The organism is Kribbella sp. NPDC023972, from assembly GCF_040639075.1.
Classification (GTDB): Bacteria; Actinomycetota; Actinomycetes; order Propionibacteriales; family Kribbellaceae; genus Kribbella.
The window spans coordinates 165028-275216 of sequence record NZ_JBEZZH010000003.1 but is presented as its reverse complement, the minus strand read 5'-3'; the positions used below and the strand labels follow the sequence as shown (position 1 = coordinate 275216).

Annotated in this window: 105 protein-coding genes, 1 tRNA gene and 1 pseudogene (1 of these 107 running past the window's edge); 39 read left to right on the top strand and 68 right to left on the bottom strand. The window is 68.7% G+C overall.

Annotated elements, in window-relative coordinates:
* The 3 genes and pseudogenes from AB0F43_RS14365 to AB0F43_RS14355 form a co-directional block, all read left to right on the top strand.
* Positions 1-1131: pseudogene (locus AB0F43_RS14365) on the top strand (hypothetical protein); the annotation flags it as partial.
* A gap of 731 nt (positions 1132-1862) precedes the next feature.
* Entirely contained in the window at positions 1863-2294 is a 432-nt protein-coding gene (locus AB0F43_RS14360; RefSeq protein ID WP_360475310.1) for an SRPBCC domain-containing protein, read from the top strand.
* On the top strand, positions 2284-2892 hold the full coding sequence (locus AB0F43_RS14355; RefSeq protein WP_360475307.1) for a metalloregulator ArsR/SmtB family transcription factor: 609 nt from the start codon (positions 2284-2286) through the stop codon (positions 2890-2892). Before AB0F43_RS14360 ends, AB0F43_RS14355 begins: the two co-directional genes overlap by 11 nt.
* A 265-nt stretch (positions 2893-3157) precedes the next feature.
* Here the strand turns inward: AB0F43_RS14355 and AB0F43_RS14350 are convergent, their stop codons facing one another.
* The 3 genes from AB0F43_RS14350 to AB0F43_RS14340 form a co-directional block, all read right to left on the bottom strand.
* Positions 3158-4390 carry an endonuclease/exonuclease/phosphatase family protein gene (locus AB0F43_RS14350; RefSeq protein WP_360475304.1) on the bottom strand — a complete coding sequence of 411 codons (1233 nt, stop codon included), beginning with the start codon at positions 4388-4390 and terminating at the stop codon, positions 3158-3160.
* A gap of 95 nt (positions 4391-4485) precedes the next feature.
* Positions 4486-4785 carry a DUF1905 domain-containing protein gene (locus tag AB0F43_RS14345; protein ID WP_360475301.1) on the bottom strand — a complete coding sequence of 100 codons (300 nt, stop codon included), beginning with the start codon at positions 4783-4785 and terminating at the stop codon, positions 4486-4488.
* Positions 4786-4940: 155 nt separating this feature from the next.
* Positions 4941-5537, bottom strand: coding sequence for a TetR/AcrR family transcriptional regulator (locus tag AB0F43_RS14340; protein WP_360475298.1), 597 nt, complete (start codon positions 5535-5537; stop codon positions 4941-4943).
* A gap of 109 nt (positions 5538-5646) precedes the next feature.
* Here AB0F43_RS14340 and AB0F43_RS14335 point away from each other — a divergent pair, with 109 nt between their 5' ends.
* Positions 5647-7806, top strand: coding sequence for an MMPL family transporter (locus AB0F43_RS14335; protein ID WP_360475295.1), 2160 nt, complete (start codon positions 5647-5649; stop codon positions 7804-7806).
* 110 nt (positions 7807-7916) lie between these two features.
* Here the strand turns inward: AB0F43_RS14335 and AB0F43_RS14330 are convergent, their stop codons facing one another.
* Complete coding sequence (locus AB0F43_RS14330) at positions 7917-8576, bottom strand: hypothetical protein (protein ID WP_360475292.1); 660 nt, start codon at positions 8574-8576, stop codon at positions 7917-7919.
* Positions 8577-8638: 62 nt separating this feature from the next.
* Between AB0F43_RS14330 and AB0F43_RS14325 the strand changes: the two genes are divergently transcribed.
* From AB0F43_RS14325 to AB0F43_RS14315, 3 genes are all read left to right on the top strand, one after another.
* Positions 8639-10078, top strand: coding sequence for a PLP-dependent aminotransferase family protein (locus tag AB0F43_RS14325; RefSeq protein WP_360475289.1), 1440 nt, complete (start codon positions 8639-8641; stop codon positions 10076-10078).
* Between the two features lie 82 nt (positions 10079-10160).
* The gene (gene msrA, locus AB0F43_RS14320) at positions 10161-10808 is read left to right on the top strand and encodes a peptide-methionine (S)-S-oxide reductase MsrA (protein WP_360475286.1); all 648 of its coding nucleotides are present in this window, start codon (positions 10161-10163) and stop codon (positions 10806-10808) included.
* A gap of 157 nt (positions 10809-10965) precedes the next feature.
* Positions 10966-11328: a YciI family protein gene (locus AB0F43_RS14315; protein ID WP_360475283.1), complete on the top strand. Its 363-nt coding sequence runs from the start codon at positions 10966-10968 to the stop codon at positions 11326-11328.
* A gap of 204 nt (positions 11329-11532) precedes the next feature.
* Here the strand turns inward: AB0F43_RS14315 and bfr are convergent, their stop codons facing one another.
* The 4 genes from bfr to AB0F43_RS14295 all read right to left on the bottom strand — a co-directional run bounded on the left by bfr (position 11533) and on the right by AB0F43_RS14295 (position 13555).
* A complete protein-coding gene (gene bfr, locus AB0F43_RS14310; RefSeq protein ID WP_360475280.1) occupies positions 11533-12021 on the bottom strand; it encodes a bacterioferritin in 489 nt (162 codons plus the stop codon).
* Positions 12008-12217 carry a (2Fe-2S)-binding protein gene (locus AB0F43_RS14305; protein WP_360475277.1) on the bottom strand — a complete coding sequence of 70 codons (210 nt, stop codon included), beginning with the start codon at positions 12215-12217 and terminating at the stop codon, positions 12008-12010. The genes bfr and AB0F43_RS14305 overlap by 14 nt, the downstream gene beginning before the upstream one ends.
* Before the next feature lie 111 nt (positions 12218-12328).
* The gene (locus AB0F43_RS14300) at positions 12329-12928 is read right to left on the bottom strand and encodes a DinB family protein (RefSeq protein ID WP_360475274.1); all 600 of its coding nucleotides are present in this window, start codon (positions 12926-12928) and stop codon (positions 12329-12331) included.
* 144 nt (positions 12929-13072) lie between these two features.
* On the bottom strand, positions 13073-13555 hold the full coding sequence (locus AB0F43_RS14295) for a cupin domain-containing protein (protein WP_360475271.1): 483 nt from the start codon (positions 13553-13555) through the stop codon (positions 13073-13075).
* 533 nt (positions 13556-14088) lie between these two features.
* On the opposite strand from AB0F43_RS14295, the gene AB0F43_RS14290 reads away from it, so the two are divergent.
* Positions 14089-15063, top strand: coding sequence for a hypothetical protein (locus AB0F43_RS14290; RefSeq protein ID WP_360475268.1), 975 nt, complete (start codon positions 14089-14091; stop codon positions 15061-15063).
* A 60-nt stretch (positions 15064-15123) separates the two neighbouring features.
* Here the strand turns inward: AB0F43_RS14290 and AB0F43_RS14285 are convergent, their stop codons facing one another.
* Positions 15124-15654 (bottom strand): DinB family protein, encoded by a 531-nt coding sequence (locus AB0F43_RS14285; RefSeq protein ID WP_360475265.1) that lies wholly within the window; start codon positions 15652-15654, stop codon positions 15124-15126.
* 130 nt (positions 15655-15784) lie between these two features.
* Between AB0F43_RS14285 and AB0F43_RS14280 the strand changes: the two genes are divergently transcribed.
* Positions 15785-16552 carry a DinB family protein gene (locus tag AB0F43_RS14280; RefSeq protein WP_360475262.1) on the top strand — a complete coding sequence of 256 codons (768 nt, stop codon included), beginning with the start codon at positions 15785-15787 and terminating at the stop codon, positions 16550-16552.
* A gap of 30 nt (positions 16553-16582) precedes the next feature.
* On the opposite strand, the gene AB0F43_RS14275 is transcribed toward AB0F43_RS14280, so the two are convergent.
* Positions 16583-17302 carry a hemerythrin domain-containing protein gene (locus AB0F43_RS14275; RefSeq protein WP_360475259.1) on the bottom strand — a complete coding sequence of 240 codons (720 nt, stop codon included), beginning with the start codon at positions 17300-17302 and terminating at the stop codon, positions 16583-16585.
* Between the two features lie 102 nt (positions 17303-17404).
* On the opposite strand from AB0F43_RS14275, the gene AB0F43_RS14270 reads away from it, so the two are divergent.
* Positions 17405-20770, top strand: coding sequence for a BTAD domain-containing putative transcriptional regulator (locus AB0F43_RS14270; RefSeq protein ID WP_360475256.1), 3366 nt, complete (start codon positions 17405-17407; stop codon positions 20768-20770).
* A gap of 37 nt (positions 20771-20807) precedes the next feature.
* On the opposite strand, the gene AB0F43_RS14265 is transcribed toward AB0F43_RS14270, so the two are convergent.
* Together AB0F43_RS14265 and AB0F43_RS14260 are read right to left on the bottom strand one after the other, a co-directional pair.
* Entirely contained in the window at positions 20808-21215 is a 408-nt protein-coding gene (locus AB0F43_RS14265; RefSeq protein WP_360475253.1) for a nuclear transport factor 2 family protein, read from the bottom strand.
* Positions 21216-21404: 189 nt separating this feature from the next.
* Positions 21405-21896 (bottom strand): NUDIX domain-containing protein, encoded by a 492-nt coding sequence (locus AB0F43_RS14260; RefSeq protein WP_360475250.1) that lies wholly within the window; start codon positions 21894-21896, stop codon positions 21405-21407.
* Between AB0F43_RS14260 and AB0F43_RS14255 the strand changes: the two genes are divergently transcribed.
* Complete coding sequence (locus AB0F43_RS14255) at positions 21895-22689, top strand: hypothetical protein (RefSeq protein ID WP_360475247.1); 795 nt, start codon at positions 21895-21897, stop codon at positions 22687-22689. The genes AB0F43_RS14260 and AB0F43_RS14255 overlap by 2 nt on opposite strands.
* Here the strand turns inward: AB0F43_RS14255 and AB0F43_RS14250 are convergent.
* Positions 22678-24078 carry an FAD-binding oxidoreductase gene (locus AB0F43_RS14250; protein ID WP_360475244.1) on the bottom strand — a complete coding sequence of 467 codons (1401 nt, stop codon included), beginning with the start codon at positions 24076-24078 and terminating at the stop codon, positions 22678-22680. The two genes, AB0F43_RS14255 and AB0F43_RS14250, sit on opposite strands and share 12 nt — an antisense overlap.
* A 173-nt stretch (positions 24079-24251) precedes the next feature.
* Here AB0F43_RS14250 and AB0F43_RS14245 point away from each other — a divergent pair, with 173 nt between their 5' ends.
* Complete coding sequence (locus AB0F43_RS14245) at positions 24252-25490, top strand: lactate racemase domain-containing protein (protein WP_360475241.1); 1239 nt, start codon at positions 24252-24254, stop codon at positions 25488-25490.
* Between the two features lie 34 nt (positions 25491-25524).
* On the top strand, positions 25525-26982 hold the full coding sequence (locus tag AB0F43_RS14240; RefSeq protein WP_360475239.1) for an NAD(P)/FAD-dependent oxidoreductase: 1458 nt from the start codon (positions 25525-25527) through the stop codon (positions 26980-26982).
* A gap of 447 nt (positions 26983-27429) precedes the next feature.
* Here AB0F43_RS14240 and AB0F43_RS14235 read toward each other — a convergent pair whose 3' ends face one another.
* Entirely contained in the window at positions 27430-28803 is a 1374-nt protein-coding gene (locus AB0F43_RS14235; RefSeq protein ID WP_360475236.1) for a cystathionine beta-synthase, read from the bottom strand.
* A gap of 76 nt (positions 28804-28879) precedes the next feature.
* Between AB0F43_RS14235 and AB0F43_RS14230 the strand changes: the two genes are divergently transcribed.
* Together AB0F43_RS14230 and AB0F43_RS14225 are read left to right on the top strand one after the other, a co-directional pair.
* On the top strand, positions 28880-29926 hold the full coding sequence (locus tag AB0F43_RS14230) for an SGNH/GDSL hydrolase family protein (protein WP_360475233.1): 1047 nt from the start codon (positions 28880-28882) through the stop codon (positions 29924-29926).
* A gap of 126 nt (positions 29927-30052) precedes the next feature.
* Entirely contained in the window at positions 30053-30283 is a 231-nt protein-coding gene (locus AB0F43_RS14225; protein WP_337001310.1) for a DUF4287 domain-containing protein, read from the top strand.
* Positions 30284-30579: 296 nt separating this feature from the next.
* On the opposite strand, the gene AB0F43_RS14220 is transcribed toward AB0F43_RS14225, so the two are convergent.
* On the bottom strand, positions 30580-31425 hold the full coding sequence (locus AB0F43_RS14220) for a Bax inhibitor-1/YccA family protein (protein WP_360475229.1): 846 nt from the start codon (positions 31423-31425) through the stop codon (positions 30580-30582).
* Positions 31426-31597: 172 nt separating this feature from the next.
* Here AB0F43_RS14220 and AB0F43_RS14215 point away from each other — a divergent pair, with 172 nt between their 5' ends.
* A complete protein-coding gene (locus tag AB0F43_RS14215; protein WP_360475226.1) occupies positions 31598-32803 on the top strand; it encodes a GNAT family N-acetyltransferase in 1206 nt (401 codons plus the stop codon).
* Here the strand turns inward: AB0F43_RS14215 and AB0F43_RS14210 are convergent.
* Entirely contained in the window at positions 32791-33168 is a 378-nt protein-coding gene (locus AB0F43_RS14210; protein WP_360475223.1) for an ester cyclase, read from the bottom strand. The two genes, AB0F43_RS14215 and AB0F43_RS14210, sit on opposite strands and share 13 nt — an antisense overlap.
* Before the next feature lie 224 nt (positions 33169-33392).
* Here AB0F43_RS14210 and AB0F43_RS14205 point away from each other — a divergent pair, with 224 nt between their 5' ends.
* From AB0F43_RS14205 to AB0F43_RS14195, 3 genes are all read left to right on the top strand, one after another.
* Positions 33393-34700 (top strand): NAD(P)/FAD-dependent oxidoreductase, encoded by a 1308-nt coding sequence (locus tag AB0F43_RS14205; RefSeq protein WP_360475220.1) that lies wholly within the window; start codon positions 33393-33395, stop codon positions 34698-34700.
* A 222-nt stretch (positions 34701-34922) separates the two neighbouring features.
* The gene (locus AB0F43_RS14200) at positions 34923-36638 is read left to right on the top strand and encodes a PDR/VanB family oxidoreductase (RefSeq protein WP_360475217.1); all 1716 of its coding nucleotides are present in this window, start codon (positions 34923-34925) and stop codon (positions 36636-36638) included.
* 13 nt (positions 36639-36651) lie between these two features.
* Positions 36652-37230 (top strand): PadR family transcriptional regulator, encoded by a 579-nt coding sequence (locus AB0F43_RS14195; RefSeq protein WP_360475214.1) that lies wholly within the window; start codon positions 36652-36654, stop codon positions 37228-37230.
* 22 nt (positions 37231-37252) lie between these two features.
* Here the strand turns inward: AB0F43_RS14195 and AB0F43_RS14190 are convergent, their stop codons facing one another.
* Both AB0F43_RS14190 and AB0F43_RS14185 read right to left on the bottom strand, forming a co-directional pair.
* The gene (locus AB0F43_RS14190) at positions 37253-37909 is read right to left on the bottom strand and encodes a response regulator transcription factor (RefSeq protein ID WP_360475211.1); all 657 of its coding nucleotides are present in this window, start codon (positions 37907-37909) and stop codon (positions 37253-37255) included.
* 76 nt (positions 37910-37985) lie between these two features.
* Complete coding sequence (locus tag AB0F43_RS14185; RefSeq protein WP_360475208.1) at positions 37986-39110, bottom strand: histidine kinase; 1125 nt, start codon at positions 39108-39110, stop codon at positions 37986-37988.
* A 105-nt stretch (positions 39111-39215) separates the two neighbouring features.
* Between AB0F43_RS14185 and AB0F43_RS14180 the strand changes: the two genes are divergently transcribed.
* The 3 genes from AB0F43_RS14180 (at position 39216) to AB0F43_RS14170 (ending at position 40374) form a co-directional block, all read left to right on the top strand.
* Entirely contained in the window at positions 39216-39722 is a 507-nt protein-coding gene (locus tag AB0F43_RS14180) for an ACT domain-containing protein (protein WP_360475205.1), read from the top strand.
* Positions 39719-40267: a peptide deformylase gene (locus AB0F43_RS14175; protein ID WP_360475202.1), complete on the top strand. Its 549-nt coding sequence runs from the start codon at positions 39719-39721 to the stop codon at positions 40265-40267. Before AB0F43_RS14180 ends, AB0F43_RS14175 begins: the two co-directional genes overlap by 4 nt.
* 26 nt (positions 40268-40293) lie before the next feature.
* Positions 40294-40374 (top strand) — tRNA-Leu (locus AB0F43_RS14170).
* Between the two features lie 125 nt (positions 40375-40499).
* Here the strand turns inward: AB0F43_RS14170 and AB0F43_RS14165 are convergent.
* The 3 genes from AB0F43_RS14165 to AB0F43_RS14155 all read right to left on the bottom strand — a co-directional run bounded on the left by AB0F43_RS14165 (position 40500) and on the right by AB0F43_RS14155 (position 43828).
* A complete protein-coding gene (locus AB0F43_RS14165) occupies positions 40500-41045 on the bottom strand; it encodes an AAA family ATPase (protein ID WP_360475199.1) in 546 nt (181 codons plus the stop codon).
* 396 nt (positions 41046-41441) lie between these two features.
* Positions 41442-43187, bottom strand: a complete 1746-nt coding sequence (locus AB0F43_RS14160; RefSeq protein ID WP_360475196.1) for a right-handed parallel beta-helix repeat-containing protein — start codon at positions 43185-43187, stop codon at positions 41442-41444.
* 245 nt (positions 43188-43432) lie between these two features.
* Positions 43433-43828, bottom strand: coding sequence for a hypothetical protein (locus AB0F43_RS14155; RefSeq protein WP_360475193.1), 396 nt, complete (start codon positions 43826-43828; stop codon positions 43433-43435).
* Between AB0F43_RS14155 and AB0F43_RS14150 the strand changes: the two genes are divergently transcribed.
* Entirely contained in the window at positions 43812-44081 is a 270-nt protein-coding gene (locus AB0F43_RS14150) for a hypothetical protein (protein WP_360475190.1), read from the top strand. The genes AB0F43_RS14155 and AB0F43_RS14150 overlap by 17 nt on opposite strands.
* Before the next feature lie 191 nt (positions 44082-44272).
* Here the strand turns inward: AB0F43_RS14150 and AB0F43_RS14145 are convergent, their stop codons facing one another.
* From AB0F43_RS14145 to AB0F43_RS14085, 13 genes are all read right to left on the bottom strand, one after another.
* Positions 44273-45106 carry a uracil-DNA glycosylase gene (locus AB0F43_RS14145; RefSeq protein WP_360475187.1) on the bottom strand — a complete coding sequence of 278 codons (834 nt, stop codon included), beginning with the start codon at positions 45104-45106 and terminating at the stop codon, positions 44273-44275.
* Between the two features lie 175 nt (positions 45107-45281).
* Positions 45282-46241 (bottom strand): Ppx/GppA phosphatase family protein, encoded by a 960-nt coding sequence (locus AB0F43_RS14140; RefSeq protein WP_360475185.1) that lies wholly within the window; start codon positions 46239-46241, stop codon positions 45282-45284.
* Entirely contained in the window at positions 46234-46716 is a 483-nt protein-coding gene (locus tag AB0F43_RS14135; RefSeq protein ID WP_360475182.1) for a DUF501 domain-containing protein, read from the bottom strand. The genes AB0F43_RS14140 and AB0F43_RS14135 overlap by 8 nt, the downstream gene beginning before the upstream one ends.
* Entirely contained in the window at positions 46713-47318 is a 606-nt protein-coding gene (locus tag AB0F43_RS14130) for a septum formation initiator family protein (protein ID WP_360475179.1), read from the bottom strand. Before AB0F43_RS14130 ends, AB0F43_RS14135 begins: the two co-directional genes overlap by 4 nt.
* Before the next feature lie 4 nt (positions 47319-47322).
* Positions 47323-48603, bottom strand: a complete 1281-nt coding sequence (gene eno / locus AB0F43_RS14125) for a phosphopyruvate hydratase (protein WP_360475176.1) — start codon at positions 48601-48603, stop codon at positions 47323-47325.
* Between the two features lie 38 nt (positions 48604-48641).
* Positions 48642-49187: a tRNA 2'-phosphotransferase gene (locus AB0F43_RS14120; protein WP_360475174.1), complete on the bottom strand. Its 546-nt coding sequence runs from the start codon at positions 49185-49187 to the stop codon at positions 48642-48644.
* Positions 49184-49534 (bottom strand): LysR substrate-binding domain-containing protein, encoded by a 351-nt coding sequence (locus AB0F43_RS14115; protein ID WP_360476790.1) that lies wholly within the window; start codon positions 49532-49534, stop codon positions 49184-49186. The genes AB0F43_RS14120 and AB0F43_RS14115 overlap by 4 nt, the downstream gene beginning before the upstream one ends.
* A gap of 6 nt (positions 49535-49540) precedes the next feature.
* A complete protein-coding gene (locus AB0F43_RS14110; RefSeq protein ID WP_360475171.1) occupies positions 49541-50389 on the bottom strand; it encodes a phosphotransferase in 849 nt (282 codons plus the stop codon).
* Between the two features lie 396 nt (positions 50390-50785).
* Complete coding sequence (locus AB0F43_RS14105) at positions 50786-51799, bottom strand: MazG family protein (protein WP_360475168.1); 1014 nt, start codon at positions 51797-51799, stop codon at positions 50786-50788.
* Between the two features lie 9 nt (positions 51800-51808).
* Positions 51809-52447, bottom strand: a complete 639-nt coding sequence (locus AB0F43_RS14100) for a hypothetical protein (RefSeq protein WP_360475165.1) — start codon at positions 52445-52447, stop codon at positions 51809-51811.
* 28 nt (positions 52448-52475) lie between these two features.
* Positions 52476-56108 (bottom strand): transcription-repair coupling factor, encoded by a 3633-nt coding sequence (gene mfd / locus AB0F43_RS14095; protein WP_360475162.1) that lies wholly within the window; start codon positions 56106-56108, stop codon positions 52476-52478.
* Positions 56105-56680, bottom strand: coding sequence for an aminoacyl-tRNA hydrolase (gene pth / locus AB0F43_RS14090; protein WP_360475159.1), 576 nt, complete (start codon positions 56678-56680; stop codon positions 56105-56107). Before pth ends, mfd begins: the two co-directional genes overlap by 4 nt.
* A 42-nt stretch (positions 56681-56722) precedes the next feature.
* Positions 56723-57379, bottom strand: coding sequence for a 50S ribosomal protein L25/general stress protein Ctc (locus tag AB0F43_RS14085; RefSeq protein WP_360475156.1), 657 nt, complete (start codon positions 57377-57379; stop codon positions 56723-56725).
* A 364-nt stretch (positions 57380-57743) separates the two neighbouring features.
* On the opposite strand from AB0F43_RS14085, the gene AB0F43_RS14080 reads away from it, so the two are divergent.
* Positions 57744-58406 carry a hypothetical protein gene (locus AB0F43_RS14080; RefSeq protein ID WP_360475153.1) on the top strand — a complete coding sequence of 221 codons (663 nt, stop codon included), beginning with the start codon at positions 57744-57746 and terminating at the stop codon, positions 58404-58406.
* Here AB0F43_RS14080 and AB0F43_RS14075 read toward each other — a convergent pair.
* The 3 genes from AB0F43_RS14075 to AB0F43_RS14065 are packed head-to-tail and all read right to left on the bottom strand — an operon-like array spanning position 58403 to position 61702.
* Positions 58403-59164, bottom strand: a complete 762-nt coding sequence (locus AB0F43_RS14075) for a DUF1932 domain-containing protein (RefSeq protein ID WP_360475150.1) — start codon at positions 59162-59164, stop codon at positions 58403-58405. The two genes, AB0F43_RS14080 and AB0F43_RS14075, sit on opposite strands and share 4 nt — an antisense overlap.
* A 22-nt stretch (positions 59165-59186) precedes the next feature.
* Complete coding sequence (locus AB0F43_RS14070; protein WP_360475147.1) at positions 59187-59828, bottom strand: response regulator transcription factor; 642 nt, start codon at positions 59826-59828, stop codon at positions 59187-59189.
* Entirely contained in the window at positions 59816-61702 is a 1887-nt protein-coding gene (locus AB0F43_RS14065; protein WP_360475144.1) for a histidine kinase, read from the bottom strand. The genes AB0F43_RS14070 and AB0F43_RS14065 overlap by 13 nt, the downstream gene beginning before the upstream one ends.
* Positions 61703-61837: 135 nt before the next feature.
* Between AB0F43_RS14065 and AB0F43_RS14060 the strand changes: the two genes are divergently transcribed.
* The gene (locus AB0F43_RS14060) at positions 61838-62497 is read left to right on the top strand and encodes a hypothetical protein (RefSeq protein WP_360475141.1); all 660 of its coding nucleotides are present in this window, start codon (positions 61838-61840) and stop codon (positions 62495-62497) included.
* Positions 62498-62499: 2 nt separating this feature from the next.
* Here the strand turns inward: AB0F43_RS14060 and AB0F43_RS14055 are convergent, their stop codons facing one another.
* Positions 62500-63480, bottom strand: a complete 981-nt coding sequence (locus AB0F43_RS14055; protein WP_360475138.1) for a ribose-phosphate diphosphokinase — start codon at positions 63478-63480, stop codon at positions 62500-62502.
* 13 nt (positions 63481-63493) lie between these two features.
* Positions 63494-64996 (bottom strand): bifunctional UDP-N-acetylglucosamine diphosphorylase/glucosamine-1-phosphate N-acetyltransferase GlmU, encoded by a 1503-nt coding sequence (gene glmU, locus AB0F43_RS14050; protein ID WP_360475135.1) that lies wholly within the window; start codon positions 64994-64996, stop codon positions 63494-63496.
* A 330-nt stretch (positions 64997-65326) separates the two neighbouring features.
* Here glmU and AB0F43_RS14045 point away from each other — a divergent pair, with 330 nt between their 5' ends.
* The 9 genes from AB0F43_RS14045 (at position 65327) to AB0F43_RS14005 (ending at position 73947) form a co-directional block, all read left to right on the top strand.
* Complete coding sequence (locus AB0F43_RS14045; RefSeq protein WP_360475132.1) at positions 65327-65902, top strand: GNAT family N-acetyltransferase; 576 nt, start codon at positions 65327-65329, stop codon at positions 65900-65902.
* A gap of 14 nt (positions 65903-65916) precedes the next feature.
* Positions 65917-66246, top strand: a complete 330-nt coding sequence (locus tag AB0F43_RS14040; RefSeq protein WP_360475129.1) for a VOC family protein — start codon at positions 65917-65919, stop codon at positions 66244-66246.
* Positions 66247-66379: 133 nt separating this feature from the next.
* On the top strand, positions 66380-66544 hold the full coding sequence (locus tag AB0F43_RS14035; RefSeq protein WP_360475127.1) for a hypothetical protein: 165 nt from the start codon (positions 66380-66382) through the stop codon (positions 66542-66544).
* A gap of 306 nt (positions 66545-66850) precedes the next feature.
* The gene (locus AB0F43_RS14030) at positions 66851-67858 is read left to right on the top strand and encodes an acyl-CoA desaturase (RefSeq protein ID WP_360475124.1); all 1008 of its coding nucleotides are present in this window, start codon (positions 66851-66853) and stop codon (positions 67856-67858) included.
* A gap of 68 nt (positions 67859-67926) precedes the next feature.
* Positions 67927-68568 (top strand): TetR/AcrR family transcriptional regulator, encoded by a 642-nt coding sequence (locus AB0F43_RS14025; RefSeq protein ID WP_360475121.1) that lies wholly within the window; start codon positions 67927-67929, stop codon positions 68566-68568.
* A 155-nt stretch (positions 68569-68723) separates the two neighbouring features.
* Positions 68724-69908, top strand: coding sequence for a sensor histidine kinase (locus tag AB0F43_RS14020; RefSeq protein ID WP_360475118.1), 1185 nt, complete (start codon positions 68724-68726; stop codon positions 69906-69908).
* 22 nt (positions 69909-69930) lie between these two features.
* On the top strand, positions 69931-70599 hold the full coding sequence (locus tag AB0F43_RS14015) for a response regulator transcription factor (protein ID WP_360475116.1): 669 nt from the start codon (positions 69931-69933) through the stop codon (positions 70597-70599).
* A gap of 104 nt (positions 70600-70703) precedes the next feature.
* Complete coding sequence (locus AB0F43_RS14010; RefSeq protein WP_360475113.1) at positions 70704-71483, top strand: ABC transporter ATP-binding protein; 780 nt, start codon at positions 70704-70706, stop codon at positions 71481-71483.
* A gap of 1 nt (position 71484) precedes the next feature.
* Positions 71485-73947 carry an FtsX-like permease family protein gene (locus AB0F43_RS14005; RefSeq protein ID WP_360475110.1) on the top strand — a complete coding sequence of 821 codons (2463 nt, stop codon included), beginning with the start codon at positions 71485-71487 and terminating at the stop codon, positions 73945-73947.
* A gap of 1 nt (position 73948) precedes the next feature.
* Here AB0F43_RS14005 and AB0F43_RS14000 read toward each other — a convergent pair whose 3' ends face one another.
* Positions 73949-74296, bottom strand: a complete 348-nt coding sequence (locus AB0F43_RS14000; protein WP_360475107.1) for a VOC family protein — start codon at positions 74294-74296, stop codon at positions 73949-73951.
* A 2-nt stretch (positions 74297-74298) separates the two neighbouring features.
* Positions 74299-75087 (bottom strand): methyltransferase domain-containing protein, encoded by a 789-nt coding sequence (locus AB0F43_RS13995; RefSeq protein ID WP_360475104.1) that lies wholly within the window; start codon positions 75085-75087, stop codon positions 74299-74301.
* Between the two features lie 98 nt (positions 75088-75185).
* Between AB0F43_RS13995 and AB0F43_RS13990 the strand changes: the two genes are divergently transcribed.
* The gene (locus AB0F43_RS13990; protein ID WP_360475101.1) at positions 75186-75683 is read left to right on the top strand and encodes a MarR family transcriptional regulator; all 498 of its coding nucleotides are present in this window, start codon (positions 75186-75188) and stop codon (positions 75681-75683) included.
* 475 nt (positions 75684-76158) lie between these two features.
* Here the strand turns inward: AB0F43_RS13990 and AB0F43_RS13985 are convergent, their stop codons facing one another.
* Positions 76159-77964, bottom strand: a complete 1806-nt coding sequence (locus AB0F43_RS13985) for an ABC-F family ATP-binding cassette domain-containing protein (RefSeq protein WP_360475098.1) — start codon at positions 77962-77964, stop codon at positions 76159-76161.
* Positions 77965-78013: 49 nt separating this feature from the next.
* On the opposite strand from AB0F43_RS13985, the gene AB0F43_RS13980 reads away from it, so the two are divergent.
* Positions 78014-78865, top strand: a complete 852-nt coding sequence (locus AB0F43_RS13980) for a fructosamine kinase family protein (protein ID WP_360475095.1) — start codon at positions 78014-78016, stop codon at positions 78863-78865.
* Between the two features lie 3 nt (positions 78866-78868).
* On the opposite strand, the gene AB0F43_RS13975 is transcribed toward AB0F43_RS13980, so the two are convergent.
* Positions 78869-80767 (bottom strand): translation factor GTPase family protein, encoded by a 1899-nt coding sequence (locus AB0F43_RS13975; RefSeq protein ID WP_360475092.1) that lies wholly within the window; start codon positions 80765-80767, stop codon positions 78869-78871.
* A 330-nt stretch (positions 80768-81097) separates the two neighbouring features.
* Here AB0F43_RS13975 and AB0F43_RS13970 point away from each other — a divergent pair, with 330 nt between their 5' ends.
* Positions 81098-81403, top strand: coding sequence for a class I tRNA ligase family protein (locus AB0F43_RS13970; protein ID WP_360475089.1), 306 nt, complete (start codon positions 81098-81100; stop codon positions 81401-81403).
* A 106-nt stretch (positions 81404-81509) separates the two neighbouring features.
* Here AB0F43_RS13970 and AB0F43_RS13965 read toward each other — a convergent pair whose 3' ends face one another.
* The 8 genes from AB0F43_RS13965 to AB0F43_RS13930 all read right to left on the bottom strand — a co-directional run bounded on the left by AB0F43_RS13965 (position 81510) and on the right by AB0F43_RS13930 (position 89780).
* Positions 81510-82448 (bottom strand): 4-(cytidine 5'-diphospho)-2-C-methyl-D-erythritol kinase, encoded by a 939-nt coding sequence (locus tag AB0F43_RS13965; protein WP_360475086.1) that lies wholly within the window; start codon positions 82446-82448, stop codon positions 81510-81512.
* 51 nt (positions 82449-82499) lie between these two features.
* Complete coding sequence (gene rsmA / locus AB0F43_RS13960) at positions 82500-83378, bottom strand: 16S rRNA (adenine(1518)-N(6)/adenine(1519)-N(6))-dimethyltransferase RsmA (protein WP_360475083.1); 879 nt, start codon at positions 83376-83378, stop codon at positions 82500-82502.
* A gap of 22 nt (positions 83379-83400) precedes the next feature.
* A complete protein-coding gene (locus AB0F43_RS13955; RefSeq protein WP_360475080.1) occupies positions 83401-84522 on the bottom strand; it encodes a ubiquitin-like domain-containing protein in 1122 nt (373 codons plus the stop codon).
* A gap of 218 nt (positions 84523-84740) precedes the next feature.
* The gene (locus AB0F43_RS13950; protein WP_360475077.1) at positions 84741-85355 is read right to left on the bottom strand and encodes a nitroreductase family protein; all 615 of its coding nucleotides are present in this window, start codon (positions 85353-85355) and stop codon (positions 84741-84743) included.
* 10 nt (positions 85356-85365) lie between these two features.
* Complete coding sequence (locus tag AB0F43_RS13945; RefSeq protein WP_360475074.1) at positions 85366-86280, bottom strand: TatD family hydrolase; 915 nt, start codon at positions 86278-86280, stop codon at positions 85366-85368.
* Between the two features lie 183 nt (positions 86281-86463).
* On the bottom strand, positions 86464-86889 hold the full coding sequence (locus AB0F43_RS13940; RefSeq protein ID WP_360475071.1) for an SRPBCC domain-containing protein: 426 nt from the start codon (positions 86887-86889) through the stop codon (positions 86464-86466).
* 64 nt (positions 86890-86953) lie between these two features.
* Positions 86954-88708: a methionine--tRNA ligase gene (gene metG, locus AB0F43_RS13935; protein WP_360475068.1), complete on the bottom strand. Its 1755-nt coding sequence runs from the start codon at positions 88706-88708 to the stop codon at positions 86954-86956.
* Positions 88709-88868: 160 nt separating this feature from the next.
* A complete protein-coding gene (locus tag AB0F43_RS13930; protein WP_360475065.1) occupies positions 88869-89780 on the bottom strand; it encodes an NADP-dependent oxidoreductase in 912 nt (303 codons plus the stop codon).
* A gap of 139 nt (positions 89781-89919) precedes the next feature.
* Between AB0F43_RS13930 and AB0F43_RS13925 the strand changes: the two genes are divergently transcribed.
* Complete coding sequence (locus tag AB0F43_RS13925) at positions 89920-91167, top strand: helix-turn-helix transcriptional regulator (protein WP_360475062.1); 1248 nt, start codon at positions 89920-89922, stop codon at positions 91165-91167.
* Here the strand turns inward: AB0F43_RS13925 and AB0F43_RS13920 are convergent.
* The 3 genes from AB0F43_RS13920 to rsmI all read right to left on the bottom strand — a co-directional run bounded on the left by AB0F43_RS13920 (position 91164) and on the right by rsmI (position 95101).
* A complete protein-coding gene (locus AB0F43_RS13920; RefSeq protein ID WP_360475059.1) occupies positions 91164-92582 on the bottom strand; it encodes a DUF234 domain-containing protein in 1419 nt (472 codons plus the stop codon). The two genes, AB0F43_RS13925 and AB0F43_RS13920, sit on opposite strands and share 4 nt — an antisense overlap.
* Before the next feature lie 70 nt (positions 92583-92652).
* The gene (gene metG / locus AB0F43_RS13915; RefSeq protein WP_360475056.1) at positions 92653-94218 is read right to left on the bottom strand and encodes a methionine--tRNA ligase; all 1566 of its coding nucleotides are present in this window, start codon (positions 94216-94218) and stop codon (positions 92653-92655) included.
* Between the two features lie 28 nt (positions 94219-94246).
* Positions 94247-95101 (bottom strand): 16S rRNA (cytidine(1402)-2'-O)-methyltransferase, encoded by an 855-nt coding sequence (gene rsmI / locus AB0F43_RS13910; RefSeq protein ID WP_360475053.1) that lies wholly within the window; start codon positions 95099-95101, stop codon positions 94247-94249.
* A 184-nt stretch (positions 95102-95285) separates the two neighbouring features.
* On the opposite strand from rsmI, the gene AB0F43_RS13905 reads away from it, so the two are divergent.
* Positions 95286-96836, top strand: a complete 1551-nt coding sequence (locus AB0F43_RS13905; protein ID WP_360476787.1) for a phospholipid carrier-dependent glycosyltransferase — start codon at positions 95286-95288, stop codon at positions 96834-96836.
* 103 nt (positions 96837-96939) lie between these two features.
* On the opposite strand, the gene AB0F43_RS13900 is transcribed toward AB0F43_RS13905, so the two are convergent.
* The 14 genes from AB0F43_RS13900 to AB0F43_RS13835 all read right to left on the bottom strand — a co-directional run.
* A complete protein-coding gene (locus tag AB0F43_RS13900; RefSeq protein ID WP_360475050.1) occupies positions 96940-97614 on the bottom strand; it encodes a DUF1707 domain-containing protein in 675 nt (224 codons plus the stop codon).
* Positions 97615-97634: 20 nt separating this feature from the next.
* On the bottom strand, positions 97635-98852 hold the full coding sequence (locus tag AB0F43_RS13895) for an MFS transporter (protein WP_360475047.1): 1218 nt from the start codon (positions 98850-98852) through the stop codon (positions 97635-97637).
* Between the two features lie 146 nt (positions 98853-98998).
* Positions 98999-99838: a DUF364 domain-containing protein gene (locus AB0F43_RS13890; RefSeq protein ID WP_360475044.1), complete on the bottom strand. Its 840-nt coding sequence runs from the start codon at positions 99836-99838 to the stop codon at positions 98999-99001.
* A gap of 118 nt (positions 99839-99956) precedes the next feature.
* Entirely contained in the window at positions 99957-100712 is a 756-nt protein-coding gene (locus tag AB0F43_RS13885) for a phytanoyl-CoA dioxygenase family protein (protein WP_360475042.1), read from the bottom strand.
* A 9-nt stretch (positions 100713-100721) separates the two neighbouring features.
* A complete protein-coding gene (locus AB0F43_RS13880) occupies positions 100722-101768 on the bottom strand; it encodes a pyridoxal-phosphate dependent enzyme (RefSeq protein WP_360475039.1) in 1047 nt (348 codons plus the stop codon).
* Positions 101765-103303 carry an ATP-binding cassette domain-containing protein gene (locus tag AB0F43_RS13875; protein WP_360475036.1) on the bottom strand — a complete coding sequence of 513 codons (1539 nt, stop codon included), beginning with the start codon at positions 103301-103303 and terminating at the stop codon, positions 101765-101767. The genes AB0F43_RS13880 and AB0F43_RS13875 overlap by 4 nt, the downstream gene beginning before the upstream one ends.
* A 68-nt stretch (positions 103304-103371) precedes the next feature.
* The gene (locus AB0F43_RS13870; protein WP_360475033.1) at positions 103372-104166 is read right to left on the bottom strand and encodes an ABC transporter permease subunit; all 795 of its coding nucleotides are present in this window, start codon (positions 104164-104166) and stop codon (positions 103372-103374) included.
* Entirely contained in the window at positions 104163-105101 is a 939-nt protein-coding gene (locus AB0F43_RS13865; RefSeq protein WP_360475030.1) for an ABC transporter permease, read from the bottom strand. Before AB0F43_RS13865 ends, AB0F43_RS13870 begins: the two co-directional genes overlap by 4 nt.
* On the bottom strand, positions 105102-106634 hold the full coding sequence (locus AB0F43_RS13860; protein WP_360475027.1) for an ABC transporter substrate-binding protein: 1533 nt from the start codon (positions 106632-106634) through the stop codon (positions 105102-105104). It lies immediately after the preceding gene.
* A gap of 314 nt (positions 106635-106948) precedes the next feature.
* Positions 106949-107434: a MarR family winged helix-turn-helix transcriptional regulator gene (locus AB0F43_RS13855; protein ID WP_360475024.1), complete on the bottom strand. Its 486-nt coding sequence runs from the start codon at positions 107432-107434 to the stop codon at positions 106949-106951.
* A 44-nt stretch (positions 107435-107478) separates the two neighbouring features.
* A complete protein-coding gene (locus tag AB0F43_RS13850; RefSeq protein WP_360475021.1) occupies positions 107479-108480 on the bottom strand; it encodes a CopD family protein in 1002 nt (333 codons plus the stop codon).
* Entirely contained in the window at positions 108477-108989 is a 513-nt protein-coding gene (locus AB0F43_RS13845) for a copper resistance protein CopC (protein WP_360475019.1), read from the bottom strand. Before AB0F43_RS13845 ends, AB0F43_RS13850 begins: the two co-directional genes overlap by 4 nt.
* Positions 108990-108991: 2 nt before the next feature.
* Positions 108992-109693: a YcnI family protein gene (locus AB0F43_RS13840; protein ID WP_360475016.1), complete on the bottom strand. Its 702-nt coding sequence runs from the start codon at positions 109691-109693 to the stop codon at positions 108992-108994.
* Between the two features lie 52 nt (positions 109694-109745).
* Positions 109746-110189, bottom strand: the 3' portion of a protein-coding gene (locus tag AB0F43_RS13835) for a hypothetical protein (protein WP_360475013.1). It continues 96 nt past the right edge of the window; only the last 444 of its 540 coding nucleotides appear in the window; its start codon lies beyond the right edge, outside the window — the gene reads right to left on this strand; its stop codon occupies positions 109746-109748.

The window sequence follows — 110189 nt, the reverse complement described above, 5'->3', positions numbered from 1 at the left end:
CAAGGCACGCAGGCACCCGCGCAGACCCAAGGCACGCAGGCACCCGCGCAGACCCAAGGCACGCAGGCACCCGCGCAGACCCAAGGCACGCAGGCACCCGCGCAGACCCAAGGCACGCAGGCTCCGGCGGCGGCACAACCCGCCCAGCAACCTGCGGAGCAGCTGGCCCCGGGCTACAGCAGAGCCGACTTCGACGCCTACAACACGGCTCGGTCTGCGCAACTCCAAGCCCAGCTCGATGCCGAGTACGCCCAGGCTCCGGGGCCCCAGCGCCAGGTGGAATTCTTCTCCGAGGGCCGCGTGGACACGGAAATGACGGCAAGGTTTGCGGCAATGCAAGCCCAGGCCAAGCTGAACTATGAGCAGGGCCAGGGCCAGGGCCAACAAGCTCCCGCCCAGACCCAAGCCCCACAAGCCCCGGCGCAGACCCAGGGTCAACAGGCTCCTGCCCAGGCCCAAGCCCCACAAACCCCCGCGCAGGCCCAAGGCGCGCAGGCTCCGGTGCAGACCCAAGCCCCACAGACTCCTGCCCCGGCGCAGGGCCAGGGTGTGGCTCCTCAGGGTCAGGGTCCGGCGGTGACGCAGCCGGCTCCTGGCTCCAGAGAGGCCTACGTCGCCGCCGGCCTGGGGGAAGCGAACCAGCAACCCGCGCAGGCACCGGCCGAACCGCAACTCACCGCGGACCAAGGACCACCCACCCAGCTGGTGCAAAACCTCTCCGCAACCCAGCGGACCGGACCACAACAGGCACCCGCCCAACCCCAGGCGCCAAACCCGTCGCCCGGCCCGGGGCAGCAGGCACCGGCCCGGCAGGGACCGGTACGGGATGCGGACGACTTGGCAAAGGCTGCGGCGAATCAGCAGTGGCAGCCGCCCGCGAGGTTCCAAGCCCAAACCCAGGGTCAGCCATCGCCGGAACCCATCCGACTTCACGACCAGTCGCCGCAGAACCAGGCCGACCTGAAGGGCGACATGACGAGGACGTATCACGTGGCGTTCTCCGGCACGACCCAGCCCACCCTCTCGTCCGACGAACAAACCGCCACCCCGAGCGAGCCCCCTCCCGGCCGGGAACCGCACCGCTCAACAGCTCAGACCGCAAAGAAGGACGACAAAACGCAAGGACGCTGACCCAGCAACTCCAGCCCCCGACTGAACCCCACAGCAAACCTTCCGAATGCCGCCGACCACCTCGGCGGCATTCGTCATTCCCCCCACCTTGTCTGTCGCGCGCCGCCCGGCAGCATTAGTCATTCCCGCCCACCTGGCTCGTCGTCCGCCCGGCCCCCGGCCACACACGACGTCCCGCCCACCTCGATCGGCAGCCCACCAACCCCCGGCCACACACGACGCTCTCGCCCAGCTGGTTCGGCGTCCCGCCAGGCCACCCCGGGGGCACTTATCGTTCCCGCCGACCGCCTTTGTCGTTGCCAGCCTCGTCCTTCCCGCCTCCCTGCGGGGAATGCGCCGTACGGCGGCATGCGAGCTGCAGCGGAGCGCAGGTAGCTCCACACGGCAAGCGGAGCTGACGTCTTGACCCCTGCATCGGCGTTGGTTCCGCTCTCCACAGCTGCACCGGGAATGCCCGGGCGGTAGTGGACTACCAAGGCCCCACCGGCTGCTACCGGCGGGGCCTTGCCGTGTCGACGCGGATCCCCAGGCCATCACAATCGGCACAAGGCGCCGCCCCGCACGCTCACGCGCCGACGCGGGCCGCGATTGTGATGGCCTGGCGGTTCGCTCAGGCGACGATCTTGTAGCCATAGCGCTTCATCACCGCGGCGATGGCGGCCTTGACGCAACCAAGGAGTTGCAATATATTGGATGGCAACTAGACGGTTGCTATCGACGGAGGTCGAGTGATGGGTTTTCCCGATCGGATTGAGCGGACTGTTGAGATCAAGCACGAGCCGGCGAAGGTGTGGGCTGCGTTGACGACGGCGGAAGGGCTCGGCACGTGGTTCGGGCACCAGGCGACGATCGACCTGCGGCCGGGTGGGTCCGCGCAGATGAGCTGGACCAGCGGTGACGAGGCCGAGATGCGGATCGAAAGGGTCGAGGAGCCGACCACGTTCGGCTTCACCTGGCACATCTACGGGCTGCCGGCGGAAGACCCACGACGTACCTATGTCGAATTCACCCTCGAGCCCATCGACGCCGGCACCCGCCTGACCGTCGTCGAGACCGGTTTCGCCCAACTGCCGGAGGACGAGTACCGCAAGTCGTTCGAGGCCAACACCCAGGGCTGGACCTCCGAGATCGACGAACTGGTCGAATACCTCGATGCAGCCTGACTCGCACCAACCCGAGCCGACCCCGGCGCCGCCATCATCCGACGCCGCGGGTACGCCGGACCACGCCGCGACCGCAGCATCCGGCACCACGCGGACGCCAGACCACGGAGAGACCCCCGCAGCCGGCACCACACGGCCGCCGGGCCACGCGGGGACCGCAGCACCCGGCACCACGCGGACGTCGGACCACGGCGAGACCGCAGCAGCCAGCGCCGAGCGTACGCCGAGTCACGCCGCGGCTGCAGCGGGCCGCAGCACGCGGACGGTGGATCGCGAGGAGATGGAGGCTGTGGCGGAGCAGGTGTTCGTCGCCTTGGCTGATCCGAGCCGGCGCAGCATCCTGGCCGCGCTGGCCTCGGGTGGTCCCGCGACGGCCACGGACCTGGCGAACCGCCTGCCGATCACCCGGCAGGCGATCGCCAAGCACCTGACGCTGCTCACCGACGCTGGCCTGGTCACGCCGGAGCACGGCGAGCGCCGCCGGGTCCGTTTCCGGCTGCACTCCGCGCCGATGCAGGTGGCCCAGCAGTTCCTGGCCGCGATGGCCCGCGACTGGGACACCCGCCTCGACGCCCTGAAAGAACACCTCGAGCGCTGACGGGCCTGGCCGAGCGGTCTGCTGCTGACGGGTCTCGCCAAGCCGTCTGCTGCTGAGGCCCTCGCCAAGCGGTGTCCTGCTGATGGCCCTGGCCGAGCAGGCCGCTGCTGACGGGCCTGGCCGAGCGGTCTGCTGCTGACACCTTGGCCGAGCAGGCCGCTACTGACGGGCCTGGCCGAGCAGGCCGCTGCTGAAGGGCCTAGCCGAGCAGGCTCACGGGCCTAGCGACCAGGCTGGGCCCTTACGCGCTGACAGGGACTCGAGCTCAGTGCCGACCCGGCACGCGGATGTCGACCCAGACGAGCCGATGGTCGCTGGCCGGGAACGGGAACTCCCCGGTCAGCCTCGACAGCGGATCCGCCCGGATCGGCCAGAACACGCCAGCGCCCACCGGCTTCAGCTGGCGGGACGGCAGGACGTAGTCCGCGCGCAGGTTGCCGGGGGCCGGGTTGTCAGCGAAGTCGGCCGTGTCGTACGCCGGGTTGCCCTGGTGCGACGCATTCGCTCCACCCTGCAGTACGGCGGCCTCGACCGCGCCCGCCGACGTCGGGAGGGGGTCGATGATCCGCGGGTGGTCGATCAACTGCTGGATCGAGCCCGGCACCGAGTCGCCGTCGACCGGGTCGCTGTTCTGGTCGCCCGCGATGACGAACGCGCTGCCCGGCCGCAGACCGCCGTACCGGCCGTTGTCGTCATAGATGTACGACGATCGCTTGCCCGGCTGCACGTAGTCGGCCCAGAACCGGATCTCGTCGTGGTTCCGCTTGCCGTTGCGGTCCTCGGCGCCGTCGAACGTCGGCGGGGTCGGGTGCGACACGAGGAAGTGCACGGTGCGCTTGCCGATCCGGATCGGCACGTCCCAGTGCGATTTGCTGGACAGCCGGAACACGGCGAGCTCGGCGGGCGAGTACCAGTCGGCCGGCGCCGGTGTCGCCGGGTTGTCCGGCAGCAGCGCGTCCGGCATGTCCTTCCACTTGAAGAGCTGGAACGTCCGCACGTGCGTCGTGTCGATCGGATAGCGCGAGTAGACGACCATGCCGAACTGCCCCTCGAACGCACCGAACCCGAACGCGTCGTCGCCACCCGCGATCCGCCCGTCGTTGTTGAGGTCGAAGCCGCTCGGGATCCCGGTGTTGGACGGCGCGACGTACGCGTACGGGTAGTGGATCGGCGCTGCGCCACCCTGGCCGACCTGCAGGTAGTTGGTCCGGAACAGGTTCGCCGCCTGCTGGTTCGGCACGTAGTCGAACTCGTTGATCAGCAGCACATCGGGACGCGTCCGCTGAATCACCTCGGCGACTGCCTTGGCCTGCGCGTTGCTCCCGGTGCTGAGATCCACGACCAACTGGCCGGCCGCGGCGCGGTTCAGGCTCGCGTTGTACGTCGCGAACCGCACCGGCTCGTGTCCACCGCCAGCCGCATTCCCCGGCGACGCTCCCGCCGTACCCATCGCAAGAGCCACAGCCAGCGTGATCACCAACCTGCGCGTCCTCCGCATGACACTCCTCCACTCGACCTGAATGCCCCACACGCTAGCTATCGCAGCGCTCAGCCCACCTGAACGCCAAGTGAACTCTGCGGAGTCCACGACTGCTACAGCTCAGCCAGCTCCAGCCGGGTTTCGACAGCAGCGCCGGCTGTCAGCTGCTCGGCCTTGCGGACGGGTTTCTTGACCGGGAGGAGGTAGGTGCCCGACTTGCTGTCCGGGAAGACCGAGGTCTGCCAGGTGGTGCCACCGATGGTGGCGGTGACGCGGACGGAACCGAAGCCGTGGCGGTTGGCGGCGGCCAGGTGGGCGATGTCGTCGCTGATGTCGGCGGGCACGGAGATGAAGTGCCAGCCACTCTCCCCCGGGTACTGCCACAGCTGCGCCGAGAACTCGAAGGTGCTCACGGGCCGACCGTAACGCCGTCCACCGACAAGAGGTTGTGTCACCGCTGGCGGGTTGTAACTGGTCAGCGGTGACATAACCCGCCAGCCAGCGTGATTCAGGTCAGCCGGGGCCGCGGCGGGAGATCAGGCGTCCGGCGGAGCGCCGCGGCGGGAGATCAGGTGAGGTTCGGCGGGGTGCCGCGGCGGGAGAGGATGGCGGTGGCGGCGTCGAGGAGGACGGCGCGGATCTCCTCGTCGGTGACACCGAGTTCGAGCTCGACCGACATGGCGGCGCCGACGGTTTCGACCGCGGCGGCGGCGCGCAGGCGGTCGGCGGGTGTCGGGTCCGGGCCGGCCAGCCAGAGCTGGAAACGGCGGCTCTGCGCGATCAGCTTGTCCAGGTCGTCACCGAACGCGGCCAGGACGGCGGCGATGTCCCGCAGCAGCGTGGGCCCGGTCGACCGGTGCTGGATGACGACATCGACGTACGCACCGAGCAGCTCGCGCTCGGTCTCCGGCGACCACGGCAGTTCCTCGACCAGTCCGAGCACGCGGGAGATGTCGTCCAGGAAGGTGCCGACGATCGCGCGGAGCAGGTCCTGCTTGGACGAGTAGTGGTAATACAGCGACGCCTTGGTGATGCCGACCTGCTCGGCGATCTCGCGCAGGCTGGTCTTCTCGTACCCCTGGGTCGAGAACAGCTCGACCGCCGCGCGATGGATCTCGGTCTTGGTGTCCCGCACCCGCTCGCGGGGATTCGTCGCGTGCTGCACGTGACCACCCTCTCACTTCTGCGCGCACCGGGCCGCTTCACCAACCTACCGGTCGGCAGGTAGTCTACCTACCGACCGGCAGGTAGACAGACCCTCAGGAGGGGTTCGGGTGTTCACGAAACTCGGACGATTCGTCGTCCACAACCCGTGGAAGGTGATCGCCGCCTGGGTGATCGCGGCGGTGGCCGTGGTCGCCTTCGCGCCGACGCTCGCCGATGTGACGAACAAGGACCAGGCGGCCTTCCTGCCTGACAAGTACGAGTCGGTGCAGGCGCAGAAGCTGGCCGCGGACGCCTTCGGGCAGACCAACGACGCGACCGCGAGCATCGTGATCAAGCGCGGCGGCGGCGGGCAGTTGACCGCGGCCGACCAGGCCAAGGTGACCGAGCTCGCGAACAAGATCACCGCGGCGAAGATCGACCGGGTCACCGGCGCGATCACCGGTCCGCAGGCGGTCTCGCCGAACAAACAGGTCCAGATCGTCAGCGTCGGCCTCAAGGGCCTGCCCGAGGACCAGGCCGTGCTGGACGCGGTCCAGAAGGTCCGCGACGTGGCCGGTCCGGCCCTGACCGGCAGTGATCTCGAGTACGGCGTGACCGGTGACGCGGCGCTGTTCCTCGACAACCAGGACGCCTTCGAGGACGCGTTCGTGGTGGTCGGTATCGCGACCATCGTGCTGATCATCGGCCTGCTGCTGGTCATCTACCGCAGCCCGGTCGCGGCACTGCTGCCGATCCTCACCGTCGGCCTGGTCTCGGCGATCGCGCCGGGCCTGATCGCACTGGCCGCGAAGACCTTCGACCTGCAGGTGACGCAGGATCTGCAGACCATCCTGACCGTCGTGCTGTACGGCGTCGGGACGGACTACATTCTGTTCCTGCTGTTCCGCTACCGCGAACGCCTCCGCGCCGGCGAGCCGTCGAAGCAGGCCCTGGTCAACGCGACCACCCGGGTCGCCGAGGTGATCGTGTCGGCGGCGGGCGCGATCATCGTCGCCTTCAGCGCGTTGCTGCTGGCGGTGTTCGGCGGCTTCAAGAGCCTCGGCCCCGGCCTGGCGATCGCGGTGGCGGTGATGGCCTTCGCCGCGATCACGCTGATCCCGGCGGTCGTGTCGCTGCTCGGCCCGAAGGTGTTCTGGCCGTCGAAGTCGTGGCAGAAGTCTCCGAAGGGCGCGATGTTCAAGCGCTTCGGCCGCTTCACCGCTCGCCGCCCGGCCATCGTGGCCACGGTGTCCGGCGGCCTGATGGTCGCGCTCGCCCTCGGTGCGCTGGGGATGAAGGTCGACTACGACGCGTTCAGCCAACTGCCCGACGGCACCGAGTCCGCCCGGGCGATCAAGGACCTGCAGGCCGGCTTCCCGGCCGGCGCGCTCAACCCGACCACGGTCTACGTCCGCAGCATCGACGGTACGGCGCTCGATCCGGCCGAGCTCACGACGTACGCCGGGAAGCTCGCCAAGGTCGACGGTGTCGGCGCCGTGCTCCCGGCCGGCGCGGACGGCAGTATGGCGTTGCTCAACCCGGGCAAGACCGTTGCCCAGATCAACGTCGTACTGAGTGGTGCGCCGTACGCGACGTCATCACTGGATCTCGTCGATGGGAAGCTCCGGGAGGTCGCGCACGCCGAGGCGCCGGAGGGGACGACCACGCTGCTCGGCGGGGTCACCGCGAGCTACACCGACATCCGGGACGCGAACAGCCGGGACCTCTCGGTGATCTTCCCGGTGGCCGGCGGCCTGATCGCGATCATCCTGGCGTTGCTGCTCCGCTCGCTGCTGGCGCCGCTGGTGCTGATGATCGCGGTGGTGCTGAGCTTCTTCAGCTCGATCGGTGCGACCGTGCTGGTGTTCCAGGGCGCCGCCGGGCACGCCGGCGTGACGTTCTCGCTGCCGATCATGCTGTACCTGTTCGTCGTTGCCATCGGCACCGACTACAACATCCTGATGATCGCCCGGCTGCGGGAGGAGGCCGAGAGCGGGACCTCACCGCGGGAGTCCGCGGACCTGGCGATCGAGCACGGTGGCCCGTCGGTGGCGGCGGCCGGGCTGATCCTGGCCGGCACGTTCTCGTCGCTGATGCTGGCCGGGATGGCACTGCTCACCGAGATGGGCTTCTCCGTCGCGGCCGGCATCGTGATCTCCGCGTTCCTGATGTCGATCTTCCTGGTCCCGAGTGTCACCGCGCTGCTCGGTCACCGGGCCTGGTGGCCGCGGCGGATCAAACCGCGCGCGCAAGCGCCGGAGGAGCGACAACTGGAACCGATCGGCTGACCCCCGAGTCCGCAGACTGAGGGGACTGGGTTCAATTCGAACCCGCCCCACCGCCCCGGTCAGGCGACAGCGTGCCCCGGACCCAGGTGGTCCGGGGCACGCTGGATTGTTCAGGAGTTCTTCAAGCGGACCGTGAAGATCGGCAGCAGGAAGTGGACGAGCGGGCCGATGGACAGGGCGTACACGACGGTGCCGACGCCGATCACGCCGCCAAGCAGGAAGCCGGCCGCGAGAACGGTCACCTCGATCGTCGTACGGACCAGTCGCACGCTGAGGCCGGTACGACGTACCAGACCGGTCATCAGGCCGTCACGCGGACCGGGGCCGAACTGCGCGCCGATGTAGAGGGCGCCGGCGAGCGCGTTGACCACGACGCCCGCGAGCATGAAGACGATCTTGAGCCAGAGCTCGTCCGGCCGGTCGACGATGGCCAGCGTCAGGTCTGTCACCAGGCCGATCACGATCGCGTTGCTGATCGTGCCGAGCCCGGGCCACTGCCGCAGCGGGATCCAGGCCAGCAGGACGACGAAGCTCATCGCGATCACCACCGTGCCGAAGCTCAGCGGCAGGTGCTTGGTGATGCCCGAGTGCAGCACGTCCCACGGGTCCAGGCCGAGGTTGCCCTGGATCATCAGGCCCATCGAGGCGCCGTACAGGGTCAGGCCGACGTACAGCTGGACGAGGCGACGGGGAAGGTGGCCTGCTTTCAGCTGCTGGATCGGGTTCAGCGCGGCGAGCTGGCGAGGAGGGGCTTCGGAAGTGGCGGTCACGTTCTTCAGTTTGCGGCTAAGTGGCCTGGTGTTCGATAGCCAATTGCGCCATAGTGGACTGCATGAAGGGACAGTATCTTCCGGCCAGCACGCTCTCCGGCCTGCTCGGCTCCTGGTCCGACGGCGCTGGACCGGCGTACCGGCTGCTGGCCGAGCGGCTCCGGCTGCTGATCGCGGACGGGCGGATCATGCCCGGCTCGCGGCTGCCGAGTGAGCGCGAGCTGACCGACGCGCTCGGTGTCAGCCGTACGACGGTCGCCTCGGCGTACCGGGAGTTGCGCGACAGCGGGTACCTGCTCTCGCGCCGGGGCTCGGGCAGCGTGACCGCTCTCCCATCGCGGATAGAGCCCGAGCTCGGCCGGCACCACGCGCCGGGGATCGACACCGACGGCCTGTACGACTTCACGTGTGCCGCGCCGAGCGCCGTACCAGGGATCAGTACGGCGGTCGCCGTAGCGTCGGCCGACTTGCCGGTGCACCTGGCGACGCCCGGGTACCACCCGCAGGGGCTGCCGGTGCTGCGGGAAGAGATCGCGGCCGCCTACGAGGAGCGTGGTCTGCCGACGTCGCCGGACCAGATCATCGTCACCGCGGGTGCGCTGGCGGCGACGTCGATCGCGGTCCGGGCGATCACCCAGATCGGCGACCGGGTGCTGACCGAGAGCCCGACCCACCCGAACTCCGTCGACGCGATCCGGCGCAGCGGCTGCCGGGTGGTGGCGGTGCCGCTCAGTCCCGGCGGCTGGGACTTACCCTTGCTGGAGGCAACGATCAGGCAGACCGCGCCGCGGGCCGCCTGGATGGTGGTCGACTTCCAGAATCCGACCGGCTGGTTGATGTCCGCGGCGGACCGGCAGCGGCTGGCGATCGCGTTCGCGCGCGCCCGGACGACGGCGATCGTGGACGAGACACTCTTCGAGTTGTCGCTGGACGGGCAGGAGATGCCGCCGCCGTTCGCGTCGTACGACCCGACCGGGGTGATCACGGTCGGCTCGGTGAGCAAGTCGTTCTGGGGCGGGCTGCGGATCGGGTGGATGCGCGTGCCGGAGCCACTGATCGCGCGCATCCTCGACGCGAAGGCGTCGATGGATCTGGGTGCACCCGTGCTGGACCAACTGGTCGTCGCCGAGCTCCTGCGACAGCGGTCGACAATCCTCCCCGAGCGCCGACTCGAACTCGCCCGCCGCCGCGATGCCTTGGCCTCGGCGGTCAGCACCGAGCTCCCCTCATGGCGCTTCCACCTGCCGAGCGGCGGGCTGTCCCTGTGGTGCGAACTCCCGGAGCCAGTCGGTTCCAGCCTGGTCGGCGTGGCGCAACGCAACGGCGTACTCCTGGTAGCCGGCTCCCGCTTCTCCCCCGACGGCGGCCTCGAGTCCTTCATCCGCCTCCCCTTCACCCTGGATCCGGACGCACTCCGCGACGGCGTCCGCCACCTGGCCACCTCCTACGCCGACCTGACCACCGACACCCCAACCCGCCGCACCGCCGCGATGATCGCGTAAGGGCCGCGTAATCGGGTCGGGGAAGGTTCGCCTGGGTAGGGGTGTTGGGAGACTATGAGAGTCACACTGCGAGAGGCGTGAGATGTCGTTCTTCAAGCGCAACACAGCTCTGGTCGAGCCCGAGGCCGCTCTGCCCGGCCGGCCTTCGCCCGGTTTCGCCGTACCGGAGGAGAACATCGTTCTCGGTACGCCGCAGACCGCCGCCGCGCCCGAGGGGTTCGAGGAGGCCTGGTTCGGCACCGGGTGTTTCTGGGGGACCGAGGAGATCTTCTGGCAGCAGCCCGGGGTCTACACGACCGCGGTCGGGTACGCGGGCGGGTACACGCCCAACCCGACGTACGAGGAAGTCTGCACCGGCGGCACCGGCCACACCGAGGCGGTCCGGATCGTCTACGACCCGACCAAGACGACCTTCACCGATCTGCTGAAGGTCTTCTGGGAGACCCACGACCCGACGCAGGGCATGCGCCAGGGCAACGACCTGGGCTCCCAGTACCGCTCGGCCATCTACTACACCACCGACGCCCAGCGCACCGAGGCCGAACGCACCCGCGACCTCTACGCCCCCGTCATCAAGCCCCGCGGCTACGGCGACATCACCACCGAGATCGCCCCCGCCGCCACCTTCTACTACGCCGAGCCCTACCACCAGCAGTACCTGCACAAGAACCCCAATGGCTACCGCTGCCACAGCAACACCGGAGTGCCGTTCCCAGCAGACAATCTCTGACCTGATCCCGCCCGGCACCTGGTCGCTCGGCCGGGTGCCGGCGCTCGTTTGGTGATCCCGTGAGAATCTCTGGCAGCCTGTCGGATCCGGAGCAAGCCGTTCGTAGCAGGGGTGAGAGGCGGCCGGAGGCAGGCCGTCGAGAGCAAGGAGCGATGAGATGACGCGGTACCTGATCTCGTTCGAGAACGGTGCGATGGACCACATCCCCCAGGGGGACCTGCCCGACGTGGCCGAGGCCGCCCACGCGGTCGTCCAGGAGGCCAAGGATGCCGGCGTGTTCGTCTTCACCGGCGGGCTGGACTACGACGCGAAGCACGCAGTGGTGGCCACCGACGGGATGGTCATCGACGGCCCGTACCCGGAGAGCAAGGAACTCATCGGCGGCGTGTTCGTTGTCGACGTACCCACCTGGGAGGCGGCTCTGGAGTGGGCCGCAAAGGTCGCGGTCGCCTGCCGCTGCGCCCAAGAGGTCCGCGAGTTCTTCCCGTTCCGGCGGCCTGATCTAGAGAAATCACGGTGATCCAGTAACTGCTGTCCGTGCACGGCCCCGCCTCGCACGACAGCGTACTGACCTGTGCCTCCGGGGCGTGCCAGGGCAAGCTCGAGGTGCGGCCCTTCCAGAGCGAGTGAGCCAGGCGTACGAGGCGATCACCCGGGCCCAGCGGGCTCGGGTGATACCCGCTGTCACCCGCCGGTTCGCTGAGCTCGTAGATCGGGAAGCGGTTCAGCCAGGTGACTTGCCGGGCTCGATCTGCTGGGCGAGGTACTGCTGAGCGCCGACCCGCTCGATCGCGTCGAGCTGGCTCTCGAACCAGTCCACGTGCTTCTCCTCGTCGCGGACCATCTCCTCGAACACCGCGGCGGTGCCGTGGTCGCCGAGGTCGTGGCACTCCTTCGCGGCCGCGTTGAACTGCGCCACCGCGGAGTGCTCGCTCTCGACCCCAAGCCGGAGCATCTCTTCGGCGTTCTCACCGACCGTCACGGCGCCGAGCTTCTGCAGGTTCGGGTGACCATCGAACAACAGGATGCGGCTGATCAGCGCGTCGGCGTCGTTCATCTCGTCAATGGACAGGTCGTAGAAGGCCTTGCCCAGCCGGCCGAACCCCCAGTTGTCGAGCATCCTGGCCTCCAGGAAGTACCCGTTGATCACTGTCAGCTCGAGTGTCAGCGCCTCATTGAGCAGTACGACGACGCGTGGGTTAACCGGTTGCACCTGCCACCTCCGTGAACGAGGTTGCCGAGACCGACCTCCCATGCTCGCACAACAACCGCTTCAACGAGAAGACACAGCCGCCACAGTTCCGCCCAGCCCCGGTCGCCCCGCACACCTGCGAGAGCGTGCGAGCGCCGTCCTCGATGCTCTCGAGGACCTCCCGGTCGCTGACGACCTCACAATGGCAGACGATCATGCAGGTGAGGCTACCCTAACCAAACCGGCCTGGTCACGCTCGTCCGGCATGTAGCCACGGCGTACGTATGTTCCAGGCCCTGACGACTCGGGTCCGGGGTGCCCTCGGTTGTCAGGGTGTGGTGGTTGATCGGGACTGGGCTGTTTTCGCTGCCTGTTCGATGCGGGTGTGGAGGTTCTGCCACCAGGCCGGATCCTGGTCCGGCATGTTGGTGTTGGTGGCGTTCAGGCCGGTGGCACCGTCGAGTTGTTCACGGACGATGTCGGCATGGCCGGCGTGGCGATTCGTTTCCGCGAGGACGTGGACGAGGATCCGGTGCAGGGTGATGTCGCCGTCTCTCCACCAGGGCACTCGGCCAGGTGCGTCGAGGGCGAGGGCGTCGATCGTCGCGTCCGCGTGGTCCCAGACGCGCTGGTAGCAGTCGACGATGTCGGCGCGTGTCTCGTCCTCGGTCGCCCACGCGTCGGCGTTGGGTTCGGCATCGTCGTCCCACCAGGGCAGGTGCTCAGGGAACGGGCGGCCGAAAGTCTCGCCGAAGTATCCCGCCTCGACGATCGCCAGGTGTTTGACCAGCCCGAGGAGATTCGTACCGGTCGGCGTCAGCGGGCGGCGGACGTCGTACTCGGACAACCCGTCGAGCTTCCACACCAGCGCCCCACGCGCCGACCGTAGGTAAGTGTGCAAAGTCTTCTTCGCGTCAGCATCGATCACGGATGAAGCTTGCCATCTGATGCAGCGGGCCGAGGGCGCCGCGTAAGATGGCGCCCTCGGCGCTGTTCCCTATCGGCCGGGTCACGGACCCGTGCGCAACAGCTCCTTGTCGTCGCAGGGTCTGACGAGTGCCGCAGCATTGACCTACTCCTCGATACCGCAGAGGTGTTCGGTCGTGATTGTCAGGGGCGCGGCGCCCACCGGCACGATGAAGGTGCCGACCACGACGGCGTCGGTGTCCGGGTTCTCGTTCTTGACGAGCATCGATGCTTCGGGGCCCATCTCGAAGAACGTCTCGCCAGGCCCGTAGACCGTCTTCTCGCAGTCCTCGGTCCAGACCGAGATCTCGCCCGACTTGATCACCACGAAGACAGGGCCCGGATGGATGTGCCAGCCGGCTGACCCACCTCCCTTGGCGAACGTGACTTGCAACGTGGCCACGTCGACAGGGCCCTTCGTCTGGATCTTGATGTCGCCGACGTTGACCTTCACCTTCTCCGCAAGCGTCCCGCGCGCGAGCGGCACCGCCGTCGTGCCGCCCGGCGGATGCGTAGCGGAGACTGTCCCAGCAAGCGCCAGCGACACAGCGATCCCGAGCAGCAGTGTGAGCCACAACGACCTTCTCATTGGGAACCTCCAAATCGCCCCGGCGCTACCGGGCCAGGAAAGGGGTCTCCGCGTTGGCTTCGAGATCCGGGCAGCCGTGCAGAAACGTCTGGTACGCGTAGTCCCCTCCCGACGGGTGACGTCGGATGAAAGACCCTGGGTGTCAGAACCAGGGCTCGAACCAAGCCCAGCCCCCAGCAGCGGCCTCATGTGGGTTGAACCGTGTGCCGGCAACGACGACAGCCCCACGCCTTCCATCCGGACTACTCCGGCCTCACGGGTCTGTCAATGACCCGAGCCCCGCCGGTTCGTACGGCGGCTCCCAGCCCACGGTGACTTCTCCGGCGTACCGTTCCCAGCCGACGTGTGGTGGTGGCCGCACTGTGGAAACCCGCTTTCTCGGTGGCGCCGGCGACCGTGTGATCTCGCCACGGCTTCTGCCCGGTGGGGGGATGAAGCTGCCATCTCGGGGGGTCGAGTGGGGGGTCCCGGGTCTGACGGCCCGGGCGTTCGGTCGCTCCTTCCTCCGGCTAGGTCCATGGGACGGGAGCACTATGAAAGTACCGGCAATGCTGTGTGGATTGGGTCTGCTGGTGGCCGCGCCGACAGCGAGTGCGGATTCGCCGACTCGGATCCTCAACACGATCACCTCGGTCTCCTGTGTGTTCGAGACAGCGCGGGGTGATTACGTCTTCTTCGGAGCAACGGCGAACACCTTGGACGCCGCCTCGGGGTCGTACATGTTCGTCGAGACCGCGGACTACGACATGGTCGCGGAGGGCTGGGAGGGTACGGCGGTGTTCGCCGGCGACGGCTCATTCGCGGCTGACGTCGAGCTCCTCGACTCCGACACGGAGGAACCGCTCGGCCTCGCGTCGGTCGAAGCAACCCGCACCCTGCTGGCAGCTCCCGTAACTGAGGACCTCCAGGAGCGAAGCGGGAACAGCTGGACCATCGGGACGGTGACCACGACCGAATACCGCGTGGACGTCGGGTCCGCGACCATGCCCGGGCAGACAGTTCTGGCCGGCGACGACGACTGCATCTCTGAGGTCATCACCTACGACGTGATGACCACCAACCCGGCTGCGGCAATCTCTTCGGACTCCGACTTCGAGTCGGCGATCTGCGACCTCGAAGGCCTCCCGAACGGCCAGGTGGCGCTGAGCCAGGATCGACCGGGCGTGCGGTACGACGTCGTGATCGATGATGGTGTCAACCCGCAGGAGGCAGAGGGCGTCCTCAACCTGCCCGGCCGGACAGCCGGCGGTACGTCGCCGCTCATCGACCACGTCACCGGGCAGCAGATCGGCGAGCTCACGATCAACGTCGAACTGCGCCGCATCGGCGCTCGCAGCCAGCAGTCGGACACCTTCGACGGCATCACCGAGCGCGGCGTCGTGGTCCCGTATCTCGCCACCATCACCGTCAGCACCTCAGACGGCCGCTCCAGCGTAGCCCGCTGCTATGCCGAGGACTACACGAGCAAGCTCATCGTCCGCCCATCAGCCAACGACGGCGGGCACTGACTCAACAGCCTCCCGGGCTGAAATGGGGGGCGTCACCCGATTGAGTGACGCCCCCTTGCGTCAGCCCATGGTCTTCTGGCCGTCGATCGACTCACGGATGATGTCCGCGTGGCCGGCGTGCTGGGCGGTTTCGGCCGCGATGTGGAGGAAGACGCGGCGGACGGTCCAGAACACACCCGGGGGTTGCCACGGGGCGGCGGGGAGTTCGTAGCTGGTGTTGAGGTCGAGGGTGCGGACCAGGTCGTCGGTGGCGGCCGCGACCTTCTCGTACTCCGCCAGTACGCCGGCCAGCGTCTCCCCCTCGGTGAGACGGAACTGGTTCTCCCACTCGGCGATCATCTCCGGGGTGAACTCGGTCTCCTCCGGGGTGCCATCGCCACCGCCGTTCTGGGCGAACTCGGCCCACCTCCGCTCGACCGCGGTGACGTGTTTGATCAAACCACCGACCGTCAGCGCACTGGCGGTGCTGCGGGTGCTGGCCTGCTCGTCGGAGAGACCCTCCGCGGTGTAGCGCAGGAAGTAACGGTGCTTCCCGAGGAAGTCGAGGATGTCGGCCCGCTCACCGGTGGTCGCAGTCTGCTCGTTCGTCATGCTTCGAGCCTACGAGACGTACCGGTCAGTTTTTGTCCTCTACTTCCATCGATCTTCCTCTGTCACCGCACGCGGCCAGGGGCCGGCTTTCCGGAAGGAGAACGTCCGGAAACAGGTCTACCGTGAGGGCATGGGATTCATGGACGGCTGGTCAGGGAAGCGGATCGAGCGGGTCGATCTGACCGGCGCGCTGGTCCGGGATGTGGATCTTCGGGGCGCCCGGTTCGAGCGGGTGGTGCTGACCGGCACGAGAATGCGCGGCGTCGAGCTCGGCCACCTGACGATCGACGGCGATGTCGAGGACCTGGTCATCAACGGAGTCGACGTCGCGCCGTACGTGTACGCCGAGCTGGACCGCCGCTACCCGGATCGGGCCAAGATGCGGCCGACCGATTCGGCCGGCTTCCGGACCGCGTGGGACATCCTCGAATGCCTGTGGGACGGGACGGTCGAGCGGGCCCGCGATTTCAGCCCGGAGCAGCTGCACGAGCGGGTCGACGGCGAGTGGTCGTTCATCGAGACGCTGCGCCACCTGGTGTTCGCGACCGACGCCTGGGTACGGCGGGTGATCCTCGGCGATCCACATCCGTGGGACGCGCTCGACCTCCCGTTCGACGGGATGCCCGAGACCCCGGGCGTTCCGTGGGATCGCGACGTACGCCCGGACCTGGACGAAGTCCTTGCCTTGCGCAACGACCGGATGGCGACGGTACGCCGGTACGTCGACGAGCTGACCGAGGAGCGCCTGGAGGCCGACACCACCCCGGTCCCCGAACCCGGCTGGCCGGACTCCGTCAGTTACCCCGTCCGCGACTGCCTCCTGATCGTCCTCAACGAGGAATGGCAACACCGCCTCTACGCCGAGCGCGACCTCGACCTCCTGGAAACCCTCCGGTGAGCGTCGACCTGCACGCTGTCCTCATGATGGTCAGGCGTAGCGGAACGCCTTTTGGTCGATGGTGGTGAAGCGGCGTCTGGTCAGGCGGTACAGGACGGTGTAGGCACGCCCGGCGTCGCGGATGACTTTGGCGAGCACATCCTGTGGTACGTCGTACGCGATCCAGTTGATGAGGAACGGAAGCAGCTTGGGTGGATAGCCTTTCGCCGCGGCCGACTCCGCTGCCTTCCACTCCTGCGGGGTCATCGTGGCCTGCACGAGGGGAAGTGCCTCGGTCTCCTCGTGGTGGAGGTGCTGGACCAGCGCCTCGCGAAGTGCGGTGACGCGGACGTCGAGAGCGTTGCGGTGGTCCGTGCACGGGTGCTCGTTCATGGCCGCGAAGCCGGTCCGCATCGACTGGAGGGCGGGGTCGATGACAGCGTGCTCGGCCTCCATCGCCTCCAGGGTTGCGCGGTCGTCGGCGCGACCGGCGGCGTCGGCGTGGGCCATCAGTACGGGCCAGAACGCTTCATCCTCGATGGTGTGGTGATGGTGCAGGACCGTGTCGAACCTGTCCCACCTCCGGGTGAGCGCCGCCCAGGTCTCCGTGTCGCCGACCGGAGTGTTGCGGATCGCCGACACGAACCGGTCGAGATCGCGCCGGAACGCGTGGTGCATCAGGTACATGCCGGTCTGGTCGTACGGACCCTCGGCGGTGTGCGCCTGACCGGGTAGGGTCACCTGCGGTGTGAACGCCTGCTGCTGATTCATGGTCGCCCCTCTGAGTTCTCCTGGCGGTACCACTGTCCGGCCGCACGCTTGAGCGCGACTTGAGACCGGCTTGTGCAGGCACTCAAGGTCTACCCTGACCTGGTGGAGATCGCCGTCCTCGGCGCTTGTCGCGCCATCGAGCCGGCCCGTGACGGTGGTCCGGCCCGGGTCGTGGCTCTCGGCGCGCGCAAGCCGCGATCGGTGCTGGCGGCGCTCACCCTCCATCTCGGGTACGACGTCTCGCCCGATCTTCTCGTGGACCTCGTCTGGTCCGGCGAGGCCCCGGCAGGCGCGCACGGAACCCTTCATTCGTACATCTCCGGTCTACGTCGCGCGCTCGAGCCGGATCTCGGCCCGCGTGGCCGGCCGACCGTTCTCGTCACGACGGACCACGGCTACCAACTGGCGCTGCCCCACCGGGACGTCGACGCCTATCGCTTTCGCGACGAGGTCCGCAGTACGCATCGCGCTCTGGCCCCGTTAACGAGCCAACTGGCCGTCGCATCCGCTGACGGATGGCCTGATCGCGATGACATCGCGGCGGGAGTCGAGCGGCTCGAGCAGGCGCTGGGCTGGTGGACAGGCGAAGCCTTCGCGGATCTCGGCGGCCATCCCGATGTCCTGGCACAGCGCGCCGCGCTGGAGGAGCTCCGGCTGACCGCGGAAGAAGACCGTGTCCTCGGCCTGCTCGCGCTCGGCGATCATGCCACGGTCGTCGCCATCACCGAGCAGTCCACCGCGCGGCACCCATTGCGGGAACGAATCTGGGGCTTGCACGCGCTCGCACTGGCACGCTGCGGCCGGCAGGCCGAAGCCCTGGCCGCGTTGCGGCAGGTCCGTGGTGTCCTGGCGGACGAACTGGGGATTGATCCAAGCCAGGAGCTCCGCACGCTCGAACATGCGATCCTCGTCCAGGATCAGCGGTTGAAGCCGCCCACTCCGGAACGCCGTTCAGCGTTGGCGGGCGTGACAACAGCGGAGGCGGCACCGGTGACCGGCGCATGGGAAACAGTCGGCCGGGAGGCGGAGACCGCGGCGCTGGCGCACCTCCTCGATCGGTCGACGGCCGGCCAACCGGCCGCCGCACTGCTGGTTGGCGAGGCCGGGATCGGGAAGTCACGCCTGGTCGACCAATTGCTGACCGAAGCGCGCCGCCGCGGGATGGCCGTCGCGATCGGACGCGGCTCACAGGATGACGGCGCGCCTCCCCTGTGGCCCTGGCGATCGGTACTCGACGACCTCGCCAGGTCCGGCGGTGCGTACGCCGTACCAGATCTGGACGCCGCCGCAGGCTTCCGGACCTGGGAGGCGGTGGCCGCGGCGGTGATCCGCCGATCTGCGGAGACTCCGATCCTCGTGGTTCTCGAGGACCTGCACTGGGCCGACACCGCCTCGCTCCGGACGCTGACCCATCTCGTCCGGACGGCGGGTCCGGGCGACCGGGTCGCGGTGGTGGCGACGCGGCGCCCATGGCCGGAACCGACCGGCGCGCTCGCCGAGGTGGGAGAAGCGATGGCCCGGCGCCATGCCACCCGGATCGACCTCACCGGCCTGTCGTTCGAGGACGCCCGCCGGTTGGTGTCCGCCGTCTCCGGACAGGAGACTCCGCCGCGCGACGTGCGAGCCTGGCACGACCGCGCCGGAGGGAACCCGTTCTTCCTCGTCGAGCTCGCCCGCTCAGGCGACGTCGCGTCTGTCCCGGCGACGGTGCGCGACGTACTGCTGCGCCGGCTCGAAGCCCTGCCCAATGCCAGTCGCGACACGCTCGTACTGGCCGCGGTCCTCGGCCGGACCTTCAGCGTGGATCTCCTTGCTGTGGTCAACGATCGCACCGCCGACGACGTCGACGACCTCCTCGAACCGGCCCGCGCGGCCGGCCTGATCGTCGATGACCGGGCCGGGATCATGTCCTTCACGCACGCCCTCACCCGGGACGCGGTGGCGAGCTCGGTTCGGTCGACGCGACTCGCCCGGCTACACGGCCAGACTGCCCACGCCCTGGAGAACCGCTCAGAGGTCGCACAGCTGCTCCGGCGGGAGGAGCTGATCGCGGAGGTCGCTCGGCACTGGCTGGAGGCAGGCCCGCTGTACGTCGGCCGAGCCTGGCGGACCGCGGTCGCGGCGGCGGAGCAGTCCCGGCGGGTGTTCTCGCACGAGGAGGCCGCGGAGCTCATGCGAGCGGCGGTGGAGGCGCATCGGCGTGACCCGGCCGGCACCGCCGAGGAGCGACATGCGCTGCTGCTGGCCCGGGCAGGCGACTGTCAGCGGATGGCCGATTGGTACGCCGTCGTCGACTGTGCCGTCGAGGCCATCGCACTCGCCCGGTCGACCTCCGATCCGCATCGCCTGGCCGAGGCCGCGGCGGAGATGACGCGTCACTGCCTCTGGGTTCCGCACGACTGGAACGTCGTACTCGAGGACGTGATCGACGACCTACGCTGGGCGCTCGCCGTCCTGCCGCCCACGGACTCGATCGCGCGCTGCCGTGCCATGCTCGCGCTGGCCGTCGAGCTGTACTACGAGCGCAACGCACACGCGGAGTTGTGCGCCCTTGTCGACGAGGGTGTCGCGATGGCCCGCCGCATCGGCGACCCGGAACTTCTCTGGTGGGCGACCCGCGCGGGCTGGATGGCCCTGTGGCTTCCCAGTCGGCTCGCCGACCGTGAGCTGCTCGGCCGGGAAAGCCTCGCCGTCGCCGAGCAGCTCGACGATCCCGACGTACTCGCGCTGTCCCACGCCATCGTGGCCTGCGGCGCTCTCGAGCGAGGCGATCCCCACGGCTGGCGGGTGCACGCCGCCGCTGCGGAACGGCTCGCCCGGCGCCGGCGGCTGGCGTTCGTGAGCTACGTTCTCGGCTTCGTCGACGTGACGCTGGCTGGGCTGCGTGGCGATGTCGCCCGTGCCCAGACCGGTGCGGACCTGCTCCGCGAGCTGCGGTACCAAATCCACCTGCCGGCGCAGGACGGCCACGAGGCCGGGATCGCCCTGGCCACCGGCTACTGGATGCCGGAGCTGCTCGAGCCGTTCGTGGACCCCATGGCCGCCGCGATGGACGCGACCGACCTCGACATCGGGCTCACCGTCGTGTACGTCGCGCTGGCTCGGGTCGGCCGCATCGACGAGGCCCGGCGTCGTCTGCGCGATCGCCCGATCGCCATTCAGAACGAATACTGGAGCACGTCGATGGACGCCGCTCTGCTGGCCGAACTCGCGGTTCACGCCCGTGAGCCCCACCTCGCCCGACGTGCGCGCGACGTCCTTCGCCCGCTGTCCGGGCGCATGTCGGTCTCGGGCTTCTCCGTCACCATCGGCCCGATCGATGGCTACCTCGCGCTCGCTGAGGTGGTGGGCGGCGATCGCTCGATGGCGACCGAGTACGCCGATCGCGCCGTACAGCAGGCCTCGACCTGGGACTTCCCGCTCTACCTGTCCTGGCTCGAACGCCACCGCGAGGCGCTCGAGTTCTGACGCCGTACGCCGAGGGCGTCGGCGAGCGTGCCCGGAATCAGTCGGCTGTCGTCTGCAGCGTGTCGGCGTGGCGGTGGAAGACCTTCCACTCCCCGTTCTCCCGGCGGTAGAGCTGGGTGACCCGCAGGGTGTATTTCCGCGGCTCGCCCTGAAAACTCGCCGCGGTGTGCTCGTAGCCGACCGTGTACGCGAGCTCGCCACTCACCTCGGCCGAGATCACCTCATGTGTGTACGACGTACAGTCGCTGAAGCTGTCCTCCAGTCGCCCGAAGATCTCCTCGGCCTGCGCATGGCTGGTGCCGGTCATCCAGGCGCCGAGCACAGTCACCGGATCCTGCCGCGACCAGAGCTCCCGCCGAGGTCCGGCGTCACCGTTGTGGAGGGCGACTTCCGCGTCCCGGAGCCGCGTGGTCACCCACTCCAGGAAGTCCTCTCGTTCAGTCATGGTCTCCTCCCCTCTCCTGCTTCGATTGAAGTTCGTCCACGCCCGGATCACCAGAGTTCACAGTCCCGGCCGGGCGGGAGTCGTACACGGGCAGCCAGGAGATGGCGATCAAACCCGTTGCCACCAGCAATGTCAGGCGTGGGCCGACCAGCGTGCCGAGCGCCCCGCAACCCGCTCTGCCTGACGAGGTCAACGAGCCTGGAACAGCCCCGACGCGCGATAGGCGGCGTACAGGTCCAGGACCACCCTGGTCGGCGGATGCAACTCCGCGGGGGCCTCCGCAAAGAACCCAAGGGCAAGCACCTCCTCCGGGTCCGCCGCCAGCGCCCCCGTCCAGCGACGCGCCTCGAAGCACATCGCGAAGCAATGCAAGACGTCGCCGTTGGGGTAGGTGAGCGTATGGATGTCTGGCTCGGAGAGCGAGGCGAACGGGACCAGGTCCTGCTCGGCGACCTGCAAGCCGGTTTCCTCGTGGAGCTCGCGGGCTGCTGTGGTGCGGAAGGTGTCACCTGGTTCGGCCGCGCCGGCGGGGAGTTCCCAGAGGCCGGTGTCGCGGCTTTGCTGGAACAGGATTCGACCGGCGGTGTCCAGCACCAGGACCTGGGCGCCTGGCATCAGCAGGAGGCGGGAGCCGACGTGTTGGCGGAGTTGCCAGAGGTAGGAACCCTTGTACGACGTCATGGATGAGAGTGTGGAGCACGTGGAGTGGATCAGGCGGCGCGCGGGGAGTTTGCTGGCGTTGGGGTTGGTGCTGGGGCTCGGGTGGACGGTGTGGGTCAGCACCTCGATGCCTGGATGGTTTGATCCGGCGGAGGCTTGTGCGTTGCGGTTCGGTGGGGACGACAGCGCCGGCGTTGAGGTGGACACGCGGTGGTTCCCGCCCTCGGCAACGTGTGACTTCGGGGGCGGGAACGTTCAGGAGTTCATCTCGCCGGCGAAGTCGGCGGTGCTGTCCGGGTCAGGTGTGCTGGCCCTCGTGGTGCTGGCCGTCGGCTTGGTCCTGACCGTACGGCGGTTGGCCGGCGAGCCAGGGCCGGCAAGGACCGCGGACGGTGTCGACCTGGGCAAGCGGCGGATGAGCCAGTTGACCTTCGGCGCGCTGGACATGGCGGTCGCCGTCGCCGTGCTGACCGCCGCCAACGCGTTCGCGGTCGCGCTCGGAGGTCTGCCTGGAGGCATCATGTTCGCTCTCGCCGCGATGATCGGCCTCAGCGCGCTGTCCGTCGTACTCGATCGCCACGTCGGCCCACTCCCGAGTACGGCGCTCGACAGCCGGCGGCGCGGTACCACTGTCGGCTTGACCGTCTTCGCCGTGGTGTTCGCCGCGACCGCGGTCACCGGGCAACTGCCGTTCTTCCGGCTCTGGTCCGTCCCGCTGGCCGCGATCACGTACGCCGTCGTGGCCGCCGTCCAGTGGTCCCGCCTACCCCACTACAAACGGGACCACCAGACGACGCGTCAGTCAGCCGGTTGAACGCTCCGGCCAGCCTGGAAGGATGTTCTGGTTGAGGTGGAAGACGTTCTCGGAGTCGAACTCGCACTTGACCCGGGACAGCCGGTCGTAGTTCTCCTGCCCGAACCCGGCGACCACCCGGTCCTGCCCTTCGTTCCCGATGAAGTTCAGGTACACGTACCCCGTCGCCCACTCCTGCAGATCGGCGCACAGATCCCGCGACCACTGCCGCCCACGCGCGTCGTCCGCCGGATCCGACCACAGGCCGAACGGGTGCACCACCCACGCGGCCTGGCGGTGCGGCAACGGCCATTTGTCGGCGTCCCGCAGTACGGCTCCACCCCACGGGAGAAGGGCCTGCTGCGACGGTGACGGCGCCGGCATATCCATCGCCCGGTCGGTGAACAGCTGCACGGCGGCGTCCGGGAAGGACGACAGATGCTCGGCCGACCAGTAGTTGCGATACCCCGGCGGATCGTCGAGCGCCGAGTTCACCTCGGCGTACGGCATCTCGGCGACCAGCTCACCGACCGGCCCGAGCGCGAACATCGGCGCCAAGGCGTCCCTCGCCTCCGCTTCGGGACCGGCGTAGACACCACCGGCCGCCACCACCAGCTGCCCCTGCAGATGCTCGGGCACGAACGGCTCCGGCGGCGCGGTCAGGAACAGCACGCCCCCGCCGAGGTTCTCCGACACCCCCGCCTCGATCAGGTCCCGGTACGCGCGAATCACAGCAGGGCCGGCCTCGGCCGGCCAGAGCAGCAATCCCAGCGTGGCTGTCGGCACCTCCTCCAGGCGGAACGTCAGCGACGTCGCGACGCCGAAGTTGCCGCCGCCTCCGTGCAGCGCCCAGAACAGCTCGGTGTTCTTCGTCTCGTCCGCGATCAGCAGCCGGCCGTCCGCGGTGACGAGCTCGACCGAGATCAGGTTGTCGCAGGCGAGGCCGAACTTCCGCTCCAGCCACCCCGAGCCGCCGCCGAGGGTGAGGCCCGCGACCCCGGTGGTCGACACCCGGCCGCCGGTAGTCGCCAGGCCGTACGGCTGACAGGCCCGGTCGAAGTCGCCCCACGTCGCGCCGCCACCGACCCGGGCGATCCGCGCGTCCGGGTCGACCTGGACGCCGTTCATCCGGCGCAGGTCGACCACCAGTCCGCCGTCGGTCACGCCGGCCCCGGCCACACTGTGGCCGCCTCCCCGGACCGCGAGCTCCAACTCGCGGGCGACGCCGTACTGCACCGCCGCCACCACGTCGGCCGCCGACTCGCACTGCGCGATCATCGCCGGCCGTTTGTCGATCATCGCGTTGAAGACGGTCCGGGCCTCGTCGTACGCCGCGTCCCCCGCCTGCAGCAGCACCCCGCCGAAACCTTCCGGTCTCGCCCCGGACGGCCGCTCGATGGTGTCGGACATGTCGAACTCCCCCTCGATCTCAGCCCGCTCCCCGGCTGACAAGCCGATCGTGCGCCGCCCCCGTGGCCCGGTCAACGGCTCGATCCCTTACCTGCCGCTGACGGATCCCTTGCCTACCAAGCGTTTCCTCCCGATCACGGCTCGGAACCGCCGCAGGCACTAGGGTGGAGGGCATGGACGCGCGACCGGCGGCGGTGATCGGTGGACCCGGGCAGGTGCTGACCGAGGACGAGGTGGTGAGTTTCGTCGGCGACTCCCTTAGCGGCGCCGGGCTGGAGGGGCGCAGCGTCTGCGTGATCGTCCCGGACGCGACCCGCAGCTGCCCACTTCCGCTGCTGCTGAAGGCGGTGCACCAAGCCCTCGACGGCCGGGTCGGCAAACTGACCATCTTGGTTGCCCTCGGCACGCACGCGGAGATGACACCGGACCAGCTCCGCGCCCACCTCGGCGGCGAGTACGACGGCGTACTGAACCACGAGTGGTGGAAACCGGACACGTTCGCCGACCTGGGCACGATCAGCGCGGACCGGGTCGGCGAGATCTCGGATGAGATGCTGCGCGACGAGGTACCGGTGAAACTCAACCGGGCCGTGGTCGAGCACGACGTCGCCCTGGTCGTCGGCCCGGTGTTCCCGCACGAGGTGGTCGGCTTCTCGGGCGGCAACAAGTACTTCTTCCCCGGCGTGGCCGGCCAGGAGGTCATCGACTTCTCCCACTGGCTGGGCGCGCTGATCACCAGCTCGAACGTCATCGGTACGCCGGGGATCACGCCGGTCCGGGCGTTGATCGACGAGGCCGCAGCGCTGATCCCAGCGGAGAAGCTCGCCCTGTCGGTGGTGGCGCAGTCAGGCACGAACGCCCTGCACGCGGTGGCCTTCGGCGACACGATCTCCTCGTGGCGCGCGGCCGCCGAGATCTCCGCGCAGACGCACGTCCGCTACCTCGACCATCCGGTCCGGCGGGTCGTGTCGGTGATGCCGACCAGGTACGCCGACATCTGGACCGCGGCCAAGGGTTTCTACAAGGTCGAGCCGGTCGTCGCCGACGGTGGCGAGGTCGTCCTCTACGCCCCGCACGTCACCGAGCTCGCCGCGATGCACCCGGAGATCGAGGAGATCGGCTACCACTGCCGCGACTACTTCCTCGGCCAGTGGGATCGCTTCCGCGACCTGCACTGGGGCGTCCTGGCCCACTCCACCCATCTCCGCGGCGCCGGCACCTGGGACCCCGTGACCGGCGAACACCTCCGCGTCCACGTCACTCTGGCGACCGGCATCCCGGCAGACGTCGTACGCCGGGCCAACCTTGCGCCCCTGGATCCGGCCGACGTCGACCTCACGGCGTACGAGAACGATCCCGACACCCTCGTCATCCCGAACGCGGGCGAGATCCTCTACCGCCTGAAGCACTAGCCCGTGAGGTGACTCGCCGGTAACCTCGGCTGCTATGACTGGGGCTGAGGTTGTCGTGGTGGGGTCCGGGTTCGCCGGGTTGTGCATGGGCATCAAGTTGCGCCAGGCCGGCTGCGAGAACTTCGTCATCCTGGAGAAGGCCGACGAACTCGGCGGCACCTGGCGGGACAACACGTATCCCGGCTGCGCGTGCGACATCCCGTCGTACCTCTACTCGTTCTCGTTCGAGCAGAACCCGCACTGGACCCGGATGTTCGCGCCGTGGGACGAGATCCTTGCCTACCTCAAGCATTGCGCCGACAAGTACGCCATCGCCGGCAAGATCCGGTACGGCGCCGAGGTCACCGAAGCCGTGTTCGACGAAGCGACCGGCCGGTGGACCGTCACCGTCAACGGCTCCGAGACGATCGAGACCCAGGCCTTGGTCGCGGGCGTCGGCAGCCTGCACCAGCCCAAGGTGCCGGCCATCCCGGGCCTCGACTCCTTCAGCGGTACGACGTTCCACTCGGCGCAGTGGGAGCACGCCCACGACCTGCGCGGGCGGAACGTCGCGGTGATCGGGACCGGCGCATCGGCGATCCAGTTCGTGCCGCGGATCGCCATGGACGTCGCGCACCTGGACGTGTACCAACGCACTCCACCGTGGATAACGCCCAAGCCGGACCGGGCTATCGGCCGGTGGGAACGTCGGCTGTACGAGCGGTTCCCAGCCGGCCAGCGTGCGATCCGCAATGCCATCTACTGGGCTCTCGAAGGTCGCGGCGCCGGCTTCGCGGGCAACCCGAAGTTGATGAAAGGCCTTGAACTACAGGCGAAACGACACCTGCACAAGCAGGTGGCCGATCCCGAGCTGCGGGCAAAGCTGACACCGGACTACCAGATCGGCTGCAAGCGCATCCTGATCTCGAACGACTACTATCCAGCCCTCGCGCGACCGAACGTGGATGTCGTCACCGCCCCGATCTCCCGGGTCACCCCGACCGGCGTGGTCACCTCCGACGGTGTCGAGCAGGCCTGCGACACGATCATCCTCGGGACCGGGTTCGAGGTGTCCGCCAACCTGACCCGGATGCCGATCCTGGGCGAGGACGACATCGACCTGGCGGAGCACTGGAAGCGCAACGGTATCGGCGCCCACCTCGGCATCACCGTCGCCGGCTACCCGAACCTCTTCCTCCTGGTCGGCCCGAACACCGTGCTCGGCCACTCGTCGATGGTCTTCATGATCGAGGCCCAGGTCCGTTACGTGATGCAGGCGCTGCACCTGCTCCGGCGGCGCGGAGCGTCGTACGTCGAGGTCCGCGAGGAGGCGCAGGAGCGGTTCGTCGGCGGCATCCAGGGCGAGCTCGGCGACACCGTCTGGCAGTCCGGCTGCAACAGCTGGTACCTGGACGCCGAGGGGCGCAACTCGACCATCTGGCCCGAGTTCACGGTGTCGTACTGGCGCCGCACCCGGCGGCTCGATCCAGCCGATTTCGTGCTGGTCCACTAGGCGGTGTCTGACGGTTCAGCGCCGTAGCGAGCAGGTGCTCGGTGCGGTAGCTCGGCGTGCTGGAGTGAAGGTCTCGATGCGGATCCATCGTGGCCTTTGCTCCAGTGCGGCGAGATGCCGTGCCGAGTGCCGCGCAGTAGGCGGGGAACCGTCAGACACCGCCTAGGCCGCGGCTGGTGTTCCCGCGCCCTCAGGGTTTACCCGCACTCCTGAAGTAGGAGCAGCCGGGGTTCGGCGTACGACCTTGGGATGAAGGCAAGACCGGTCCTCGGGCCGATGTCCACACGGGCGCGACAAAGGATTCTTGAGGTATGGAAATCCTTCAGATCGCCGGAGCGGCGGCCATCGTGATCGGCATCGTGGTCACGGCCCTGCTCGCCATCCTGCCCTCGGTCGTGGACCGATAAGTCTCCCACCGCCGGAACCCTTGCGGCTCCGCGGTGAGAGTCAGTCGACGGACAGGTGGACCAGCAGGTCCTGCCGGGTCAGAACGCCCACCGGCTTGCCGTCGTCCAGCACCATCAGGGCGTCCCGATCCTCGAGCAGCTCGACCGCCTTGACCACCGGTTCACCGGCGCCCAGTGACGGCAGCGCCGGGTCCATGTGCTGCTCGACCATGTCGGCCAACCGCGCCTTGCCGGAGTACAGGGCGTCCATCAACGTCCGCTCCGACACCGCGCCGGCCACCTCGGCCGCCATCACCGGCGGCTCCGCCCGGACCACCGGCATCTGCGAGACGCCGTACTCACGCAGGATGCCGATCGCCTCGGCGATCGTCTCGTGCGGGTGGGTGTGGACCAGCGGCGGCATGCCGCCGTCCTTCTGGGCGAGGATGTCGCCGAGCGTCGTGCCCTGCCGGGTCGCGGCGAGGAAACCGTACTGCGACAGCCAGTCGTCGCTGAAAACCTTGGTCATGTATCCGCGGCCGCCGTCCGGCAGCAGTACGACGATGACGGCTTCGGGATCGTCGAGCTCGTGCGCCAGCCGGATCGCGGCCGCGGCCGCCATCCCCGCGGAGCCGCCGACCAGCATCGCCTCCTCGCGGGCCAGCCGCCGGGTCAGCGCGAACGAGTCCGCGTCCGACACCTCGATGATGCGGTCGCAGATGTTCCGGTCGTACGTCTCCGGCCAGAAGTCCTCGCCGACACCCTCGACCAGGTACGGCCGGCCGGTGCCGCCGGAGTACACCGAGCCCTCCGGGTCCGCACCGATGACCTGCACCCTGCCGCCGGAGACCTCCTTCAGGTACTTGCCGGTGCCGCTGATCGTGCCGCCGGTGCCGACACCCGCGACGAAGTGGGTGATCTTGCCCTCGGTCTGCTCCCAGAGCTCCGGGCCGGTGGTCTCGTAGTGCGAGCGCGGGTTGTTCTGGTTGGCGTACTGGTTCGGCTTCCAGGCGCCCTCGATCTCACGGACCAGGCGGTCGGAGACGTTGTAGTACGAGTCCGGGTGCTCGGGTGCCACCGCCGTGGGGCAGACCACGACCTCGGCGCCGTACGCCTTGAGCACGTTGCGCTTGTCCTCACTGACCTTGTCCGGGCAGACGAAGACGCACTTGTAGCCCTTCTGCTGGGCCACCATCGCCAGCCCGACACCGGTGTTGCCGGAGGTCGGCTCGACGATCGTGCCACCCGGCTTGAGGTCGCCGGAGGCTTCCGCGGCCTCGACCATCCGGACCGCGATCCGGTCCTTCACCGAGCCGCCGGGATTGAAGTACTCGACCTTGGCGAGCACCAGCGGCTTGGCGCCGTCAGTCGTCTTCGACAGCTTCACCAGCGGGGTGTTGCCGACCAGGTCCAGGAGAGAGTCTGCGTAACGCACATCTTCACTGTAGTGATGTCTGTGTCGTTTCCCCTATTTCGCTTGCTTGTCTGTGACAGCGTGTAATCCTTGAGTCATGAGTGACCGGGGCGATGCGGGGAGAGCAACCAGTGGAGCCCGGGCCGCGAAGCGACTTGCCCAGGCCGCTGCCGTCGGGGGCGGGGGTCTCGGACTCATCGGCGCCACGCTGTACGGCGTACTGACCGCTGAGGCCGAGTACGCGAAGCGCGTGATCGGGCCGATGCGTTACTACCCGACCCCGGGCGACGGCCTCTACGGCCGGTATCCAGGCCATCCGATCACGTTCGCGATCCTCGGCGACTCCAGCGCCGCCGGCTACGGCACCGAGTCGCCGGAGGAGACTCCCGGCGTCCTGCTCGCCTCCGGGCTCGCCGACCTGGCCAAGCGGCCGGTCCGGCTGATCGACGTGGCGAAGACCGGAGCCAAGTCGACCGATCTGGCCGCGCAGGTGGATGCCGCCCTGCAGGCCGGGCCGCAGGTGGCGGTCATCCTGATCGGCGTCAACGACGTGAAGGCGAAGATGCCACCGTCGACCTCGGTTCGGCTGCTCTCGGCCGCGGTCCGCAGATTGCGGGCCGCGCACTGTGAGGTGGTGGTGGGTACCTGCCCGGACCTCGGCGTGGTCCGGCCGATCATGCCGCCGCTGCGGCAGGTCGCCCGGTCCTGGAGCCACCGGCTGGCCGCCGCTCAGACCATCGCAGTGGTCGAGGCAGGCGGCCGAACTGTGTCCCTCGGGTCGCTGCTCGGCGAGGTGTTCCGGACCAACCCGTCGATGTGGGGGCGGGACAACTTCCACCCGTCCGCCACCGGGTACGCCGCCGCCTCCGCCGCGCTGCTGCCGTCGGTGGCCGCGGCGGTGGGTGTCGGGCCGGAGTCGTTCGTGCATCCGGAGTCGTTCCGGGGCGAGGCGATCCTGCCGATTGCGGAGGCCGCCGCACAGGCCGCTCGCACTGCCGGCACAGAGGTCGCGGCCACCGAGGTCGCCGGCCGCGAACGTGGCCCGCGGGGTCGCTGGGCGGCGTTGCGTCATCGGCGCCGGCACCCGAAGGCCGAGGTCGAGCGGGTCGACGAGGACGTCACCGCCTTACCGGTCGGGCAATAGCGGCGCGTCCGCTGAGCGGGGGACTTTGATGCTCTGTTGGCATTTTGATGGAGGGAGTCTTGCCTAGCGGCGGCTGCGTGGTGCACAGTCGATAACTACGCGGTACCCCGATGACGGGAGGCGAAGATGGGCTTGAACCACTCCGAGGAGACGCACCAGCGTTTGGTGGAGAAGGTGCCCAGGTGCACCGGACGCGAGATGACCGAGTGGTTCCAGCTGATGAACGACGGACCGTCGTTCCTGCGCTTCGACGACAGAGTGAGATGGCTTTCCAGCGAGTACGCCCTCGCGCACGGGCACGCAACCGCCATCGTCCACGAGTACGACCTGGTCAAGGCGCACCGGCGAATGGGCTGACAAGCCGAACAGGAGTCAGAAGACCTGCCCTTTCAGGTGGAGGGGCAGGTCTTCTCTGTTCCTGTGCAGGTCCAGCAGCCAGGACCTCGTTCTCGAGCCCAGCGCCCACAGGACTTCAGCCTCCGCCCCGGGTCTCGCCCCAGAACAACAACCAAACCCGGCCGCTGCGGCGAGCAACCGGCGGCGACCGGGTCGGCCGCATGACCGCCGGCAGAAACCCCAGGGCCACCTGAACCTCAAAAACACCGAAGGGCCGGTCCACCTGGGCCGGCCCTTCGGGTTGGTGCGTTTGGTTGTCAGTCGCCGCCGCGCAGGATGGCGAGGATGCGCAGCAGGTTCCAGTACAGCCAGACCAGGGTGACGGTCAGGCCGAAGGCAGCCCGCCAGGCCTCGTTCTGCGGGGCGCCGTGCTTCACACCCTGCTCGATCATGTCGAAGTCGAGGATCAGGTTGAACACCGCCAAGCCGGCACCGATCGCGGCGAACAGCAGACCCATCGGGCCGAAGCCGCCGATACCGGAGTTGAAGCCGAGCAAGCTGGCGATGAAGTTGATCAGGATCACGCCGGCGAAGCCCATCGTGGCGATGATCACCATCTTGGTGAACCGCGGCGTCACCTTGATCGCGAAGTACTTGTACGTCGCCAGCGTCAGGCCGGCCGTCACCATCGTCGCGAGCACCGCCTGCACGACGATGCCGGGGTCGTTGACCAATTCCGCGATGAACTTGCTGCCGATTCCGAGGAACACGCCCTCCGCGGCGGCGAAGACCATCACCAGCGCGGGGTTGACCCGGCGGGAGAAGGACAGCACCATCGCGAGCACGAAGGCCAGCAGCGCACCGCCCAGGAACGCGGGGGTGACCAGGCTGACCGGGATCATGTACCAGGCGATCGCGGCGACGAGCACGACGACGCCCAGTGTGGCGGCGGTCCGGACGATCACGTCGTCCATGGTCATGGGGCGGCTGTCGGCCGGCGCTCCCTGGTACTGCTGGGGCGGCATTCCGGGTCCGCCGTACTGGCCGGGCTGACCGTACCCATAGGGACCCGGCTGACCGTACGGAGCGGCCCCCGGATAAGCCTGGCCATGGCCAGGCGCGAACGCACTCGACCGGTTCAGGACCGGGTTACTGCTCTGCATTGTCATCCTCCTGGTGACCCACACCTGGGGCCGTACAGAGATACTACGGTCCGACCCTTAACAACGCCTGAGGAACAGTCACCTGTTCCCCAACCGAAACCACCCAAAAGTCGATCAGCACCGGCAGAAAACCCGTGGAGGATCGCGCGATGGGTGCGTAGCTTGGCCAGCTATGGCAGAGCCGTACGTGATCCGGCCGGCGATGGCCGGTGACGTGGAGTTTCTCACCGATGTCGTCGTCGCGGCGACGCGTGCGCAGGGGCGGCTGCTGGCCGACTTCAACGCGGTGCAGCGGAGGGCCTACGCCGAGTGGACGATCGAGACGCTTGCTGACACGTCCGTGGTCGAGCTGTACGGCGAACGGGTCGGCCGGCTGAGGATCCGTCGTACCCCGGAGTCCGTCGAGCTTGGCGGTATCCAGCTGCACCCGGACGTCCAGAAACGCGGCATCGGTACGGCGATCATCAAAGGGCTCCAGGCCGAGGCTGCCGCCGCCGGCGTACCACTCGACCTCAGGGTCGAGAAGGACAACCCCGACGCCCGGCGGCTCTACGACCGCCTCGGGTTCACGAAGATCGGCGAAGAGGGCACCGAGGACAAGCTCCGGTGGAGCAGGCGAGAGATGACTTCCGTGCAGGATGAGATGTGGGGTGTGGACACCGCGCGGCGGTACGACACTCCTGGAACCGGGATGTTTGCGCCTGAGGTGCTCGGGCCGACCGTTGATCGGCTGGCGGCGCTGGCGGGGGACGGGCGGGCGCTCGAATTCGCGATCGGCACTGGCCGGGTGGCGGTCCCGCTGGCGGAGCGCGGCGTACCGGTGACCGGCATCGAGTACTCCCCCGCGATGGTCGACCAACTGCGCACGAAGGTCGACGAGGAGACCATTCCGGTCGTCATCGGAGACATGGCGATCACACGCGTCCCCAGGGAGTTCACGCTCGTCTACCTGGTCTTCAACACGATCGCCAACCTGTTGACCCAGGCCGAACAGGTCGAGTGTTTCCACAACGCGGCCCGCCACCTCTCCCCCGGCGGCCGCTTCCTCATCGAGCTCTGGGTCCCGGAGCTCCGTCGCCTCCCACCCGGTACGCCGGCCACGGTTGGCGTGTCAGAACCCGGCTACATCCTCCTCGACACGTACGACGTACTCCACCAGCGCGTCGTCTCACACCACTTCCACTTCGACCAGGGCGGAGGCACTCAGGCGGAACTCTTCCGCACCCCACACCGCTACATCTGGCCCGCCGAACTGGATCTGATGGCCCAATTGGCCGGCTTCGAGCTCGAAAGCAGACACGCGGACTGGACCGGCGCGGACTTCACCGCCGACTCCCCCTCCCACGTCTCGACCTACCGCCTCGCTCAGCCGAGCTGAGCGAGGACCGACGAGTCGAGGTCGCCCCAGCTGTCCGCGATCTTGCCGTCCTGCAGGCGGTAGAGCGCGAACTCCTGCGCCCTGACCACCCGCCCTGTCGCCGGTACGTCGAGAAACGTGCCGGCGTGAGTCCCGGTGTCGATCAGATGGGCGGACAGCCAGTCGCCGTCGACGAGGAGATGTTGCACCTCCCAGTGGTAGTCGGGGAACGCCTCGACTACCGACCGCAGGCCGGCGGCGTACCCGTCCAGCCCCATCGGCGCCCCGTTGACCCGCACGTCCCGGTCGACGAACTCGCCAAGCTCCTCGAACCGGTGCTGGTTGCACCGTTGCAGGTACCGCCGGTAGAAGGTCGCACGCTCCATCACCCCATGCTGACATTCGGTGGGGCTTGCGGTTGTGTGTCGACGCTGGTCGGAACGCGGTGGATCGCGCTTCCGGGGGCACCATGACTACATGACGAATCCCTCTCCAGAGGGACTGTTCCGATGGGTGAGATCACTCGCAAGAGGGTTTGTGAAAGTTTTCACGAGTGCAGTAACCTGAAGTCGACATGAAGTCATAGATCCACTCAGGGAGAGTGAACCGCATGACAGCCCAGGTGCCGCACATCCTCGTCGTCGGAGGCGGTTACGTCGGGATGTACACCGCGTACAACTTGCGTCGCGCCGCCCGGAAAGGCCAGATCCGGGTCACCGTCGTCGACCCGCGATCGGTGATGACGTACCAGCCGTTCCTGCCCGAGGCCGCGGCCGGCTCGGTGGAGCCGCGGCACGTGGTGGTGCCGCTGCGCAAGACCCTCAAGGGCTGCCGGGTGGTGACCGGCCGGGTCACCGGGATCGACCACGCGAACAAGGTCGCCAAGGTGATGCCCGAGGAAGGCCCGGAGTACGAGCTGGCCTACGACCAGGTCGTGGTCGCGCTCGGCTCGATCGCCCGGACGCTGCCGATCCCCGGCCTGGCCGAGGAGGCGACCGGGTTCAAGAACGTCGAGGAAGCGATCGCGCTGCGCAACAAGGTGCTGGACCGGCTCGACGTGGCCTCGTCACAGCCCGACCCGGCACTGCGCAAGTCCGCGCTGACCTTCGTCTTCGTCGGTGGTGGGTACGCCGGTGTCGAGGCGTTCGCGGAGCTGGAGGACATGGCCCGCTACGCCACCCGGTACTACGACAACATCAAGCCCGAGGACATGCGCTGGGTGCTGGTCGAGGCGACCGGCCGGATCCTGCCGGAGGTCGGCGAGGAGCTCGGCAAGTACACCGTCGACCAGCTGCGCAAGCGCAACATGGACATCAAGTTGGAGACCCGGCTGGAGTCCTGCGAGAAGGGTCACGTGATCCTCAGCGACGGCGACGAGTTCGACGCCGACACGATCGTCTGGACCGCCGGGGTCAAGGCGAACCCGGCGCTCGCGGCGACCGACTTCCCGCTGGACGAGCGCGGCCGGGTCAAGTGCCTGGCGAACCTGCGGATCGAGGGTGTCAACGACGCCTGGTCCGCCGGTGACAACGCGGCCGTCCCCGACCTCACCTCGGACACCGGCGCGTACTGCGCCCCGAACGCGCAGCACGCGGTCCGCCAGGCACGCCGGCTGGCCGAGAACATCCTGCGCGTGGTCGACGGCAAGGCGCCGGAGGACTACGAGCACAAGTACGTCGGCTCGGTCGCAAGCCTCGGCCTGCACAAGGGCGTCGCCCAGCTGTACGGCGTGAAGGTCAAGGGCTGGCCCGCCTGGTTCCTGCACCGGACCTACCACGTGTCCCGCGTCCCCACCTTCAACCGCAAGGCCCGCGTCATCCTCGACTGGACCCTGGCGCTGTTCTTCCGCCGCGAGGTGACCAGCCTCGGCAGCCTCCAGATGCCGCACGAGGAGTTCCGCCGCGCCACCCGGTCCTGACAGCTGACGTCCGAAGAACTGGCGACACGTCTCGCCAGTTCTTCGGACGTAAGGATCAGCACCCCGGAGGCCGACTCGGGGGTGAGTGGGCGCGGGTGACTGATCCTGCTGGCTCCCTGGCTCAGACGTCAGGGACGGATGGGGGCGTGACCTGATGCCGCAGGTTCAGGGAAGTAGTCACTATCGACTAGTTAGCAATGACTAGTTGAGAGGTGGGCCTTCATGGTCAAGGCCAGGAACGCTCTGTTCGTCTATGCCGGATTGGCGGCTGTGCTGACCCAGCTGCCTTCGCTCTTCCCGCTGCGACTTCCGGACCTGCGCACGCCGTTGCTGATCGCGCTCGCGGTGACGGCGGCCGCGCTCGGCCTGTTGCTCGCCGTACGGCCGTCGGCGCCGCGGCCAGTGGTGCTCGGGCTGGGCTGGGTGCAGTGCCTGCTGACCATCGCGCTGGCGTTCGTGGTCGGGGACGTGCTGGTGATGTTCGGCTGCTGGATCGCCGTCCCGATCCTGGCCCTGCTGGCCGGGCAGCTCGGCCGGCGGCCGCATCGGGCACTCGTCGCCGCGCACGTGATCAGCGCGGCCGCGTGGGTCGGGATCGCCTGCGCGGTGGTCACGCTGGCCGTGATCGGGATGACCACGCGGGACCTCGACACGGCGGTGATCGTCTACCAGCTCATCTCGTACTTCGACATCACCGTGCTGCCGTGGACGAACTTCGCCACCACGCTGACCGGGATCGCACTCGGCCTGACCACCCGCTGGGGCCTGATCCGGTACCGCTGGGTCGCCGCCAAGTTGATCATCTCGTTCGCGATCCTGGCCTCGGCCTTCGCGTACGTCGAGGACTCGGTCGGCGCCGTGATCGAGAAGGCCGAGCACCACGCGCTCACCGGCGGTACGACCGACCAGCTCGGCAGCGGTGGCGGTGTGGTGTTCGCCGGGTTCGGGCTGCCGATGCTCAGCCTGTTCGCCGCGATGTTGCTGTCCCTCTACAAGCCGGGCGGGAAGACCCGATGGGGCCGTCGGCAGGCCGCCAAGGGTGACGTCAAGATCGCCAAGATCACCCCGCTGGCCGACGAGACGATCGGACTGACGCTGCGTCCGGTGAAAGGCTCGCTGCCGGCGTGGGAACCGGGTGCTCACATCGACCTGGTCTTGCCGTCGGGACTGGTCCGGCAGTACTCGATCGCCGGTGAATCCGACGGCGCCTACCAGGTCGCCGTACTGCGGGAACCGGAAGGGCGCGGTGGATCCGCGGAGATCCACCAGTTGCGGGCCGGGACTCACATTGGCATGCGCGGGCCGCGGAACAAGTTCCCGCTGGTCGATGCGCCGGCGTACCTGTTCATTGCCGGAGGCATCGGGATCACGCCGTTCCTGCCGATGATCGCTGCGCTCGGGGATCGCGACTGGCGGCTGCTCTATCGGGGGCGTTCGCGGGCGTCGATGGCCTACGCGGCCGAGTTGGAGCGCGACGATCGCGTGACGCTGCTACCGGCCGACGAGGTGGCGCGACCGGACTTCGCCGTACTGCTGGCCGATGTCGCTCCCGGTACGGCCGTGTACTGCTGTGGACCGGAGTCCTTGATGAAGGCGGTCGAGGAGGCGATGCCGTCGCACGCGACGTTGCACACCGAGCGCTTCGCGGCTACGGCTCGATCTGGTGCGGCGGAGGCCTTCGAGGCCGTGTTGCAGCGGAGTGGGGTCGTCGTACAGGTACCGGCCGAGCGGAGTCTGCTGGCCGCGATCCATGACGTCGATCCGACGCTGGATGCGTCCTGCGAGGATGGGATCTGCGGGAGCTGCGAGGTCCGCGTACTCGGTGGTGTCCCGGACCATCGGGACGATGTACTGCAGAATCATGAGCGGGACCGGACCGACCTGATGTATCCGTGTGTCTCGCGGGCGAAGGGCCGGCGCATCGTTCTGGACGTCTAGTGGGAGGGCGAGCATGGCAGCAGGGGTGCGGAACCCGCTCGGCCTCGTCGTGCTCGCCTTCCTGCAGGAACGGCCGATGCACCCGTACGAGCTCGGCCGGCTGCTGAAGAGCCGGAACAAGCAGAAGAGCATCAAGTACCGGCACGCGTCGCTCTACATGGTGGTGAAGCAGCTCCACCGGGACGGGTACATCGAGCCGCAGGAGACGAGCCGGGCGGGACAGCTGCCGGAGCGGACCGTCTACGCGCTCACCCTGTCCGGGCGGGAGGTGCTGATGCGGGAGCTGCGGGAGCTGGTCGCCGTACCGGCGAAGGAGTACTTGCGGTTCGAGGCCGCGCTCGCGTTGATCGTCGTACTGCCGCCGCCGGAGGTCGTCACGCTGCTCGGGGAAAGGCTGCAGGCGTTGACGGAGCGGATCGCCGAGCTCCGGGAGAAGACGCGGGCGCGGGACGATGTCGAGTGGATCCACCTGATCGAGTACGAGTACCAGCTCGCGCTGGCGGAGGCCGAGGAGAAGTTCGTACGACGCTTCCGCGCGTCAGTGGACAGCGGTGACGTCGGGGAGCTCTGGCAGGGGCTTCACCCGAGCTGATCCCGCATCCAGATCCGCGTTGCTAGTCGTGCAGGAGGCCGGCGTCGTGGACCAGTAGGGCGATCTGGACGCGGTTGTTCAGATCGAGTTTGGTGAGGATGCGGGACACGTGCGTCTTCACCGTCGGGACGCTGAGGTAGAGGGTCGCGCTGATCTCGGCGTTCGACTTGCCCTCACCGACCGCCACCGCGATCTCCCGCTCACGGTCGTTCAGCTGTGCCAGTCGGTTGATGGCCTTGCTCTTGCGCTGGTCGGTGCCGGACGCCGCGACCCGGGTGATCAGCCGCTTGGTCACGGTCGGCGACAACACCGGCTGCCCGGCGGCCACCCGCCGTACCGAATCGACGATCTCGGCCGGCGGGGTGTCCTTCAGCACGAACCCGGCCGCGCCGGCGCGGAGTGCACGCAGTACGTGCTCATCGGCGTCGAACGTGGTCAGGATGATGACTTCGGGTGCGTTCGGACGACGGCGTACCGCCTCCGTCGCGGTCAGGCCGTCGGTGCCGGGCATCCGGATGTCCATCAGTACGACGTCCGGCACGAGCCGGTCGATCAGCCCCAGCACGCCGCCGTCGCCGGCCTCGCCGACCACCCGGATGTCCGGGGCCCCGGCCAGCATCATCTTCAGCCCGGCCCGCAACAATGGATCGTCGTCGACGATCAACACCCGGATGCTCATCCACGTCCTCGCTTCGCTCCGGGCGCGGATGAGGCACAAGATGCGCTGTGCTTGACGATGACCTCGCTCCGCTCGCTCATGCGGGCCACGGTAACCAGGCGAAGAGCCGGAACTCGCCGTCGGGGGTGCGGCCGTGTTCCAGCCGGCCGTCGACGAGCGCGGCGCGTTCGGTGAGTCCCAGCAAGCCTTTCCCATCTCCTCGTCTGCGGTTCGGTGCGGGGTTGCGCAGCTCCACTTCCAAGCCGTTGCCTGGGGCACCGATTACGCGGATCCGCACCGGCTCTCCCGGCGCATGCTTGAGCGCGTTGGTCAACCCCTCCTGCACGATCCGGTACGCCGTCCGCCCGACGTGATCGGGCAACGTGCCGGGAGCATCCAGGACGAGCTCGACCGGGAGACCGGCCTCGCGCGAACCCTCGACGAGCACGGGCAGGTCGGCGAACGTCGGCTGCGGGAGCTCGCCGACAGGCGCACGCAGTACGCCGATCACCTCGCGCAGATCCTGGAGCGCCTGGTGGGCGCTGGCCCGGATGATCTCGGCGGCCCCGGCGACCTCCTCGGTGGACGCGTCCGGGCGGTAGGCGAGCGCGCCCGCGTGCACGCTCAGCAGGGACAGGCGGTGGCCGAGGACGTCATGCATCTCGCGGGCGATCTCCTCGCGTGCTCTGAGTTGGCTCTGCTCGGCCTGGAGCTTGGCCACGATCTCGGCCCGCTCAGCCCGGTCGCGGAGCGTCTGCAGGAGCTGGCGCCGGGAGCGGATGTACAGCCCCCAGCCGGCCACCGCCACGTACATCGCCACCGCCGCTATGAGGACAGCGGCGGGGTCGTCCGGCTTGTTTCTGACGTCGATGTAGATCATCAGGCTCACCGCGTTCGCCGCGAAGATCAGCAGCGAGATCTTCAGTGGCCGGTAGACGGCCACGGTCAGGATCAGGAGCAGAGTCGCACCGCCGGCCGTGTCCGAGAAGGTGGAGACCGCCGCACCGATGAGGGCCAGCTGGACCGGCCAGCGGCGACGGAACCACAGGGCCAGACAGAGCGCCATCCCGAAGTAGAAGTCGAACGCGAGCAGGTCCGGGCTGATCGGGTCCTTGCTGCCTTGGTCGTACAACAGGAAACCGGAGAAGACCGCGACGACGAAGACGAGCGAGTCCACAATCCAGTCCCGCGCGCTGCGGCGGGGACGGACGGGCTCGGTCATGGCTACGAATGTAGCGGTGCGTAAGCGCTCTCCGGTCTCGTTGAGGCTGTCCGGATACCGAAGTCGTTTCTTTGGCTACTTAGGTCGGACGGTAGGTTTCCGGGCATGAGTCAGCTCGCAGTCACCGTCATCGGCCCCGACCGGCCCGGCATCATCGCGGACGTCACCGAGGCGCTCGCCGGCACCGGAGTCAACCTCGAGGACTCCACCATGACGCTGCTGCGCGGTCACTTCGCGATGATGATCGTCTGCTCCGGGCCGTTCGAGGAGGTCAAGACCGCGGTCGAGCCACTCCGTGGCGAGCTCGTCATCACGGTCCGTAAGGTCGGCCCCGAACACGAGCACGCGCCGATCGGACCGTCGTACGTCCTGAGCGTGCACGGCGCCGACCGTCCGGGGATCGTCGCCGCGGTGACCCGGATGATCGCGACGGCGGGCGGAACGATCACCGACTTGACCACCCGGCTCAGCGGGGAGCTGTACGTCCTCACCGCCGAGGTCGAGCTGCCGCTGACCGCCGAGCTGGAGATGCTTAACCGCGCCCTGGAGATCACCGCCGAGGAGCTCGGCGTCGGCGTCACCCTGCGCCCGGCGGAGAGCGACGAGCTGTGACTGTGATCACCGGCTGGTCCCCCTCTGCTCTGGGCGTCGAAGGCACCGTACTGGAGGTACTACGCGCGCCGCACCCGGTCCTTGCCACGGAAGGCGCGACCGTGGATCCACTCGACCCGGCGATGATCCAGCTCGCCGCCGACCTGGTCGCCACCATGCGGGTGTCGCCCGGCTGCGTGGGCCTGGCGGCGCCGCAGGTGGGCGTCGCGGCGCAGATGTTCTCGCTCGACGTGACCGATCACCCGAAGACGCGGACCTGCCACGGGGTCTTCGTCCTCTGCAACGCCGTCGTGGTCGAGGCGACCCGGCAGGAGAAGGGCCGCGAGGGCTGCATGTCGGTCCCGGACTTCACCGGCGACGTCAAACGCGCCACCCGCCTGACCGTCACCGGCGTCCTCCCCGGTACGACGGACCAGGTCACCATCACCACCGACGCCTTCGAGGCCCGCGCCCTCCAGCACGAGATCGACCACTGCAACGGCAAACTCTTCCTCGACCGAGTCGCCGGCGCCCACGCCATCTACCCCCGCAAGGTCTACCAGTAGACGGTAATCTCAGACCGCGCCGTACAGCCCGGGTGGCGGAACGGCAGACGCAGCGAGCTTAAACCTCGCGGCCGAAAGGCATACGGGTTCGAATCCCGTCCCGGGCACAACCGGCTGTGAGTCGGCAACAGTGTCGCGCCAAGCACAGGTTGCAGCCATGATCGGCCCCTGACTTGGGGAAAGCGGAGGGACGCCAGACTCCTTTCCTAGGCGGCTGAACATCATCTTCAGCCTATGACTTCAGGTAGATGTCGACCTCGGGCAAAACTTCGGACAGCGGTCGGTGCATGTCCAGCTGGAGGTAGTCTCCCGAGGGACGTTGAACGCGGTCCATCCCATTGCGGAACAGCGCCTCGCCGTCCACCAATTCGTCACCGAGGTCCACTGGCGGATAGTCCACGCCGCGACGGTGGCTCCTCAGCCTCGGCCGCCGACGAAGCCTCTCGTCGAGGACCTTCAGATCACGAACCTGGCACTCGATATATCTGTAGGCCGCATCGTGCTCCCCGGCGATTTCCATGCCCTCGGTCAGGATCCTCGGCCAGAAGCACGGGCTGTCCATGACCACCGAATGGCCCTGGGCAAGGACGTGACGCGCCTGCGCGTACATGACCTCGTACGCCGCCTTGGCACTACTGGGGACATCGAAGCCCGCATCGAGTACGGCGCTCCTGATGACGTCGTAGTCAACGGCAACCGCACGATACGTGTCGACGACGTAGGCGGCCACGGTGGACTTCCCAGAACCTGGAACGCCCGACATCTGAAGCAGGAACATCGCGTCCCAATCCTCCATTCGTCGCCGTTGCGGCGCCTCGACCGCGATGTCTGCGTGCCTGATGGCGAGCCACCCTAGCAATGCGATACCAGCGGCCCATGGTTGCATCGGCGGTTGCAGTTCACTCCCGTACGGGGCGGTTCATACGGGTTCGAATCCCGTCCCGGGCACAATGGGCTGACTGTCGCGCCCGGCCAAGCTCAGCAGCAATCGCGCGGATCGACACCTCTGCCCGGCGCCGGTCAGCGATCACGATCCCCTCGTCCTCACTCAGGAAACGCGAAGAGGCCTCGGCCACCGGCACTGTGCGTGCCGGCGGCCGAGGCCTCTTCACACGACCTTAACGAGGACCGGGTGAGTGATGCCTCGCAGTCTAAGCCCTGTCCGATGTCGGCATCACAGGCCGAAGTTCCCGGTCGTGTCGTTGCCGGACCCCTGCCACTGCGCCCAGCCCGGCCACTGGCCGGCCCAGGCGAACCAGCCGTAGGCGTGCCCGTCGTTCGGGTGGGTCAGGGAACTGCCGACGTGGTAGGTGTTGTGCTCGAAGTGGTTGTTCCGGGAGGTGAACACCGCGCTGCCCGCGCCGTCCGCGCCGTCCGCGACGGCACCGGTGGCGCCCTGGTTCATGGTGACCGTGTTGTCCTTGACCAGCACGTTCTGGACGACGCACGGCCCGTAGGCACCCTCACCGGCGCCGGTGCAGCCCGAGGCGGGCGAGTCCAACAGGGCGATGCCGTTGTAATTGTTCGTCACCGTGTTACCGGAGATCAGGATCGGGGACGCGGCGGTGAGCGCGCCGGAGCCACGTAGCTGGATGCCCGCGTCCCACATCCAGCCAAGTCGCTGCCCGCCGCCCGGTGATGCGGACGTGCCGTTGCCGACGACTGTGTTGTTGGTGATGGTGGCGTCGTACCCGATCTCGTGGTAGATACCCGCGCCCCAGTTGTTGGTGACGGTGTTGTGGTCGTAGGTGATGTAGATGTTGTTGGTGTCGTCCCAGAGGCCGTTGCCGCCGTTGTCGTGAACGTTGTTGTTGCTGAACCTGGCGTACCGGGTCGCCCATGCCTTGCCGCCGCCGGCCTCCCAGGTGGCGTCGACCGCCAGGTTGGGGTTGTTGTGGGCGATCTCGTTGCCGTCGTAGAGGATGTTCTGGCCGTGCGCGGCGTAACCCTGCTGGGTGTTCCAGTCGAGCAGGTTGTTCAGCACTCGCGCGCCCGAGTCGGTGGCTACGGCGCTCGCCGCGTTGAGAGTGATGTGGTTGTTCTCGATCGTCCAGCCGGTCGCGCCGAACGACTGGATTGCGCCCTGCTGGAGTGGGGTGGCGTAGTGCTGGATCTTGAACCCGCGGACGGTCACGTTGGCTGCGGTGCTGGACCGGAACGCGTATTGACGCGAGTTGCCGCCGTCGAGCACGGCGGCCCGGTTGCCGCCGTCGAACACGTCTCCGGCCTTCGGTGACAGCGCCGAGACGTTGGTATATGTCCCTGGCGCGAAGCAGAACGTCGTCCCGGTCGGCGCGGCGTCGATAGCGGCCTGGACGCTGCTCGCCGGCGTGATCTGGACGCCGGTGCAGGTCGTGGGGCTGGTCGTCGAGGTGGGTGTCGATGTCGCCGTCGGAGTGGACGTTGCGGTCGGAGACGATGTAGGTGTCGACGTCGTTGTGGGGGTCGACGCCGTCGGGGTGCTGCTTGCGGTCGACGTGGCCGTCGGCGTCGGGGAGGTGGAGGCCGTCGGCGTCGGGGAGGTGGAGGCCGTCGTCGCGGTCCCGAAGTAATAGCGCGCCGTGTAACGCAGCTTCTTGCCGGCCGAGTACGGCGTACCGTTTTTGCTCACGGCCTGCAGCCGGTAGGTGGTGTCAGTGATCTTGGCCGGGTCGATCGACAAGATCGCCGAGCCGGCGGTCGCCGCGATCGCGGTGGGCTTTTGGCTGAGGCCGTACGCGACCGTACAACCTGAATTGGCGTCCAGGACGCAACTCTCGTCGCGTCCGACGCTGGAGAGGGCCGTGCTCTCCGCTACTGTCGTCGCGGCGACCGGGGCCTTCTTGGCCGCCTGGACGGCGATCGGCGCGGCGACCATCGCACCGGCGGCAAGCACCGCTGCGATGATGACGCGGCTTCGGGCAGTTCGGATGGGGGGCATGCGTAAGCATTCCTTGCCTGCTCGACGGGCCGCGCCTGACTGCCCCAGCGCTCCAGTGCGGCCCTCAAATGTTCATTTCGGATCCCCAGTGAGGCCTGGAACAGCCGGCGTTCCCCGTTGCGCCGATCGCTCCGGGCAGACCGGGCGAGGGGGCTCGCCGGTCGTGTCCTTTGCGTTCGCTCTCGCGAGTACGGGCGCTGACGTTATCCAACCGTGATGTGAAAAGTCCAATCCGGGCCCGAACTTTACGCAGAGTCGTGGCGTCCAAGGCTCTCGCCGTACGGCGAACCGGGCCTCGACGGGCGGCCGAGAACGAACCGCTGCTTGGTGTTGCCGGTGGACACGACCTCGACGCCGTACTCGACCTGCCAGGTCGTGGCCTCGAGATCTAGCCGCTTGCTCATGTCGTTGAAGAAGCTCGCCAGCGGCATCGTGCCGGACTTCTGCGTCACCTGGGACACGTAGGCGGTGTAGCCGGACGAGTGCCACACGTCGTAGGTGTAACCGCCCAACGTCACAGTGCCGACCTTCGAACCGGCGGGGACCTGGTTCTTGTTGTCGGTCCAGATCATCAGCTCGTTACTCGTCCCGTCGCCGATCCACACGTCGAAGGCGCCGTTGGAGATGCAGGTGCTGTTCAACTCCTGCGCCCTCACCGGCCACGTGAACGTCCACCACAAGGGCAACAAGCCCTGGTTGCTGCGGAACACGCCGGAGGCCAAGGCGCGGGCGGCGGGCAAGAAAGCGGCCGCGGAACGGCCCAAGGTGGGGAGTGCGCCGACCGGGAAGAAGATCCCGGCGAAGGTCTCCGAGATCGTTGCCACTGGCAACGACAAGGCCCCGGGCGACGCGCGTGTCCACAGCGCCCACCAGGTCAGCGTCTCGTCAGGCTGACCGGTGTGAGTGCCGCCTGGTTGCACTTTTGGTTGCAGTTCGGTGCGGTCCGGCCCAGTTCTGGCCAGCGCGAGGGATGGGTGTAAGCGTCGGATGAACGAGTTTGGACACCGCTGGACGACGGCTGGTCAAACTCAAACCTCGCGGCCGCAAGGCATACGGGTTCGAATCCCGTCCCGGGCACAGGTGGGTCAGGAGATGCCGGCGAGGGATTTGGCTCGGGTTAGGACGGCGTCGAGCATGGGGGCGGTTAGTTTGCCGGTGAAGGTGTTTTGCTGGCTGGGGTGGTAGCAGCCTAGGACGGTTACTTGACCGTGCGGCGAGTCGATGGGGTGCTCGACTGCGTGGCCGAAGGGTGGGCGGGGTTTGGGGACGGCGGCGCCGGCGGCCTGGAGGGCGGTGAGGAGGGCGTCGTAGCCGAACTTGCCTAGGCAGATGATGGCTTTGGTGGTGGGGAGGGCCAGTTGTAGTTCGCGGCGGAACCAAGGGGCGCAGGTGTCGCGTTCGGCCGGGGTTGGTTTGTTGGCGGGTGGGGCGCAGCGGACGGCGGCGATCATTCGGGTGGCGGTGAGGCGGAGGCCGTCGCCGGCGTGTTCGCTGGTGGGCTGGTTGGCGAGGCCGACGCGGTGGAGAGCGGCGAAGAGCCAGTCGCCGGAGCGGTCGCCGGTGAAGACCCGGCCGGTACGGTTGCCGCCGTGGGCCGCCGGGGCCAGTCCGGCGATCAGGATCCGTGGCTCGGCAGCACCCCATCCCGCGATGGGCCGGCCCCAGTACGGCTGGTCCGCGAATGACTTCCGCTTGCTCAAGGCAACTTCTTCCCGCCACTCCACCAACCGCGGACAAGCCCGGCACACCGAGACTCGAGCCTCCAACTCGGCCAGGTCCCCGGTCTCCGCGAGCCGCAGTACGTCGGAAGCATCGTGAGCCACCGGAGTCCGCCGTACCGCAGGATCCTCCGGCCACCCCGCCCCCGGCGGCACCGGACTCTCGAACAACTCCCCCGTCAACGGATGCGGCAGCTTCATACCCACAGACTAAAGACACTCACCGGCTTGCCGGTTCGCTCGCAGTCCCGGCGCCCGGGTCAGGAGCGCCGCTGCGGACCAGCGGACGCCCAGGCCATCACAAAGCCGCCCCGATGACGGGCAGCACGCTCGGCGATGGGGATTCGGCGCCAATGTGATGGCCTGGAGATCCGGCTCAGCTGAGTGAGAGCGCGACGCCGTCCAGGATGTCGTGCTCGGACACCAGCACCTCGTCCACGGCCATGCGGTCGTACAGCCGCTGCAGAATCAGCGCTCCGGCTCCGATCACGTCCACCCGGCCGGGATGAATCGACCGTACGGCGGAACGCTCGGCGCGCGTGGAGTTCGCCAACCAGGCCGTGGTGTCACGGAGGACCGGACCGGAGATCCGCGCGTGGTGGATCCGGGTTCGGTCGTATTCGGGGAGCTTCAGGGCGACGGCGGCGACCGTGGTGACCGTCCCGGCGACGCCGACCAGCGCGCGGGCCTGGCCGATCGGCACCGTGGTGGAGTCGAGCAAGGTGTCGACGTCTTTGGTGACGGCGGCGAGTTCGTCCGGCGAGGTTGGGTCCGAGGTGACATGCCGCTCGGTCAGGCGCACCGAGCCGATGTCGAGTGACTCGGCCGCGCGCACTCCAGCGGCGTCACCCAGGACCAGCTCGGTCGATCCACCGCCGATGTCGGCCACCAGGTAGGGACCGGGCACCTCCAGCGCGGCCAGCCCGCTGGTTGCTCCCCGGAACGTCAGTTCGGCTTCCTCGGCGCCGGAGATGATGTCCGGCTCCACGCCGAAGCGCTCGGCGATCCCGGCGAAGAACTCGTCCCGGTTGCTCACATCCCGTGCCGCTGAGGTCGCCACGAACCGAGTCCGCGTCGCACCGGCCGCCCGAATCGCCGCCGCGAACTCGTCGGATGCCGTGAACACCCGCCCCAACGCCTCCGGCGCAAAGGCTCCGGTCGCGTCCACGCCCTGTCCGAGCCGCACGATCGTCATCCGCCGGTCCACCTCGACCAGCCCACCCTGCACCAGGTCGGCGATCAGCAGACGGATCGAGTTCGTCCCACAGTCGACCGCGGCGACCCGGTCAGACCCACGGCGACCGGCAACCCGGGCTGCGGTGGCCCGGTCAGACACACGGCCCCCGGCGGCCCCAGTCGTCGAGGGCTTCCAACGCCTCGTCGCCCAAAGGGTTCACGCCTGGTCCGGCCGCCAATGAGTGGCCGGCCAGCACATGCAGGCACTTGACCCGGGTGGGCATACCGCCGGCCGTGATGCCGGCGATCTCCTCGACGTGTTCGATGGATTCGCGGTGAGCCAGGTAGGACTCGTGGGCGGCGCGGTAGCGCGCGGCCAGGTCCTCGTCGGTGCCGAGCCGGTCCGTCATTTCCTTCATCATGCCCTCGGCCTCGAGGGTGCCGATCGCGGAGGCCAGTCGCGGGCAGGTCACGTAGTACGTGGTCGGGAACGGCGTACCGTCCGGGAGCCTGGGCTCGGTCTCGACCACGTCAGGCAGGCCGCAGCTGCACCGGTGCGCGATGGACCGGATCCCCCGCGCGGTCCGGCCGAGCTGCTTGCTGACTGCTTCGACGTCTTCAGGACCGACGGTCACCGCGTTGCCTTCGGCGAGGGGGTCAGGATGGGCTTCGGGGTCGGCTTGACCGGCGCCGGCGTGGCGGGGGCGGCGGGTTTGCCCGCTCCCTCGACGCTCCCCCACAGCTTGGTGTACCAGGTCGGCTTCTGCTCGTCGGCCGCCGCGTCGGACGGGGTCGAAGGCTCCGGCGGAGCACCCACCGGCTTGCCGTCCGCGCCGATCACCCGGTAGCCGACCTCACCCGGCATCACCCAGCCGAGCCGCTGCCGCGCCTGCGCCTTCACGTACGCGTCGTCGTCCCAGCGGGCGATCTCGTCGTTCAGCTCGTTGACCCGCTTCTCCCGGTCCCGGATCTCCTGCTGCAGCGCGGTGATCTGCTGGTGCTGGTCGAACCACACCCGCAGGCTCTGCGCGTACGACACGATCAGCGCACCCAGCACGAGCAGGACGACGGCGGCCCGGCCGGTGAGGTTGCGGGAGCCCCGGGTCCGGACCGGGCCGGCCGGGGTTCCCGTCGTACGGCGTTTGGGCTGGTCGCCCCGCCGGGCCGGTGGACGCGACTGGGTCCGGCTCGACGGACGCGAGCCGGGGCGTGCACCGGATTCCCGGCGGGACGGCATGCAATCAGCCCTTGAACCGCGGGAAGGCCGCGCGGCCGGCGTACTTCGCCGCGTCGTCGAGCTCCTCCTCGATCCGGAGCAGCTGGTTGTACTTCGCGGTCCGGTCGGACCGGGCCGGGGCGCCCGACTTGATCTGACCGCAGTTGGTGGCGACCGCCAGGTCCGCGATGGTGGTGTCCTCGGTCTCGCCGGAGCGGTGGCTCATCATGCAGGTGAAGCCGCTGCGGTGGGCCAGGTCGACCGCGTCCAGCGTCTCGGTCAGCGAGCCGATCTGGTTCACCTTCACCAGCAGCGAGTTCGCCGCCTTCTCGGTGATACCGCGCTGCAGCCGCTCGACGTTGGTGACGAACAGGTCGTCGCCGACGATCTGGATCTTGTCACCGAGCTGGGCGCTGAGGTTCTTCCAGCCGTCCCAGTCCTCCTCGTTCAGCGGGTCCTCGATCGACACGATCGGGTACGACGACACCAGGTCGGCGTAGTACGCGATCATCTCGTCGGCCGACTTCTTGCCGCCCTCGAACGCGTAGACACCGTCGGTGTGGAACTCGCTCGCGGCCACGTCCATCGCCAGCGCGATGTCCTTGCCGACCTGCAGGCCGGACTTCTCGATCGCGATCACGATCAGGTCGAGCGCCTCGCGGTTGCTGGCCAGGTTCGGCGCGAAACCGCCCTCGTCCCCGAGCCCGGTGGACAGGCCGCGCTCCTTCAGCACCGCCTTCAGCGCGTGGTAGACGCCGGCGCCCTGCATCACCGCGTCGGCGTACGTCGGCGCGCCGATCGGGGCGATCATGAACTCCTGCACGTCGACGTTGCTGTCCGCGTGCGCGCCGCCGTTGAGGATGTTCATCATCGGCACCGGCAGGACGTGCGCGTTCGGGCCGCCGACGTACCGGAACAGCGGCAGGCCGGCCGAGTCCGCGGCCGCCTTGGCGACGGCGAGGCTGACGCCGAGGATGGCGTTCGCGCCCAGCTTGGCCTTGTTCGGGGTGCCGTCCAGGTCCAGCAGGGCCTGGTCGATCAGCCGCTGCTCGTGGACGTCGTACCCGACGATCTCCTTGTCGATATCCTCCAGGATGGCCGTGACGGCCTTCTGGACACCCTTGCCGCCGTACCGGCCCTTGTCGCCGTCGCGCAGCTCGACGGCCTCGAACTGGCCGGTGGACGCGCCCGACGGCACTGCGGCCCGGGCGACGGTGTCGTCGTCGAGGAGAACCTCGACCTCGACAGTGGGGTTGCCGCGCGAGTCGAGGATCTCGCGGGCGCCGACGGCCTCGATGGTGGCCACATTGACTCCCAAGTTCTCGATGACGAATCAGCCCGAGCCTAGCTGCCAGACCAGCGAGCAGGGTGGACCGCGTCGACCCTAACAATCGCATCAGGCGGGACGAACCGCGTCAGTAACACTCCGTTGGGGGCTCGATAGACGGCCAAACCACTGGGATCCACACCCAGCAAGACTTCTACGGCCGTCCTCCGGCCGACATGACTGTTCTTGGACGGCGCCAGATGGACATGAGTACGCCGTCCCGGCAGCAAGCCGTCCCGCTGGATCGCCGGCAACGCCTGCCGGGTGGTCCCGTGCCAGAGCAGGTGGTCGGGATACACCCGTTCCCAACTGTTCTCCAAGGCTTCACGTGTCACCGGCATTCCATCGAGCGAATGGCCCTGACACGCCCGGATCCGGTTGCCGTCGACCTGCAGCCGCTGCTTGTCGTTCTGCTCGACCGCCGCGTCCAGGGTCGGGCGATCCATCCGCAGGACCGCCAGCACCTCGGCGATCGACGCCCAGCCGTCCGCACTCATCGTGAGACCACGCTCACCTGCCGTGTGCCTGAGCAACCTGGAGATCGCTCTGCTCTCCCTGCTCACAGCAACATGCCTTTCAGTTCGCTCACCCGATCTGCCCGGTCCCCGCACGTGACGACGTAGTACCGCACCGGTGGCAGATCCCTCACCGGAATCCGCCGTACGGCGCTTGTCACCCGGACCGACCCGTTCACGACGGCCGGGCCTACTCCTAGACGGACGAAGTGGACCAGCAGTTCCCACCCCTCCGCCTCGACCGCAGCGGACCACCGGATGCCTTGATCCAGCATGCTCCGCTCCAACTGCTGCCGGTGCGGACGCCCTTCCGGCGGTACGACGAGCGCCTCGTCCCGCAGGTCTTGCAGCCTGACGCTCCGCCGGCCGGCCAGGCGATGATCGGCCCGGGTGATCAGGGTCTACGGGTACTGCGTGAGCAGGGCGCGGCGGGCGTCGGCGAGGCCCTTGCGGTTCTCGGCGGGGTCGGCGATTCCGGTGCGGATGTCGTTTGAACACCGCCAGGCGAAGTACCCGGCCTGTACGGCGTACCGCACCTGCAGAAACGCGCCGAGGCCGGCTGCGACCTCATCACGCAACTCTGGACGCTGCTCCAGGTACGCCGGTACGACCTGGCTGGAGTCATTGACGTACATGACCGCTGACGCCACGTCGTACAGCACCGGACCGTGCATCGCCGCACCCCAGTCGATCAACGCGTTCGTGCCGTCGGCCTGCCGCAGAAACGCCTCCGGCGCCGGGTCCCCGTGCAACCATGCCCAGCTCAACGGTCCAAGCCGCCGTACCCCTTCCATCGCCCCCTCGACCGCTGGCCGGATCCACTCCTCGAGATCGAGCCACTCGTCGAACTGCCGCAAGAGGTGAAGCCACTCCTCCACCTGCCCTTCCGGCGTCCCCGTCGCCCTGTGCACCCGGCCCAGCAGCTCCCCCACCGCCCAGGCGTCAACAGCCGTCAGCGACACCCCGTCAACGAACTCGAGTACACCGACCAACCGGCCGTCGTACGCCTCGACCAACTGCCGAGTGCTGCTCGGCACCGGCCGACCGGTCACGAAGCCCGCGTCAGCGAGCCGCGCCGCCAGCTCCAGCCCGGGCCCGAACCCCTGGTCGCTCGCATCCACCGCCTTGACGACGACCCGCCACCCGTCGCCTTCAGCCAGCCAGGTCGTCGACCCCATTCCGCCGGCCAACGGCGTCACGCTCGCCGGCTTCCGGTACCAGCGCTCCGCCAGCAACTCAGCAACATCCACCCGCCACACCTTGCCAGCCCAGCCGCAGGCGGGCACGCCGTTTTCGAAGGACAGTCCAGGGCGGCGACGGACCTCTCGATGCACGTACGCCTCCAGGCCGCCTACGCCGACGGCCGCCGGGTCGTCACCTCTGCGGCGATCTGGCCGAAGCTCTGCAAGGCACCGGGTTCTGAACGGGGTCGTCGTCGAGCCCGTCACTCGCGCCGTCGGCGAGAAGGCTGGGCAATTGATCGGCGAGGCCAGGCTGGGATCAGGTCAGGCAGTGGACGCGATCCTCGTGGCCACGGCGCTCGCGGAGGCGGGACCGGTGGTCATCGCGAGGACCCAGGCGACCTCAAGGCCCTGGTCGGCGACGAGAAGCGCGTCGCGGTCGTGGCGGCGGACCGGCTCTGATCCTCAGCCGCCGCCGGATTCGGCGGTGCGGATCTCGTCTGCCAGGTGGTGGATGGTGGTGCGGAGGGCTTGTTCGGCGTCGATGCCCAGGGTGCGGGACTCGCGGACCAGGTCCAGGAGTTGCCGGCCGATCCGGCCGGCGTCGGTCGCGGGCTCGGCGAGCTGCGCGCCGGCCGGGATGAGCATGGCGGCGCGGCCCAGGACCTTGTCGGCGAGAGCCAGGGCGGGCATGGCTTGCGGGACGCCTTCGAGGACTGAGGTGCGTTGTTTTTCGACGGCTTTGATGGTTTCCCAGTTGGCTTCGACAGCGGCGGCGTCGGCCGCGACGACGGTGCCGAAGACGTGCGGGTGGCGGCGGACGAGTTTCTCCACGATGTCGCCGGCGACATCGTCGATCGAGTAGCCCTCGTCTGGGTCCTCCTCGGCGATGCGGGAGTGGAAGGCGACCTGGAGGAGGATGTCGCCAAGCTCCTCGCGGAGGTGGGCGCGGTCGCCGGTGTCGATGGCTTCGAGGGTCTCGTAGGTCTCCTCGAGCAGGTACTTCGCCAGGCTCTCGTGGGTCTGCTCCTGGTCCCACGGGCAGTTCCGCCGCAACCGGTCCATCACCCGCACGAGGTCGATCAGCCGCGCGCCCGGTACGTCGTACGACCCGTGCAGGATCTCCACCTGGTACGGCGGACGCGGCTCCCGGCTCACCTGGTCGGCGACGACTCGCAGGAGACCCGGTTCGCCGTCCTCCCCGACAAGCCAGGCGACGCGTTGGCCGGCCGCCGCGGCTTCGCTGAGCCAAGCCCAGTGCTCACTGACCTCACCCTCGACCTGGGTGACGACGAGCCCTGATCCGACCAAAGCCTGCACGTCCGGACGCAACGTCGGGCCCCCGGCCGGCGGCTGGGCGGCCCCGATGGCGTCGGCTTCGCTGAACGCCTGCCAGGCTGCGCGGGTGAGCAGGCCTGGTGCCACCCGGGGGCTGGTCAGGACGACTTTGACCGCACCGCCGGCGGTGTCACCAGGCATGGGGGAACCTCAGCCCTGGCCCTGCTGGTTCTGCTGTGCTTCGGCGGCTTCGCGCTTGGCCTTGGCCTGGGCGGACTCCTCCGACAGCGAACCGGAGATCTTGCTGTCGATCCGGCCGTCGCTCCACTGGCCGAAGCGCGGCGAGATCTCGATCTTCACGTCCTTCGAGGCTTCCTTGACGAGCTGGATACCGGCCTGCTGCGCCTGCTGGACCTTCGGGTCCTTGACCCCGGTCCCGCCGCCGAGCTTGATGGTGGCGACCGCGGTGGCGGCCACCTGGCGCAGGAAGTCCCGCGCCACCGGGTCCGCCTCGAACTTCTCGTACGCCGTCTGGTCGTTGACCACCAGCTTGGCCGCCTCGGCGGTCTCGGCGTCGCTCACTGACACCGACCGCTGCTGGGAGACCTCGGCGACCAGCGCGTTGTTCACCAGCTCGCTCAGCGCCACCGTGCTGTTGAACGGCTGCCCGAGCGCCGTGGTGACCGCGCGCGAGGTCTTGTCGACGTCGCCGACGGTGATCTCGGTCTTGCCGACCACGGCCGCCGCGCCCGGGTGCGTGCCCGCCGCGCAGCCGCTGACCAGCAGCACCGACGCCACTGCCGCACCGAACGCCCGAAGCCGTCGCCCCTTGATCAGCGCTGTGCTCACCGAATCTCCTCGCATCTCCAGCTCGAAACTAAACCGAGGCCCCGACCGGCTCGGCGATCACGTCGTCGATCAGCCGGGTGCACCACTGCAGCAGCTCCTGGTCGCGGAGCGGCTGACCGGCGACCGGCCGGGTGGCAGGTCTCGGCACCAGGATCGTACGCAGTTGCGGCTTCACCAGACTCTTCGGGTACAGCCTGTTCAGCCGGAGCACCTTCGAATCGGGCAGCTCGACCGGCCCGAACCGGATCAGATTGCCCTGCAGAGTCACGTCCTGCAGCCCTGCCCGGCGGGCGTGGTTGCGGAACTTCGCCACCTCGACCAGGTTGAGCACCGGCTGCGGGATGTCGCCGTACCGGTCGTGCAGCTCCTCGACCAGCTCGGCGATGCCGTCGGAGTCCCGGACGGCGGCCAGCCGCTGGTACATCTCCAGCCGCAGCCGCTGAGACGGAATGTAGTCGTGCGGCAGGTGCGCGTCGATCGGCAGCTCGATCTTGACCTCGGCCGCGGCCTCGTCGTCCAAGGTGTCGCCGCGGTACTCCGCGACCGCCTCGCCGACCAGCCGGACGTACAGGTCGAAGCCGACGTCGGCGATGTGACCGGACTGCTCGCCGCCGAGCAGGTTGCCGGCGCCGCGGATCTCCAGGTCCTTCATCGCGACCGCCATACCGCCACCGAGGTCGGCGTGCTGCGCGATCGTGGCCAGCCGGTCGTGCGCGGTCTCGGTCAGCGGCTTCTCCGGCGGGAAGAAGAAGTACGCGTACGCGCGTTCCCGGCCCCGGCCGACCCGGCCGCGGAGCTGGTGCAGCTGGGACAGGCCGAGCAGGTCGGCGCGCTCGACGATCATCGTGTTCGCGTTCGAGATGTCGATCCCGGACTCGACGATCGTCGTACATACGATGACGTCGGACTGCTTCTCCCAGAAGCCCTGGATCACCTGCTCGAGATGGTGCTCCGGCATCTGGCCGTGCGCGACCGACACCCGCGCCTCGGGGACGAGTTGCCGGATCCGCGCGGCCGCCTTCTCGATCGTGTTCACCCGGTTGTGGACGACGAAGACCTGACCTTCACGGAGCAGCTCACGCCGGATCGCGGCGGTCACCTGGCCCTCCTCGTACGCGCCGACGAAGGTCAGCACCGGGTGCCGCTCCTCCGGCGGGGTCGCGATCGTCGACATCTCCCGGATACCGGTGATCGACATCTCCAGCGTGCGCGGGATCGGCGTCGCCGACATGGTCAGTACGTCGACCGCCGTCCGCAACCGCTTCAGCTGCTCCTTGTGCTCGACGCCGAACCGCTGCTCCTCGTCGACGATCACCAGCCCGAGGTCCTTGAACTGCACCTCACCGGACAGCAGCCGGTGGGTGCCGATCACGACGTCGATGGACCCGTCGGCCAGCCCGTCCATCGCGGACTTGGCCTCCTTGTCGGTCTGGAACCGCGACAACGGCGCCACGTTCACCGGGAAGGCGGCGTACCGCTCGGCGAAGGTCGCGTAGTGCTGCTGCACCAGCAGCGTCGTCGGCACCAGTACGGCGACCTGCTTGCCGTCCTGCACCGCCTTGAACGCGGCCCGGACGGCGATCTCGGTCTTGCCGTAGCCGACGTCGCCGCAGACGATCCGGTCCATCGGGGTGACGCGCTCCATGTCGCGCTTCACGTCGTCGATGGTGGCCAGCTGGTCCGGCGTCTCGACGAACGGGAACGCGTCCTCGAGCTCGCGCTGCCACGGCGTGTCGTTGGCGAAGGCGTGGCCCTTGGTCGCCTGGCGGGCGGCGTACAGCTTGATCAGCTCGCCGGCGATCTGGCGGACGGCCTTGCGGGCGCGGCCCTTGCGCTTGGCCCAGTCGCTGCCGCCCATCTTGTCCAGGGTCGGCTGTTCGCCGCCGACGTACCGGGTGACCTGGTCGAGCTGGTCGGTCGGAACGTACAGCCGGTCGCCCGGCTGGCCGCGCTTGCCCGGGGCGAACTCGATGACGACGTACTCGCGGGTGGCCTTCTGCGCGCCGGTGCCGACGGTCCGCTGCATCATCTCGACGTACCGGCCGACACCGTGCTGCTCGTGCACGACGAAGTCGCCAGGCTGCAGCTCGAGCGGGTCGATCGTCTTCTTCCGCCGGCTCGGCATCCGTTGCTGGGAACGGCGTTCGGCCATCGACCGCTGGCCGGCCAGGTCGTTCTCGGTGAGCACCGCGAACTTGATGCCGTCGGCAATGAACCCGTGGTCGAGCTGACCCTGCGAGATCAGGACGACGCCCGGCTCGGGGATCTTCTCGATGCCCTCGACCAGGCGGGCCGGCAGCTCGGCCTCGGAGAACACCTCGGCCAGGCGCTGCGCGGGGCCGTGGCCCTCGGTCACGCAGACGACCCGCCAGCCGTCCCGCAGCCAGCCGCGGACGTCCTCGACGGCGGCCGCGGTCTCACCGCGGTACGCGTCCACCTCGTGCGCCGCGATCACCCGGCTCCGGACCGCACCCGCGTCCGGGTCGATGTCGAACGCGACCCGCTCACCCATCGAGTCCCGCAGCTCCGGCCCGTCGGCCGGCGCCGCCGCGAACGGCGACAGGCTCCACCAGGCCAGGCCCTTGCTCAGCGCATGCGCCCGGACGTCGCCGAGTGACATGTACGCCGCCGCACCCAGGTCGATCGGCGCCTCGCCACCACCGGCAGCCGCCGCCCAGGACGCCTCCAGGAACTCCTGGCTGGTCGCGACCAGATCGTGTGCCCGGGCCCGCACTCGCTCGGGATCGCTGACCACCACATGCGTCCCGGCCGGCATCAGGTCGACCAGCAGCTCCATATGGTCGACGAGCACCGGTGCGAGCGACTCCATGCCCTCGACGGCGTGCCCCTCGGCCAGCTTCTCGAACAGCTCGGAGAGCTCCGGGTGCTCCTTCGCCAGTACGGCGGCGCGCGACCGCACCTCGTCGGTCAGCAGCAACTCGCGGCACGGAGGTGCCCACAGGCCGTGCTCGGCGATCTCCAGCGAGCGCTGGTCGGCGACGGCGAAGTACCGGATCTCCTCCACGTCGTCGCCGAAGAAGTCGACCCGCAGCGGGTGCTCCTCGGTCGGCGGGAACACGTCGATGATGCCGCCGCGAACCGCGAACTCACCGCGCCGCTCGACCAGATCGACCCGGTGGTACGCCGCCCCGGACAGCTGCTCGACGACATTCTCGAGCTCGACCGTGTCGCCGACGTGCAACTGCACCGGCTTGAGGTCCGCCAGACCGGCGACCTGCGGCTGCAGCACGGACCGCACCGGCGCGACCAGGATCTTGATCGGCCCGGTGGTCTCGTCCGAGGGATCCGGATGCGCCAGGCGCCGCAGTACGGCGAGCCGACGGCCGACGGTGTCCGACCGGGGCGAGAGCCGCTCGTGCGGAAGAGTCTCCCAGGCCGGGTAGTACGCGACGGTCGCGGGATCGACCAGGCACTGCAGCGCCTCGGTGAGCTCCTCGGCCTCGCGGAACGTCGCCGTCACCGCCAGCACCGGACGGTCGGCGCCGATCTGCTCGGAGGCGAGCGCCGCGAGCAGGACCGGGCGGACCGGGCCGGGCGCACTGAGGTCAAGGGTGGTGACGCCATCGGCCTTGGCATCGCGGACCGCCTCGGCCACGACCGGATCGGTGACCAGGGTGTCGACGAGACCGCCGAGTTTCACGAGTTGTACTTCCCTTGGGTTGCTTCCAGGCCGTCGGTCAGCAGTGACTCGACGGCGTCGGCTGTCCGGTCGACCGCGAACGGAAGGTCCTTGCGCTCGGTCGAGGAGAACTCGTTCAGGACGAAGTCGGCGGGGTTCTGCCGGCCCGGTGGACGACCCACACCGAACCGAACTCGATAGTACTCACCGGTGCCAAGCGATTTCCGGATCGACTTGAGCCCGTTGTGCCCGTTGTCGCCACCGCCGAACTTGACCCGCAGGACGCCGAAGTCGATGTCCAGCTCGTCGTGGACCACGAGCAGCCCGGCCGGCTCGACCTTGAAGAACTTCAGCAGCCCGGACACCGGTCCGCCGGACTCGTTCATGTACGAGCGCGGCTTGGCCAGCACGGTCCGGATCCCGCTGATCCGGGTCTCGATCACCTCGGCCCGGACCTGCTTGTGCTGCTTCCACCTGCCGCCGGTGCGGGCGGCCAGCTCGTCGGCGACCAGGTGGCCGACATTGTGCCGGGTGCGGGCATAGGAAGGGCCGGGATTCCCCAGTCCGACGACCAACCACACGTCGTCCGCCACGGATCCCGGCCCTCCTGATGTGTCTGTGCGCTGAGCTGGTGATTACTCCGCGGCAGCAGAGACCGGCTCGTCGGCCGTGGTGGCCTCGGCCTCCGGCTCGTCCCGCTCGATACCGGCCTCGGCCTCGGCCTCGGACAGCTCGGCCTCGACCTGCTCGGCGGTCTGGGCGGCGGTCACGTTCACGATCAGGGTGTCCGGCTCGATCGCCAGCGTGGTGCCGGCCGGCAGCTTGATGTCGGACGCGTGGATCTGGGAGCCGACGTCGAGACCCTCGATGGACACGACGACACCGTCGGGGATGTGGGTCGCCTCGGCCTCGACCAGGATGCTCGGGTGCTCCAGCACGACCAGGGTGTCGCTCACGGCCTCGCCCTCGAGATGAACGGCGATGTCCACCTGGACCTTCTCGCCGCGCTTCACGATGACCAGGTCGACGTGCTCGATGAAGCCCTTGATCGGGTCGCGCTGGACCTGCTTCGGCAGGGCCAGGTGGCTCTCCGAGCCCTCCACCTCGATCAGCAGCAGGGCGTTCGCGGTCTTCAGGGCCAGCATGGTGTCGTGACCGGGCAGCGTGATGTGCACCGGGTCACTGCCGTGGCCGTACAGGACTGCGGGAACCTTGTTGTCCCGGCGGATTCGGCGGGCAGCACCCTTGCCGAACTCCGTGCGCGCTTCGGCTTGGATCTTGACCTCGGCCACGAGATGAACTCCTCAAATGCGTTGCGGTGATCGGTTGTCTAAGTGGAACTCGGCTGCGGCCTCAGCGGGCGCTTTGTGACCCCGGAGAAGGCGTCAGGCAACGAACCACCGCGTCGATCACGGAGCCGCGCCCAACAGTTCTCGGGGGGCGTCCCTCGCCGAGGCAACCAAAACAGTCTACCCACCACCCAGCCCGGACGGGAAATCCGTTCATGGGCTGCCTGCCAGGCCAACTTCGTGGTGACTTTTCGCCGCCGTACAGGCCTGGACCGGAACCCTTACTGCTGCTGGCCTGCCTGAGCCTGCTGATCCCCTGGGCCGCGACCGCAGCTCGGTTGGCCCGGGGCTCGGTTAGGTTGCTCGGGTGGCTGCGACCAGTGCGCTCATCCTTCTGCTGTTCGTCGTTCTGATGATCACGCTGCTCGTCGTGTCGATCGTGGTGATCTACAAGCACGGGCGCGCGGCCCTGCGGCGGCGGGCGGCGGAGGCGGCGCGGTACGGCTGGCTCCCGGCACCGCCCAATCCCTGGCTGATGGACGTGGCCGCCAGGCTGTTCACCAGCGGCCGGCCCGGGGAGATGTTCGCCGGCGAGTTCCGTGGCCGCGGCATGTGCGTACTCGACTACACCTACTCGACCGGTGCGGGCAGGGGTCAGCGGACCCGGGTCGCGCACGTGGTCGCGCTCAACCTGCCGGTCGCGCTGCCACCGCTGACCTTGAGCAAGGACTCGGGTCTCACGCGGGCGTTCGGCGGCCGCGACCTGGAGCTGGAGAACCAGGCGTTCAACGACGCGTTCCGGATCTCGTGTGAGGACGACCGGTTCGCCTCGGCCGTCCTGCACCCGCGGATGATGGAGTGGATGCTGTTCAACGGCGGCCTGCAGTGGCAGTTCGCCGGTAACGCACTCGTCTCCTGGGGCGCCAATTCCTTCGTGGTCCAGGACGTGCTGGCCCGGCTGGAGGCGATGCACGGCCTGATCGAGCTCATCCCGCCGTACGTCTTCCGCGACTACGGCAGGCCTGCTTAGCTGAGCTTGGTCCAGACCTGGCGGAGCGCGCGGGCGGCGTCACCCTCGAGACCAGCCTCGTCCAGAGTCTCCGCGAGCTCGTCGAATTCCGGACCCCAGCGCCAGGCGACGCGGCGGAGTTGATCCGGTAACTCAGGGTCGCGCAGCGAGCCAGCGTCTCCGCGCACCTGCTGTGCCGTCAGCGCGTCCGTCACACCATGCTTCTCGGCCAGCTGGAAGGCGAGCACCGCCAGGGCTGCTTTGCCCTTGTTGTACAGGGCGTACGACGACTTGGCCGCACTGGCCGCACCGGGCTCGGTTCCGACCACCATCGGCGTGACCGCCGTCCCGGCCCACAGCTCGGCTGCCTGCTCAGCGGCCGCACCGGACAACATGAGGTGCGTCGGACTCGGCCCACCGGTCGGCGGCGGACCGACCACACCCGCGTCCACGAACGTCGCCCGTGCTACCGCCGCCTGCGCCTCCCGCAACGACTTCGGCGACAGCGGATTCGCCTCGATGTAGAGCCCGTCGAACCCGGCCTGCCCCACCTGTACGGCGATGTCCACGGCACCCTGTGGCGCGCAGGAGCACAACACCACCTCGGCCGCCCGGACCGCCTCGGCGAACGGCGTACCGATCAGGCCCGCCTCGTCGGCGCGCGCCGTACTCTCCGGACTCCGCCCCTCCGGCGCCCAGTGCACTTCGTGGCCTGCGGCAACCAACTGCGCCGCCAGCTTCGAACCCATCGCGCCGGGGTGGAACACAGCGATCCGCATCGAGCCATCCTCAGGTGGGTGTTCAGTGCTCCCCAAGATATGCCAGTACGGCGAGCACCCGCCGATGCTGCTCGTCGTTCGTGAGCAGTCCTAGCTTGGCCAGGATGCTGCCGACATGCGTCTCCACGGTGCGCTCGGTCAGGAACAGCCGACGACCGATGCCGACGTTCGTGCAGCCCTCGGCCATCAACGCGAGCACCTCACGTTCCCGACGGGTCAGTGGTGCGAGCCGGTCGTCGGACCGCTGTCGGCCGAGCAACCGGGCGACCACTTCGGGATCGAGCGCCGACCCACCGGCCGCGACCCGGTCCAGCGCGTCCAGGAACTCATCAACCGCGAGCACGCGATCCTTCAGCAGGTAGCCGAACCGGCCGGTCGCGACGAGCTCGACCGAGTGCCGGGTCTCGATGTGCTGAGACAGCAGCACGATGGCCAGCCCGGGATGCAGCATCCGGAGCCGTCGCGCCGCGCGGGCACCGTCGTCGGTGTGGTCGGGTGGCATCCGGATGTCGATCACCGCCAGGTCGGGTGCGGTCTGCGCGACCACGGTCATCAGCGTCGGTGCGTCCGGCGCCAGGCCGACGATGTCGTGCCCAGCGTCGGCCAGCAACCGGGCCAGCCCTTCCCGGAACAACGCGGAGTCCTCCCCGATCACGATCCGCACGGCAGCACCGCCTCGACCGTCGTTCCGCGGCCCGCTGGGCTGCGCAGGTTCAGCGAACCACCGACCGCCGCCACCCGATCGAGCAATCCGCTCAGCCCCGATCCCGGGCGCGGAGCCGCACCACCGCAGCCGTCGTCCTCGACCAGCACCGTCACCTGGTCGGCCGACCGGGCCACGCGGACCGCGATCGACGTCGCGTTCGCGTATTTCGCCGCGTTCGTCACCGCTTCGGCGGCCACGAAGTACGCCGTGGTGGCGAGCTCCTCGGGCAGGTCGGAGGGGATCTGCAGCCGGACCGGGATCGGCAGCGACTGCGTGATCGCGCTCAAGGCGGCATGCAGGCCGTCGTCCAGGCTGGTCGGACGCAACCCGTGCGCGATCTGCCGCAGCTCGGCGACGGCCGTGGCCAGCTCAGCGACCCCCTGGTCGAGCAGCCCGTTGACGTCGACTGTTCCGTCGTCCAGATGCCGCTGGGCGAGCCGCATCGCCATCCCCAGCGAGACGAGCCGCTGCTGCGCGCCGTCGTGCAGATCCCGCTCGAGCCGTCTCCGTTCGGCGTCACCCGCCTGCACGAGCCGCGCCCGGCTCGCCTCCACCTCACGCAACGCCCCGGCCAACTCAGCTCTCAACCGCGTCACTTCGACCAGACTGGCCGCCCCGACCGCCACTGCCTTCAGTACGGCGGGACTGGTCGATTCCGAGCCCAGTACGCCGATCTGCGCCCCACCCAGCGTCACCGGCACCAGCTGTGGACCAGCGACCGGCGTACCAGCGGCATCGACGAAGCCCGACGAACCGGGAACCAGCAAACCGACGCGAAGACCCGGGTCGCGGAGTGCGGTGCGCAATGCGGACTCCAGCTCCTCCGGCTGGGCCTGCTCGGTGTGAATCCGGCGTTGCAAGTCGTCGATCGCGAGCAGCGCGGCGCGACGCGGTGGATACAGCCGGCGGTCCACCGAGCGCTGCAGCCTTGTTCGTAGTGGCGAGAGGATCAACGCGCAGACTGCGGTAGCGGCCGCAGCTACGAACGCCGAGTCGCGGCCGAGCACTAGCCCAAGTGACACGGCCGCTGCGGCGTACGTACCTAGGAGGACGACCATCACGATGCCGTAGCTGACGGTGTCGGCCAGCACGCGGTCGACGTCGTACAGATCGTGCCGAAGCATCGCCACCCCGACGGAGGCCGGGAGCAGTACCAGCGCGGCGAGGCCGAAGACCGTCGCCACGATGCCGGTGTCACCGGTGACGACGATCTCGGCCAGGCAGACGAACGGGTAAAGAACGGCGGCCAGTCCGGCCAGCGACAGCCATTTGACCTGCGCCCGGACCTTGCCGGTCGACCGGCGATACCGGATCACCACGGAGACAGCTGCTGCCACGCACGCAGCCAGGAAGGCGACGAACACAACCTCGCTCAGCACTCTTAGCCAGAACGGCAGCGCGAACGCGGCGAGGACCTGCTGAGCAAGACAGAGCAGCACCAGGGCCGGCGGCAACGGCCGCCAGAAGGCCCGGCCGTTCGGGAAGTACAAGAGCAAGAGGCAGATGGCGGCGAGCAGCCACCAGCCGCTCTCCTCGAGCCAGGCCACGACCCGGCTGTCCACTGCCAGACCCTCAGCGTTGTAGTAGACGTCGCGAGCGGCCAGGAAGACCGTGATCGCACCGATCCAGCCGAGCAGTGCGCCGATCAGAGCCTGCCGACGGCTGACGACGAGTCCGAGCAGGGTGACGGCGGTCCCGATCGTGGCGAGGGCGGCGAAGCTCCGCAGCGTGCGCGGGCCGGAGCCGTAAGAGATCAGCAGCCAGGAACTCCCCGCCACCATCGTCAGGACGAGCAGGAAAGTACCGAGCGCGACCCACCGCGGCCACCGCATGTCGCCAGCGTAAGGCCGCGGTACGCCGTACGGCTCCGAGCCAGCACGGAGAACCGGCTCCGTGCCCGCTCCGATGTGCCGGGCAGGCAGCCAGGCGTTCCCTGGGGTCGTCAGCTCACATCGCGGAGGTTCATCATGGCAACCCAGACTGCTTCCGGCCCCGTCACTGCCGATCCGGTGCTCCGGCGCCGGGTAGGGATCGTCGCTCTGCTGCTGGCGCTCACGGCCATCGCAGCGGTTCCGGGTGGACTGCTCTGGCCGGAGCCGGCGGCGGGTGGCGAGACGTACGCCTACACCGACATCCAGCCGGTCCGCGATCTGTGGTGGGGACTGCTCGTGGTTCTCAGCGCCGCGCTCGTCATCAACGTGCCCGCCCAGGCCTTGCTGACCACCTTCATCGTGCGCGACCGTGGATCCGGCTGGGCGACCGCGGGTGCCGTCGTACTGTGGATCGGCACCGCCCTGTACGCCGCAGGGGCCGCCGGGTGGGCCGCGGCGTACTACTTCGCGACCGCGCCGGGCGTGGACGCGAGCGTGATCGAGCGGATCAACGACGACACCGCGCACCTGTTCGGCGTGATGCTGCCGGGCGCGCTACTGGTTGCCGTCGGCACCGTCATCCAGGCGGTGGGACTGTGGCGATCCAGGGCCGTGCCGCGGTGGATCCCGCTGCTCTGGCTGACGATCGTGGCGACGTTCGTCGTACCCGGGAACGGCGTGGCCGGGCTGATCACCGCACTGCCGATGACGGCTGCGTCGTTGGGTACGGCGTACTACGCCTGGCGAAAGGTCTGACCTCAGGCGCGGCCGTCGAAGAGGCTGGTCACCGAGCCGTCCTCGAAGACCTCGCGGATGGCCCGGCTGATCAGTGGCGCGATGGACAGCTCGGTGAGCTTGTCGAACCGGCGGTCCTCGGCGATCGGCAGCGTGTTGGTGACGATCACCTCGCTGGCCTGGCAGTTCTTCAGCCGGTCCACCGCCGGGCCGGACAGGATCGCGTGGGTCGCCGCGATCACCACGCCCGCGGCGCCGTCGGCGTACAGTGCGTCGGCAGCCTTGGTGATGGTGCCCGCGGTGTCGATCATGTCGTCGACCAGGATGCAGACCCGGTCCCGGACCTCACCGACGACCCGGTTCGCGACCGTCTCGTTCGGCCGGTCGATGTCGCGGGTCTTGTGGATGAAGGCCAGCGGCGCGCCGCTCAACCGGGCCGACCACTGCTCGGCCACCTTGATCCGGCCGGCGTCCGGCGACACCACGGCCAACTGCTGGTCGCCGTACTTGTTCTGCACGTACTCGCTCAGGATCGGCAGCGCCATCAAGTGGTCCACCGGGCCGTCGAAGAACCCCTGGATCTGCGAGGTGTGCAGGTCCACGCAGATCAGCCGGTTCGCGCCGGCGGTCTTGAACAGGTCGGCCATCAGCCGGGCCGAGATCGGCTCCCGGCCCCTGTGCTTCTTGTCCTGCCGGGCGTACCCGTAGAACGGCAGCACCACAGTGATCCGCTTGGCCGACGCCCGCTTCAGCGCGTCGACCATGATCAGCTGCTCCATGATCCACTCGTTGATCGGCGAGGTGTGGCTCTGGATCACGAACGCGTCGCTGCCCCGGACCGACTCCTCGAACCGGACGTAGATCTCGCCGTTGGCGAAGTCGTACGCCGACGTCGGGACCAGGCCGGCGCCGAGCTGCTCGGCGACCTCCTCGGCCAGACCGGGGTGAGCCCGGCCGGAGAACACCATCAGGTTCTTCTCGGTGGTTCGCTTCATCCCGCTCATGGCCGGCCTCCCGTTACGCCTTCTCGCCAGTGTCGCCCACAGCACCTGCGTCCGTCTGCGGTACGGCGTCCGGCTGGTCCGTCTGCTGTGCGGCCAGAGCCTCTTCAGCCGCCTTGGCGGTCTTGGTACCGGCCCGCTTGCGGGCGACCCAGCCCTTGATGTTGCGCTGCCGGGCCCGCGCGACCGCGATCTCACCCGGGCCGACGTCCTCGGTCAGCGCCGTACCGGCGGCCAGGTACGCGCCGTCGGCAACGGTTCGCGGCGCGACCAGCACCGAGTTGCTGCCGATGAACGAGTGCTTGCCGATGTGGGTCGGGTGCTTCGCGACGCCGTCGTAGTTGGCGAAGATCGTGCCGGCGCCGATGTTCGCGCCCTCGCCGATTGTCGCGTCACCGGCGTACGTGAGGTGCGGCACCTTGGCGCCGTCGCCGATGCTGGTGTTCTTGGTCTCGACGAACGTGCCGATCTTGCCCTTCACGCCGACGCTCGTGCCCGGGCGGAGGTACGCGAACGGGCCGACCGAGGCGTGCGGGCCGATCACGGACTGCGATCCATGCGCCCGGATGATCGTTGCCTGGGACCCGACCTGTACATCGGTCAGGGTGGTGTCGGGGCCGATCGTGGCGCCCTCGTCGACCGTGGTCGCGCCGTGCAGCTGGGTGTTCGGCAGCAGGGTGACGTCGCGGGCCAGCCGGACCGTCTGGTCCACCCAGGTCGTGTTCGGGTCGACGATCGTGACCCCGTCGCGCATCAGCTTGTCGAGCGTACGACGGTTGAGCTCGGCCCGGAGCGCGGCCAGCTGGACCCGGTCGTTGACACCCTCGGTCTGCATCGCGTCGTCGGTGACGTGCGCGCCGACCCGCTTGCCGTCCTGCCGGGCGATCGCCAGCACGTCGGTCAGGTACAGCTCGCCCTGCGCGTTGTCGGTGGTGATCCGGCTCAGGCCGTCGCGGAGCGTGGCCGCGTCGAACACGTAGATGCCGGCGTTGATCTCGTCGATCTGCCGCTGCTCCGGCGTCGCGTCCTTGTGCTCCACGATCCCGGCGACGGTGCCGTCCTCGCCAGGGACGATCCGCCCGTACCCGGTCGGGTCGGGGACCCGCGCGGTCAGCACGGTCACCGCGTTGCCCTGCTTGTCGTGCTCGGCGACCAGCTCCTGCAGCGTCGCAGCCTCCAGCAGCGGCACGTCGCCCGACGTGACGACGACCGAGCCGGCGAAGTCCTCCGGTACTGCGGTGAGCCCGGCACGGACCGCGTCACCGGTGCCCAGCTGCTGGTCCTGGACGGCGGTCTTCGCCTCGGGGTCGACGGTGGCGAGGTGGGCCTCGACCAGCTCACGGCCGTTCCCGACCACGACGACCAGGTGCTCAGGGGCGAGTGCACGGGCCGTGACCACGGCGTGCCCGACGAGACTGCGCCCGCCGATCTCGTGCAACACCTTCGGGGTCGCCGATTTCATCCGGGTTCCCAGACCGGCGGCCATGATCACGACCGCCGCGGGACGATGGGAAGTCACGCGGTCTTCTCCTCGAGTTCCCTGCGAGTTTCTGGAGCCAGTATCAGCATGGGCACTCGAAACGGTGCCCGCGCAAGCCTACTTGCTCCGCCACCCGCACCCCGCACCCGGCCGGAGGAGCCACGTGACCGGTCTCACGCCGACCCTGAACCCGCCGCCCGGCCAGACCTTGCACTCTCCGCGCCGATGACCTCATCCTCCGTAGCAACCCCCGCTTTTCGGAAGATCAGTGCCAACAGGTGGCAGCAATCTTCCGGAAAGTGGCGATCGCTCGCTCCTGCGTCGAAGTTCCGGATGCAGATCGTCCGGATTCAGTTCTACGGTGGCTGTATGAGCAGCTACACGGTCAAGCCGCTTGGGCCGGAGACCTGGGAGGCGTTTGCGGCGCTGGCGGGGCGGCACAACGGGGTGTGGAACGGGTGCTGGTGTACGTGGTTCCACCCGGCGTGCGCGGAGCGCGGGCAGAGCACCGAGGGAAACCGGGCGATCAAAGAGCGGCTGGTGAACGAGGGGCGGGCGCATGCGGCGCTGGTGTTCGACGGGGACCTCGCGGTGGGCTGGTGCGAGTACGGCCCACCTGAGGAGCTGCCGAACATCTACCACCGCAAGGAGTACGACGCCGGCCTCGACCGCCTGCCCGACTACCGCCTCACCTGCTTCTTCGTCGACAGGAACTACCGCCGCCAAGGCGTCGCAGCCATCGCCCTCCGCGGCGCCCTCGACCTGATCGCCCAAGCCGGCGGCGGCCTCGTCGAGGCCTATCCCCAAGACACCCAGGGCAAGAGGATCTCCGCCTCCTTCCTCTACAACGGCACCCGCACCCTCTTCGAACAGGCCGGCTTCACTTACACCCGGCCCAAGGGCAAGAACCACACCGTCATGCGCAAAACCGTCACCGCCGCCTAGAAGGAGGAGCTTCGATGAGTTTGTCCCTCGGCGCAGTCGTGCTGAACGTCCCCAACATCGAGACCTCGGCACCGTTCTGGAGCCAGGCCCTCGGGTACGACGCCCGCCCAGACAACCCGGCGTTCCTCGGCCCGAAGGACAGCCACGGAACCCGCCTCCACCTCGACGAAACCGACCGCACCCACCTGGACCTCTGGGTAGACCACCGCACCTCCGACCTGGAGACCGAAGTGGCTCGCCTGGTCGGGTTGGGCGCCACGCGAGTCGAGTGGACGTACCCACCCAACGCCGACTTCGTCGTCCTCGCCGCCCCGGACGGCACCATCTTCTGCGTCATCGAGTAGTACACCGAGTCGTAGTCGTCGCCCGCGCCTGCAGCGCCAAGTCGACCCACAACCCGGTGACCGCGACGAACTAGCCGACACGTGGAACTTCTCAGTCTTCCTCGACGCCCCCTTCGAAATCACCGCAACGCGAATGGCTCATCGAGACGGCACCCACCCAGATCCTCAACACCCCACCCTGCAGCGGTACGTCGGCGCCCAGCACCTCTACTTCGACGCCTGCACACCCCACCAACGCGCCACGATCCTCATCGACAACACCACCCTCGACGCGCCCCGCCTAGTCCGCTTCCCGTAGCGGCGCTGTGTGACCCATCGCCTCAGCAGTCCGAGGCCAGCGGCTCCCAAGCGGGTGTACCCCGCGCCGGGGAAAGAGCAGGACCCGCAGCGTGGTGCGAGTCCTGGGTGAGCTCCCCCGCCTGGTTTCGATCCAGGTCTTCGAGATTCAAAGTCTCGCGGGCTGCCGAGTACCCCACGGGGGATCGTGGTTGCCGGGATAGTTTGCCATGGAGTGGGGTGCGGAACACGCTGAGGGGTTCCTTACCTACGGCTCCGTAGGTTACGGTAGCGTAGGTAAGCAGTCCTCCAGCTGAGGGAATTCGTTATGACTCCACCCGCCGTAGCCGCACCGGAGGCGCCCACCCGCGCCCAGCAGGTTGACGACCTCGACGTCGACACCGGAACGCTCGGGGGTGAGCAGAAGCGCCCCTGGGAACAGGTGGCGCTGGCGTTGTTCATCGGTATTCCCTTCCTCGCCGTGCTGGCCGCCGTGCCGATCGCCTGGGGCGGGTTCCTGGGCTGGCGTGACATCGTGATCGCGGTGGTCTTCTACACGATCGCCGGGCACGGCATCTCGATCGGTTTCCACCGCCTGTTCACGCACAAGTCGTTCAAGCCGAACCGGCCGATGAAGTACGCGCTGGCCATTGCCGGCTCCCTGGCTATCGAGGGCCCGGTGATTCGCTGGGTGGCCGACCACCGCAAGCATCACAAGTTCTCCGACCGCGACGGCGACCCGCACAGCCCGTGGAAGTACGGCACCAGCCTCGGCGCATTGACCAAGGGTTTCCTGCACGCACACGTCGGCTGGCTGTTCGACACCGAGCAGACCCCGCAGCGGCAGTACGCGCCGGATCTGCTGAAGGACAAGGACATCATCAGGGTGTCCCGGATGTTCCCGCTGCTGGTCACGATCTCGCTGCTCGCGCCGGCCGTCATCGGCGGTCTGTGGTCGTGGTCGATCGATGGCGCGCTGACCGCGTTCTTCTGGGCCAGCCTGGTCCGGATCGCGCTGCTCCACCACGTGACCTGGTCGATCAACTCGATCTGCCACACGATCGGCGACCGGCCGTTCAAGAGCCGGGACAAGTCGGGCAACGTGTGGTGGCTGGCGATCCTGAGCCAGGGCGAGTCGTGGCACAACCTGCACCACTCCGACCCGACCTGTGCGCGGCACGGCGTACTCAAGGGACAGCTCGACACGTCGGCCCGTTGCATCTGGTTCTTCGAGAAGATGGGCTGGGTCAGCGACGTCCGCTGGCCGGTGCGCGAGCGCCTGGAGGCCCGGCGGGTCGACGCGAGCGCCAAGACGCCGCTGAAGGCGGCGGCCTGAGGCGTCATCAGCGGTAAATCAGCCACCGGTACCACCGGAGTACGGCATGATGCTGACGTGATCTCGACGTGACGGAACCCAAACCGCGGCGGTCCGGCCGGATCCGGATGACGAGTGCCGAGCGTCGCGAACAACTCATCACCATCGCTCGCGGCCTGTTCGCCCAGCGGGGGTACGAAGCGACGTCGGTGGAGGAGATCGCGGCCCGCGCCGAGGTCTCCAAGCCGGTCGTGTACGAGCATTTCGGCGGCAAGGAAGGCTTGTACGCCGTTGTCGTGGACCGCGAGGTCCGTGCCCTGCTCGACGGGGTCACCCAGTCGCTGACGGCCGGGCGGGCGCATGAGCTGGTCGAGCAGGCGGCGCTGGCGCTGCTGGACTACATCGAGAAGAACTCCGACGGTTTCCGCATCCTGGTCCGCGACTCGCCGGTCGGGTCATCGAGCGGTTCGTTCATCTCGATCCTCAGCGATGTCGTCACCCGGGTCGAGCACATCCTGGCCGAGGAGTTCAAGCGGCGCGGCCTGGACCCGAAGAACGCGCCGATGTACGCGCAGATGCTGGTCGGCATGGTCGCGCTCACCGGTCAGTGGTGGCTGGACGCCCGCAAGCCGAAGAAGCCGGACGTCGCCGCCCACCTGGTCAACCTCGCCTGGAACGGCCTGTCCGGCCTCGAGGCCAAACCCACCCTGTCCACCCGCCCGCACAAGTAGGGCCGACGGACAGGAGGTACGGCGGCCTCCGCGCCCGGTGAGCGGCCGAGGCCCGGTCCCGACGCCACTACCTCCTGTCGTTAGGTCCCTGGTCGTACGGAACATCCGCCCGTGGCATGACCCCGGCGCCCGCGGTTCCCCGTACCCTGGCCCGCATGACGGGGATCCTGACCGCGCGGCCCGTGCCTGCCCGCAGCAAGGCGTTCGACCTGCTGCTGACCGGCGGTCTGTGCCTGTTCTTCGGCTTCCTGTCGCTGGCGCAGAACGGGTTCGCCGGCATCCTCTCGTTCGGCATGCTCGTTCCGCTGATCTGGCGCCGGACGCACCCGGAGCTGGTCTTCGTCGCCGTCTCGTCGGTCGCGGTCCTGCAGTGGCTGGCCGGCGCCCACCTGATGCCGGGCAACATCGGCCTGCTGGTCGCGCTCTACACGATCTCCGTGTACGGCGACGTGCGGTACAGCCGGATCGCCCTCGGGGTCGGCGGCCTCGGCGTCCTGATGGCGACCGCCCGCTACTGGGGCAACAGCGACTGGCGTCAGCAGGTCACGATGATGGTTGCCCTCGGCGCCGTCGTCTTCGGCGTCTGGGCATCCGGCGAACGACGCCGTACTCGCGGCCTGTACGTCGCCCAGCTCGAGGAGCGGGCCGCCCAACTGGAACGGGACCGCGATCGCGAGTCCAAACTCGCCGTGTCCAACGAGCGGACCCGGATCGCCCGGGAGATCCACGACGTGGTCGCGCACGGCCTGTCGATCATGATCGTCCAGGCCGACGGCGGGCTGTACGCCGCGGACCAGTCACCTGAGCAGGCGAAGAAGGCGCTGGCGACGATCGGCGACACCGGCCGCGCGTCGCTGACCGAGATGCGCAAGATGCTGGGCCTGCTCAAACAGGACGAGCAACCCGAGCTGGACCCGAACCAGCCGCGTCCCCAACCGGGCGTCTCCAGCCTGCCTGAGCTGATCGAGAACGTCCGCGACGCCGGCCTGACTGTCGACTACCAGGTGACCGGTGAGCCGCGTGATCTCCCCGCCCTGCTCGGCCTGACGGCGTACCGGATCGTGCAGGAAGGCCTGACCAACACCTTGAAACACGCCGGGCCGGGTGCGCGTACTTCCGTCCAGCTGGACTTCGGCCGCGAGATGCTGACCGTGGTGGTCACCGACGACGGCCGGGGCGCCGGGGTCGCACCGAGTTCGGATCCGGGTCACGGCCTGGTGGGGATGCGGCAGCGCGCCTCGATCTCCGGCGGTACGGTGAGCGCCGGACCGAAGGCGGGCGGCGGTTACGAGGTGATCGCCAAGCTCCCGTACCACCTGCCTACTGGAGGCGATCAGTGAGCGAGCGCAGCGAGGTGAAGGCGTGACGGACGATGTGATCAGGGTCTTCCTGGTCGACGACCAGGAGCTGGTCAGAGCCGGATTCACGATGCTGGTCGACTCCCAGCCGGACATGCGGGTCGTCGGTCAGGCGGGTGACGGCGGGGAGGCGATCGAGAAGATCCAGGTCACCGCGTGCGACGTCGTACTGATGGACGTCCGGATGCCGCGGCTGGACGGGGTGGAGGCCACCCGCCGGCTACAGTCGTTGCCGCAGGCACCGAAGGTGATCGTGCTGACCACCTTCGACCTCGACGAGTACGCCTTCGCCGCGATCAAGGCGGGCGCGGCCGGCTTCCTGCTCAAGAACACGCCGCCCGCCGACCTGCTGTCGGCGATCCGCCAGGTGTACTCCGGTGACGCGGTGATCTCTCCGAGTACGACGAAACGCCTGCTGGAGCATTTCGCCGGAGCACTCCCCGACGCCGAGGTGGAACGACCGGACCTGGCCGAGCTGACCGCGCGGGAGCGCGAGGTCCTGGTCGAGGTGGCCCGCGGTCTGTCGAACACCGAGATCGCCAAGCTGTTCACGTTGTCCGAGGCAACGGTCAAGACGCACATCGGCCGGATCCTGGCCAAGACCGGCCTCCGCGACCGGGTCGCTCTGGTCGTCCTCGGCTACGAGACCGGCCTGGTGAGACCCACCAAGTAATACCCAGGTACTACGCCAACTGCAGTCTGCGGTCCGACGAGATCCCCGGGCGGAATCACTAACTTCTTCGGCAACGACACATTCTGTTCGAACCGAGGAGTGAGATGAGTTTGCAGACCGGTGAGCTTGCGGTGGGACGGCTGCCGCAGGACGGGGTTCCGCGGACAGCGATCCGGGCGCACGAGCTGCGCAAGGTGTACGGGCAGGGCGACACCGCGGTCGCCGCGTTGGACGGCGTGTCGGTCGACTTCGGGGTCGGCCGGTTCACCGCGATCATGGGCCCGTCCGGCTCCGGCAAGTCGACGCTGATGCACTGCCTCGCCGGCCTGGACACGCCCACCAGCGGTCAGGTGCTGCTCGGCGAGACCGAGCTCACCCAGCTCCCCGACGCGCAGCTGACCAAGATCCGCCGGGACCGGGTCGGCTTCGTGTTCCAGTCCTTCAACCTGCTCCCGATGCTGTCCGCGAAGGACAACATTTTGCTTCCGCTCGAGCTCGGCAACCGCAAGCCCGACCAGGAGTGGCTGGCGACGCTGATCGACGTACTCGGGCTGCGGGATCGGCTCACCCACCGGCCGTCGGAGCTGTCCGGCGGTCAGCAGCAGCGGGTCGCGGTGGCCCGGGCGCTCGTCGGCCGGCCCGAGGTCGTGTTCGCGGACGAGCCGACCGGCAACCTCGACTCCCGGTCCGGCGCGGAGGTGCTCGGCTTCCTGCGCCGCTCGGTCCGCGAGTTCGGCCAGACGGTGGTCATGGTCACCCACGACCCGCTGGCCGCGTCGTACGCCGACCGCGTCGTGATGCTTGCCGACGGCAAGCTTGCCGGCGAGCTGCACGAGCCGACCCCGGAGACCGTGCTGGACGCCCTGCGGCAGCTGGGGGCCTGAGGTGCGACGTTCCATCCTCTCCTCGCTGCGCGCCCACCTGAGCCGCCTGATCGCCGCCTGCCTGGCGATCGTGCTCGGCGTCGGTTTCGGCACCCTGGCACTGACCGCGCACGCCTCCGCGTCGAACGGCATCGACGAGACCATCGGCGCGCAGTACCGCGGCGTCGACGCGGTCATCTACCCGGAGAACGCCGAGATCACTCCTGCCGAGGTGGCGAAGCTCAAGAAGCTTCCGCAGGCCGACTCGGTCGTCACTTTCACGACCGCATACCTGACGGCTGCGTTCCCCGACCTGGTCCGTCCGGCCGGGCTCGGAGTCGACGCGCTCTACGACACCACCCGGATCGCCGGTCCAGGGACGTCGTCCGGCCGGTTGCCGACCGCAACGAACGAGATCGCCCTGCCGGCCAAGCTGGCCGCCAAGCACAAGGTCTCGGTCGGCCAGACGCTCCGGCTGAACGCCTACACCGGCAAGTCGTGGAACGTCACCGTGGTCGGCCTGATCGACGACGCGAAGTACGTCGGTCCGGCGTCCGCCGTGGCGACCCCGGCCGCGCTCGAGATCTTCGAACCGGACGCCTCCATCCGGGCGGTCGGGATGGCCGCCAAGCCCGGTGTCGACCAGCAGACCCTCGCCACCGCGGCACAGGGTGTCGTCTCCGGTCACCTCAAGGTCTACACCGGCGAGGCCTGGATCGACCATGAGGTGAAGGGCTACACGAACGGTATCGACGTACTCGGTGGCGTCTTCGGCATGTTCGCCGTGATCGCGCTGTTCGTCGCCTGCCTGGTGATCGGCAACACCTTCACCATCGTGATCGCCCAGCGCACCCGTGAGATGGCGTTGCTGCGCTGCGTCGGAGCCTCCCGCAAGCAGGTGTTCTCGTCCGTGCTCGCGGAAGCGTCCGTGGTCGGGGTGATCGCGTCCGCGATCGGGGTCGTCTTCGGTGTCGCGCTGTCCGCGCTGGTGCTCGCGTTGGCGCGGGAGTTCGACTGGGGTCTCCCGCCGGTGTCGCTGCACCTCGATCTGTTGTCGCTGCTCGTACCGCTGGTGCTGGGTACCGTCGCCACCATCGCGGCGGCCGTCGTACCGGCTCGGCGGGCCACCAAGGTTGCTCCGCTGGCCGCGCTGCGGCCGGAGGTTGCTCCGGTGGCGGCGTCGAAGGCAGGCCTGATGCGCCTGATCCTCGGGTTCCTGCTGCTGGCCGGGGGTGGGCTGCTGCTCACCAAGGGCGCGTCGGGTCACCAGGTCCTGATCGGCGTCGCGGGCGGTGTGCTCTCGTTCGTCGGCGTACTGGCGATCGGTTCGCTGCTGGTGCCGGCGTTGATCAAACTGCTCGGGGCCTTGCCGGCGCGCAGTGGTGGGGTCCCGGCCCGTGTCGCCCTCGCGAACGCGGTCCGGAACCCGAAGCGTACGGCGGCGACCACCTCGGCGCTGTTGATCGGCGTGACGCTGATCAGCCTCACGTGTGTGGGGATCGCGTCGGTGCGGAAGACGTTCGACGTGTCGATGGACGGTCAGTACCCGGTCGACATCATGGTTGCCACGTACAACGAGAAGATGCCGGCCAGTGCGGAGCAGCAACTGCGTGACATCAAGGGCGTCACGCAGGTCGTCCCGGTCAGCAAGGTGACGGTGAAGACCGCCGGTCAGGAGCTGCCGGTGACCGGGATCGACCAGGCCGCGGCCGGTTCTGTCATCCACAACCCGTCGCTGGCCGCGCAGCTCAAGCCGGGCAGCGCGTTGCTGGACTCGCCGACGATGAGCATGCTCGATCTCGAGGAAGGCGCTCCGCTGAGTGTCGTGGCCGGCGGGAAGAAGCTGACACTGACCGCACACCGGGCGGTCGGGCTGGACCCGATCACCATCACCTCGACGGACCTTCGGAAGTTGTCCGCCGTCGCCCCGGTCAGCGGCTTCTGGCTGGCATCGGATCCGAAGGCGGACGGTTCCGCGGTGATCGACGCGGTGGAGCAGTCCATCCCGACGGTCAAGGAGCTCTCCGTCAGCGGCGGTCTGCCCGAGCGCACCAGCTACACCAAGATCTTCGACGTCCTCCTGATCGTCGGGGTCGGGCTGCTCGGGGTGTCCGTGCTGATCGCGCTCGTCGGCGTCGGCAACACCCTCAGCCTGTCGGTGCTCGAACGGACCCGGGAGAACGCGTTGCTGCGGGCAATGGGATTGACCCGCCGCCAACTGCGGAGCATGCTCGCGGTCGAGTCGTTGCTGATGGCACTAGTTGCCGCCGGCCTCGGAATCGCGCTCGGCCTGATCTACGGCTGGACCGGCACCAGCGCGTTGATGGGCGGTCAGACGGTCGACGGCAGCGTGGAGTACGCCGTACCCGTGAGCCTGCTGGTGGCTATCGCCGCGGTCGCTGCCGTGGCGGGTCTGCTGGCCTCCGTTCTCCCGGCGCGACGGGCCGCCAAGGTCGCGCCCGCCGGAGCGTTGGCGACCGAGTAGCTCAGACGATCTCCACCCTGTTCCCGTGGCCGTCGGCGGTGTGGAACCGCCGGCGGCCCGGGATCGTCTCGTTGTCCCACGTCACCGGATAGCCCAGCTTCTCGAGCTTCCCGGCCAGTGCGTCCAGGTCGTCGACGGCCAGTGCCGGGTGCGCCTTCTTCGCGGGCCGGAAGTCCTGCTCGACTCCGACGTGCACCTCCGCCGTACCCTCGCGGAACCAGCAACCCCCACGGGCCTGCAGCAGCGGCGGCTTCGCCTCCTCGGTCATCCCGAGTGCGTCCCGGTAGAACGCCCGCGCGACGTCCTCCCCGCCGGGCGGACACGACACCTGCACATGGTCGAGCCGCATCCTCAGGCCTCCTTCTTGTGCGCGACGGCGAAGATGCGGCGGAACGGCAGCAGCGTCCCGTAGTCGCGTTGCTGGTAGACGTCGGCCAGCAGAGCGCCGTACTCGTCCTCGAACCGGCCCCGCAGGTCCTCCGGCAACGACTGCAGCACTGGCCGCGCACCCGTCCCCTTCACCCACTCCAGTACGGCGTTGTCGCCTTGCAGCAGGTGGTAGTACGTCGTCTCCCACGCGTCGACGACACATCCTTCCGCCGTGAGCGCATCGACGTACGTGTCCGGACCGGGGACCTCGGCGCGCGGCGAGGCGTTCTTCGCGTACTGCGTGTAAGGCTCGGACGCGGCGAGGTCGCGCAGGATCGCGTGCGACGGAGCGTTGCCGTTTCCGGGGATCTGAATCGCCAGCCATCCGCCTGGGCGCAGCACCTTGACGAAACCGGGCAGCAGGTCGAGTTGCTCCGGGATCCATTGCAGCACAGCGTTCGTGACGATCACGTCCAGCGATCCGGGCTCGGCGGTCCACTCCAGCAGGTCGCCGAGCTCGAAGGTGAGCTTGTCGTCGGCGTACTGCTGGGCCGCCTCGATCATCTGCGGTGAGCTGTCGACACCGCGGATGGTGGCCTCCGGCCACAACTTCCGCAGCGTGGCGGTCAGGTTGCCCGGACCGCACCCGAGGTCGACGACCGTGCGCACGTCGTCCGCGTGGATCCGGCCGACCAGGTCCGCGAACGGGCGGCCGCGTTCCTCCGCGTAGGTGCCGTACTGCTGCGGACTCCAGACCGGTGAGGTACGCATGCTGCTGCCTCTCTCCGAGGATTTATCTTGATGTCGAGATACTGTAAGCATGCGAGTTGTCTTGATGTCAAGAGTCTTGATGACGTAATCTCGACAGCATGGAAGACGAGGTCGATCGGCTGCTCGAGGCCTGGCGCAGGGAACGCCCCGACCTCGACGTGGCGCCGATGGAGGTCCTGTCCCGGGTCAGCCGGCTGGCGCGGCACCTGGACCGGGCCCGCAGTCAGGCGTTCGAGGCACACGGCCTGGAGTCGTGGGAGTTCGACGTCCTTGCGGCCCTCCGGCGCGCCGGGGCGCCGTACCAACTGTCCCCCGGCAGGTTGCTGAAGGAAACCCTGGTCACCTCGGGCACGATGACGAACCGGGTCGATCGGCTCGCCGCTCGCGGCCTGGTCGAGCGACTGCCGGATCCGGCCGACCGTCGTGGCGTGCTGGTCCAACTCACCGACGCCGGCCGGGACGCGGTCGATGCCGCGATGGCCGACCTGCTGGCCCACGAGCGCCGGTTGCTCGGTTCGATCAGCGACCGGGACCAGGCGAAGATCGCGCGCGTGTTGCGCGAACTGGTCAGGCCGTTCGACCTCGAAAAGCACTGAGAACATTTTTCCGGGGACCAGACAAACCCGGGGGAATTGTGACGGAATTATCCGAAAAGACAATCCGTCACTTCACCCCGGTTCCGATCGTTGCTAGTTGCAACGCGATCGTGAGACTGCTGTAGCCGACGACTATCGACACTGAGTGAGCAGGCGCACTAGGGTCTTTACTGTCGGTGGTTGACCGACCACGAAACGTAGAGATTTGAACGGTGACTTCGGCGGCAAGAGATGGTCCGCCGAAAGTGGCCGCGCGGTGTCCGGGGCACGGGGCTCGAACAACGCCGGCCGGCATGGGGCCCGCTCACCCGTTAGTCGCGGCGCGCCCTCCGAATCACAGGGGATCGGAGGGCGCGTCGCGACTCAGTTCTGTTTCCGCATGTTTCCCGCCGGCGACAATGCAATATTACTCGCGGGTCGTGATCGTGCGGCTGTTCACAACCTCAGGATTTGATCAGACCGCGGATTTGTGGAGTTATTCGGCGCGTTCGGCGGCGTCGAACCAGGCGGTTTCCAGTTCGGCGCGTTCGTCGGCCAGTTTGCGCAGTTCGGTGTCCAGCTCGGCCAGCCGTTCGTAGTCGCTCGCACTGGCGGCCAGCTGATCGTGCAGCTTCGCCTCGGTCTCGCTGAGCTTGGCGAGCTGGCGTTCGATCCGGTTCAGCTCCTTCTTCGCCGCCCGGGCCGCTGCCGCGTCGACCATCGGCTCGGGCTCGACAGCGTCAGGCTTCGCGTCGATCGCCGTACCTTCGCTGGTCGTCGTACGACGAGGAGCCTCGCCGCTGAGCTCGTCGATGTACTGGTCGACGCCGCGCGGCAGGTGCCGGACCCGGCCGTCGCCCATGATCGCGTAGACCATGTCGCTGACGCGCTCGAGGAAGTAGCGGTCGTGGGTCACGGTGACGACGACACCCGGCCAGCTGTCGAGGAAGTCCTCGAGCACGGTCAGCGTCTCGACGTCCAGGTCGTTGGTCGGCTCGTCGAGGATCAGCACGTTCGGCTCGTCGAGCAGGATCCGCAGCAGCTGCAGTCGGCGGCGCTCGCCACCGGACAGGTCGGAGATCCGCGTCGTGAGCCTGTCCCCGCTGAATCCGAACCGCTCCAGCAACTGCGACGAGGTCAACTCACCACCACGCCCGGCGAGTGCCGCCGTACGACGGATGTCCGTGATGTGCTGCAGCACGGTCGCCGCACCGTCGACCTCGTCGAGGGTCTGCGACAGGTTGGCCACGCGGACGGTCTTGCCCTGCTTGACGCGGCCGCGGTCCGGCTCGAGCTGACCGGTGAGGACCTTGAGGAACGTCGTCTTGCCGGCGCCGTTCGGGCCGAGCAGCCCGATCCGGTCGGCCGGGCCGAGGCGGAACGTGACGTGGTCCAGCATCACCCGGGGGCCGAAGCTGAGGCTCACGTCCTCGGCGTCGAACACATCCTTGCCGAGCCGCGCGGTCGCGAGCTGGGAGAGCGCCAACTGGTCGCGTGGTGGCGGCTCGTTCTCGATCAGCGCGTTGGCGGCCTCGATCCGGAACTTGGGCTTGCTGGTGCGGGCCGGTGCACCGCGGCGCAACCAGGCGAGCTCCTTCTTCAACAGGTTCTGCCGCTTGGCCTCGCTGACCTGGGTCGTCCGGGCGCGCTCCGCCTTGGCCAGGACGTAGGCGGCGTACCCACCGTCGTACGACGTGACACGGCCGCCCTGCACCTCCCACGTGTCGGTGCAGACCGCGTCGAGGAACCACCGGTCATGCGTCACGACGATCAAAGCGCCGGCCCGGTCGACCACGTGCTGGGCCAGCCAGTTGACCGCCTCGATGTCGAGGTGGTTCGTCGGCTCGTCGAGGATGAGCAGGTCCACCTCGGTGAGCAGGAGCCGGGCCAGTGAGGCGCGGCGGCGTTCACCACCGCTCAGGGTGCCGACCAGCGCTTGGTGGTCCACGCCGCCGAGCAGGTGCTCCATCACGGAACGCGCGCGCGGATCCGCCGCCCAGGTGTAAGTCTCGGCATCACCGAGCACCGCGTGCAGGACGGTCTGATCGGGGTCGAGATCGTCGGTCTGGCCGAGGTACCCGAGCCGGAGGTCGCGGTTGTGGGTGATCCGTCCGCTGTCCGGCTCCTCCCGCCGGGCCAGGAGCTGCAACAGCGTCGACTTGCCGTCGCCATTGCGCCCGACCACGCCGACACGCTCACCCCGGCCGATGCCGAGGCTTACCGAGTCGAGCAGGGTACGGGTCCCGAAGCCCTTGGAAACGGCTTCCAGATTGACCAGATTAGGTGCGGGAGAACCAGCCATATCGCGGACCAGGGTAGCCGACGGCCGCCCACGTGCCAGGATCGTCCACGTGCTGACTCCTTCATGGCTCGACGGACTCGAGTTGGGTGAGGTCGAATCCGCTTCGCCGCTGGAAGGCGGTGTCGCCAACAAGACCTTCCGCGTGGGTACGACGCTGGGCCGCTCGGTGATCGTGAAGACCCACGACGACCCGCCGCCCAGCCTGTACTCGCTGGAGGCTGACGGCCTCAACGCACTCCGTGTACCCGGCGCATTCGCCGTACCCTCCGTGCTCCGGGTTGGTCCAGACTTCCTGGTCCTGTCCGACCTCGGCCCCGAATCCCTGGCCGACCAGTCCCCCGACTTCTGGCGCGACGCCGGCCACCGCCTCGCCGTCCAGCACCAACAGACGTCGGACAAGTTCGGCTACCACCACGACAACTACCTGGGTCTACTCTCGCAACGAAACCCCTGGACCACCGACGGCCACACCTTCTTCGCCGAACACCGCCTCCTCCGCTACCTCGAAGTCCCCCGCTGCTACCAGGCACTCCCCACCGAGGATCGCCGCCGCCTGGAACGCCTCGCCACCCGCCTCCCCGACCTCATCCCCGAGCAACCGCCGTCCCTCCTCCACGGCGACCTCTGGCACGGCAACCTCCTGCCTTCCGGCACCACCCCAGCCCTGATCGACCCGGCCGTCTACTACGGCTGGCCGGAAGCCGAACTCTCCATGCTCAAAGGCTGCGGCAACATCCCCGACGACTTCTTCACCGCCTACCAGGAACTCCACCCCCTGACCGAAGGCTGGCAAACCCGCCTCCCCCTCCTCCACCTCCGCGAACATCTAGCCGTCCTGGCCCACTTCGGCCCCAACCCCGGCGCTCTCACCGAAATCCACAAAACCCTCGCCCGCCACTGACCATCAGCTCTGGCTGAGGTGGAGGAGGTATTGCTTTTGGTTGAGGGGGTTGCCGTCGGTTCGGGGGCGGGTGGGGGTGGGTGTGGGGGCTGGGGTGTAGGTGGTTGAGGTGGTGGTGAGGATGCCTTCGCCGTGGGTTTGGCTGGGGAGGTGGGTTTCGAAGGGGTGGGTGGTGGCGGCGGGGATGGTGCCTTCGAGGTGGGCGCGGTCGGGGTGCAGGGTGGTTTGTTCTACGACGGCTCGGGATTCGGCCAGGAGGGACAGGACTCGGGAGATGGAGTCGGGTGGGATGTCCAGATCGAAGTGGTGGACGGGTTCGAGGACTGTGGTGCCGGCGGTCTGGAGGGCTTGCAGGAGGACCAAGGGGACGAGGCGGCGGAAGTCGGCGGCGACGGTGGTGGGGGCGCTGTAGGCGGTGTGGGTGACGGCCACGGTGATGTCAGGGATCTCCCAGCCGTAGAGGCCCTGCTGCAACGTCAGCCGGACTGTTTCCTCGATGGCGGTGTGGAAGGCGCGCGGGAGGGCGCCGAGTTCGGACTCGATGCGGTAGTCGACACCGGACTCCGAAGGCTCGACACGAAAACCCACCGCGGCGGCCCAGGGGTTGTCGGGAGCACCCATTGCGCGGTACGCCGTGCCGACGCCGTTCAGCCGTTCGACGTGGATCGGGCTGGTCTCGCTGAAGTCGACGACCAGGCCGTACTCGCTGTCCAGCAATGACGCGATGACTTCCTTCTGCACCTCGCCGTACAGGCTCACAGTGATGTCGTCGGCCTTGCGGACGCGGATCAGTGGGTCCTGCTCGGCGAGCTGGGTCAGCGCCTGGAAGAGCTTGACCCGGTCACGCGCAAGCACGACCGTCTCCAGCGTCGGCGGCGCGAACAGCCGCCCGACCCCATCGGCCCGTACGCCGAGCTGGTCGCCGATCCGGATGTCCTTCAGCCCGCGCAGCGCGACGATCTGGCCGGCTTCGGCTCGTTCGACGGTACGGCGGGATCCGCGCTCGAAGAGGTCGATCGCACTGGGTCGGGCCTGGTACGACGGACCTGCCGCCGGGTGCACGTCGACGTACGAACGCGACCGCAGTACTCCGGAAAACACCCGCGCGGACGCGATCTTCTGACCGGCCGCTCCACGCTCCACCTTGAAAACCCTTGCCCGCAAGGGTTCGGCGGACGATTGAGTTGCTCGTGGCAACCAGGTGCGGATGCTGGTGACCAGCTCCGGTACGCCGACTCCGGTCATCGCGGAGCCGAAGTACACCGGATGAACCTGTGCCGCGCCCACCTGCCGACGCAACTCGACCTCAATCTCGGCAACCGACAGCGCGTCGTCCAGGTAACGCGCCAGGAAGTCATCGTTGCGCTCAGCAAGCAACTCGCCAACGGCCTTCTCAGTCAACGAAAACGGCTCGAAACGAGCCGCGCGCGTACCGAGCTGCACCACCGACCCCATCGGCACACAGGCGGGTGCCAGCAAGCGCGCAACGTCTGCCAGCAGGTCGTCGTACCGGGCTCCGAGGCGGTCGATCTTGTTCACGAACAGCAAGGTGGGAATGCGAAGGCGCTGGAGGGTGCGCATCAGCAGGCGGGTCTGGACCTGCACGCCCTCCACCGCGGAGATCACCAGCACAGCGCCGTCCAGCACGGACAGCGCGCGCTCGACCTCGGCGATGAAGTCCGAGTGCCCGGGGGTGTCGATCAGGTTGACGGTCAGGTCGCCCAGCTCGAACGACACCACGGCCGAGCGGATGGTGATCCCCCGCCGCCGCTCGAGCTCCATCGAGTCGGTCTGGGTGTCCCCGTCGTCGACCCGGCCGACCCGGTCGATCACACCGGCGGCGTGCAGCAGCCGCTCGGTCAGGCTGGTCTTACCGGCGTCGACATGCGCCACAATGCCCATCGTCAGAGAGTTCAAGGGTCCTCGCGAATGCGTCGAAGTGATCAGTCCTGAGGTCGATCACCACGCGGCGCATCCCGTTCTCCCTTTTCGTCAAGGCCTGTGAACGCTTGGATGATAAGGCCAGGCCGACAACGCCGCGACCGCTTTTCGTGAAGCCTTCCGTGCTCTTCGGGATGGCTGGTCAAACGTTCGCTTGCGTTGCGGTCTGGAAGCCCTTGTTTTCAAGGGTTTCCAGACTGGCGGCGACGGAGTAACGTCGCGGACTGCGACCGGTCCAGTGACAAGAGTTACCGGACGGGCCCAACCGCCGCCCACGGTAGGAGCCGCCGCATGACCCCTGATGTGACCGTTCTGAGCGTTCCGCCGGCGACGGTCGACCGGCCGTTGGAGCTGGGGCGGCTGGCCGGTCCCCACCTGGCCGCGGACATCGCGGCGCGGGCAGCGCGAGCAAGGGGAGAGCGGGTGGTGACGACCGCGGGCCTGGACATCCATCGGAGCTCGGTGCTGAGTCGCGCCGAGGACGAGGGCGTCGAGGTCGAGCAGCTGATCGGCAGGTACCAGGGCGAGATCGTCGACGCACTGGATGCCGCCAGAATCCAGTACGACGTCTTCCTCGACCCGCAAGACCAGGCGTAACTCCCCGGATTCAACCCAGCCCTCGCCGCCCGCTCCCTACTGATCCGCCCTGGCCACCACCCCCCGCACCGACCAACTCCTGCCGATCCTGACCGGCCGTTGACACCTACCGGTTGACGGTGGCGGGGAGGATTCGGGCGCCGGGGACTGGGCCTTCGGCTTGGCGGACCATGCGGCAGAGGCCGGATTCGGCGAGTTCGACGGCGAGGTCGACGGCACTGCGGCTGTCGGCGGCCAGGAACAGGCAGGTGGGGCCGGAGCCGGAGACCTGGGCGGCCAGGGCGCCTTGGTCGAGGCCGAACTGGAGGGTGTCGCCGAGCTCGGGCCGCAGCGACAGGGCGGCCGCCTGGAGGTCGTTGCTGAGGGCAACCGCGAGGGCGCCGGGCTGGCCGGACAGCAGCGCCGACAGGAGCTCGGGGCGGACCTGCGGGGCCTCGACCCGGCGGAGCGGGCGCAGCCGGTCCAGCTCGCCGTACACGGCCGGTGTGGACAGGCCGCCGTCGGCGATCGCGAACACCCAGTGGAAGGTCCCGCGCGACATCACCTCGGTGACCTGGTCACCACGTCCCCGGCCGAGCGCGGTGTGACCGACCAGGCAGAACGGCACGTCGCTGCCCAGCTCGGCGGCGAGATGCTGCAACTCGGTCTGCGACAACTGCAAGCCCCACAGCCGGTTGCACGCCACCAAAGTCGCTGCCGCGTCAGTCGAACCACCCGCCATCCCACCCGCGACCGGGATGGTCTTGCGGATGGTCAGGTCGACGCCTTCGTCGACGTCGTACTCCGCCTGCAGCAACCGCGCCGCCCGCACCGCGAGGTTCGTCTCGTCCGTCGGTACGTCGGCCGCGAAGTCGCCGACCACCTCGACCGAGATCGAGGAGTCGTCGTCGCGCAGCACCGCGGTGACATCGTCGTACAGGGCGACGGCCTGGTAGATCGTGGCGACGGGGTGGAACCCGTCCGGGCGCGGCGGACCGACCGACAGACCGAGATTGATCTTGGCCGGCGACCGCACCGTGACCTCAGCAGAAGGTGGCACCCGCACAGGCTAGTGCCTCGTCGAGGCATGGTGGTGCCGAACGTGCCTCGATGTGGACTACCGCCTCGCCGCGCCGGCCAGGGCCGCGAACTCGGTGATGCCGAGCATCTCGCCGCGCAGCCCGGGGTCGATCCCGGTGGCGCGGAACACCTCGTCGAGGCGTTCGCGGTCCGGCAGCCAGCGTGACAGTGCGGATCGGACGGTCTTGCGCCGCTGCGAGAAGGCCGCCTCGATCACCGCGAACACTTCTTCCCGACTCGCTTCCGTGTCAGGTGGTTCACGCCGCTCGAACGCGACCAGGCCCGAATCCACGTTCGGCGCCGGCCAGAACACGTTCCGCCCGATCGGACCGGCCCGGCGGACCTCGGCGTACCAGGCCGCCTTCGCGGACGGTACGCCGTACGTGCGCGAGCCGGGCGGCGCCGCGAGCCGGTCGGCGACCTCGGCCTGAACCATGACCAGCCCGTGGCGCAGCGAGCCGGACACCTCGAGCAGGTGCAGGAGGACGGGTACGGCGACGTTGTACGGCAGATTGGCCACACACGCGGTCGGCGCACCGATCTCGTCCGGCCCGACGGTCATCGCGTCTGCCTCGACCACGGTGAAGTCGCGAGCCTGTTCCGGCGCGTACGTCGCGATCGTCGACGGCAGCGCCGACGCCAGCACGGGGTCGATCTCGACCGCGGTGACCCGGTGCCCGTCGGCCAGCAGTGCCAGCGTCAGCGACCCGAGCCCCGGGCCGACCTCCAGGACCAGTTCCCCGGCCTCGTCGAGTGCGGCTGTCCGGACGATCCGGCGAACCGTGTTCGGATCGATGACGAAGTTCTGGCCGCGCTGCTTGGTCGGCCGGACGCCGAGCGAAGCGGCCAGTGAACGCACTTCCGCCGGACCGAGAAGTCTCGGTCCGGCGGAAGTGGATGAATCAGACGAGGTCACCTCGTCAGTGTGTCAGGCTCACTCACGCGCGCTGGCCGCAGACCGGCCAGTCGCCGTAGCCGCCGCGGGCCGCCCGGACCTTCTCGGCGATCGCGATCTGCTGCGCCTTGCTGGCCAGGTGGGCGTTCTCGGCGTACGCGTCACCGCCGTACGCGACCCAGGTCTGGTGGCTGAACTGCAGGCCGCCGTAGTACCCGTTGCCGGTGTTCGTCGCCCAGTTTCCGCCGGACTCGCACTCGGCGATCCGGTCCCACACGCTCGTGTCACCGGTCGGCGGCGGCGCGACGTCGGTGGTCGGCTCCTCCGGCTTCGGCTTGGTGCCGATCAGGACCTTCTCGTCCACCGGCGCCGTGACGACCTTGCTGCCGACCACCTTGGTGGCGGACAGCTTGCCGTCCAGGTAGGTGAACAGGTACGTGATCGACTTCGCGCCGTCGGTGCCCTTGGCCGCGGTCTTCTTGGTGCCCTCGAGCAGGGTGGCCGACTCGGTCTCGTCCGTGCCATGCGCGATCGCCACGGTCTTGGTGACCTTCTTGACGTCGACCTTCACGTAACCGATGCGGTTGACGCCCGGCTTGAGCGCGGTCGCGGCGGCCGGGGTGATCCGGTCGTCCTGGTCCCACCCGATCTTCGCCGCGGTCAGCGCCTCGCCGACCGTCGCGGCCATCGACTTGATCGTCGCGACCTTGCCCTGCCGGACGATCTGCACCGTCTTCGGGGTCTGGACCACGAGGTTCAGCCCCTCACGCCCGATCGGCGCGCTCCGGCTGGTGGAGAACACGGCCGCGGTGTCGTACCGCAGGCCCAGGTCCGCGAGCGCCTCGTTGACGCTGTCGGCGGTGGTCCAGAAGGACCTCTTGGTGCCGTCCGCGGTGACGGTCAGCTGGCGACCGTACTGCACCGCGATCTCTTGGCCGTCCTTGAGCTTCGCGTCCAGCCCCGGCGCCACGACATCGTGCTCGCCGACCTGGATCTTCTTGGCCTCGAGGGCGTCCGCCACGGTGGAGCCGAAGGTGTGCACCTGCTGCACCTGGCCGTCGACGGAAAGACTGACTGTCTTGCTCTTGCTGGCATAGGCCACGGAGCCGCCGGCGACGGCGAACGCGGCCGTCGCACAGACGGCCACGATGATGGACTTACGCACTAACGCTCCCAGGTAGGGCTACCCGGGCACGGGGCGGGACAGTACGGGCGCAGGCCACACAGACCGGCCCCAGTGGGCCCGGACAACACGGTCAACGCCGAGGGGCGTACTGCCCGGAACCTTCCCCGATCCCGGCCAACGTCACGAGACAGTAACGAAGAAGTCGCGGAAGTGCCAATCCTCTCGTCGGCGAGTCGGGAAAAGGTGTAATGAGGCGATCACACCTCGTGACGGCCCCACTGCCCTCGATGCACCACTTCCGCCGTACTGCGGCGGCCTCGTTTCAGCGACGGCGACCGCTTGTCCGGGGCCCGGTAGCCGACCGACAACAGCCCGATCAGGTCGAACCCGGCGGGCACCCCGAACTCCTGGTAGAGCTTGCCCACCTTGTCCGCCGGAGGCCCGAAAAAGCAGGCCCCCAAGCCTTCGTCGACGACCGTCTGCAGCATCAGCAGCACCGCCATGCCGGTGTCGACGTACCAGTACGGCGCCGTCCAGCGGGACTCGTCGCGGTCGGTCCAGCCCTTGTCCGGCTCGGTGTACCGATCGAGGTACGCGTCCTTGTGCGCGAAGGCCAGGATCAGCAGCGGCGCCCGGCGCAGCCCTGTGATCCATTCCACATACTTGTCGTCGACCTGATCGGCCGCGATCGCCCAGTATCGCTCCCGGTCGTCGCCCTCCAGGGTGAGGAACGCCCAGCCCTGGCTGAACCCGCCCGACGGGGCGTGCAGGCCGTTCTCCAGGATGCGTTCCCGGATCTCCGCCGGAACCGGGCGATCGGGGTCGTAGTTGCGGACCATCCGGCGCCGCCGGACTACCTCACTGAACTCCATGAGGCACTGTCTACCAGGAACCCCCGAAGGCCCGGTTGGCGTTGGTGTTCAGGGCTTCGCAGAGCTCCGGGACGGAGATGTTGAGGACGCCGGCCATCTTCCGGACGGTGTGCGGGATCAGGTACGACGCGTTCGGCTGACCGCGATGCGGAGACGGCGTCAGGTACGGCGCGTCGGTCTCGACCAGGATGTGGTCCAGCGGAGTCACCGCCAGCGCGTCCCGCAGCGACTGGGCGTTCTTGAACGTCACCACGCCGGCGAAGCTCAGGAAGGCGCCGCGGTTCACGCACTCCCGGGCGAACTCGGTGTCACCGGAGAAGCAGTGCATCACCAGGCGGTCCGGCACACCCTCGCGGTCCAGGATCTTCAGGATGTCGTCGTGCGCGTCCCGGTCGTGGATCATCAGCGTCTTGTCCAGCCGCCTGGCCAGCTCGATGTGCGCGGCGAACGACTCGTGCTGCGCGGCCCGGCCGTCCTCACCGGTGCGGAAGTAGTCCAGCCCGGTCTCGCCGATCACTCGGACCTTGTCGGTGCTTTTCGCCAACCGCTCGATCTCGGCCAGCGCACTGTCCAACTCACCGGCGGCCTTCAGCTTCGGGGCTTCGTTGGGGTGCAGCGCGACGCCGGCGACGACGCTCTTGTACTGCTCCGCGGCCTCGACCGCCCACAACGCACCCGGCAGATCGCAGCCGACCTGGACGATCCGGGTCACGCCGACCGACGACGCCAGCTTGATCGCCTCGGCCGGGCTCAGCCAAGCACCGTCCTCGCCGTCGGCGATGTCGAGATGGCAGTGCGCGTCGACCACACTCATCGGCAGCGGGTCAGGCAACGCCGGCCGGGTCCGGTCCCGCGAGCGGCCGTCCTCCCCGATAGCGGCCCGCTCACGGGTCGGCCGGCGGACCTCCACACCATCAGCAGACATAGGGCCTAGGTTACTGACAGGTCGTGTCTGATGGTCCAGCGCCGTAGCGAGCAGGTGCTCGGTGCGGTAGCTCGGCGTGCTGGAGCGAAGGCCTCGATGTGGTTCCATCGTGGCCTTTGCTCCAGTGCGGCGAGGTGCCGTGCCGAGTGCCGCGCAGTAGGCGAGGGACCATCAGACACGACCTCACTCCTCGGCCGCTTCCTTGACCTTGGCCACGAGCATCTCCCACATGCCCTTGGAGTGGGCGGCCTCGTCCTCGCTGCTGTTGTTGTCCTGGGTGAGTTTCAGGTGCGTCGACGTGCCGTGGTCGTCCAGCTCGTAGGTGAGCGTGTGGTAGTTCTCCGGTACGTCGGGTTGCCCGCTCAACGGACTGTAGTGAGTCACCCGCAGCGTCCGGCCAGGGTCGATCTCCACGATCTCGCCCTTGTCCTCGTACGCCTTGCCTTCGTACTCACCGCTCCAGGTGATCGGACTCCCCTTCCGCCAGTCCGTCTTCACATCGGCCCCGAACATGAACTTCTTGATCTGGTCGGGATCGGTCAGCACCTCCCACACCCGCGCCGGCGAAGCATTGATGTCGGTCTCAGCAGTGGCCAGGTAGTCGGCCATGATCCTCAACTCCTCTCTACCAAGACCGTACGACCCCCGCTCCTTACGCGCTTGTAGAAAAGCGTCACCCGAGCCGCGCGAGCTCCTCGTCGACCACTTCAGGCGCCAGTTTCGTGAAGATCGGCGTCGGAGGACGGACAGGAGTTCCCGGTACGACGGGCTCCGGCGACCAGCTGGGCTGCGTGGAGTAGTCGCCGGTGATGATCGGGTACGGCGGCCCGCCGTCGAGATCGTCGACCTCGCGGATCTCCGGCCGCGGCAGGAAGGTGCCGGTCCCACCGAGCGCCTCGTGCACCCGTTGGGCCGAATGCGGCAGGAAGGGTGCGAGCAGGCGGTTGCTGTCGGCCACTACCTGAGCGGCGACGTGCAGAATCGTTGCCTTCCGCTCCGAGTCTGACTCTTTCCACGGCGCCTGCTGGGACAGGTACTGGTTGGCCTCGCCCGCGTTCCGCATCGCTTCGCCGATCGCGAGCTTCAGCCGCTGATGCCGGAGATGGTCGCCGACGGTATCGAAGGCGTCCTTGCTCGCGGCAAGGAGTGTGCGATCGGCCGGTGTGAGCTCACCGGCCGGAGGGATCGCACCGAAGTTCTTCGCGATCATCGACGCGGTCCGGTTCACCAGGTTGCCCCAGGTGCTGACCAGCTCGTCGTTGTTGCGCCGGACGAACTCCGCCCAGGTGAAGTCGGTGTCCTGGCTCTCCGGTCCGGCGACGGAGATGAAGTACCGCAGCGCGTCCGGGCCGTAGCGTTCCAGGACGTCGCGGACGTAGATCACCACCGACCGCGACGACGAGAACTTCCGGCCTTCCATGGTCAGGAACTCACTGCTGACCACCTCGGTCGGCAGGTTCAGAGCGCCGTACCGGCCTGGTGATCGGTTGTGGCCGAGCAGCTCGGCCGGCCAGATCTGGGCGTGGAAGGTGATGTTGTCCTTGCCCATGAAGTAGTACGACTGTGCATCGGGATCGCACCACCACTTGCGCCAGGCGTCCGGGACGCCGGTACGGCGGGCCCACTCGATACTGGCGGACAGGTAGCCGATGACGGCGTCGAACCACACGTACAGCCGCTTGTTCGGGTTGTCCTCCCAGCCGGGCAGCGGGACCGGGATACCCCAATCGATGTCGCGGGTCATCGCGCGCGGCCGGACATCGTCGAGCAGGTTGAGGGCGAACTTCAGTACGTTCGGCCGCCAGCCGGTGCGGGTCTGCAGCCAGGAGCCGAGTGCGTCGGCCAGGGCCGGGAGATCGAGGAAGAAGTGCTCGGTCTCGACGAACACCGGCGTCTCGCCGTTGATCCGGCTGCGCGGGTTGCGGAGGTCGATCGCGTCGAGCTGGTTGCCGCAGTTGTCACACTGATCCCCGCGCGCGGCGTCGTACCCGCAGATCGGGCAGGTGCCCTCGATGTAGCGGTCCGGCAGCGTGCGCCCGGTCGACGGCGAGATCGCGCCCATCGTGGTCCTGGGCACGAGATATCCGTTGCGGTGAACGGTTCTGAACAACTCCTGCGCGACGGAGTAGTGGTTGCGAGTGGTGGTCCGGGTGAACAGGTCGTAGCTCAGTCCCAGCCCCTGCAGGTCCTCGACGATCACCCGGTTGTACCGGTCCGCGAGCTCCCGGGGCGTGACGCCCTCCCGCTCGGCCTGGACGAGGATCGGCGTACCGTGCTCGTCCGTTCCGGACACCATCAGCACGTCGTGACCAGCCATCCGCAGGTACCGGCTGAACACGTCGGATGGCACACCGAAGCCGGAGACATGGCCGATATGCCTGGGCCCGTTCGCATACGGCCAGGCAACGGCGGACAGGATGCCGGTCATGGGGCCTCCCGCCCTGGACTGAGGAGCGGAGGGAGCGCAGCGACTGGAGCGACGAGGGAAGGGCGGGAGTCAAAGCCCCATGACCCCCGCGCCGGAGGCGCGGCATTCAATACAGCCATGCGGCCGACTCTAAGACTGCAGCCGGCCGCAGGCGACAGGATTAGACCAGTACGACGACCTTGCCCTGGGCGTGGCCGGATTCGCTGAGGTCCTGGGCCTTGGCGGCGTCGGCCAGCGCGAAGGTCTCCGCGATGCGGACCTGGAGGGTGCCGTCGGCAACGGCCTGGAGGTGGGCCGCCAGGCCGGCCCGCACCTGCTCCGGCGTGGCGGTGCTGCCCATCGAGACCGCGACGCCCAGCGCGCCGGCGTTCATGTCGGCGATGGTGACGATGCGGTCGGTGCCGCCGCGGAGCTCGATCGACTCCTGCAGCCCGCCCTGACCGGCGGCGTCGAACACCGCGTCGACGCCGTCCGGCGCGACCTCACGAACCCGGTCGACCAGGCCGTCGCCGTACGCGACCGGGATCGCGCCGATCGAGCGCAGGTATTCGTGGTTGGCCGGTGACGCCGTACCGATGACGGTGACCCCGGCGGCCTTGGCGAGCTGTACGGCGATCGAGCCGACCGCGCCCGCGGCGCCGTGCAGCAGCAGGGTCTCGCCGTCCTTCACACCGAGCTCGTCGAGGACGCGCTGAGCCGTCTCGCCCGCGACCGGCAAGCCGACTGCCTGCTCCCAGGCCACCCCGGCGGGCTTCGGTACGACGTTGCCGACGAGCGCGTGCTCGGCGTATGAACCGGTCGTCGCCCAGCCGACCACCTCGTCGCCGATCGCGAAGCCCGCACCCTCGCCCACCTCGTCCACCACGCCCGCGACCTCGATGCCGGGCGTCGCCGGGAAAGTGACGTCGATGAAACCCTGCATCCAGCCGCGACGGATCTTGAAGTCGAGCGGGTTCACGCCGGCGGCCCGGACCCTGACCCGCACCTCACCCGGCCCGGCGTGCGGCTCGGCCACGTCCTCGGTCCGCAGCACCTCGGGACCACCGAACTCCTCGAATACCACCGCTTGCATGTCCTGCCTCCATCGATTGGTTGATGCTTCAATCGATGATCTCGGCCCGGCCGCCGATCCCGACTGGCCGTTCGGACAGTTGTCCACCGCCCGAACGACGGGCTCAGGTGGACGCGTCAACCGACGTACTCTGGGCGATGTGCAGACGGCAGAGGTGCTGGGATCGGCGGCGCAGATCATTGACGGGCCCCCGGCGGAGATCCTGGCGCGGTTGTCGGCGGCGACCGCCGAGCTGATCCCGCATCGGGCGGTCGCCCAGCTCGCCTCGCAGTGCGCGTCCACGCCCGTCACCGCACACGGCGAGCCCGTCCTGGCCGAGGCCGTCACCGGCGCCGACCTGGCCGGGCTGCTCGGCACCGTGACCGCGGGCCAGCCGTGGCAGGGCGTCGTACCGATCGCGGGCTCGAGGCACCCTGTCCTGGCCGTCGCCAGCGACCGGGCACCGCGGGGTTCGGTGGTCGTCTTCATCCGGTACGACGAGACGCCGACGGAGGCGGCCGCGATGGTCCAGACCGTGTGGGACCTGATCACCGCGCACATGTACCGCCTCACGCTCGAGCGGGAGCCCGGCGCGCTGGCCCAGAACCGGGCCGTGGCGGAGGGCCGCGCCGACATCGCCGCCGAGCTCGGTGAGGCCCACGCGGCCACGCTCGCAACGCTCCTCGGCGTACTGCGGAACCAGCGGATCGATGACGCCTCGGCCCGCTCGATGGCGGTGGAGCTGGCCCTGAACGGGCTGGCGGAGCTGCGCAACGACACTCAGCGAGACCGGGTGTGCAGCGGCGAGGAGCCCGCCGGACGGGCGTTCGACCGGCTCGCCGAGTCGCTCCGCGCGCTGCTCCGGCACGGCCCGGTCGACCTCGAACTGGATGCCCCCGGCAACGACCGGCTGATCCCGGGCGGCGTCGCCCACGCGGCCCGGGTGGCGGTCCGGTCCGTCGTCCTCGCGATGCTCACCCAGGACCGGGTACGGCGGATCCGCGTCGGCTGGAGGTGGACCGACCCCGAACTGCAGGCGACCGTCCGCGACGACGGCCCGGGCCTGCTGGAGAACGTCCTCGACCTGGGTCAGCTGGCCGAACGGCTCCGCCTGCACGCGGGCGACCTCGACCTCGACTCCGTCCCCGGCTGGGGCATCACCGCCCGCATCACCCTCCGCCCCCAGTCAACCCCGCAGACGGTCACCTCGGAGCCACTCGCCGCCCTGGGCAACCGCGAACTGGAAGTCCTGGAACGCCTGGCTCAAGGCCACCGCAACCGCTCCATCGCCGATGCCCTCCACATCAGCGAGTCCACGGTCAAGTTCCACGTAGCCAACATCCTCACCAAACTGGCCGTAACCACCCGAACCCAGGCGGCTGCCCTCTACCACGCGACAGCGGTCTAGGATCGTCGATTCCAGGCGGCCAGCAGCTCGGCCGGCTGGTAAACGGCGTCAAGGCCCTTCGCAGTAACGCCGTTGCGCGAGACAGCCACCAGCGGAACCGGATCGTCAGTCAGTACGCCGCGATGCCGCTGGAGCGCTGCGAGGTCACGGTCGTCGAACCGGCTGTTGTCCAGCCATTTGATGGAACCGAGGAAAAGGAGTTCCTTCGCCACCGGACCACGGTCGGCCCCGACCAGGTCGACTTCGACATCGTTGCTCCGAGTCCAGTACCCACCCACGACAGGTGCCGCCGGCAACTGATCGTCCGGCAGCATTCTGGCCAGGGATTCACGGATCAGTGGCTCGACCGCTCGACCCCGCCAACTGCTCCACTTCTCCTTGATCCGGACCAGCGTCAGATCACCGCGCATCCGCTCGATCTCCGCCATGTGCGGGGCAAGGAACGTCAGCCAGAACCGCAGGTAGGGATCGGCGATCCGGTACCGCCGCTCCTTCGACGGGCGGAGTGAGACCGGCAGCTCGGCGACCACGATCCCCTTGTCCGTCAAGACCTGCATCGCCCTGGTGAGGCTGGTATGAGCGAGTCCGCCGGCGGACCGGGCGATGTTGCTGAAGGTCCGCTCGCCGCTCCCGATCACTCGCAGCACCTCTGCGCCGAGGGCTTGCGGCGGGAACTCCGCCGCCAGTGAGCGCTCGGCCGACACCAGCAGCGCCGACGTCGGATCGCTCAGGCTCGCCTTCAGGAAGTCGCGCAGAGTTCCCCCCGGCCGCCAATCCCTGCAGATCAAGGGCAGCCCACCGGTCACCAAAGCCGCATCGAAGGCCACGGCGGGCTGGAGGTCGAGCATGTCCGCGAGATCGGCGGGTGTGAGCGGCCCGACGACCATCTCGCGACCACGTTGGTGAAACGGCCGCTGGTAGCTGTTCAGGGACTCCATCATCGACAGATCCGACCCGACGAGCAGCAGAAGCACGGGCTTGCGACTGAACAATCGGTCCCACGCCCGCTGCAGCACGCCCTCGAAGGCGTCCACCCGAGCCATCAGGTACGGAACCTCGTCGATCACGACGACGCTCGGCTGATCGTCCGGCAGGAGGTCCGCGAGCAGGCGCAGGGCGGCGCTCCACTGAGTGGGCGCCTCCTCGGCGAAGACCTCGCGGTCAGGGAGGTTCGATGCGGCGACCGCCTCAGCCAGTTCAGTCAGTTCATCCTCGGCGGACTGGCCGGCTGCCGTGAAGAAGACGTACGGCACCTCGGCCGTCCGGAGGAACTCCTCGACCAAGCTCGACTTTCCGACCCGGCGGCGGCCCCGGATCAGGATGCACTCCCCCGGCTGTTCAGCATTCGACCGGAGCCGCGTCAGGGCGTCTCGCAGTACGCCAAGCTCGTGAGCCCGACCGATAAACCGCCGCACCGGCATCTCCTCATGAAAGTATCAGTGAGGATAGTATCATCAATGATACTATCCTCACTGATACCAATCCTCAGGATTCTTCGAGGCGAGGGAAGAGGGGCTCGCCCTTGGTGAGGATGGCGCCGGCCGGTAGCTGGCCCCAGGTGGCGGCGTCCTGGACTCGCTGGTCCTTCAGGGAGCCGAGCTTTTCTTCGGCGCCGAGGAGCGTCCAGAGCTTGGCGGACGTCTTGGGCATGGTCGGGTTGTGGAGTACGGCGACCGCGCGCAGGGTCTCGGCGGCGGAGTACAGGATGGTGGCCAGGCGGTCGCGCTTCGTGTCGTCCTTGGCGACCTTCCATGGCTCCTGCTCGGTGACGTAGCCGTTGACCGCGCCGACCAGGTCGTTGATCGCGGCCAGCGCGTCGTGGAACGCCAGTGTGTCGATCGCCCTGTCGGCCGTGGCCACGGTCTGGGTGAGCTTGTCCGCAAGCGCCTGCTCGGCCGGGCCGTGGTCGGTCGGCTCGGGCAGGGCGCCGTCGAAGTACTTGCCGACCATCGCCGCGATCCGGCTGGCCAGGTTGCCGAGGCCGTTGGCGAGCTCGGAGGTGTACACCGCGCTCAGGTGCTCCCAGGAGAACGACCCGTCCGAACCGAACTGGATCGTGCGCAGGAAGTAGTACCGGAACGCGTCCGAGCCGAAGTGGTCGGTGATCTCGTGCGGCGCGATCGCGGTCAGCTTGGACTTGCTCATCTTCTCGCCGCCGACCAGCAGCCAGCCGTGCGCGAACACCTGCCGCGGCACCGCGACCCCGGCGGCCATCAGCATGGCCGGCCAGATCACCGCGTGGAACCGGAGGATGTCCTTGCCCACCAGATGTACGTCGACCGGCCAGAGCTGCTCGAACCGCTCCGGGTCGGTGCCGTAGCCGGCCGCGGTCACGTAGTTGAGCAGCGCGTCGATCCAGACGTAGAGGACGTGGTCCTCGTCCCACGGCACCGGGATACCCCAGTCGAACGTCGACCGAGTGATCGACAGGTCCTGCAGGCCCTGCTTGACGAACGCGATCACCTCGTTGCGGGCACTCGCGGGCGCGACGAAGTCCGGCTGCGACTCGTACAGCTCCAGCAGCTTGTCGGCGTACGCCGAGAGCCGGAAGAAGTAGTTCGTCTCCGCGACCGTCTCCAGCTCGGTGCCGTGGATCATGCACCGCTGGGTGCCGTCCTCGTCGGTGCGGATGTCGGCCGGCAGCTTGAACTCCTCGCAGCCGACGCAGTACAGGCCCTCGTACTGGCCCTGGTAGACGTCGCCCTTGTCGTAGAGCGTCTGCCAGAACTCACGGACCCGCTCGGTGTGCCGCTGCTCGGTGGTCCGGATGAAGTCGTCGTACGCGATGTCGACGTCGACCCAGGCCGGTTTCCAGGCCTCCTCGACCAGCTTGTCGGTCCACTCCTTCGGCGACATGCCCTGGGCCTGCGCGCTGCGCATCACCTTCTCGCCGTGCTCGTCGGTACCGGTCAGGTACCACTTCCGCTCCCCGCGCTGCGCGTGCCAGCGGGTCAGGACGTCCCCGGCCACGGTCGTGTACGCGCTGCCGATGTGCGGCGCCGCCGTGACGTAGTAGATCGGGGTGGTGACGTAATAGGCCTTCTCGGACATAGGAAAAGGGTAGTGCCGCGCGCCAGTGCTATTGACCAGGGTCCCGGGCGGCGAGCACAGCGTCGTACACAGTCCGTTTGGGAACGTTGTACCGCTTCGCCACGTCGGCGATGGCCTGTTTACGGGGTGTTCCGGCTTCCTCGTCCGTGGCGACCTCCCGGGCGAGCTCCGCCGGGGTCAGCACCTGGCCCGGATCCGCGCCCGCGACGACCACCGTGATCTCACCCCTTACGCCGTCCGCCGCCCACTTCACCAGCTCCGCGACCGGGCCGCGTTTGACCTCTTCGTACGTCTTGGTGAGCTCGCGGCAGACCGCCGTACGACGCTCCGCGCCGAAGGCCTCGGCCATCGCCTCGAGGGACGCGGCCAGCCGGTGCGGGGCCTCGAAGAACACCATCGTCCGCTGCTCGTCCGCCAGCTCCCCCAACCGCCGCGCCCGCTCCCCCGGCTTGCGCGGCAGGAACCCCTCGAACGTGAACCGGTCGACCGGCAGACCGCTCAGCGCCAGCGCTGTCAGGACGGCGGACGGCCCAGGTACGGCGGTCACGTCCACGCCGGCCTCGATCGCCGCAGCCACCAACCGGTACCCCGGATCCGAAACACTCGGCATGCCCGCGTCCGTCACCACGACCACGGTCTGCCCCGCGGTCAACGCGTCCAGGAGGTCCGCGGTCCGCTCCCGCTCGTTGCCCTCGAAGTAGCTGACCACCCGGCCGGTGACCACGACACCCAGCTCCGACGTCAACCGCCGCAACCGCCGGGTGTCCTCAGCCGCCACCACATCGGCCTCCCCCAACACCCTCCCCAACCGAGCCGACGCATCCAGCACATCCCCAATAGGCGTCCCCGCCAACACCAGTCGCCCACTCACGGGCCCCATCATCGCAGGCCCCGGGCAGTACGCCGGGGGACAGTGCTACTGGGGGCTCCGTACGATGGCGGGCGTGACTGCTGTGATCGAGGACGGGACTGCTCGGCGGGGGGACGCTGCCGAGGGGCGGGACACGCTCGGGCGGGACGTGCTCGGAAGGCGGTTGCCGCCGCTGAAGGAGCGGTTGTACCCGCCGATGCCGAAGGACTTCGACGGTGGCTGGATCGCGACCCTGGTGATCACCGCGCTGGCCGCGTTCCTGCGGTTCTGGAACCTCGGCGAGCCGGTGAAGTTCGTCTTCGACGAGACGTACTACGCCAAGGACGCGTACAGCCTGCTCAAGTTCGGCTACGCCCGGCAGTTCATCGACCAGCCGGAGGGCGCCGCCGACAAGGCGATCCTGGCCGGCAACCTGGACGTCTTCAAGGACACCCCGAGCCTGACCGTGCACCCGGAGGTCGGCAAGTGGATGATCGCCGCCGGTGAGCAGCTGTTCGGGATGAACACGTTCGGCTGGCGATTCATGCCGGCCCTGTTCGGCACCCTGACCGTGCTGCTGCTGATCCGGACCGTACGGCGGATGACCCGGTCCACCCTGATCGGCTGCATCGCCGGCCTGCTGCTCGCGGTCGACGGCCTGCACTTCGTCATGTCCCGGGTCGCGCTGCTCGACATCTTCCTGGCCTTCTGGCTGGTCGCCGCGATCTCGTGCCTGGTCGCCGACCGGGACTGGAGCCGCCGCCGGCACGCCGACTCCCTCGACACCCCGGTTCCGGACGGCCAGCGCCGTACCCTCGGCCGCTGGCTGCTGATCCGCCCGTGGCGGATCGCCGCCGGTGTCTGTTTCGGCCTCGCGCTCGGCACCAAGTGGTCCGCGGTCTGGGTGATCGCCGGGTTCGGCATCCTCGTCTTCGCCTGGGACTTCGGCGCCCGGCGGGCCCTCGGCGTGCGGCGCGCGTTCGTGAAGTCGGCACTGGTCGACGGCATCCCGGCGTTCCTCAGCATCGTGCTGGTCGCGATCGTCACCTACACCGCGACCTGGACCGGCTGGCTGCTGCACGACAACGCCTACGACCACGACTACGCGTCCAAGAACCCGGCGACCGGCGTGATGAAGGTCGTCCCGGACGACTTCCGGTCGCTGATCCACTACCACCAGGAAGTGCTCGCTTTCCACACCGGCGACTACATCAAGAACGCCACCCACCCGTACGCCTCGAACCCGGCCGGCTGGCCGATCATCGCCCGCCCGATCGGTTTCGACGCGGTCAACGACATCAAGACCGGGACGAAGGGCTGCACCGCGCCGGCCGGGACGAACTGCCTGTCGGTGATCTCCGCGCTCGGCACACCGCTGCTGTGGTGGGGTGGCGCGCTCGCGCTGATCGCCGCGCTGGTGTTCTGGGTGGGCCAGCGGGATTGGCGCTTCGGCATACCCATCGTCGGCTACCTGACCTGCTGGCTGCCGTGGTTCGCCTTCGACGACAGACCGATCTTCTTCTTCTACGCCGTCACGATGATCCCGTTCACGGTGATGGCGCTGGCCCTCGTCCTCGGCAAGATCCTCGGCCCGGCCCGGACCGCCTTCGGCCAGGCGACATCGCGCCGGCTGATCGGCAGCGCGGTGGTCGGCGCGTTCGTCGTCCTGGTTGTCCTGAACTTCGCCTACATCTGGCCGATCCTCACCGACAAGGTCCTCCCCCACCCGGAGTGGCTCCAGCGCATGTGGTTCAAGACCTGGATCTAGCTGACCCATTTGGCTGGTTGACCCACCGCGTTGTGGGTTTGCCACCCGGAATACGGGTGGCAAACCCCCCATTTGGTGGGTCAACCAGCCAAATGCGATCGGTTCAGTGGCCTAGGTGGCCGTGGTTGCCGCCGTGGTTCTTGAAGCGTTTCTTGTGGCGTTTGGAGGCGATCTGGCCGCCGACGCCGCCAAAGAGGGCCAGGCCCTTCACGATGACGACCGGGGCGTTCGGGTCGGGTGAGTCGCCGCCGCGGGCCGCGAAGCCGCCGAAGATGCCGACGCCCTGGCTGCGGACCTCGACCGAGTCCGGGACGGTGAGGTCGATCCCGCCGAACACGGCGAACGCATAGATCGCCACCTCGCGGCCCTCGAACACCGCGTCCGTCATGTCCAGGTCGTGCCCGCCGAAGATCGCCACCGCGTTGGTCCGGCGCTTGACCCGCCGCCGGCCCTTCCGCTCGCCGCCACCGAAGATCGCGAACAGGGTGTCGAAGCTGTCCGACGGGTTGGCCGGCTCCTCGATCGGCACCGGGCTGTTCGACGGTACGGCGCTCGGCGCCGGCATCGCCTGCTGCGGGATGACGAGGTCCTGCGTGATCGGCTCGAGCTCACCCAGCGTCCTGGCCTTCAGCGTCTGCTCGAGCCGCTCGGCATGTTCGTCCTGCGTCAACCGCCCCGACATCAGGGCGTCCCGCAGTACGTCGACGACCCGGTCGCGATCGGTGTCGGAAGCGCGCAGATGTGCATGCGGGTGCGGGCGGTCGGGCAGGTTCTCCATAGGACGGAACGATAACTCGCTCAGCGGCGGACTCGCAGCGAGAAAAGGACCGCGATCAGGGTGATCGAGGCGAAAGTCAGGGCGGTGCCGGGGTATCCACCGAGGCCGAGGCCCAGACCGCCCAGCGCGGCGCCGAGGAACGTGCCGAGACTCATGCCGGCCGCGTTGACGCTGAGCGCCGAACCCCGCAGATCACCACTGCGGCGGACCAGCAGGGTGGTGACGCAGGCGGCGACCGTCGCGTGGCTGGCGCCCATCAGCGCGGTGAGCAGGAGGGTCAGCGGGAGACTCGGGGAGAAGTAGAAGGCGGAGACGCTGGTGAGGGCGACGCCGAGGCCGACCAGCAGCATCTTCTCCGGACCGATCCATGGGCGCTCGAGTGCGATGTAGCGGCCGGCCAGCAGGTTGCCGAGGAAGAAGGACGCACCGCTCAGTGACCAGACCAGCGCGAACCACCCGGGCGCGAGGTCGAACGTCTCGTCGTAGAACGCCGCGAGGTAGGCCAGGTAACCCATGAACGCTGCTGTCCGCAGCATCGCGACCACGAGCAGTGGAAGTGCGCCGGGGATCCGGCCCAGCTCGCGGTACGTCGCGAGGTAGCTCATCCGCTGACCGCCGCCCGCCCGCAGCGGCGCCGTCCGACCGCGGCCGCGCCAGAAGAACGCTGCCGACAAAGCGAGCGAGATGACGGCCGCGGCGAGCAGGTTGCCCCGCCAGCCCCACAACATTCCCGGTACGGCGAGAACCGGAGCGGCCAGCATCGCCATCGCCGACGTGGTCGCGGACACCAGCGTGGCCGCTCGCCCGGCCGCCGCCGGGGTGGTGAACCGGTCGGCCGCGGCGGCCCCGATCGACGGCGCCAGGATCGAGGTGGACGCACCGATCAGCAGGCAGAACGCGGCCAGCGCGAACACGTTGCCGAGGGCACCCAGCGCTGCCGAGATGCCCAGCAAGGCCAGTCCGCCGGCCGCCACCAGCTCACGAGCCATCCGGTCGATCAGCGGCGCCAGCGAGAACCCGACGATCAGCGCCGCCAGACCGCCGAGCCCCCGCAGCCCGCCGATCTCCGCCACATTCCCACCCGCCGCGCCCGCGATCGGCACCAGGTACATCCCGAACACGGTGAACGGAATCAAACTCACCGCCGACGCCAGCAAGAACGGCCACAACCGCCGAGCCATCCACAGATCCCCCGGCACCTCCGCGGAACTGGGGGTCGGGGAGGAAGCAGCACCCATCCCCGCACCACCTCCGGGGATCGCCGCCGCCCCGGCACCAGTTGCAGGCGCCACGGCCATCCCCAGCCGGCCTTCTGGGGGGCCCGGGGCCGCGCCCTGGCGCGGAGCCGGGCGGACGTCGGGTGCTGGGTTTTGGGTGTTGCTGCTCATGTGTCCGTCCTGGGGTAGCGGTAGAGGCTGCTCGGGCGGGAGCTGAACTGGGAGAAGGGGAAGGGCTCCGCGGAGAGGGCTGTGACGCCGGAGCCGAGGAAGGACCGGATCACGGCGCTTCCGGTCTGAGCATAGACCGCCAGCGGCTTCGATTGCTGACGGCAACGATCGAGGAGTACGTCGAAAGACCCGTTGGACAAGGTCATTCCGGTCGCCACGACAGCATCGGCGGCGTCGATGACTTCCGTCATGTCGCGGGAAACCGGCAGTCCGGACGCGGTCTCGCGGAGGTTGAAGTCACAGGGCAAACAGATCCCTCCCCGTGCGGTGATCGCGTCGACGAGCGGGTTCACCACGCCGATCAACGCGACTTTTGTGCCCTCGGCAACATCGAGCAGTCCGGCGACGGCCGCGTCCCGGGCCCGTGCCCGCACCTCCGGCGTACCGGCGGGAAGGACGATCTCCTCGGCCTGTGGCGACAGGTGATGTGGCTCGACTGCCGCCAGGTAGGCATCCAACGCCGCGATCCGCACCGGCAGCGCAACGTCGTCGGCGGACAACAAGTCCTGGATCGTTAGCCCCGAGGTGTCCGCGCAGTACGACGGATCCAACTCCCCCGCCTCGAACGAGCACGCGCCGAAGACCTCGCCGACCCGCAGCAGGACGTAGTAGTTCCGGTAGGTGACGTCGGCCCCGGGCAGCCGAGTGGTGTGATGCAGCCAGAAGGCGCTCACCACAGGCAACGACGAGGGCGCCGGGCCGAGCGAACCAGCGAGGACGGAGGAGGTCAGTTCGGCAACGGACGCGGGCGCGGGATCCGGCATGTGAGCGGTCATGGGGCCTCCCGGCCTGGACTGAGGAGCGGAGGGAGCGAAGCGACTGAAGCGACGAGGGAAGGACGGGAGCCAAGGCCCCATGACCCCGCCGGCGCCGAAGGCCCGGCCAAAGGCACGGTCATGGCAGATCGGCCAGCCTTTCGGGGGCGTATGTCAGGGCGGACAACTCTGGACGACCCGCGGGCTGGAAGCAGTACAGCAGCGAGCGCCGGTCGGACGCGGTCCGGTTCGGCGCGGAGCGGTGCACCATCAGCCCGGGGAACATGAGGACCGAACCGGCCGGCGCCTCCACCGTCACCGCGCGGGACGCGTCGACGACGAGCGGATCCACCAGCAGACCGGTCGGATCCAGGCGGTCCCGGCGTACTGGGCCCGCCGCGGGACTGCCCGGAATCAACGTCATCGCGCCGTTCGCGACGGTGTTGTCGTCGAGCATCACGATCGCGGTGGCGATGTCGTACGCCGCCGGCCCGGCACAGCAGTACCAGTACGGGAAGTCCTGGTGCCAGGCGAACTCCGAGCCGACCCCGGCCCGCTTGAAGTTCAGCTTGGCCACGAACCGCCCGGCCCTGGCCCCGATCAGTGAGCTCATCGGCTCGGTCAGCCGCGGCTCGTCCCACAACGCGTCCAGCGCCGGATGCCACTGCGACACTGGCGACAGACTCCGCACGGCTTTGCCGACAGCGTCCGGCTCCCAGTGGATCGTTGTCCCGCGCACCTTTTCCAGCCGGTGCCCGTCCGGCCAGACCGTCACGTCGGTCTCCCCGGCCTCGGCCGCCGCCACGACGTCCGCGTGCACGGCTTCGACCACGGCGCGCAGCCGGTCGACCTCCGTTGCCGTGAACAACCCCGGCAGCAACACATACCCCGTCACCCGACCAGATTAATGCGACGGGGTCGCAGATGGAAACGTTTGGCGGTGGATCAGCGCCGATTCCCGGCGGTCCCAGGACATCGCCGACCACGGCACCGCGAGCTCGTCCAGCGACGCGATCTCCCGCGGCCGCATCGATGCCATCGGCCGCGCCTCGGCATGACGGGCAAAAGCGGACTCGACGTACCGCGTTCCGGTGTCGGCGGCCAGGAAGACATGCTTGCGGCTGCTGTCGCAATTGTGTTCCCACAGCGCCGACAGGTACGCCGCCCCCGCGGACAGCCCGGCGAACACCCCGGAGGTCCGCAGCAGGTCCACCGCGGCCGACATCGCGTAGTCGAACGAGACCCAGTGCATCCGGTCGTACAGCTCGTGCCGCACGTTCCGGAACTCGATCGAGCTGCCGATCCCGGCGATGATCATCTCCGGGTCCTGGGTGTGCCCGGCCCCGAACGTGATGCTCCCGAACGGCTGCACCCCGACCAGGTTGACGTCCCGCCCGCGATTGCGCAGGTACTCCGCGATCGCGCCGGTGGACGCACCCGTCCCGACACCGCCGACCAGGCACAACGGCCCATCCGGCACCAACTCGTTCACCAGGTCGGCCACCGCGCCGTACCCGAGGTAGTGGATGTCGTCGTGGTACTGCTGCATCCAGTGGTACGTCGGGTTGTCGCGCAGGATCTCGCCGATCCGCCGGACCCGGAGGTTCTGGTCCAGCTGCAGGTTGTTCGACGACGGCACCTGCTCGACGGTCGCGCCGAGGATCTCCAGCTGGATCTTCAGCGTCCGGTCGACGGTGGTGGAGCCGACGATGTGGCACTTCATCCCGTACCGGTGACAGGCCAGCGCCAGCGCGTGCGCGTAGATCCCGCTCGAGCTGTCGATCAGCGTGTCACCCGGCCGGACGGCGCCGGTCTCCAGCAGGTGGCGTACGGCGCCGAGCGCCGAGTACACCTTCATCGTCTCGAACCGCAGGCAGATCAGGTCGTCGCCGACCCGGATCGGATCCGGGTCCTTGATCGCCTCCGCCAGGTGGTCGTGCAGTCGCGTCATCGGCGCGATTCGCTCCTCGTGTCGGTGTCGGGGGTCGGCACGGGCGGAGAGTGGGGGCGTCCGAGCTGTGCGGCACTCAGCAGGCGGCGGGCCAGCTCGGACTCGGGTTGGGTCATCACGGTCGCGGGAGGTCCTTGCTCGACCACGCGGCCGGTGTCGATCACCACCACGTGATCGGACACCGCCGCGACCAGGCCGAGGTCGTGGCCGATCCAGACCAGCGCCGTGCCGCGATCCTTCAGCTCGCTCAGCAGTTCGACGACGAGCGTCGTACCGCGGTCGTCGAGGGCTGTGGTGATCTCGTCGCAGACCAGTACGTCGGGGTGCGCGAGGACTGCCCTGGCGAGGGCGGCGCGCTGCAATTCACCTCCGGACAGCCGGCTCGGCGGGCGGGCCGCGGTGATCGCCGAGACGCCGAGACGGGCCAGGGTGGCGACGGCTTCCGACTGGGCGGCCTTCGTATCGAGACCGCGCAGGCGTTGGGCGGTGCGGGCGACCTGCTGGTCAACCGGACGGCGTTCGTCGAAGGACCCGCGGACTTCCTGCCAGACGTACTGGACCCGGCGGTTCTGCTCCAAGGATCGCTTCCGCAGGACGGGCAACTCGTCGCCGTCCAGCAGAATCCGTCCGGTGTGGCGCTCGTGCAGGCCGGCCAGGCAGCGGGCGAGCGTGGTCTTGCCGCTGCCGGAGCGACCGACGACGCCGACGCACTGCCCCGGCCGGACGGCGAGGTCGACCTCGTGCAGGATCGGATCACGTCCGCGTGGCCGCAGCGACGCCGACAGATTCATTGCCTGGAGCAATGGTTCGCCGGGGCTCGGGGTTGTGGGCGCCGGCAACTCCAGCGCGGCGGGCAGCACGTCGGGCCCACCGGAATCGATCACCTGGCCGGCGGACAGTACGACGGCCTGCTCGGCCAGGGCGCGGACGAGGTCGAGGTCGTGGCTGAGCAGCAGGATGCCGAGACCGCTCCGCGCGAGATCCTGCAACTCGCTGACAAGTTGCAGGCGGGTGATCGAGTCCAGGCCGGTGCTGGGCTCGTCCAGGACCAGGACCTTCGGTCGGCAGGTCAGCGCTTGGGCCATGGCGATCCGCTGTCGCTGCCCACCGGAGAACTGATGCGGGAACCGACGCAGCGTGTCCCGATCATCCGGCAGTTGTGCTGCCCGCAGCGCTTCCTGGACCACTGCCTCGCCAGGGTGATGCAGCCGCTCCAGCTCGCGCAACGTCGCCCCGATCCGCCGTGCGGGGTTGAGCGAACTGCCCGGATGCTGAGGCATGTAGGCGACCACCCGGCCGCGTACGGCGGACGCCGCGGCAGTCGGGCCGTTGCTGTCAACAACCATTTGCCCGGCGACCTCGACGGTCCCCTCGAGGTGCACACCGTTGCCGTGCTCACCAAGTAGTGCCAAGGCGGAGGTGGTCTTGCCGGATCCCGAGGCGCCGACCAAAGCCGTCACCCGCCCAGGCCACACCTCGAAGGACACGCCGTCGACGAGGATCACCGAACCAGCGGTCGCCCCGAGGCACCGCACCCGTACCAACGCATCATCCGCGCCTCGCCCTGCGGGCGGGGTGGAGGGGTGGGGGCCGGGACGCGGATTCATCGGTTCGCCTCCGTGAGGCGGCGGGAGCGGTGAACCAGGCGGTCTGCCAGCAGGTTGAAGCCCAGCGTGAAGGACACCAGCAGGAAGGCCGGCGCGAGGACGGCCCAGGGCTGCAGGAGCAGGCCTTCGCGGTTGCGGGAGACGCTGACCGCCCAGTCCGGGGCGGTCGGGCTCAGGCCGAGGCCGAGGAAGTTCACGGAGGCGACCAGGAAGACGGCCAGAGTGATGCGAGTGCCGATATCGGCGGCAACCGGGCCGAGTACGGCGCGGCCGACGTACCCGAGGTGGATGCCGAACCAACTCTCCCGCTGCATTCTGAGCGCCTCGACCACCGGCCCGCTCGCCGCGTCGAGAGCGGCCGCCCGCACCAGTCGGGCGACGGTCGGAACGTTGACCATGGCAACGGCCAGGGTGATCGCGAACGCCGACGCCCGCCAGCCGACGGCGACCACGCTGATCACCAGCAAGGACGGCAGTGGCAGCAGTACGTCGAGCGGCCGGATCAGCGCTTCATCGAGCCAACGGTGCCGAGTGGACGCCGCGGTCAGGCCGATGAGACCGCCGACGAGGTAGGCGATCAGCACCGCGCCGAACGCCATCCCGAGTGCCGTCCGGCCGCCGCTCAGCAAGAGCTGCAGAACATCGCGCCCGAGCCCGTCCGTCCCGAGCACACCTTCGGTCGCATAGGGCAGGCCCGGGCTGACGCGAAGGTCGATCAGCGGTCCGAACACAGCGACCACCAGCGGCACCGCAACGAGTGCAGCCGACACCGCGATGGGTATCCGCCTCATCGAAGGAGCTCCGTGCGCGGGACCAACCGGTTGCAGACCAGGTCGGCGCCGAGATTGATCACCAGCGCCGCGACCGCGAGCACCAGCGTCAGTCCCTGCATCACCGGCACGTCCCGCGTCTCCACCCCGTCGACGAGCGCCGTCGCGAACCCTGGGATCGCGAAGATCGCCTCCACCACCAGAACCCCGCCCAGCAACGTGTCCCCGGTCCGCGCGAGCTCCTGCACCCCGGGCACGGCCGCGTTCGGCAGCACATGCCGCAGCAACAACCGCCGCCGCGGCACACCGAGCCGCCGGGCCTGTACGACGTACTCCGCATGCAGAGCCGTTATCGTGCCGGCTCGGACCTGTCGTGACAGCAAGCAGACGGTCCGCCCGAACAGCACCGCGACCGGCAGCACCAGCAATACCGGATTGGCGAGCAGATCCCCGCCGACCCACGTGGCGGGCAACCAGCCGAGCTTCAGCGAGAACACCGTCACGAGCAACACCGCGATCACGAAGTCCGGGATAGCGCTCAGAGCCAACGTGATCGAGGTGATCGCCCGGTCCAGCCGGCCGTTCTCGCGTGTCCCCATCACGATGCCCAGGGCAACGGCCAGCGGGACCACGACCGCCAGCGTGGCCAGCGTGAGCACCAACGTCGCACCGACCGAGTTCTTGACGATGTCGATCACCGGTCCACCGCTGATCAACGACGTACCGAGGTCACCCGTGAGTATGTTGCCGAACCAGTGCAGGAAACGGTCCACCGCGGGCTGGTCGAGGCCGAGCTGCGCGCGCATCCGGTCGACCTGCTCAGGCGTCAGCGTCTCGGTGAAGCGCAGGTCGGCCGCGTCACCCGGGAGCAGCGCGGTCAGGAGGAAGACGAGGACGGACAGTACGGCGAGCTGGACGACGGCGAGTGCGGCGCGTTGCGCGGCGTACGACCGCATTCAGGCCAGCCACACCTTGTCGAACCGGCCGAAGTCCAAGGTGTTCGGCGGCACTGCCTCGACACCCTGCACCTTGGCCGACACGGCGACCAGATAGTCCGGCAGCCCCCAGGCCAGGATGCCACCCTCGTCGCGAAGCGTCTTCTGGAGTACGCCGTACTTCGCCGACCGGGCCGCCTCGTCGGTCAGCACCTGCGCGGCGGCGAACTCCGCGTCGAACCCGGGCCGGCGCCAGTGCGTGACGTTGAACGGAGACTTGGTCAACAGGCGATCGGTGATGTACTGCGGGATCGGCATCGCGCCGGAGCGGTGGCTGCCGATCACGCCCTTGCTGAGCAGGTCCTTGGTGTAGGTCAGCGGGCTGCCGGTGGTGACCTTGAGCTTCACGCCCGCCTCGGCGACCTGCTCGGCGAACAGCGTGGCCGCCTCCACGAAACCGGCCGACGCGTCGGCGGTGAAGATCTCGATCTCCTTGTTCACCAGGCCGGCCTTCTTCAGCAGCGCCTTTGCCTGCTCGACGTCGCGCTCACGCTGCGGCAGCTCGGCCGGGTAGTACTGGTAGCCCTTGCCGAACAGATCGTTGCCGACGGCACCACGACCGGCGAGCACCACGTCGACGAGCCGCTGCCGGTCGGCGAGCAGCTTGAACGCCAGCCGCACGTCCGGGTTGTCGAACGGCGGCTGGTCGCACTTCATCACGAACGCCTGCATCGTGCTGGCCTTGGCCGCGACGATCCGGACCGACCTGCCGGCTTCCGCCGTACGGGCGAAGGTCGCGGTCATGTCGTTCGCGTACTCGGCCTGTCCACCCTGGACGGCGTTCGCCCGGGCCTCGGAGTCGGCGGAGAGGATGTGCAGCTCCTCGATCCGGGCCGGGCCCTCCCAGTAGTCGTCGTACCGGCTGGCAACCATCGACCGGCCGGCCTCGAACGAACCGAATCGGAACGGGCCGGTGCCGACCGGCTTGGCCGGGTCCTGGAAACCGTCCCGGACGATCTGCGTGCCGATCCCGGCCAGCAGGGCGGGGAACTCGGCGTTCGGCGCGGACAAGGTCAGCTCGACGGTCCGCGGGTCGATCGCCTTGGAGCGGCGAAGGTCAACCGTGGCCAGCGAGGACTGCGCGACGCGTTCCGGCGACTTGGGGTCGGCGATCCGGGCCAGGCTGTAGAGGACGTCCGCACTGGTCAGCTTGTTGCCGTCGTGGAAGGTCGCGTCCCGGAGAGTGAACCGCCAGATCGTCGCCTGCGCGTTGTGCTCCCACTTCTCCGCCAGCCGCGGCACCGGCTTCAGATCGGGACCCAACTCGACCAGCTTCTCGTACAGCGCCTTGTGCCGCGCGATGTCGACGAACAGGCTCTGGACGTGCGGGTCGAGCACCTCCTTCGCCCCGCCACCGGCGTAGACGGCCCGCAGCCGGCCACCCTGGGTGGGCTGCGCGGCCGCCTGCCCGTCGGATCCGCACCCGGTCAACGCCGCCAGACCCAGCCCACCGGCCAGCCCCAGGAAGCCTCGCCTGTTCAGCACATCGGACATGCGCGTTTCCTTCACGGTAGAGGTCCGGCGACGACCCACCACCCACTCGCCGCCGGTCAAGCATCCTGCCGTTAATGAAAATCGTTGTCAAATTCAGCGCGCATCCGAACGAGACGAGAACATTCTTTCCGGCGCAGAGATCCCCCGCTCATCGTGACGGCGTGTCACCGCCACTTAGCTCCGCGTACCAGGAGTCACCCCCCGACCCCGACCCAAAGCGGCGGTGCGGATGGTGGCGAGGGCGTTGCTCCAGCTGACGACTGCTCGAGCATCGCGTGCACCGACGGCTCCCGGGACTCGCCGGGGTAACTGCGTTAGTCGTCGCAGTCGGTGGAGGCGCAGGGGTCGGCGGGGATGTTGCCGAGGATGCGGTCGAAGACGGCGGACAGCTGGGCCTGTTCCGCAGGTGTCAGCTGGTCGAAGAAGTAGGTGCGGACCGCGTCGACGTGGTCCGGGGCGGCGGCTTCGATGGCTTTCCGCCCGATGTCGGTCAGCCGGACCATCGAGCCGCGGGCATCGGAGACGCACTCCTCGCGGCAGACCAGCCCACGCTTCTCCATCCGGCTGACCTGATGCGACAGCCGGCTCCGCTCCCAGCCAACCGACTTGCCGAGGTCGCGCGTCCGCAGGACACCGTGCTCGGCGACGGACAACGGGTGCAACAGCGCATAGTCGGCGCCGGACAGGCCGGAGTTGCCGATCAGCCGCGTCTCCAGTGCGCGCATCAGCTCGCGGTACGCGTCACGGTACGACTGCCACAGACGCGCCTCCCGCGCGTCCAGCCACCGTGGTTCCGTCATCCGACCATCATACGGACTTCTGTTGACATGTCACCGAGTACGGGTCAAGGAGTGCGCGACAGGGCAACCGCGAGTCCCACGGTCGCGGCCATGATCAGCAGTTCGACGATCGCCAGCCGCCGGAAGGCCGCCGGGTCACCGGCCGCCAGGTCCGGCAGCGTCGTACGCCGATGCCACCAGCCGACCGTGACCAGTACGGCGAAAGCGACCGTCTTGGCGAAGACGAGAGCGCCGTACCCGCTCGTCACCCACTGCGTGATCAGGCCCCAGCCGTCCTCCCGGCCGCCGAGGTGGACCTCCGCCGTCAGCAACCCGGTGACCCCCATCGCGATCGCGCAGACCAGCGCCAGCCGGCTGAACCGCTCGACCGCGTTCCGCTCCCGGGCATAGCGCAGTACGGCGCCGAGACCGCCGATCCAGGTGGTTGCCGCGAAGACATGCACGACCAGCGAGCTGGTCGCGAGCACCGACCAGAAGCTGGTGCGGTCGATCGCGCCGTGACCGGTGAGCAGCGGCCCGGTCAGCGCGGCCGCGGTCAGGATCAGCGCGAAACGAGCTCCCCGGACTGTCCGGCAGCCGCTGAGGACCACCGCGAGAATCGCTGTGAGTACGACGGCCACGGCGAGAGCCCTGACCTGGTCGAGCTCGCCCGCCGCGGCCGCGTGATCGGCGAGATGGGACAGCGGGATGCCGAGGATCACCGCGGCGGACGTGATCAGCCCGCCGATACTCGCCACCGCCCAGACCCCCGCCGCGACGGCCGCGTCCTGGCAGGCCCGCAACGCCTGCGAGCCAAGGTTCCCATCAGTTGCCGGTAGCAACAGTACGGCGGCCAGCAGCGCGCCACCGGTCGCGACGGCGGCTCCATCGGCGATGAGGCGCAGGACCGGAACCGACCAGGACAAAGGCATTCCGGCACCGATCAGCCCTTCGGGCTGCCGCCGCGGCGCGCCACCCGCCGCGACCAGGGCAACGATCATCACCACGAGGCCGGCAGCAACCATTCCGCCGGCGACGATCCACTTCGTTGCGTGGACCCGGCTCATTGGGAGGCGGGACGGCGGCGCACGATGACGACGGCCAGAGCGACGACGACCAGCATCACCAGGAACATGGCGACGATGGTGACCGTGTTCGAGTTGCCCTGGCCGGCGGTGGGCGCGGTGCCGGCCGGCTGGTCGGGCGGATGACCGGCGTGGGTGACGGTGAAGGATCCGGTCACCGTGATCGGGTGACCGTCGGCGGACACCACGCGGGCGTCGACCTGGTACCGGCCGGCCTCGATCATCGCGCCGACCGGCTGGGTGACCTTGTTGTCGATCACCTGCACCTCTCCGGTGGCGACGTTCTTGCCGCTGGGTGACTTCACCTGGACTTGGGTGCCGTTGCTGCCGACCGGTTCGCTGAAGGTCAGCACCACCTGGGTCGGCGGTGCGGCCATGGACGAACCGTCGGCCGGTGTCATCGACTCGAGCTTGGCGTGCGCCGCCGCCACCCCGGTGGAGACCACCAGGGTGAGCAGCGACGCCACCAGAACAGCAATCAACCGGCGCACGACTACGACTGTGCCTTTCCGGAGTCCGTCGTACCAGCCTGCACGGCCTTCCGCGGCCGGAGACCGAAGGCCAGACCGAGCAGGCCGACCAGCAATCCACCGCCGCCCAGCCACCGTGCCAACGGGTCGGACGAGTCGTTCGTCACCGCGGCGACCGGTGTGACCGCGGCGGCCAGCTTCAGCGTAGGCGCGGGGTGCTCAGGCTCGTCGGCGCCGTCCTTGGCGACCTCGGCCCACTTGACGACCTCGCCGTCGCTGTACGTCTGGTCGGCCGGGAAGCTGAGCGAGTCCACCCTCTCGGGCAACCGGCCGACCGAGAGTGCGAACTCGTCGAAGTCATTCGGCGGGATGCCTGCGGCGGTGGCGGTCCAGGTGACGGTGGTGACCGCCTCGGACAGCGTGACGTCGCCGACCTTGACCGGCGTGGGCAGTTTCTCGGTCTTCTTCTCCACCTTCCACCCGTCCTTCACCTGCGCCCCGACATGGGCGAACGGGCGGTCCTTGGGCAGCGAGACGACGAGCTTGGTGGTGCTGGTGGTGTCGGACTCGGTGGGGACGCGGAAGACCAGCTTGGCGTACCCGCCGGGTTTGGCGTCCGGCGACGACACGGTGACATGGGCCGACGCCGACGTGGCGGCACCGGCCAGAACGAGCGTGGACGCCGCGGCGATCGCGGCGGCACGCAGGACGAACTTCTTGGACATGAAGGACCTTTCGCGGTCACACGAGTTCACCGACCGCGGGCGACGCGGCCGGTCAGGACGGAGCTGGGATCACTCGGGCGGCCGGCGGTCCACGCCGGGAGACGTTCGACGTGAGCCACCGCTGCGGCAGTCGGGGCTGCGAAGGTACGGCGAGCAGCACGGCGGCGCATCGTCGTACCGGAATCAGGACCGGCAACTGTGGCAGGAGGCGCGCGAAGCTTCGCAGGACGCGGTAGACCCATTGATGGGCCTGGCTGACTGCCAGCACGCCGGCGAGCAGGGCCGCCAGGTGGGTCACGGTCATGAACAGGCTGCCGTTGATCCCCCGATGCATTCCTTCGTGACCGGTGTGAGACGCGTCCAGCGTCACGTGGACGAAGAGCTGCACACCGGCGAGGACCATCGCGGACAGCAGGCGTTCCCCGGCGAGGTACTCACCGAGCAGCCAGCACACACCCGTCAGGGCCAACAGCGGTGTAACCACCCCGAGCGGCAC

Bases quoted from the DNA above. Each gene is read 5' to 3' on its own strand.
- AB0F43_RS14150 (WP_360475190.1), top strand. From the start codon at position 43,812: ATGCAGGTGCTGTTCAACTCCTGCGCCCTCACCGGCCACGTGAACGTC.
- AB0F43_RS13865 (WP_360475030.1), bottom strand. From the start codon at position 105,101: ATGCGGTCGTACGCCGCGCAACGCGCCGCACTCGCCGTCGTCCAGCTC.
- AB0F43_RS13970 (WP_360475089.1), top strand. From the start codon at position 81,098: ATGACCCCTGATGTGACCGTTCTGAGCGTTCCGCCGGCGACGGTCGAC.
- AB0F43_RS14060 (WP_360475141.1), top strand. From the start codon at position 61,838: ATGGCAACCCAGACTGCTTCCGGCCCCGTCACTGCCGATCCGGTGCTC.
- AB0F43_RS14290 (WP_360475268.1), top strand. From the start codon at position 14,089: ATGAAAGTACCGGCAATGCTGTGTGGATTGGGTCTGCTGGTGGCCGCG.
- AB0F43_RS14205 (WP_360475220.1), top strand. From the start codon at position 33,393: ATGACAGCCCAGGTGCCGCACATCCTCGTCGTCGGAGGCGGTTACGTC.
- AB0F43_RS14190 (WP_360475211.1), bottom strand. From the start codon at position 37,909: ATGAGCATCCGGGTGTTGATCGTCGACGACGATCCATTGTTGCGGGCC.
- AB0F43_RS14210 (WP_360475223.1), bottom strand. From the start codon at position 33,168: ATGGAGCGTGCGACCTTCTACCGGCGGTACCTGCAACGGTGCAACCAG.
- AB0F43_RS14185 (WP_360475208.1), bottom strand. From the start codon at position 39,110: ATGACCGAGCCCGTCCGTCCCCGCCGCAGCGCGCGGGACTGGATTGTG.
- AB0F43_RS14275 (WP_360475259.1), bottom strand. From the start codon at position 17,302: ATGAATCAGCAGCAGGCGTTCACACCGCAGGTGACCCTACCCGGTCAG.
- AB0F43_RS14165 (WP_360475199.1), bottom strand. From the start codon at position 41,045: ATGTTCCTGCTTCAGATGTCGGGCGTTCCAGGTTCTGGGAAGTCCACC.
- AB0F43_RS13855 (WP_360475024.1), bottom strand. From the start codon at position 107,434: ATGACGGAACCACGGTGGCTGGACGCGCGGGAGGCGCGTCTGTGGCAG.
- AB0F43_RS14010 (WP_360475113.1), top strand. From the start codon at position 70,704: ATGAGTTTGCAGACCGGTGAGCTTGCGGTGGGACGGCTGCCGCAGGAC.
- AB0F43_RS14220 (WP_360475229.1), bottom strand. From the start codon at position 31,425: ATGCAGAGCAGTAACCCGGTCCTGAACCGGTCGAGTGCGTTCGCGCCT.
- AB0F43_RS14245 (WP_360475241.1), top strand. From the start codon at position 24,252: ATGGACGCGCGACCGGCGGCGGTGATCGGTGGACCCGGGCAGGTGCTG.
- AB0F43_RS14040 (WP_360475129.1), top strand. From the start codon at position 65,917: ATGAGTTTGTCCCTCGGCGCAGTCGTGCTGAACGTCCCCAACATCGAG.
- AB0F43_RS13930 (WP_360475065.1), bottom strand. From the start codon at position 89,780: ATGCAAGCGGTGGTATTCGAGGAGTTCGGTGGTCCCGAGGTGCTGCGG.
- AB0F43_RS14240 (WP_360475239.1), top strand. From the start codon at position 25,525: ATGACTGGGGCTGAGGTTGTCGTGGTGGGGTCCGGGTTCGCCGGGTTG.
- AB0F43_RS14160 (WP_360475196.1), bottom strand. From the start codon at position 43,187: ATGCCCCCCATCCGAACTGCCCGAAGCCGCGTCATCATCGCAGCGGTG.
- AB0F43_RS14230 (WP_360475233.1), top strand. From the start codon at position 28,880: ATGAGTGACCGGGGCGATGCGGGGAGAGCAACCAGTGGAGCCCGGGCC.
- AB0F43_RS13990 (WP_360475101.1), top strand. From the start codon at position 75,186: ATGGAAGACGAGGTCGATCGGCTGCTCGAGGCCTGGCGCAGGGAACGC.
- AB0F43_RS14315 (WP_360475283.1), top strand. From the start codon at position 10,966: ATGACGCGGTACCTGATCTCGTTCGAGAACGGTGCGATGGACCACATC.
- AB0F43_RS14355 (WP_360475307.1), top strand. From the start codon at position 2,284: ATGCAGCCTGACTCGCACCAACCCGAGCCGACCCCGGCGCCGCCATCA.
- AB0F43_RS14180 (WP_360475205.1), top strand. From the start codon at position 39,216: ATGAGTCAGCTCGCAGTCACCGTCATCGGCCCCGACCGGCCCGGCATC.
- AB0F43_RS14145 (WP_360475187.1), bottom strand. From the start codon at position 45,106: ATGAAGCTGCCGCATCCGTTGACGGGGGAGTTGTTCGAGAGTCCGGTG.
- AB0F43_RS14020 (WP_360475118.1), top strand. From the start codon at position 68,724: ATGACGGGGATCCTGACCGCGCGGCCCGTGCCTGCCCGCAGCAAGGCG.
- AB0F43_RS13995 (WP_360475104.1), bottom strand. From the start codon at position 75,087: ATGCGTACCTCACCGGTCTGGAGTCCGCAGCAGTACGGCACCTACGCG.
- AB0F43_RS13880 (WP_360475039.1), bottom strand. From the start codon at position 101,768: ATGACGCGACTGCACGACCACCTGGCGGAGGCGATCAAGGACCCGGAT.
- AB0F43_RS14055 (WP_360475138.1), bottom strand. From the start codon at position 63,480: ATGAGCGGGATGAAGCGAACCACCGAGAAGAACCTGATGGTGTTCTCC.
- metG (WP_360475056.1), bottom strand. From the start codon at position 94,218: ATGTCCGAGAAGGCCTATTACGTCACCACCCCGATCTACTACGTCACG.
- AB0F43_RS14285 (WP_360475265.1), bottom strand. From the start codon at position 15,654: ATGACGAACGAGCAGACTGCGACCACCGGTGAGCGGGCCGACATCCTC.
- rsmI (WP_360475053.1), bottom strand. From the start codon at position 95,101: ATGATGGGGCCCGTGAGTGGGCGACTGGTGTTGGCGGGGACGCCTATT.
- AB0F43_RS13895 (WP_360475047.1), bottom strand. From the start codon at position 98,852: ATGGGTGCTGCTTCCTCCCCGACCCCCAGTTCCGCGGAGGTGCCGGGG.
- AB0F43_RS14265 (WP_360475253.1), bottom strand. From the start codon at position 21,215: ATGACTGAACGAGAGGACTTCCTGGAGTGGGTGACCACGCGGCTCCGG.
- AB0F43_RS14105 (WP_360475168.1), bottom strand. From the start codon at position 51,799: ATGCCTGGTGACACCGCCGGCGGTGCGGTCAAAGTCGTCCTGACCAGC.
- msrA (WP_360475286.1), top strand. From the start codon at position 10,161: ATGTCGTTCTTCAAGCGCAACACAGCTCTGGTCGAGCCCGAGGCCGCT.
- AB0F43_RS13890 (WP_360475044.1), bottom strand. From the start codon at position 99,838: ATGACCGCTCACATGCCGGATCCCGCGCCCGCGTCCGTTGCCGAACTG.
- AB0F43_RS14350 (WP_360475304.1), bottom strand. From the start codon at position 4,390: ATGCGGAGGACGCGCAGGTTGGTGATCACGCTGGCTGTGGCTCTTGCG.
- AB0F43_RS14280 (WP_360475262.1), top strand. From the start codon at position 15,785: ATGGGATTCATGGACGGCTGGTCAGGGAAGCGGATCGAGCGGGTCGAT.
- AB0F43_RS14130 (WP_360475179.1), bottom strand. From the start codon at position 47,318: ATGCCGTCCCGCCGGGAATCCGGTGCACGCCCCGGCTCGCGTCCGTCG.
- AB0F43_RS13950 (WP_360475077.1), bottom strand. From the start codon at position 85,355: ATGGAGTTCAGTGAGGTAGTCCGGCGGCGCCGGATGGTCCGCAACTAC.
- AB0F43_RS14260 (WP_360475250.1), bottom strand. From the start codon at position 21,896: ATGACGTCGTACAAGGGTTCCTACCTCTGGCAACTCCGCCAACACGTC.
- AB0F43_RS14325 (WP_360475289.1), top strand. From the start codon at position 8,639: ATGAAGGGACAGTATCTTCCGGCCAGCACGCTCTCCGGCCTGCTCGGC.
- AB0F43_RS14250 (WP_360475244.1), bottom strand. From the start codon at position 24,078: ATGTCCGACACCATCGAGCGGCCGTCCGGGGCGAGACCGGAAGGTTTC.
- AB0F43_RS13985 (WP_360475098.1), bottom strand. From the start codon at position 77,964: ATGGCTGGTTCTCCCGCACCTAATCTGGTCAATCTGGAAGCCGTTTCC.
- AB0F43_RS14200 (WP_360475217.1), top strand. From the start codon at position 34,923: ATGGTCAAGGCCAGGAACGCTCTGTTCGTCTATGCCGGATTGGCGGCT.
- AB0F43_RS14305 (WP_360475277.1), bottom strand. From the start codon at position 12,217: ATGATCGTCTGCCATTGTGAGGTCGTCAGCGACCGGGAGGTCCTCGAG.
- AB0F43_RS14215 (WP_360475226.1), top strand. From the start codon at position 31,598: ATGGCAGAGCCGTACGTGATCCGGCCGGCGATGGCCGGTGACGTGGAG.
- AB0F43_RS14225 (WP_337001310.1), top strand. From the start codon at position 30,053: ATGGGCTTGAACCACTCCGAGGAGACGCACCAGCGTTTGGTGGAGAAG.
- AB0F43_RS14045 (WP_360475132.1), top strand. From the start codon at position 65,327: ATGAGCAGCTACACGGTCAAGCCGCTTGGGCCGGAGACCTGGGAGGCG.
- AB0F43_RS14000 (WP_360475107.1), bottom strand. From the start codon at position 74,296: ATGCGGCTCGACCATGTGCAGGTGTCGTGTCCGCCCGGCGGGGAGGAC.
- AB0F43_RS13940 (WP_360475071.1), bottom strand. From the start codon at position 86,889: ATGGCCGACTACCTGGCCACTGCTGAGACCGACATCAATGCTTCGCCG.
- AB0F43_RS13870 (WP_360475033.1), bottom strand. From the start codon at position 104,166: ATGAGGCGGATACCCATCGCGGTGTCGGCTGCACTCGTTGCGGTGCCG.
- metG (WP_360475068.1), bottom strand. From the start codon at position 88,708: ATGACCGGCATCCTGTCCGCCGTTGCCTGGCCGTATGCGAACGGGCCC.
- AB0F43_RS14195 (WP_360475214.1), top strand. From the start codon at position 36,652: ATGGCAGCAGGGGTGCGGAACCCGCTCGGCCTCGTCGTGCTCGCCTTC.
- AB0F43_RS14075 (WP_360475150.1), bottom strand. From the start codon at position 59,164: ATGCGGATCGCTGTGTTCCACCCCGGCGCGATGGGTTCGAAGCTGGCG.
- AB0F43_RS14295 (WP_360475271.1), bottom strand. From the start codon at position 13,555: ATGAGAAGGTCGTTGTGGCTCACACTGCTGCTCGGGATCGCTGTGTCG.
- AB0F43_RS14035 (WP_360475127.1), top strand. From the start codon at position 66,380: ATGGCTCATCGAGACGGCACCCACCCAGATCCTCAACACCCCACCCTG.
- AB0F43_RS13840 (WP_360475016.1), bottom strand. From the start codon at position 109,693: ATGTCCAAGAAGTTCGTCCTGCGTGCCGCCGCGATCGCCGCGGCGTCC.
- AB0F43_RS14255 (WP_360475247.1), top strand. From the start codon at position 21,895: ATGGATGAGAGTGTGGAGCACGTGGAGTGGATCAGGCGGCGCGCGGGG.
- AB0F43_RS14360 (WP_360475310.1), top strand. From the start codon at position 1,863: ATGGGTTTTCCCGATCGGATTGAGCGGACTGTTGAGATCAAGCACGAG.
- AB0F43_RS14030 (WP_360475124.1), top strand. From the start codon at position 66,851: ATGACTCCACCCGCCGTAGCCGCACCGGAGGCGCCCACCCGCGCCCAG.
- AB0F43_RS14065 (WP_360475144.1), bottom strand. From the start codon at position 61,702: ATGCGGTGGCCGCGGTGGGTCGCGCTCGGTACTTTCCTGCTCGTCCTG.
- AB0F43_RS13975 (WP_360475092.1), bottom strand. From the start codon at position 80,767: ATGGGCATTGTGGCGCATGTCGACGCCGGTAAGACCAGCCTGACCGAG.
- AB0F43_RS13860 (WP_360475027.1), bottom strand. From the start codon at position 106,634: ATGTCCGATGTGCTGAACAGGCGAGGCTTCCTGGGGCTGGCCGGTGGG.
- AB0F43_RS13850 (WP_360475021.1), bottom strand. From the start codon at position 108,480: ATGAGCCGGGTCCACGCAACGAAGTGGATCGTCGCCGGCGGAATGGTT.
- AB0F43_RS13945 (WP_360475074.1), bottom strand. From the start codon at position 86,280: ATGTCTGCTGATGGTGTGGAGGTCCGCCGGCCGACCCGTGAGCGGGCC.
- AB0F43_RS13900 (WP_360475050.1), bottom strand. From the start codon at position 97,614: ATGGAGAACCTGCCCGACCGCCCGCACCCGCATGCACATCTGCGCGCT.
- AB0F43_RS13905 (WP_360476787.1), top strand. From the start codon at position 95,286: ATGCCGAAGGACTTCGACGGTGGCTGGATCGCGACCCTGGTGATCACC.